This is a genomic window from bacterium (assembly GCA_040755755.1).
Lineage (GTDB): Bacteria > SZUA-182 > SZUA-182 > DTGQ01 > DTGQ01 > DTGQ01.
On record JBFLZW010000055.1, the window covers coordinates 1 to 115,343 of the forward strand.

Annotated in this window: 107 protein-coding genes, 2 tRNA genes, 1 other RNA gene and 2 pseudogenes (1 of these 112 running past the window's edge); 56 read left to right on the forward strand and 56 right to left on the reverse strand. The window is 49.2% G+C overall.

The features are described 5' to 3' along the window. Nucleotides 1-259: 259 nt before the first annotated feature. A tRNA-Arg gene (locus AB1611_16570) sits at nt 260-333 on the forward strand. A gap of 205 nt (nt 334-538) precedes the next feature. Here AB1611_16570 and AB1611_16575 read toward each other — a convergent pair. From AB1611_16575 to AB1611_16600, 6 genes are all read right to left on the reverse strand, one after another. Next, the gene (locus AB1611_16575) at nt 539-904 is read right to left on the reverse strand and encodes a DUF1664 domain-containing protein (GenBank protein MEW6381203.1); all 366 of its coding nucleotides are present in this window, start codon (nt 902-904) and stop codon (nt 539-541) included. Beyond that, nucleotides 901-1,074 carry a helix-turn-helix domain-containing protein gene (locus tag AB1611_16580; protein ID MEW6381204.1) on the reverse strand — a complete coding sequence of 58 codons (174 nt, stop codon included), beginning with the start codon at nt 1,072-1,074 and terminating at the stop codon, nt 901-903. The genes AB1611_16575 and AB1611_16580 overlap by 4 nt, the downstream gene beginning before the upstream one ends. 317 nt (nt 1,075-1,391) lie before the next feature. Beyond that, on the reverse strand, nt 1,392-1,616 hold the full coding sequence (locus AB1611_16585) for a hypothetical protein (GenBank protein MEW6381205.1): 225 nt from the start codon (nt 1,614-1,616) through the stop codon (nt 1,392-1,394). Continuing rightward, nucleotides 1,603-2,154, reverse strand: coding sequence for a nucleotidyl transferase AbiEii/AbiGii toxin family protein (locus tag AB1611_16590; protein ID MEW6381206.1), 552 nt, complete (start codon nt 2,152-2,154; stop codon nt 1,603-1,605). Before AB1611_16590 ends, AB1611_16585 begins: the two co-directional genes overlap by 14 nt. Before the next feature lie 92 nt (nt 2,155-2,246). Next, nucleotides 2,247-3,764 (reverse strand): class I SAM-dependent DNA methyltransferase, encoded by a 1,518-nt coding sequence (locus tag AB1611_16595; GenBank protein ID MEW6381207.1) that lies wholly within the window; start codon nt 3,762-3,764, stop codon nt 2,247-2,249. Continuing rightward, nucleotides 3,761-4,045: a hypothetical protein gene (locus AB1611_16600; GenBank protein MEW6381208.1), complete on the reverse strand. Its 285-nt coding sequence runs from the start codon at nt 4,043-4,045 to the stop codon at nt 3,761-3,763. Before AB1611_16600 ends, AB1611_16595 begins: the two co-directional genes overlap by 4 nt. A 567-nt stretch (nt 4,046-4,612) precedes the next feature. Here AB1611_16600 and AB1611_16605 point away from each other — a divergent pair. From AB1611_16605 to aksA, 15 genes are all read left to right on the forward strand, one after another. Continuing rightward, entirely contained in the window at nt 4,613-6,205 is a 1,593-nt protein-coding gene (locus AB1611_16605) for a sigma 54-interacting transcriptional regulator (protein ID MEW6381209.1), read from the forward strand. A 424-nt stretch (nt 6,206-6,629) separates the two neighbouring features. Continuing rightward, entirely contained in the window at nt 6,630-7,457 is an 828-nt protein-coding gene (gene nifH / locus AB1611_16610) for a nitrogenase iron protein (GenBank protein ID MEW6381210.1), read from the forward strand. 21 nt (nt 7,458-7,478) lie between these two features. Continuing rightward, nucleotides 7,479-7,859 carry a P-II family nitrogen regulator gene (locus AB1611_16615; GenBank protein MEW6381211.1) on the forward strand — a complete coding sequence of 127 codons (381 nt, stop codon included), beginning with the start codon at nt 7,479-7,481 and terminating at the stop codon, nt 7,857-7,859. Beyond that, a complete protein-coding gene (locus AB1611_16620; GenBank protein MEW6381212.1) occupies nt 7,856-8,242 on the forward strand; it encodes a P-II family nitrogen regulator in 387 nt (128 codons plus the stop codon). Before AB1611_16615 ends, AB1611_16620 begins: the two co-directional genes overlap by 4 nt. Nucleotides 8,243-8,274: 32 nt before the next feature. Then, the gene (gene nifD / locus AB1611_16625) at nt 8,275-9,903 is read left to right on the forward strand and encodes a nitrogenase molybdenum-iron protein alpha chain (GenBank protein ID MEW6381213.1); all 1,629 of its coding nucleotides are present in this window, start codon (nt 8,275-8,277) and stop codon (nt 9,901-9,903) included. Nucleotides 9,904-9,919: 16 nt separating this feature from the next. After that, the gene (locus tag AB1611_16630; GenBank protein ID MEW6381214.1) at nt 9,920-11,317 is read left to right on the forward strand and encodes a nitrogenase component 1; all 1,398 of its coding nucleotides are present in this window, start codon (nt 9,920-9,922) and stop codon (nt 11,315-11,317) included. A gap of 158 nt (nt 11,318-11,475) precedes the next feature. Beyond that, nucleotides 11,476-12,753, forward strand: a complete 1,278-nt coding sequence (gene nifE / locus AB1611_16635) for a nitrogenase iron-molybdenum cofactor biosynthesis protein NifE (GenBank protein MEW6381215.1) — start codon at nt 11,476-11,478, stop codon at nt 12,751-12,753. A 20-nt stretch (nt 12,754-12,773) separates the two neighbouring features. Next, nucleotides 12,774-14,228 carry a nitrogenase component 1 gene (locus AB1611_16640; protein ID MEW6381216.1) on the forward strand — a complete coding sequence of 485 codons (1,455 nt, stop codon included), beginning with the start codon at nt 12,774-12,776 and terminating at the stop codon, nt 14,226-14,228. A 53-nt stretch (nt 14,229-14,281) separates the two neighbouring features. Beyond that, a complete protein-coding gene (gene nifB / locus AB1611_16645) occupies nt 14,282-15,553 on the forward strand; it encodes a nitrogenase cofactor biosynthesis protein NifB (GenBank protein ID MEW6381217.1) in 1,272 nt (423 codons plus the stop codon). Nucleotides 15,554-15,598: 45 nt separating this feature from the next. Continuing rightward, nucleotides 15,599-15,919 (forward strand): NifB/NifX family molybdenum-iron cluster-binding protein, encoded by a 321-nt coding sequence (locus tag AB1611_16650; GenBank protein ID MEW6381218.1) that lies wholly within the window; start codon nt 15,599-15,601, stop codon nt 15,917-15,919. A 34-nt stretch (nt 15,920-15,953) separates the two neighbouring features. Further along, complete coding sequence (locus AB1611_16655) at nt 15,954-16,271, forward strand: (2Fe-2S) ferredoxin domain-containing protein (GenBank protein ID MEW6381219.1); 318 nt, start codon at nt 15,954-15,956, stop codon at nt 16,269-16,271. A 393-nt stretch (nt 16,272-16,664) separates the two neighbouring features. Then, entirely contained in the window at nt 16,665-17,426 is a 762-nt protein-coding gene (gene modA / locus AB1611_16660; GenBank protein MEW6381220.1) for a molybdate ABC transporter substrate-binding protein, read from the forward strand. Between the two features lie 8 nt (nt 17,427-17,434). Continuing rightward, the gene (locus AB1611_16665; GenBank protein ID MEW6381221.1) at nt 17,435-18,229 is read left to right on the forward strand and encodes an ABC transporter permease; all 795 of its coding nucleotides are present in this window, start codon (nt 17,435-17,437) and stop codon (nt 18,227-18,229) included. Beyond that, on the forward strand, nt 18,226-19,500 hold the full coding sequence (locus tag AB1611_16670; GenBank protein ID MEW6381222.1) for an ABC transporter ATP-binding protein: 1,275 nt from the start codon (nt 18,226-18,228) through the stop codon (nt 19,498-19,500). Before AB1611_16665 ends, AB1611_16670 begins: the two co-directional genes overlap by 4 nt. Then, nucleotides 19,439-20,569, forward strand: a complete 1,131-nt coding sequence (gene aksA, locus AB1611_16675) for a homoaconitate hydratase (protein ID MEW6381223.1) — start codon at nt 19,439-19,441, stop codon at nt 20,567-20,569. The genes AB1611_16670 and aksA overlap by 62 nt, the downstream gene beginning before the upstream one ends. 322 nt (nt 20,570-20,891) lie before the next feature. On the opposite strand, the gene AB1611_16680 is transcribed toward aksA, so the two are convergent. The 9 genes from AB1611_16680 to AB1611_16720 all read right to left on the reverse strand — a co-directional run bounded on the left by AB1611_16680 (nt 20,892) and on the right by AB1611_16720 (nt 29,465). Continuing rightward, nucleotides 20,892-21,176 (reverse strand): hypothetical protein, encoded by a 285-nt coding sequence (locus AB1611_16680; GenBank protein ID MEW6381224.1) that lies wholly within the window; start codon nt 21,174-21,176, stop codon nt 20,892-20,894. A gap of 407 nt (nt 21,177-21,583) precedes the next feature. Further along, nucleotides 21,584-22,351 (reverse strand): hypothetical protein, encoded by a 768-nt coding sequence (locus AB1611_16685; GenBank protein ID MEW6381225.1) that lies wholly within the window; start codon nt 22,349-22,351, stop codon nt 21,584-21,586. Nucleotides 22,352-22,447: 96 nt separating this feature from the next. Continuing rightward, nucleotides 22,448-23,758, reverse strand: a complete 1,311-nt coding sequence (locus AB1611_16690; GenBank protein MEW6381226.1) for an FAD-dependent oxidoreductase — start codon at nt 23,756-23,758, stop codon at nt 22,448-22,450. Nucleotides 23,759-23,825: 67 nt separating this feature from the next. Continuing rightward, nucleotides 23,826-24,266, reverse strand: a complete 441-nt coding sequence (locus AB1611_16695) for a 4Fe-4S dicluster domain-containing protein (protein MEW6381227.1) — start codon at nt 24,264-24,266, stop codon at nt 23,826-23,828. Nucleotides 24,267-24,285: 19 nt separating this feature from the next. Further along, nucleotides 24,286-25,815, reverse strand: a complete 1,530-nt coding sequence (locus AB1611_16700) for a glutamate synthase-related protein (GenBank protein ID MEW6381228.1) — start codon at nt 25,813-25,815, stop codon at nt 24,286-24,288. Next, nucleotides 25,815-26,993 (reverse strand): glutamine amidotransferase family protein, encoded by a 1,179-nt coding sequence (locus AB1611_16705; protein MEW6381229.1) that lies wholly within the window; start codon nt 26,991-26,993, stop codon nt 25,815-25,817. Before AB1611_16705 ends, AB1611_16700 begins: the two co-directional genes overlap by 1 nt. A gap of 11 nt (nt 26,994-27,004) precedes the next feature. Next, entirely contained in the window at nt 27,005-27,229 is a 225-nt protein-coding gene (locus AB1611_16710) for a helix-turn-helix domain-containing protein (protein ID MEW6381230.1), read from the reverse strand. Nucleotides 27,230-27,539: 310 nt separating this feature from the next. Next, nucleotides 27,540-28,871, reverse strand: a complete 1,332-nt coding sequence (locus tag AB1611_16715; protein ID MEW6381231.1) for a glutamine synthetase family protein — start codon at nt 28,869-28,871, stop codon at nt 27,540-27,542. 318 nt (nt 28,872-29,189) lie between these two features. Further along, entirely contained in the window at nt 29,190-29,465 is a 276-nt protein-coding gene (locus AB1611_16720; GenBank protein MEW6381232.1) for a hypothetical protein, read from the reverse strand. A gap of 142 nt (nt 29,466-29,607) precedes the next feature. Between AB1611_16720 and AB1611_16725 the strand changes: the two genes are divergently transcribed. The 4 genes from AB1611_16725 (at nt 29,608) to AB1611_16740 (ending at nt 34,831) form a co-directional block, all read left to right on the forward strand. After that, the gene (locus tag AB1611_16725; protein MEW6381233.1) at nt 29,608-30,072 is read left to right on the forward strand and encodes an Hsp20/alpha crystallin family protein; all 465 of its coding nucleotides are present in this window, start codon (nt 29,608-29,610) and stop codon (nt 30,070-30,072) included. Nucleotides 30,073-30,158: 86 nt separating this feature from the next. Continuing rightward, nucleotides 30,159-30,560 carry an Hsp20/alpha crystallin family protein gene (locus AB1611_16730; GenBank protein ID MEW6381234.1) on the forward strand — a complete coding sequence of 134 codons (402 nt, stop codon included), beginning with the start codon at nt 30,159-30,161 and terminating at the stop codon, nt 30,558-30,560. A 263-nt stretch (nt 30,561-30,823) separates the two neighbouring features. Beyond that, nucleotides 30,824-33,472: an ATP-dependent chaperone ClpB gene (gene clpB, locus AB1611_16735; GenBank protein ID MEW6381235.1), complete on the forward strand. Its 2,649-nt coding sequence runs from the start codon at nt 30,824-30,826 to the stop codon at nt 33,470-33,472. A gap of 24 nt (nt 33,473-33,496) precedes the next feature. After that, nucleotides 33,497-34,831: a sigma-54 dependent transcriptional regulator gene (locus tag AB1611_16740; GenBank protein ID MEW6381236.1), complete on the forward strand. Its 1,335-nt coding sequence runs from the start codon at nt 33,497-33,499 to the stop codon at nt 34,829-34,831. A gap of 113 nt (nt 34,832-34,944) precedes the next feature. Here the strand turns inward: AB1611_16740 and AB1611_16745 are convergent, their stop codons facing one another. The 9 genes from AB1611_16745 to AB1611_16785 all read right to left on the reverse strand — a co-directional run bounded on the left by AB1611_16745 (nt 34,945) and on the right by AB1611_16785 (nt 46,980). Next, the gene (locus AB1611_16745) at nt 34,945-35,370 is read right to left on the reverse strand and encodes a hypothetical protein (protein ID MEW6381237.1); all 426 of its coding nucleotides are present in this window, start codon (nt 35,368-35,370) and stop codon (nt 34,945-34,947) included. Nucleotides 35,371-35,977: 607 nt separating this feature from the next. Continuing rightward, the gene (locus AB1611_16750) at nt 35,978-39,634 is read right to left on the reverse strand and encodes a carboxypeptidase regulatory-like domain-containing protein (GenBank protein MEW6381238.1); all 3,657 of its coding nucleotides are present in this window, start codon (nt 39,632-39,634) and stop codon (nt 35,978-35,980) included. 287 nt (nt 39,635-39,921) lie between these two features. Then, nucleotides 39,922-40,309: RNase P RNA component class A (rnpB, locus tag AB1611_16755), an RNA gene on the reverse strand. A 30-nt stretch (nt 40,310-40,339) separates the two neighbouring features. Then, nucleotides 40,340-41,068, reverse strand: coding sequence for a C4-type zinc ribbon domain-containing protein (locus tag AB1611_16760; GenBank protein ID MEW6381239.1), 729 nt, complete (start codon nt 41,066-41,068; stop codon nt 40,340-40,342). 225 nt (nt 41,069-41,293) lie between these two features. Beyond that, nucleotides 41,294-41,366: transfer RNA gene (locus AB1611_16765), tRNA-Ile, on the reverse strand. A gap of 25 nt (nt 41,367-41,391) precedes the next feature. Continuing rightward, the gene (rpoD, locus tag AB1611_16770; protein ID MEW6381240.1) at nt 41,392-43,146 is read right to left on the reverse strand and encodes an RNA polymerase sigma factor RpoD; all 1,755 of its coding nucleotides are present in this window, start codon (nt 43,144-43,146) and stop codon (nt 41,392-41,394) included. Nucleotides 43,147-43,242: 96 nt separating this feature from the next. Continuing rightward, nucleotides 43,243-45,102 carry a DNA primase gene (dnaG, locus tag AB1611_16775; GenBank protein MEW6381241.1) on the reverse strand — a complete coding sequence of 620 codons (1,860 nt, stop codon included), beginning with the start codon at nt 45,100-45,102 and terminating at the stop codon, nt 43,243-43,245. A 535-nt stretch (nt 45,103-45,637) separates the two neighbouring features. Then, a complete protein-coding gene (rpsU, locus tag AB1611_16780) occupies nt 45,638-45,823 on the reverse strand; it encodes a 30S ribosomal protein S21 (protein ID MEW6381242.1) in 186 nt (61 codons plus the stop codon). 329 nt (nt 45,824-46,152) lie between these two features. After that, nucleotides 46,153-46,980: a tRNA1(Val) (adenine(37)-N6)-methyltransferase gene (locus tag AB1611_16785; protein ID MEW6381243.1), complete on the reverse strand. Its 828-nt coding sequence runs from the start codon at nt 46,978-46,980 to the stop codon at nt 46,153-46,155. Nucleotides 46,981-47,088: 108 nt separating this feature from the next. On the opposite strand from AB1611_16785, the gene AB1611_16790 reads away from it, so the two are divergent. Further along, complete coding sequence (locus tag AB1611_16790) at nt 47,089-47,538, forward strand: DUF3842 family protein (protein MEW6381244.1); 450 nt, start codon at nt 47,089-47,091, stop codon at nt 47,536-47,538. Then, nucleotides 47,531-47,725, forward strand: coding sequence for a CooT family nickel-binding protein (locus tag AB1611_16795; protein MEW6381245.1), 195 nt, complete (start codon nt 47,531-47,533; stop codon nt 47,723-47,725). Before AB1611_16790 ends, AB1611_16795 begins: the two co-directional genes overlap by 8 nt. Before the next feature lie 63 nt (nt 47,726-47,788). Here the strand turns inward: AB1611_16795 and otsB are convergent, their stop codons facing one another. From otsB to cmk, 5 genes are all read right to left on the reverse strand, one after another. Then, the gene (gene otsB / locus AB1611_16800; protein MEW6381246.1) at nt 47,789-48,577 is read right to left on the reverse strand and encodes a trehalose-phosphatase; all 789 of its coding nucleotides are present in this window, start codon (nt 48,575-48,577) and stop codon (nt 47,789-47,791) included. A gap of 148 nt (nt 48,578-48,725) precedes the next feature. After that, nucleotides 48,726-49,316 (reverse strand): SPOR domain-containing protein, encoded by a 591-nt coding sequence (locus AB1611_16805; GenBank protein ID MEW6381247.1) that lies wholly within the window; start codon nt 49,314-49,316, stop codon nt 48,726-48,728. Nucleotides 49,317-49,318: 2 nt separating this feature from the next. After that, complete coding sequence (argS, locus tag AB1611_16810) at nt 49,319-50,977, reverse strand: arginine--tRNA ligase (GenBank protein MEW6381248.1); 1,659 nt, start codon at nt 50,975-50,977, stop codon at nt 49,319-49,321. A gap of 134 nt (nt 50,978-51,111) precedes the next feature. After that, on the reverse strand, nt 51,112-53,019 hold the full coding sequence (locus tag AB1611_16815) for a 30S ribosomal protein S1 (GenBank protein MEW6381249.1): 1,908 nt from the start codon (nt 53,017-53,019) through the stop codon (nt 51,112-51,114). A 129-nt stretch (nt 53,020-53,148) separates the two neighbouring features. Beyond that, nucleotides 53,149-53,856, reverse strand: a complete 708-nt coding sequence (gene cmk / locus AB1611_16820) for a (d)CMP kinase (protein MEW6381250.1) — start codon at nt 53,854-53,856, stop codon at nt 53,149-53,151. Between the two features lie 405 nt (nt 53,857-54,261). Here cmk and AB1611_16825 point away from each other — a divergent pair, with 405 nt between their 5' ends. Next, nucleotides 54,262-54,462, forward strand: coding sequence for a PIN domain-containing protein (locus tag AB1611_16825; protein ID MEW6381251.1), 201 nt, complete (start codon nt 54,262-54,264; stop codon nt 54,460-54,462). Beyond that, on the forward strand, nt 54,456-54,656 hold the full coding sequence (locus AB1611_16830; protein MEW6381252.1) for a hypothetical protein: 201 nt from the start codon (nt 54,456-54,458) through the stop codon (nt 54,654-54,656). Before AB1611_16825 ends, AB1611_16830 begins: the two co-directional genes overlap by 7 nt. Before the next feature lie 2 nt (nt 54,657-54,658). On the opposite strand, the gene AB1611_16835 is transcribed toward AB1611_16830, so the two are convergent. Genes AB1611_16835 through AB1611_16850 form a run of 4 tightly spaced genes read right to left on the reverse strand, consistent with a single transcriptional unit; the run spans nt 54,659 to nt 56,019 of the window. Next, complete coding sequence (locus AB1611_16835) at nt 54,659-55,090, reverse strand: HEPN domain-containing protein (protein ID MEW6381253.1); 432 nt, start codon at nt 55,088-55,090, stop codon at nt 54,659-54,661. Next, a complete protein-coding gene (locus AB1611_16840; protein MEW6381254.1) occupies nt 55,077-55,427 on the reverse strand; it encodes a nucleotidyltransferase domain-containing protein in 351 nt (116 codons plus the stop codon). Before AB1611_16840 ends, AB1611_16835 begins: the two co-directional genes overlap by 14 nt. Nucleotides 55,428-55,486: 59 nt before the next feature. Further along, a complete protein-coding gene (locus tag AB1611_16845) occupies nt 55,487-55,780 on the reverse strand; it encodes a type II toxin-antitoxin system RelE/ParE family toxin (GenBank protein MEW6381255.1) in 294 nt (97 codons plus the stop codon). Further along, nucleotides 55,780-56,019: an addiction module protein gene (locus tag AB1611_16850; GenBank protein ID MEW6381256.1), complete on the reverse strand. Its 240-nt coding sequence runs from the start codon at nt 56,017-56,019 to the stop codon at nt 55,780-55,782. The genes AB1611_16845 and AB1611_16850 overlap by 1 nt, the downstream gene beginning before the upstream one ends. A gap of 85 nt (nt 56,020-56,104) precedes the next feature. Between AB1611_16850 and AB1611_16855 the strand changes: the two genes are divergently transcribed. Further along, complete coding sequence (locus tag AB1611_16855) at nt 56,105-56,467, forward strand: hypothetical protein (protein MEW6381257.1); 363 nt, start codon at nt 56,105-56,107, stop codon at nt 56,465-56,467. Nucleotides 56,468-56,960: 493 nt separating this feature from the next. Here AB1611_16855 and AB1611_16860 read toward each other — a convergent pair whose 3' ends face one another. Beyond that, a complete protein-coding gene (locus AB1611_16860) occupies nt 56,961-57,251 on the reverse strand; it encodes a nucleotidyltransferase domain-containing protein (GenBank protein MEW6381258.1) in 291 nt (96 codons plus the stop codon). Between the two features lie 252 nt (nt 57,252-57,503). Here AB1611_16860 and AB1611_16865 point away from each other — a divergent pair, with 252 nt between their 5' ends. The 3 genes and pseudogenes from AB1611_16865 (at nt 57,504) to AB1611_16875 (ending at nt 61,418) form a co-directional block, all read left to right on the forward strand. Beyond that, nucleotides 57,504-59,861: an SNF2-related protein gene (locus AB1611_16865; protein MEW6381259.1), complete on the forward strand. Its 2,358-nt coding sequence runs from the start codon at nt 57,504-57,506 to the stop codon at nt 59,859-59,861. 5 nt (nt 59,862-59,866) lie between these two features. After that, entirely contained in the window at nt 59,867-60,751 is an 885-nt protein-coding gene (locus AB1611_16870) for a site-specific DNA-methyltransferase (GenBank protein MEW6381260.1), read from the forward strand. A gap of 34 nt (nt 60,752-60,785) precedes the next feature. Beyond that, nucleotides 60,786-61,418: pseudogene (locus AB1611_16875) on the forward strand (DEAD/DEAH box helicase family protein). Here AB1611_16875 and AB1611_16880 read toward each other — a convergent pair. Further along, nucleotides 61,377-61,661, reverse strand: coding sequence for a hypothetical protein (locus tag AB1611_16880; GenBank protein MEW6381261.1), 285 nt, complete (start codon nt 61,659-61,661; stop codon nt 61,377-61,379). The pseudogene AB1611_16875 and the gene AB1611_16880 sit on opposite strands and share 42 nt — an antisense overlap. 75 nt (nt 61,662-61,736) lie before the next feature. On the opposite strand from AB1611_16880, the gene AB1611_16885 reads away from it, so the two are divergent. The 6 genes from AB1611_16885 to AB1611_16910 all read left to right on the forward strand — a co-directional run bounded on the left by AB1611_16885 (nt 61,737) and on the right by AB1611_16910 (nt 65,324). Continuing rightward, the gene (locus AB1611_16885; GenBank protein MEW6381262.1) at nt 61,737-63,479 is read left to right on the forward strand and encodes a hypothetical protein; all 1,743 of its coding nucleotides are present in this window, start codon (nt 61,737-61,739) and stop codon (nt 63,477-63,479) included. A gap of 265 nt (nt 63,480-63,744) precedes the next feature. Beyond that, nucleotides 63,745-64,053 carry a DUF4258 domain-containing protein gene (locus AB1611_16890; GenBank protein MEW6381263.1) on the forward strand — a complete coding sequence of 103 codons (309 nt, stop codon included), beginning with the start codon at nt 63,745-63,747 and terminating at the stop codon, nt 64,051-64,053. A 4-nt stretch (nt 64,054-64,057) separates the two neighbouring features. Beyond that, nucleotides 64,058-64,288 carry a YgiT-type zinc finger protein gene (locus tag AB1611_16895; GenBank protein ID MEW6381264.1) on the forward strand — a complete coding sequence of 77 codons (231 nt, stop codon included), beginning with the start codon at nt 64,058-64,060 and terminating at the stop codon, nt 64,286-64,288. Nucleotides 64,289-64,393: 105 nt separating this feature from the next. Continuing rightward, the gene (locus AB1611_16900; protein MEW6381265.1) at nt 64,394-64,618 is read left to right on the forward strand and encodes a hypothetical protein; all 225 of its coding nucleotides are present in this window, start codon (nt 64,394-64,396) and stop codon (nt 64,616-64,618) included. A 110-nt stretch (nt 64,619-64,728) separates the two neighbouring features. After that, nucleotides 64,729-65,019 (forward strand): HEPN domain-containing protein, encoded by a 291-nt coding sequence (locus AB1611_16905; protein ID MEW6381266.1) that lies wholly within the window; start codon nt 64,729-64,731, stop codon nt 65,017-65,019. Continuing rightward, nucleotides 64,989-65,324 carry a nucleotidyltransferase domain-containing protein gene (locus tag AB1611_16910; GenBank protein ID MEW6381267.1) on the forward strand — a complete coding sequence of 112 codons (336 nt, stop codon included), beginning with the start codon at nt 64,989-64,991 and terminating at the stop codon, nt 65,322-65,324. The genes AB1611_16905 and AB1611_16910 overlap by 31 nt, the downstream gene beginning before the upstream one ends. Nucleotides 65,325-65,383: 59 nt before the next feature. On the opposite strand, the gene AB1611_16915 is transcribed toward AB1611_16910, so the two are convergent. The 9 genes from AB1611_16915 to AB1611_16955 all read right to left on the reverse strand — a co-directional run bounded on the left by AB1611_16915 (nt 65,384) and on the right by AB1611_16955 (nt 75,359). After that, nucleotides 65,384-65,602, reverse strand: a complete 219-nt coding sequence (locus tag AB1611_16915) for a hypothetical protein (GenBank protein ID MEW6381268.1) — start codon at nt 65,600-65,602, stop codon at nt 65,384-65,386. 102 nt (nt 65,603-65,704) lie between these two features. After that, a complete protein-coding gene (locus tag AB1611_16920) occupies nt 65,705-67,081 on the reverse strand; it encodes an alkaline phosphatase family protein (GenBank protein ID MEW6381269.1) in 1,377 nt (458 codons plus the stop codon). Between the two features lies 1 nt (nt 67,082). Beyond that, nucleotides 67,083-67,751, reverse strand: coding sequence for an adenylyl-sulfate kinase (cysC, locus tag AB1611_16925; GenBank protein MEW6381270.1), 669 nt, complete (start codon nt 67,749-67,751; stop codon nt 67,083-67,085). 82 nt (nt 67,752-67,833) lie between these two features. Further along, nucleotides 67,834-68,991, reverse strand: coding sequence for a sulfate adenylyltransferase (gene sat, locus AB1611_16930; GenBank protein ID MEW6381271.1), 1,158 nt, complete (start codon nt 68,989-68,991; stop codon nt 67,834-67,836). Nucleotides 68,992-69,104: 113 nt separating this feature from the next. Then, entirely contained in the window at nt 69,105-69,335 is a 231-nt protein-coding gene (locus tag AB1611_16935) for a CopG family transcriptional regulator (GenBank protein MEW6381272.1), read from the reverse strand. A 119-nt stretch (nt 69,336-69,454) separates the two neighbouring features. Continuing rightward, on the reverse strand, nt 69,455-71,116 hold the full coding sequence (locus AB1611_16940; protein ID MEW6381273.1) for a pyridoxal-dependent decarboxylase: 1,662 nt from the start codon (nt 71,114-71,116) through the stop codon (nt 69,455-69,457). Between the two features lie 189 nt (nt 71,117-71,305). Then, nucleotides 71,306-71,983, reverse strand: coding sequence for a dienelactone hydrolase family protein (locus tag AB1611_16945; GenBank protein MEW6381274.1), 678 nt, complete (start codon nt 71,981-71,983; stop codon nt 71,306-71,308). Between the two features lie 62 nt (nt 71,984-72,045). Further along, nucleotides 72,046-74,211, reverse strand: coding sequence for an amylo-alpha-1,6-glucosidase (locus AB1611_16950; protein ID MEW6381275.1), 2,166 nt, complete (start codon nt 74,209-74,211; stop codon nt 72,046-72,048). A gap of 44 nt (nt 74,212-74,255) precedes the next feature. Next, a complete protein-coding gene (locus AB1611_16955; protein ID MEW6381276.1) occupies nt 74,256-75,359 on the reverse strand; it encodes a glycosyltransferase family 4 protein in 1,104 nt (367 codons plus the stop codon). A gap of 132 nt (nt 75,360-75,491) precedes the next feature. Between AB1611_16955 and AB1611_16960 the strand changes: the two are divergent. The 5 genes and pseudogenes from AB1611_16960 to AB1611_16980 all read left to right on the forward strand — a co-directional run bounded on the left by AB1611_16960 (nt 75,492) and on the right by AB1611_16980 (nt 81,917). Beyond that, nucleotides 75,492-75,626 (forward strand): annotated as a pseudogene (locus AB1611_16960) (type II toxin-antitoxin system HicB family antitoxin). A gap of 146 nt (nt 75,627-75,772) precedes the next feature. Further along, nucleotides 75,773-77,392: an ABC transporter substrate-binding protein gene (locus AB1611_16965; protein ID MEW6381277.1), complete on the forward strand. Its 1,620-nt coding sequence runs from the start codon at nt 75,773-75,775 to the stop codon at nt 77,390-77,392. Nucleotides 77,393-77,533: 141 nt separating this feature from the next. Then, nucleotides 77,534-79,516 (forward strand): TonB-dependent receptor, encoded by a 1,983-nt coding sequence (locus AB1611_16970; GenBank protein ID MEW6381278.1) that lies wholly within the window; start codon nt 77,534-77,536, stop codon nt 79,514-79,516. Nucleotides 79,517-79,777: 261 nt separating this feature from the next. Beyond that, complete coding sequence (locus AB1611_16975) at nt 79,778-81,478, forward strand: ATP-binding protein (protein MEW6381279.1); 1,701 nt, start codon at nt 79,778-79,780, stop codon at nt 81,476-81,478. A gap of 163 nt (nt 81,479-81,641) precedes the next feature. Further along, nucleotides 81,642-81,917: a hypothetical protein gene (locus AB1611_16980; protein MEW6381280.1), complete on the forward strand. Its 276-nt coding sequence runs from the start codon at nt 81,642-81,644 to the stop codon at nt 81,915-81,917. Nucleotides 81,918-81,936: 19 nt separating this feature from the next. Here AB1611_16980 and AB1611_16985 read toward each other — a convergent pair whose 3' ends face one another. The 6 genes from AB1611_16985 to AB1611_17010 form a co-directional block, all read right to left on the reverse strand. After that, entirely contained in the window at nt 81,937-84,897 is a 2,961-nt protein-coding gene (locus AB1611_16985; protein MEW6381281.1) for an Hsp70 family protein, read from the reverse strand. 12 nt (nt 84,898-84,909) lie between these two features. After that, entirely contained in the window at nt 84,910-85,875 is a 966-nt protein-coding gene (gene trpS, locus AB1611_16990) for a tryptophan--tRNA ligase (GenBank protein ID MEW6381282.1), read from the reverse strand. A gap of 90 nt (nt 85,876-85,965) precedes the next feature. After that, nucleotides 85,966-86,718 (reverse strand): phage Gp37/Gp68 family protein, encoded by a 753-nt coding sequence (locus AB1611_16995; GenBank protein MEW6381283.1) that lies wholly within the window; start codon nt 86,716-86,718, stop codon nt 85,966-85,968. Between the two features lie 8 nt (nt 86,719-86,726). Next, entirely contained in the window at nt 86,727-87,344 is a 618-nt protein-coding gene (gene tcmP / locus AB1611_17000) for a three-Cys-motif partner protein TcmP (protein MEW6381284.1), read from the reverse strand. A 232-nt stretch (nt 87,345-87,576) separates the two neighbouring features. Further along, the gene (locus AB1611_17005; protein MEW6381285.1) at nt 87,577-89,436 is read right to left on the reverse strand and encodes an Hsp70 family protein; all 1,860 of its coding nucleotides are present in this window, start codon (nt 89,434-89,436) and stop codon (nt 87,577-87,579) included. Between the two features lie 48 nt (nt 89,437-89,484). Continuing rightward, nucleotides 89,485-89,994 carry a DUF2760 domain-containing protein gene (locus AB1611_17010; protein MEW6381286.1) on the reverse strand — a complete coding sequence of 170 codons (510 nt, stop codon included), beginning with the start codon at nt 89,992-89,994 and terminating at the stop codon, nt 89,485-89,487. 379 nt (nt 89,995-90,373) lie between these two features. Between AB1611_17010 and AB1611_17015 the strand changes: the two genes are divergently transcribed. Beyond that, entirely contained in the window at nt 90,374-90,517 is a 144-nt protein-coding gene (locus AB1611_17015) for a hypothetical protein (protein MEW6381287.1), read from the forward strand. Between the two features lie 23 nt (nt 90,518-90,540). Here AB1611_17015 and AB1611_17020 read toward each other — a convergent pair whose 3' ends face one another. Next, nucleotides 90,541-91,152: a hypothetical protein gene (locus AB1611_17020; GenBank protein ID MEW6381288.1), complete on the reverse strand. Its 612-nt coding sequence runs from the start codon at nt 91,150-91,152 to the stop codon at nt 90,541-90,543. Between the two features lie 521 nt (nt 91,153-91,673). On the opposite strand from AB1611_17020, the gene nth reads away from it, so the two are divergent. From nth to AB1611_17055, 7 genes are all read left to right on the forward strand, one after another. Then, entirely contained in the window at nt 91,674-92,324 is a 651-nt protein-coding gene (gene nth / locus AB1611_17025; protein ID MEW6381289.1) for an endonuclease III, read from the forward strand. Between the two features lie 247 nt (nt 92,325-92,571). After that, complete coding sequence (locus AB1611_17030) at nt 92,572-93,531, forward strand: hypothetical protein (protein ID MEW6381290.1); 960 nt, start codon at nt 92,572-92,574, stop codon at nt 93,529-93,531. A gap of 12 nt (nt 93,532-93,543) precedes the next feature. Then, nucleotides 93,544-95,499: an SPFH domain-containing protein gene (locus AB1611_17035; GenBank protein ID MEW6381291.1), complete on the forward strand. Its 1,956-nt coding sequence runs from the start codon at nt 93,544-93,546 to the stop codon at nt 95,497-95,499. Then, nucleotides 95,450-96,556 (forward strand): radical SAM protein, encoded by a 1,107-nt coding sequence (locus AB1611_17040; protein ID MEW6381292.1) that lies wholly within the window; start codon nt 95,450-95,452, stop codon nt 96,554-96,556. Before AB1611_17035 ends, AB1611_17040 begins: the two co-directional genes overlap by 50 nt. Nucleotides 96,557-96,561: 5 nt before the next feature. Beyond that, nucleotides 96,562-97,203, forward strand: coding sequence for a hypothetical protein (locus AB1611_17045; protein ID MEW6381293.1), 642 nt, complete (start codon nt 96,562-96,564; stop codon nt 97,201-97,203). A gap of 59 nt (nt 97,204-97,262) precedes the next feature. Further along, nucleotides 97,263-97,436 (forward strand): hypothetical protein, encoded by a 174-nt coding sequence (locus tag AB1611_17050; GenBank protein ID MEW6381294.1) that lies wholly within the window; start codon nt 97,263-97,265, stop codon nt 97,434-97,436. A gap of 493 nt (nt 97,437-97,929) precedes the next feature. Continuing rightward, a complete protein-coding gene (locus tag AB1611_17055; protein MEW6381295.1) occupies nt 97,930-98,547 on the forward strand; it encodes a hypothetical protein in 618 nt (205 codons plus the stop codon). A gap of 294 nt (nt 98,548-98,841) precedes the next feature. Here AB1611_17055 and AB1611_17060 read toward each other — a convergent pair whose 3' ends face one another. Continuing rightward, the gene (locus AB1611_17060) at nt 98,842-99,993 is read right to left on the reverse strand and encodes a M48 family metallopeptidase (GenBank protein ID MEW6381296.1); all 1,152 of its coding nucleotides are present in this window, start codon (nt 99,991-99,993) and stop codon (nt 98,842-98,844) included. 200 nt (nt 99,994-100,193) lie between these two features. Further along, on the reverse strand, nt 100,194-101,030 hold the full coding sequence (locus AB1611_17065) for a hypothetical protein (GenBank protein MEW6381297.1): 837 nt from the start codon (nt 101,028-101,030) through the stop codon (nt 100,194-100,196). A gap of 460 nt (nt 101,031-101,490) precedes the next feature. Here AB1611_17065 and pabB point away from each other — a divergent pair, with 460 nt between their 5' ends. Further along, nucleotides 101,491-103,113 (forward strand): aminodeoxychorismate synthase component I, encoded by a 1,623-nt coding sequence (gene pabB, locus AB1611_17070; protein ID MEW6381298.1) that lies wholly within the window; start codon nt 101,491-101,493, stop codon nt 103,111-103,113. On the opposite strand, the gene AB1611_17075 is transcribed toward pabB, so the two are convergent. Further along, the gene (locus AB1611_17075) at nt 103,081-103,395 is read right to left on the reverse strand and encodes a hypothetical protein (protein MEW6381299.1); all 315 of its coding nucleotides are present in this window, start codon (nt 103,393-103,395) and stop codon (nt 103,081-103,083) included. The genes pabB and AB1611_17075 overlap by 33 nt on opposite strands. Before the next feature lie 337 nt (nt 103,396-103,732). Between AB1611_17075 and cooS the strand changes: the two genes are divergently transcribed. Both cooS and AB1611_17085 read left to right on the forward strand, forming a co-directional pair. Next, a complete protein-coding gene (gene cooS, locus AB1611_17080) occupies nt 103,733-105,967 on the forward strand; it encodes an anaerobic carbon-monoxide dehydrogenase catalytic subunit (protein ID MEW6381300.1) in 2,235 nt (744 codons plus the stop codon). Nucleotides 105,968-106,179: 212 nt separating this feature from the next. After that, nucleotides 106,180-107,163: an Rpn family recombination-promoting nuclease/putative transposase gene (locus tag AB1611_17085; protein MEW6381301.1), complete on the forward strand. Its 984-nt coding sequence runs from the start codon at nt 106,180-106,182 to the stop codon at nt 107,161-107,163. 104 nt (nt 107,164-107,267) lie between these two features. Here the strand turns inward: AB1611_17085 and AB1611_17090 are convergent, their stop codons facing one another. Further along, the gene (locus tag AB1611_17090; protein MEW6381302.1) at nt 107,268-107,492 is read right to left on the reverse strand and encodes a hypothetical protein; all 225 of its coding nucleotides are present in this window, start codon (nt 107,490-107,492) and stop codon (nt 107,268-107,270) included. A 1,195-nt stretch (nt 107,493-108,687) separates the two neighbouring features. Here AB1611_17090 and era point away from each other — a divergent pair. Beyond that, nucleotides 108,688-109,584 (forward strand): GTPase Era, encoded by an 897-nt coding sequence (gene era / locus AB1611_17095; protein ID MEW6381303.1) that lies wholly within the window; start codon nt 108,688-108,690, stop codon nt 109,582-109,584. A 63-nt stretch (nt 109,585-109,647) separates the two neighbouring features. Next, a complete protein-coding gene (recO, locus tag AB1611_17100; protein ID MEW6381304.1) occupies nt 109,648-110,400 on the forward strand; it encodes a DNA repair protein RecO in 753 nt (250 codons plus the stop codon). A 15-nt stretch (nt 110,401-110,415) separates the two neighbouring features. Here recO and AB1611_17105 read toward each other — a convergent pair whose 3' ends face one another. Beyond that, nucleotides 110,416-112,209, reverse strand: coding sequence for an NFACT RNA binding domain-containing protein (locus AB1611_17105; GenBank protein ID MEW6381305.1), 1,794 nt, complete (start codon nt 112,207-112,209; stop codon nt 110,416-110,418). 69 nt (nt 112,210-112,278) lie between these two features. On the opposite strand from AB1611_17105, the gene AB1611_17110 reads away from it, so the two are divergent. The 4 genes from AB1611_17110 to AB1611_17125 all read left to right on the forward strand — a co-directional run. Beyond that, complete coding sequence (locus AB1611_17110; protein ID MEW6381306.1) at nt 112,279-112,674, forward strand: hypothetical protein; 396 nt, start codon at nt 112,279-112,281, stop codon at nt 112,672-112,674. 46 nt (nt 112,675-112,720) lie between these two features. Next, nucleotides 112,721-114,052, forward strand: a complete 1,332-nt coding sequence (locus tag AB1611_17115) for a phospholipid carrier-dependent glycosyltransferase (GenBank protein MEW6381307.1) — start codon at nt 112,721-112,723, stop codon at nt 114,050-114,052. Between the two features lie 20 nt (nt 114,053-114,072). Further along, nucleotides 114,073-114,639 carry a hypothetical protein gene (locus AB1611_17120; GenBank protein ID MEW6381308.1) on the forward strand — a complete coding sequence of 189 codons (567 nt, stop codon included), beginning with the start codon at nt 114,073-114,075 and terminating at the stop codon, nt 114,637-114,639. Between the two features lie 141 nt (nt 114,640-114,780). After that, nucleotides 114,781-115,343, forward strand: partial view of a hypothetical protein gene (locus tag AB1611_17125; GenBank protein MEW6381309.1) — the 5' portion only. The gene runs 154 nt beyond the window's last position; the window shows 563 of its 717 coding nt (coding positions 1-563); it begins with the start codon at nt 114,781-114,783; its stop codon lies beyond the right edge, outside the window.

The following is a 115,343-nucleotide window of genomic DNA, read 5'->3' on the forward strand; positions in this document are numbered from 1 at the left end:
TAACCTTGACAATTACTCTGTAGGTTGCTATATACTAAAATTGGGATGAATTTGTGACGTAGTTTTTCGCCCTGCGATGGGGAATTTTAATTGTCGTCAATGGGGAAAAATAATTGTCGCTGATCACGCGCGCGGGGGGAAAACTTTATTGACAAGTGTATGTAATTATGCTAATTATTAATACTCTGTATGAATCCTGATGCAGTTACGGTCTAAGGTTATCAGGAATATCATCACAGTAAGAGATCAAAAATAATCTGCGCCTGTAGCTCAGTTGGATAGAGCAACGGACTTCTAATCCGTAGGCCGCCCGTTCGAGCCGGGCCAGGCGCGCTAGAAAAATCAAGGGGATTCGGGGAAATCAATCTGAGTCCCCTTCTTTTTTGTGTGTAGGTTCATGTGCAGTTTTTGAATTACTTGGAGTGTATTCATATTGCCCTCGTGATATTTTTGGGCTAGAATGGTGTAGCCTGATCAATGAGCCCTCATTAATCCGGCTTATGGTCCTGGTGAGTGGTGACTCATTCCCAGGACCGCTCTATTTTTCTTTCTTGGATATGTCAACCAACATTTGCATGATGGTATCAAGCCGCTGGTTAATCTGATCTACACGTTGACCTAATTGGCCGAATTCCTGCCTTACCTGTCCAACCTCTTGTCTTACCTGCCCTATTTCCTGCCTTACTTGGCCGACTTGTGTATCAATCTTTTGATCGAGTTTATCGAATCTCTTATCAAACTTCTCATCAACTTTTTCAATTCGTTCGCTTAATGTGTCAACCCTTGTATCTAACCGATTTTCCAAAGATTCAATTTTGGTGTAGATATCAGCCAGTGTTATTCTTTTGAGTGCTTCGGAAGTCGTCTTGAATGCATCTGTGGCTTTTTTAGGTAAAATGTTCATCTTGTAGCCACCCTTGCTTCTTTCTGAGAATCAATCCATCTTTCAATTTCTTCTTTTTTAAAAAGCCTTTTCCCGCCGATTTTATAAGAAGGGATTACGCCTTTTTTAATAAGCTGCTTAATCCATACTTCACTGGATTTTAACAACTTCGCTACTTCTTTAGTAGTCATGAATTCATCAACCATATTCTTTCCTTTTGTTTATGTTATCGGTTATTTATATACTAATGTATACTTATTTTGCCTGATAGTCAAGCAAATAATCACCATTTTGAAAAAGTATCTACAAGATTATTCAATGAACCAAAGATGGAAGGTAATGGCTCTGCCTACCTTTTCACCGATAGTGGACATGAGCGTTGCACAATAGCCCCCACAGAGGGAGTTTTTCCATAAAATCTTTGGGCCAATTTTTTTGAAAATTTTTTGTCTCACTGTCATTCCCCTGATTTAACTGCCGGAGGTTTGCAGTAATGAGAGCCCATCTGCTATAGTTTCATTACCCGCTCAACTATCCATTTTAAAGGCTTTCGAGTATGGCCGACAAACTCGTTATACCCATTTAAAAATGCCAGCCATCTATCGGCATCGATTTGGCCATCAACCATGAAGGGGTCATATGCTTTGGCCGCTAATTGCCTCATATCTTCTTTGAGCCGGGAAGATTGTGACTGGCGCACCAGTTCTTCCTTTTCCTGATCAGTGAGAGCCACGGTATTTTCTCCTCAATTCCCCTGCTGTCTCCTCAAGACCAAATAAAGCAAAATACTCCTCAATATCCGACCAATCAAGGTCTTTATGATGCAGAGCCATTATGCTTTCAATATCAGCAAGATCAGCAGTCCATCTTGCCTTGTCATTGGCCATAGCCTGCACTTTTAAGCCAATCAGGTCTTCGGGTTTCAGGACTCTTATGGTGAAACTTCCACCAAATATTTTCTTCTCCTCAGCTCTTCTCATCATACTCAGGGATATCTTACGAAAGGCATGAATGAAGTCGATTTCCCCAAAAACAGCCAAAGGTGAAACATACTGGGAGACATTTTCCGTCCGATGCACACAATCATAACCAAGTTCAGTCATAACACGGCTAATTTTGCCGAGATCATCCCGGTCAACCAGAAAATCAATATCCACTGTGGCCCGATGCACACCCCAAAAACCCAGGGCAAATCCCCCCATGAGAGCATACCGGATACCCTCACTCTCAAATGCAGCCAAGAGTTTCTTCATTACCAGATTGAAATCCATTTTTATAGCCTTCCTGCCTTCCTGTACTCTGTGCTTAACATTTCAAAAGCAATCCGAAAAATACTCCGGTGTGCGGCGCGGCCCCCTATATCTTACTCCCCATTTATCGTTTCCATGATTTGCTTAAAGCTTTCCACACTGGCTTCCAGGGTTTCAATAATCTCTCCCGCCAGTACATCCAGATCAGGCAGATTATCCAAATCTGCCAGGCTCTTATCCTTAAGCCAGAAAATGTCTAAGCTGGTTTTGTCTCTGGCAACGACTTCGTCATAGGTAAATTTTCTCCATCTGCCATCAGGATTATTTTCTGACCAGGTTTCTTTCCTTGCGCACCTGTTTTCAGGACAGTAGCATTCGATGAAGTCGTTCATGTCTTCAAACTTCATCGGGTCCTTCTTCAGGGTGAAATGGATATTGGTTCTAAAATCATAGATCCAGACCTCTTGTGTCCACGGCTCCTTGCTGGCTGGTTTATTGTCAAAGAAGATCACATTTGCCTTAACGCCCTGCTTGTAAAATATCCCTGTCGGAAGTCTCAGGATAGTGTGCAGATCGGTAGTTTGCAGCAATTTCTTTCTCACCGTTTCACCCGCGCCGCCTTCAAACAGGACATTATCCGGTACAACGACGGCAGCGCATCCTGTCGTTTTCAGCATCGTGTGGATATGCTGTACAAAATTCAACTGCTTATTGGAAGTGGTTGCCCAGAAATCCTGCCGGTTATAGGTAAGGTCCTCTTTCTCCTGCTCTCCTTCTTCGTTGGTGGCTGTCATACTGCTCTTTTTGCCAAAAGGCGGATTGGTAAGCACATAATCATATCGTTCGCCGGTATCCGCAACCAGGGCGTCAGCCGGTGAGATAAACGATTCTCCATCTATTTCGCCAATGTTATGCAGGAACATGTTCATCAGGCATAATCTTCTGGTATTGGCCACAATTTCGTTTCCGAAGAAGGTTTTATGTTTCAGGAATTCCTTTTGCTCCCTGTCGAGGCTGCGGTTATGGTTATGGACGATAAAATCATAAGCCGCCAGGAAAAAACCACCCGTACCGCAGGCGGGATCGGCTATGGTCTTCATAGGTTCAGGACGGATACATGCGACCATCACCTTTATCAAGTCTCTTGGGGTAAAATACTGACCTGCCCCGCTTTTGGTGTCCTCCGCGTTTTTCTCCAGCAATCCTTCGTATATCTGGCCTTTTATGTCAGCACCCATGAGCGCCCAGTTCTCTTTGTCGATCATGTCGATGATCTTATAAAGCTTGGCCGGATCTTGAATCTTATTCTGAGATTTGGTAAAAATCTGTCCCAGCATCCCCTTTTGCTGTCCAAGGGTCCGTAAAAGATTTATGTAGTGCGTCTCAAGATCAGCCCCTCTTTTTGAACGCAGACTCTCCCAGGTATACTCTTGAGGGATAGGCAGGTGACGGTTATAAGGGGGTTTGCTGAATTCATCCGCCATTTTCAGAAACAGGAGGTATGTAAGCTGTTCCAGATAGTCACCATAGCTTACGCCATCATCCCTGAGTACATTGCAAAAACTCCATACCTTGGATATGATGCTGGATGTATTAGTGGTAGTGTTGGTGTTACTATTACCATTACTCATAAGGCTTTCTCTTTTTTCCGGTTGTTTGAATTATTTTTTTCCACTTCGCGCCTGGCTTTTTCCGCTCTTATTCGCTCCAGGAGTACACTGGCCGGTTCATCATTCGGGTCCTGGGGGACAAGTTTTCCCTCAAAGGCTTTCTTCAGAATGACTTGCCGCAGGGCTTCGGCTTTTTGCAGGGCTTCCTCGATGTTGGCTTCGATTTTGTCGCAAACGGATAGGCGGGTTTCGATTTCCTGGACGATTTGGGATTGTTCAGCAATACAACAATAAGGAATCACGATATTTTCAAGTGTCGTGAGATTAATATTTCTTTGCGCACTAGCAGGTGCATAAGTTTCAATTTCTTGCCTTGTGGATTGAATGAAATATCTTACACACCCGGACTGGCGTTAAAGTTTATTTTATCTTTATCCTGTACAGCCCAGCCAGACTGTCTGAGCATCGTGTCTATCTTATCTCTGGCGTTCTGTTCCGGGGTTTGGTTTATGCTATTGAACATCTTTGCTATCCAGGAGATAAGCCCCATGATTTTTCATCCTTGAGTTAAGGAGAAAAATAATTGTTTAGAAAGAAAATACAGATAAATTTGCTACTATTATAGTATGTTTCAAGGGAGAAAATCAAAGGGGGAAATAGGAAAAAAGGTTGCGGTATGTGGTGGGGCAAAAAAGCAGCCCCACCCTACATGTGGTCACTGCCTTTCTCATGGGAGATAGCCCTCGTCAATTCCCTTGCTTCCTTGTAATTCCCGCGCCGTGTACTGAGCTCCTCACTCTCTGAATCGCTGAAAACAGGCAAATTTTTTTGACTTATATCTCAACTTGTAGTATTTTATTATGTTTGATATGGCAAAAGAAAATCAAGCTCTTAACGCTGTTAACCATGAAAACAGACCGGACACGTCCTCCTTTCTGGAAAGGAAGATCCAGGAACTGACTGTGCTTTACGAAACCAGTCGGCTCCTTGTCTCTACTCCTGACCCTAAAGATGCTTTGGGCTCTGTCCTGGGAATTCTCCATTCTCACATGGGCATGAGCCGGGGAACTATAACCCTCTTGAACCCGCAGACTCATGACCTGAGCATTGTGGTGGCTCATGGGCTGACTGATCAGGAAATGGAGCGGGGACGCTACCAGGTGGGAGAGGGAATCACCGGCACAGTGGTAGAAAAGGGATCGCCCGTAATTGTTCCCAATGTGGGAAAAGAGCCGCTCTTCTTAGACCGGACCAAGGCCCGTGGAGATATCCAGAAAAAAAATATCTCCTTCATTTGTGTGCCCATCAAAATGGGATCGGTTATCTATGGCGCGCTCAGTGTGGACCGCCTGTTCAGCGAAGACATCTCTTTTGAGGAGGATTTAAGGCTTCTCACCATTATTGCCTCCAATGTTGCCCAATCCATAAAAATCAGCCAGATGATGGAAGAGGAAAGGAACCGCTTGCGGGACGAAAATGTAACCTTGAAGGAGCAGCTCAAGGAGCGGTACAGCTTCTACAATATCGTGGGCAGAAGCAACAAGATGACAGATGTGTTCGAGATGATCGAGCAGGTCTCAGCCAGTGACGCTACCGTGCTCATCAGGGGAGAGAGCGGGACAGGTAAGGAGCTTGTGGCCAATGCTATCCATTATAACAGTCCGAGGGCCAAGGGGCCGTTTATTAAGATGAACTGCGCCGCCATACCGGAGACATTGATTGAAGCCGAGCTCTTCGGGCACGAAAGAGGCGCCTTCACCGGCGCAGTGGTCAAGCGGATCGGGAAATTCGAGCGGGCCCACACGGGAACTTTTTTTCTGGATGAGATCGGGACCCTCAATCTCACTGCCCAGGCCAAGATTTTAAGGGTATTGCAGGAAAGGGAGTTCGAAAGAGTCGGCGGAGCGGATACAATCAAGGTGGATGTGCGGATCATTGCCGCCACCAATAAACCCCTGGAAGAGGCCTTGCAGGAGGGTACTTTCAGGGAGGATCTCTACTACCGCCTCAATATTTTCCCCATCTATCTTCCCCCGCTGCGGGAGAGAAAAACGGATATCCTTCTCTTGGCCGATTTTTTCCTGAAAAAGTACCGGAAAAAATATGGGAAGGATATCAGGAGAATCTCCACTCCGGCGATTGACATGCTCATGCGCTATCACTGGCCCGGCAATGTGCGGGAGCTGGAAAATTGCATGGAAAGAGCCGTGCTCCTGTGTACCGACCATGTTATCCATAGCTATCACCTGCCGCCTACCCTCCAGACGGGCAAAGAGTCTGGCACTCTGCCTGCCCAGTCCCTGGACTCCGCGATCGAGACGCTGGAAAAAGAATTGATTATCGACGCTTTGAAAGCCAGTCATGGCAGCCTGGTCGGTGCAGCCAGACTCCTGAGCACCTCGAAAAGAGTTCTGGGCCTGAGAGTAAAGAAGTATCGCCTCAACCCAAAGCAATACCGCTAGGCGCTTAACGCCGCACCATCGACTCATTAACCAACCTTCATGGAAGAATGATCTCCCGCAGAGACGCTGAGACGCAGAGGATATCATTTTCGGTTATTCTCTGCGCCTCTGCGTCTCTGCGGGATAAATACAACTCTGCCGTGTCGTCTTTCCCATAAGAGCGACCAAAATAATATCAACCAGTTCAGCATTATTTTCAAATGAAAAACTACAGAATGGTAAGAACCTCCCTGAATCCTACCGTTTGGTAGGATTTTTCGAGCCCTCTTCCTCCTTCTCCAAAATAGCCCTGAAAATTATTACCATCTTAACAACAATAAGTTAACTCTCCAGGCCACAAAGTTTTCTCATCTGGCATCGCTCTTGAGATTATCGGTAATCGTAACCCTTAACAGATTCCAGAATATATCATGGAGGACAGAAGATGAGAAAAATCGCTATTTACGGAAAAGGTGGTATTGGAAAATCAACCACTACCCAAAACACGGTGGCCGGGTTGGCTTCGGACCTCAAGGCCAAGGTTCTGGTTGTGGGCTGTGACCCCAAGGCGGACTCGACGCGCCTTCTTTTAGGCGGGCTGCATCAACGTACCGTTTTGGACACCCTGCGCGAGGAGGGTGAAGATGTCGAGCTTGAAAATGTGCGCAAGATCGGATTCGGCGGATGCCTGTGCGTGGAATCAGGCGGCCCTGAGCCGGGCGTGGGGTGCGCTGGACGCGGCATTATCACGGCCATTAATTTACTGGAAAACCTGGGGGCCTACGAAGAATCGGAGAAACTGGATTACGTCTTCTACGATGTCCTCGGTGACGTTGTCTGCGGCGGTTTTGCCATGCCTATCCGTGAGGGCAAGGCCAACGAAATCTACATCGTTGTTTCCGGGGAAATGATGGCCATGTATGCAGCGAACAATATCTGTAAAGGGATCGTCAAGTTTGCCGAGTCGGGAGGAGTCAGACTGGGAGGGCTGATCTGCAACAGCCGTAAGGTGGACAACGAGAAGGAGTTAATCACCGCTTTTGCGGAAAAGCTTGGCACTCAGATGATTTACTTCGTTCCCAGGGACAATATGGTGCAGCGGGCTGAGATCAACAGAAAGACAGTCATCGATTATGACCCGGATTGTGAGCAGGCCCAGAATTATCGCAATCTGGCCAGGGCCATTGCTGAAAACGAAATGTTTGTCATCCCAAAGCCAATGCAGCAGGATGAACTGGAAAAAATCCTGATCGACTACGGAATGGTAGGTTAAATAGAAAGGAGAGTAAAAACCATGATTATGATCAGAGCTATCGTCAGACCGGAAAAGAGCAATGAAGTTATGAAGGCGCTTATGGATGCCGGATTTCCGGCAGTAACGAAAATGGAGGTTTTCGGCAGGGGCAAGCAGCGGGGGTTGAAGGTGGGAGAAGTTACCTACGATGAGCTGCCCAAGGACCTTTTGTTGATCGTGGTCAGGGATGAGGATAAGGATTTCGTTATCCGCAGTATCATGGAATCGGCCAGATCGGGAGAGCGCGGTGCTTTTGGCGACGGGAAGATATTCGTGAGCCCTGTTGATGAGGTATATACCATAAGCAGCGGCAGCAGGGAAACATCAGCCGAAGCCGCACGAGAGGCAGTCAGCGCGGCACCCCGGGAGGGAGCGGCATGAAAGAGATCATAGCCATTATCCGCATGAACAGAATGAGCCAGACCAAAAAAGCGCTCATCGAAATCGGATTTCCCTCGTTCACCGCTCATAAGGTCATGGGCCGGGGCAGGGGGTTTGTAGACCTGGACCTTTTGCGGGGTGCCGCCGAAGGGTTGGAGGATGCCATTCCTCAGCTTGCTCAGGGACCTCGCCTGATCCCAAAGCGGCTCCTGAAGATGGTGGTGCCGGATGATAAGATCGAGCTTCTCGTCGAGACCTTAATAAAGGTCAATCAAACAGGCAATGCCGGGGATGGAAAGATATTCGTTATGCCCATCACCGATGCTATCAGGATCAGGACCAAGGAAAGCGGACTTGAGGCCATCAGTGAGATGAATGAATAGACTGATGGCCCTCTTTCAGAAGGAGACAGTGCATGTCCCAGGAAATAAAAGACCTTCCCCCGGTAAAAATGGAGGAAGCGGTAGAGGAAATATTGAAGGTATACCCCACAAAAGTGGCGCGCAAGCGGCGCAGCCACATCGTGGTGGTGAACCCGGATGAGGGGCAGCAGCAAATCGAGGCCAATGTGCGGACCATACCGGGCATCATAACCCAGCGCGGCTGCTGCTTTGCCGGGTGCAAAGGGGTGGTGATCGGCCCGATCATCGACATGGTCCACATCGTTCATGGCCCTATAGGCTGTGCATTCTACAGTTGGGGTATCAGGCGGAACATGGGCAGGGTGCAGGAAGGAATGAAGAATTTTCTCCAGTACTGCTTCTCGACCGATATGCAGGAGGAAAACATCATCTTCGGCGGTGAGAAAAAGCTCAGAGAAGCGATCAGGGAGGCGGACAGGCTGTTTAATCCCAGAGCTATCTCGGTTCATGCCACCTGCCCGATCGGGCTGATCGGAGACGATATTCATCAGGTAGCCAGAGAGATGTCGAAGGAGCTCGGTAAACAGGTGCTCTCCTTTAGCTGTGAGGGCTACAAGGGAGTCAGCCAGTCCGCCGGGCACCATATAGCCAACAACGGTCTTTTTAAAAATGTCGTTGGCCGTGATGACGAGGGGGAGGAGGAGGGTTTTACGATCAATGCCCTCGGTGAATACAATATCGGCGGAGATGCCTGGGAGATCGAGAGGATTTTGAAAAACTGCGGCATCCGGGTGCTCAGCACCTTCAGCGGCGACGGCTCTTACGAGGAGATAAGCCGGGCACATAAGGCCAAACTGAACATGGTTCAGTGCCATCGGTCCATTAATTATATGGCTGACATGATGGAGAAAAAATTCGGCATCCCCTGGGTCAAGGTCAACTTTATCGGAGTGAATGCCACCGTCAAGTCCCTGCGCAAGATCGCCCGGTTTTTTGATGACCGGGAATTAACCGATCGGATAGAGAAGGTTATCGAAAAAGAGCTGGCTGAAGTCACACCTCAGATCGAGAAATATAAACCCTTATGTGCGGGGAAAAAAGCCATGCTGGTCGTTGGCGGATCTCGCGCCCATCACTATCAGGAGCTGTTCAGGGACCTTGGAATGGCCTCGATCGCAGCCGGTTATGAATTTGCTCACCGGGATGATTACGAAGGCCGGCAGGTTTTGCCGACCATCAAGATCGATGCGGACAGCCGCAACATTGAAGAGCTTCAGGTGGAAGCAGATCCCGAAAGATTCCATCCCCCTAAGCCGGAAGAGGTAATAGCCCGGTTAAAGGAAGAGGGAACCATCGATTCGTATGAGGGAATGATGCCCTCCATGATCAAAGGCAGCATCGCGGTCGATGATATCAGCCATATCGAGATGGAAAAGCTGATCAGGCGGTTTCGCCCGGACGTCTTTTGCGCTGGCATCAAAGACAAGTATGTGATTCAAAAGATGGGACTACCATCCAAACAGTTGCATAACTACGACTATGGCGGCCCATATGCCGGATTCCGGGGAGCGGTAAACTTTGCAAAAGAAATGGCCATGCTTCTCAATAACCCGGTCTGGAGCTATGTCAAGCCCCTGTGGGAAAAAGAGCCTGAAATCAGGGCCGAATTCGGCAATAAGTAGTAGGGGAGAAAACAATATGCTGAGTTTAACACCGAAAGAAATATCTGACAGAAATGCTTTAACCGTTAATCCGGCCAAAACCTGTCAGCCTATAGGAGCCATGTATGCGGCGCTCGGCATTCACCGGTGCCTGCCGCACAGCCACGGGTCTCAAGGGTGCTGCGCCTACCACAGGAGCCACCTGACCCGGCACTACAAAGAGCCGGTCATGGCCTCAACCAGTTCCTTCACCGAAGGTGCGGCAGTGTTTGGCGGCATGAGTAACCTGCGCCAGGCCATTACCAACATATTCCATATATATGATCCCGATGTTATCGCGGTCCATACCACCTGCCTGTCCGAGACCATTGGCGATGACCTTTCCACGATCATCCTCAAGGCCAGAGACGAGGGCCTCGTTCCTGAGGGGAAATGGGTCATTCACTGCAACACTCCAAGCTACGCAGGCTCTCACGTGACCGGATTTTCCAATATGACCACGGGCATGGTGAAATACTTCGCTCAGGAAAACGAGAGACACCGCGAGCAGATAAACCTCATTCCAGGATATGTGGAGCCTTCGGACATGCGGGAAATAAAGAGGCTGCTGGCCGAAATGGAGCTTCCGTCAGTGGTTTTCCCGGACACTTCGGATGTTTTGGATGCGCCGCAGCAGGGAGCCCCTGTGTCAGTCGGAAAGGCTGCTGATATCTACCCCAAGGGCGGGACCCGGATCAGGGACCTTCAGAGCATGGGGGACAGCAGGGTCACTCTGGCCCTTGGCCCGTTCGCCTCGGAAAATGCAGCCATAGAGCTTGAGAACAGGACCGAAATTCCAGCCAGGATCATGGACCTTCCCATCGGCATCGCTGCTACTGACCGGTTTATCCAGGTGCTTCTGGAAACAGCCGAAGTGCTGGAGCCACCTGCTTCCATTGCTGATGACAGGGGAAGGATGGTGGATATCATGCTCGACATGCAGCAATATTTCTATGATCGCAAGGTAGCCATTTACGGGGACCCTGATCAGGTGATCAGTCTCACTGAATTTGCAGTCAGCCTGGGAATGAAGCCAATCTATGTCCTGACCGGCACGCCGGGGAAACGCTTTGATGCGCGAATCAAGGGTATTTTGAAAGATGTCGTACCTGGAGCCAGAATAAAGAGCAGCGGAGACCTCTTCCTGCTCCATCAGTGGATCAAGAACGAGCCGGTGGACCTTCTGATTGGAAACACCTACGGCAAATACATAGCCAGGGCCGAGGATATCCCCTTTGTCCGCTTTGGTTTCCCTATCCTGGACAGAGTGGGCCACAGCTACTTTCCAACCGTGGGATACCGGGGCGGAATGCGGCTCTTGGAGAAAATGCTCGATGCCCTCCTCGACCGCAAGGACAGGGACGATCCGGAGGAGCGCTTTGAACTGGTATTGTAAGGAATCACCAGTTATCAGTTCTCAGTTGTCTGGTAAGGGAAGAGAAAATGGAACAGATTCTGATTGAACAACAAGCTGAACAACCGATCCCCGATGAAGAGCCGATTCTCGCCGAGCGGCGGGATCAGGTTTATTACAAAGGTGAAGAGCCGTTTCGGATGAGCTGCGACCGGGAGAGTCTGGCCGGTGCGGTCAGTCAAAGGGCCTGTGTTTTTTGCGGCTCCCGGGTTGTCCTCTACCCTATTGCCGATGCTCTTCACCTTGTCCACGGACCCGTAGGGTGTGCGGTCTATACGTGGGACATCCGGGGTGCGCTTTCTTCCGGGACCGAACTGCACCGGCTCAGCTTTTCCACAGACCTTCAGGAGAAGGATGTCATCTTCGGAGGTGAGGAAAAGCTCGCCGGGGCACTCCATGAGCTTATCGATCGTTATCATCCCAGGGCAGCCTTTGTTTACTCTACCTGTATTGTGGGAATCATTGGCGATGACCTCGATGCCATCTGCAAGAGAGTCTCCCGCGAAAAGGGCATTCCCGTTATCCCGGTGAAATCCGAGGGGTTTAAGGGAGGAAAGCGCGACGGTTATATGGCCGCCTGCGCGGCCCTCTCCCGCCTTGTGGGAACGGGCGATACTTCGGGGATCGGCCCTTTCAGCCTGAATATCATGGGAGATTTTAACCTGGCTGGCGAGATCTGGATCATCCGGGAATACTTCGAGAAGATGGGCATCCAGGTCGTAGCCAATATAACCGGAGATGGGCGGGTGGACGATATCCGCCGGGCGCATGGCGCTGCCCTGAACGTGGTCCAGTGCTCAGGCTCCACTCTGTATCTGGCTCAAAGCATGGAGAAGGAATTCGGCATTCCCTACCTTCGGGTTTCGTATCTTGGCATAGAGGACATGACCGAATCCCTCTATGCTGTAGCCGGATTCTTTGGTGATCCGCACATGATGGAGCGGACCAGAAAGCTGGTCCGCGACGAGCTGGCCGTTCTCTATCCGCAGCTTCAGAAGTATCGACAGGCATTGCGGGGGAAAAAGGCCGCCATCTACGTAGGCGGGGCTTTCAAGGCGTTCTCTCTGGTCAAGACCTTTCGCCTGCTCGACATGGAGGTGGTTATGGTCGGCTCCCAGACCGGCAGGAAGGAAGATTATCTGGAATTGAAGGAAATCACCTCTGATGGAACGGTCATAGTTGATGACTCCAATCCTCTGGAGCTGGCCTCCTTTCTCAGGGGAAAAAAGGTGGATGTGTTTGTGGGCGGCGTCAAGGAAAGACCCATTGCCTATAAACTGGGTATCCCTTTTTGTGACCATAATCACGAGAGAAAAGAGGCACTCGAAGGTTTTATCGGCATGTTGAACTTTACCCGTGAAATATACAGCTCGGTAATGAGCCCGGTATGGCAGTTTGTGCCTGGCCGTAAAAGATAAGATAACAGGAGGAGCATACAATGCCTGCACCCGCACCCCAAAAAGTGGAAAGGAAATATGTTTCCACAGTCAATGCCTGCAAGCTCTGCACTCCCCTGGGCGCATGTCTGGCCTTCAGAGGCATAGAGGGAGCAATGCCCCTTCTCCACGGCTCTCAGGGGTGCAGCACCTACATGAGGCGTTATATCATCAGCCATTTTAACGAGCCGATCGATATTGCCTCTTCATCTTTAGGGGAGAAAAACGCCATCTACGGCGGAGCCATAAACCTGAAAAAGGGAATAACCAACGTGATCAGGAAATACCGTCCCCAGCTCCTTGGAATCGCCACCACCTGCCTGACCGAGACCATCGGCGATAATGTCCCGATGATCCTGAAAGAATACCTGAAGGAGGCCGGGGGACCGGGAGACCGGGAGACGGGGGGACCGGGGGACAGAAAAGATTTCCGTGAACAGGGGGGGCTGCCTTTGATCATTTCCGTATCCACCCCCAGTTATGTCGGGACCCATATGGACGGGTTTCACCTCGCGGTTAAGGCTGCGGTGGAGTCGCTGGCTGAAGGGGGAGAGAAAACCGGCAGGGTCAACCTGCTTCCGGGCTTTGTCTCACCGGCAGATCTACGCTATCTCAAGGAAATCATGGAAGGGTTCGGACTCGAATATACGCTCTTGCCCGATATTTCCGAGAGCCTGGACGCGCCGATCCTTGAGGAATATCACAAAATACCTGATGGGGGCACGCCATTGTCTGAAATCCGGGCTATGGGAAGGGCACAGGCTACCATCGAGTTTGGCCGGACACTGAATTATTCATATGCAGCCGGGAACCCGTACACGGCCGCAGATTACCTTCAGGCCCGATTCGATGTGGACAAATACTCTCTTGGGCTTCCGATCGGAATCAATGAAACGGACCGCTTCTTTGCGGTCCTGGAGCACTTATCCGGACATCCTGCCCCGGATTCCCACCGGCTGGAGAGGGGAAGGCTCATCGATGCGTACGTGGACTCGCATAAGTACCTGTTTGGCCTGCGCGGCATTGTCTATGGAGAGGAAGACCTGGTGATCGGTCTGGCCTCATTTTTATCCGAGACAGGCATCGTCCCCGTGCTCTGCGCATCGGGGGGAAAAAGCGGCAGGTTCGAGGAATGCATCCGGGCCGTGTGTGCCGCACACGCTGGGAATCCTGCTGAGAGCCTTCCGGTCCGTGAAGGAATGGACTTTTACCAGATCGCGGAAGAGGCCGAGAGCTTGAAGCCGGACCTGCTCATAGGGAACAGCAAGGGTTATCCTCTGGCCAGAAAGCTCAATATCCCTTTGATCCGGGTGGGGTTTCCCATCCACGACCGGATCGGCGGGCAGCGCATCCTTCACCTTGGCTACCGGGGAGCACAGAGGCTGCTGGACCAGATCGTCAATACGGTTATTGAAAAAAAACAAAACGACTCACCCGTGGGCTATGCCTATATGTGAAATGTTCAAAGGGCATCATAGGGCTTTTTGATGAATATAGAGGAGAATGTGAGATGGATCTTAATCGACACCCCTGCTATCAGGTCGAAGCAAAAGGCCGGTTTGGCCGGGTGCATCTTCCTATAGCACCAAAATGTAATATACAATGCAATTATTGTAACCGCCAATATGACTGTGTCAATGAAAGCAGACCCGGAGTAACCAGCACCGTGCTCTCTCCGGGACAGGCTCTTCGGTATGTGGAACAGGTTCTTGAGAGGGAGCCAAGAATAACCGTGGCCGGAATAGCGGGTCCTGGAGACCCCCTGGCCAATGCAGAGACCACCATGGAAACGCTCAGCCTGATCAGGCAAAAATTCCCCAAATTGATTCTCTGCCTGGCCACCAACGGTCTGGGGCTGCCTCCCTACCTTGACAGGCTGGCCGAATTAAAGGTCAGCCATGTAACCGTAACCATAAATGCCGTAGATCCTGATGTTGGGGAAAAAATGTATGCCTGGGTCCGCGATGGCCGGGCCGTTTACCGGGGAGGGGCCGCAGCCGAGCTTCTCCTCAATCGACAGATTGAGTCTATTTATGGGCTGAAAATGCGCGGCTTTCTGGTCAAGGTCAACTGCATCGTTGTTCCCGGAGAAAACGACCACCATGTGGCTGAAGTGGCCCGGCGCATGAGTGAGCTTGGTGTGGATATCTTTAATTGCATGCCTGTTTATCCCAGTCCGGACACTCCTTTTGCGGATATTACCGAACCATCCGAAGAGATGATGTCCACGCTTCGTCAGCAGGCTGCCCAATATATTCCCCAATTATATCACTGCACCCGATGCCGGGCCGATGCCGTGGGCCTTTTGAACGAAGACCGGACTCAGGAATTGCGGGATTGCCTGACCGCCTGCAGCGCTTTGCCGCTCAATCCGGATGAGGATCGCCCTTATGTGGCTGTAGCCTCCCGGGAAGGAACGCTGGTCAACCTCCATCTTGGTGAGGCAGCCCAATTTATGATCTTTGGCCAGGCCGGGAAGGGCTTTTCTCTCATGGAAACCAGACCCGGCCCACAGCCAGGGTCCGGCCAGGCACGATGGCAGGCGCTCGTTCATACTCTGAGGGATTGCCGGGCGGTTCTGGTGAGCGGCATAGGCGAATCTCCCAAAACCGTCCTTGAGAAAGCCGGAATTCGTCCGGTGGAGATGTATGGTTTTATTGAACAGGGACTTGAAGCCGTATTCCACAATGGTGACCTGCGGGGGCTTAAAGCACGCCGCATCAGTTGCACCAGGGCCGCAGGATGCAGCAAAAGCGGCAGCGGCGCAGGCTGCTGCGGATAAAGAATTGCAAATTGATAAAGAGATGACGGAAGGAAGGGTAAACTCATGGAGAAAACGCGAGTTGCAGTAGTCTCAAAAGACGGGGTGAATGTAAATGATCACTTTGGCCAGGCCAGTCGATTTCTGATCTACGACTGCGGGGATACTACTCTGAGTCTGGTAGAAGAGCGGTCGGTGGAGCCGCTTTCCGTGGGTGATCCCCATCACCCCTTTGATCCGGAAAAGTTTGGCCGGATAGCAGACCTGCTGAAGGACTGCACCAAAGTCTATGTCACGAAAATAGGAGAAGTTCCGGCAAAAAAATTACAGGAATATAATATTCAACCGATAATTTATGCAGGCCCTATTGCCACTATACCGAGATAAATACGATGACTGTATTCAAACGGAGGAAAGAATCATGAAGAAACCGGCTTACCACATTTTTATCTGCACCAGCTCCCGTATGGCCGGAGAGCCGAAAGGGGTATGTCAGAAGAAAGGAGGCTCTGCTCTTGTCCAGTACCTTGACGAGGAGATCCAAAGCAGGGGGATGGAAAATATCATGGTTACCAATACCGGCTGCTTCAAGCTCTGCGATCATGGGCCGGTCATGGTGATATATGGCCCAGCCGCTCCCCAGGGGTACTGGTATGCTGATCTGTCTGAAGAAAAGGTGGACGAAATCCTGGACGCATTGGAAAAGGGCCAACCGGCAGAACACCTGCTCCTGGCATGACTGTCGTGCGGCTTGTGAAGGCTAGGGAGCGTAACGCTTTTCTCCCTTGACCTCTTTGAGGGCACATCTTTTCTCCCTCGCCCCTGAAGGGGAGAGGGCTGGGGTGAGGGGCTTTCTTGGTAAGTAGTGTGAAGTTGATGACATTGGTCCCTGTGAGGAGAGGGCTGGCAGGGAACCTCTGCTCTAGGGGCTTCCAATGTGGCAGGTGAGGGAGAAGAGATGCCCTCACGGGCGAGGGAGAAGATGTGCCCATACTATCAAGATGATTTACTATGACCAAAGCAATTTGACTAATTTAACATTGTGTAGTTAGTACACGTCGCGCCACAATAGCGAGGTTACCACAGAGGTTAATGGAGTCTTTTGAAGATACTGAGAGAGAAAGGAAACACCATGAAAAAGATAGGCATCCTGTTCCTGGCTTCCCTGTTCCTGGCTTCTTTGATGTGCTTGATTACTCCGAATGGTTTCGCCCAAAAGGAAGTTAAAGAGATCCTTGTATTTGCCGGTGCGGGAATGCAGGCACCTTTGGATGAAATCGGGAAAAAGTTTGAGGCGCAGTATGGAGTAAAGGTTATTTATGACTACGAAGGGAGCGGGAGGCTCGGTAATAAAATCCTGGTCGGGCAGGAGCCCGATGTATTTATTCCCGGCAGCGAGAAGTGGGCCAGGCTTCTCAAGGAGAAGGGCTATGTCAAGGAGTATAAACCGATCGCCTATCATACCCCCGTTGTCATTACTCAACCGGAAAACAGCAGGATAAAATCCCTGAAGGACCTGGCTGACCCGAACTGCTCGGTCGTCCTTGGCGATATCGAGGCTGCGGCTATCGGCGAGCCTTCTTCGGCGATATTGAAAAAAGCCGGTATTGAAGAATCGAAAATGAACATAAAAGCCAGAGGGATAACCATTAAGCAACTGGTACTATGGATCGAAGAAAAAAACGCTGACGCCTCGATCGTCTGGAAGGCGGATGCCGTGCTATCGGGCAAGGTTAAAATTATCGAGATTTCTCAAGAATATAATTCTATCAATATTATACCTGTTTGCCGGATGAAAAAGGACAACCAGTGGATATCCCAATACATCCAATCCGTGTTGAGCGCTGAAGGGAAAGGGATCTTCGCCAAACAGGGATTTGAGGTTGTGAAATAGAGAAAGACATGAAAAGACTTGCTTTTGATTTTGCCATATCCTGCGCGGCGGGAATTTTCACCTGTTTTATCGTACTCCCCATAGCCGGTTTATTTACCGTTACACCTTTTCGGGAGCTGATGAGCCAGTTTCAATCTCCGCTGATCTGCTCATCCATTCTGGTCAGCCTTGAGACTTCGCTGACGGTGGTTTTCCTGGCCTTCTGCCTGGGAGTTCCGATGGCCTACTTATTGGCTACTACCCAATTCAGGGGGAAAGAGGTTCTCGATACCCTGATCGATCTTCCCATCACCCTGCCACCCCTGGTGGCAGGGCTGGCCCTTTTGATTATCCTGGGAGGAAACAGCCCGGTGGGGGATTTTTTTTCCAGGCATGGTGTTGATCTGGTATTTTCCAAAAAAGGGATCATCATGGCCCAGCTCTTTGTCTCTGCGCCCTTTTTAATCAAATCGAGCCGTCAGGCGTTTGAATCGATCGGTGAGAATATCATGAAGGCTTCTTCGACTCTGGGAGCATCGAAGTTTTATACTTTTAAAAATGTCGCCCTTCCCCTTGCCAAAAACGGCATCTGTGCCGGAATGGTTATGACCTGGGCCAGGGCTTTGGGAGAATTCGGCGCTACGTCTATGGTTGCCGGCTGCATTCCCTGTAAAACCCAAACCATGACCGTAGCCATATATATGAATGCCATGTCGGGGAAATTATCCTCCTCGATCGCTGTTGCCCTGCTGCTCACGATATTCTCCTTCACCGCGCTCCTGATCTTTAAGTCACGGGCTAAAAAAGGGCAGATCAGGTTATGAGCATCGTTCTCAGGGATATCTCGAAGAGCTATCAGGGCCGGACCGTACTGAACAACCTCAACCTGGAAGTCAGGCAGGGAGAATTTCAGGTCCTGCTCGGCCCAAGCGGCAGCGGCAAGACCACCATTCTTTCGCTCATTGCAGGGTTGATCAGGCAGGATGCGGGAAACGTATTCATTAACGGCCGTGAGGTAAGCGGGGTCCCTGCGGAAAAACGAAAAATTGGTTTTGTTTTTCAGGATTATGCCCTCTTTCCGCATCTTACGGTTTTTAGCAATGCCGCTTATGGTCTCAGGGCCAGAGGAGTTAAAGAAAGCGCTGTAACCCGGACGGTCAACCACTATCTGCATAAAATGGGGATTGCAGGCGAAAGGGACAAATTCCCCCATCAGTTGAGCGGAGGGCAAAGGCAAAGAGTTGCCCTGATCAGAGCGCTGGTTACCGAACCGGATATACTGCTTTTGGATGAGCCTATGAGCAGCCTCGATGCCCCATCCAGGGAAAAAATAGGCGATGAGCTGCGAAGCATTCAGCAAACAATGCAGCTTACGGCGCTCTATGTCACCCACAACCAGAGTGAAGCCACCGTGCTGGCAGATCGCGTCTGTGTGCTCAACCACGGGAGGATAGAGCAGATCGGGACTGCGGATGAAATCTTCCATCACCCCAGGACCGAATTTGTTTCCCGCTTTGTCGGTGCAAAAAATATTTTGAAAACAGAGGTAATCGAAATACGGGAACATGAGGCGATTCTGAGAATCACTAATGAAGAGCTTCGTCAGCCTTTTCAGGTTAAGGCCGCGAGGTACCCTATCCTTGAAAAGGGTAAAAAGATACCACTGTGCCTGCACCCGGAAAAAATCAGTATCAAAAACGAGTGGCAGGCCATTGCCATGACTATGCCGAGGACAAGAGCGGGGGCAGAGGCAGGCCCCCCGATGAACATGGTTGCCGGGAAAATTGTCCATAGCATACCAGGCCTTATAAGCGTCAGGGTAACCATTGACCTTGGAGGCATGGAATTATATGCGATAATTCCTGAAGCCTCTTTTCACTTCAGACCCTCTGAGCAGGTATGGATTTGCTTTCCCCCTGATGCGCTGCACCCCTTGTGCGGCAAGAGCTGTAAGGATCCGGTAAATCAAAGAAAATGCTTTAATCATGAAGAAGCAATAATTGCAAGAGCTACAAACGAAGGAGCAGCAAGCCATGAAAGGTATCATCGACACCACATTGAGAGAAGGAGAACAGTCGGCCTACGTCTATTTTAACCTTGCCGAAAAGCTTCACATCATCGGTCTGCTCGATAAAGTGGGTGTCGATGAAATAGAGGCAGGGGTTGCGGTCATGAATCCGGAAACCAAAGAGCTTTTCAGGCAGGTCAGGGAAAGGACCCTGAGCCCGCGGCTTTCCCTCTGGTGCCGATGCCTGTCCAGTGACATCGATGAAACCTTAAGCCTTTCGCCGGATATCCTGTCCATGTCTATCTCAGTCTCGGATATTCACATCAAAAAGAAACTTGGCAAGGACAGAAAATGGGTATTGACCAGGGTCAGTGAGAGTATACAACAGGCCAAAGATACGGCGCCCTCCTGTTATCTCTCTCTTGGTCTTGAAGACGCTTCCAGGGCCGATCATGCCTTTGTCGAAAAGGTATGCTCCCTGGCACAGGAAGAAGGTATCAAGAGAATTCGCTATGCCGATACCGTTGGGATTATGGACCCCATGACCATGATGAGTACAATAACCAGGCTGCGGTCCCTGCTGAAAGTGGACCTTGGCGTACACACCCATAATGACTTTGGCATGGCTACAGCCAATGCCATCAGTGCCCTGGCCGCAGGCGCGGACTTTATTGATGTCACCGTCAACGGCCTCGGTGAGCGGGCGGGAAATGCCGCCCTGGAAGAAGTAGCGGCCTTTTTGGCCAAGAGGAAAGGGGTCGATAAATATAACCTGAAACCCCTCCGGTTCCTTTCCTGGTATGTAGCCAAGGCTTCCCATATTGCTATTCCGCCCAAAAAACCCATTGTGGGAAAAGACATTTTTACCTGTGAATCCGGCATTCACCTCGACGGGCTGATCAAAAACCCTTCAAACTATGAGCCATATGATCCCGCGGAGGTCAATATGGAGCGAAAATTCCTGGTCGGTAAAAAGGCTGGCAGAACCTCACTCAAGCACAAGCTGGAAACCCTTGGTGTCAGGACGGAAGGCAGCCTTCTGATTGAATTGCTCATGAAGGTCAAGGACGAATCTTCACGGCTGAAAACCGATCTCACCAACGAGGAGCTCCTGCATCTTTATAGTATGCAGGAGGATGCCGAAAGCAGGAAATAGGAGCAGAGCTTCTAATACGCATACAACTTCCCATACGGCCAGTGAGTAGAGGGGATGAGTTTGCGGTAGCACGATACCGCTTTCCTTCTCCTGGATCGAATCAGTTTTAGCAAGTTCGCGGCGTCCCTGAGAGTGATCTTCCCTTCCCTGAATGATTGAGCAATGTAATACTCAAACCCCACAGCCGGGCAATTTCCTTAATGATTGGGGTTTTTCGATTTTTTCTTTTTTAGACACATATTCTATAGCCTGGTCGAGGTCTTCCGGTATTCGCATGGATTTACCTTTCATAGTATTTTCTCCAGCACTCCCCGTCCCGCTCTTATTTCACGACTACTTTGCTTACAAAGGAAATAACGGTCTGAATCCAGGATGTTTGAAGCTGTGCAAAGCCAAAGAATATGGCTATAGCAGCAGCAATGAAACCCACGAAGAAGGTAATTGCACTCCCCAGTATCCAATGCCGAGTAGACTTATTGTCCTCTTTAACCTCTGCAAACTGGTTTTTTAATTCCCCGAATTGAGTTTTTAACTCACTCATAGAAGCATTTATCTGAGTGAATTGAGCCTCAAGATATTTGTCAAAGTAATTAGTTTCCTCCGGCATGAATTTTCTCCATTCCAGTTATCTTATAGCCGCCTTAAGATTCTCATTTTCACCGCGACTGTCTGCGATATTCTTAATATTATCCCTACCTTATCGGCACGTCAAGCAAATAATTCAATATTTCACCTTATCCTGGAAAATTTTCAAGACCTATGCTAAAAATTATTAAGGTATTGATTGATTTTACAGAAGCCAAGCAAAAGTGTTATGGAAGGAGTAAAAATATCAAAATTGATTTGATATAATATAGATTTAAAATTACCCGCTCGTGATTAATCGTCCTTCCCCCACCGTGAGCGGCAGTACAACCGGCTGGGAAATTACCGCAACCTGCACTTAGTGTCTATCCGAAAAGTCGGGATGCCGCCAGAATTGATAATGTTTCCCAGGATTTTTCGGATAGGCCCTTAATACGCATACAACTTCCCATACGGCCGGTGGGTATAGGGGATGAGTTTGCAGAAATGCCCTTTGAGGATTTCCTCTGCATCCAGGGAGAAATCACGGGCATATTCCCTGACATAGAGCTCAAGGTTTTTTCTATCCTTCATATCGAGCTCGAAAGTCTTTACTTCCTTGCCCAGTTGATAATCCTTCACCTTACCCCTGATGTACATGGCTCCGCCATGCATGCCGGTGCCGCAGAAGTCTCCCACGATCGGATGGCTTCCATCACTATCCATACCCAGGACAATGATCAATCCTCCGGCCATGTATTCACCCAGATAATCCTGGGCATAGCCGCCGACGATAATGACCGGATAGAGATCCTGGTAGGCTTTCATGTGAATGCCTACCCGGTAGCCGACATTGCCCCGGATGAAGATTTTCCCGCCGCGCATGGAATGTCCGGCAATATCTCCGGCATTTCCGTGGACGATGATTTTTCCGGCATTCATGGTGTTGCCGATCCCATCCTGGGCATTGCCCAAAATCTCGATAGTTGGCCCATCCATAAAAGCGGCAAGATCATTGCCCGGTGTACCGTGGATCGTAATCCTGATATCTTTTCCGGACAAACCGTCTCCGATGTAGCGCTGCCCGTTGATATTCTCAAGACGAAGATCCCTGTGCCCTTCGCGGACCGCATGGTGTATGCTCTCGTTCAGTTCCCGGTAATATATTCCCTTGGCATTGATATTCATGGTATTGGTATTCAGAGTATTAGTATTCATAGCATTCATATCGTTCAGAGCGTCCATAGCCTGCCTACCCTCTCTCTTCCAGACTCAAGGAGAGTCGAAAATCATGATAATAGTTCGAGCTTTGGTTCATATCTCGATCCCCTGGCCGGTAACCATATGTTTCCGATACTCCCTGGGCAGCGAGAGCAGACCGAAATCATCTTTGAGAAGATATTCCCGGAAAGAGGCGATATCGATCTTATCTTTAATCAACCCGGTATAAATTCCCGCCCGGTCGATTTTGTTCACCAGAATTATGCCTACGATTCTGTTATCTTCCAGGACGATTTTCTTATAAACCGAATCCTTTTCACGATAATCCTGGATGACTTCCATCCCGTTTCGTCTTTCACCATCGGCCAGAGTCGAGGGATCGGTCAGTCCTACCGAAATAGTGGGAACACCGGCCAATTCCACGGAATTCATAGGGATGCCACCCTCATACGCTTTCGGTGCCCCGGCCATATTATACCCGGCTATCTTTCCCTGCCTGGCTGCGGTGGGGAGGATAGCGATAGGCCGTGCAGCCTGGGCTATCAAATCGTAGGCCTCCACGGCATCACCGGCAGCATAGATATCATCAACACTGGTTTTCAGATGCTCATCAACCAGGATCCCCCGATTGACACTGATGCCAGCCTCCCTGGCCAGATCCACTCTGGGCCGCACACCGATAGCCACGATCACCAGTTGGCAATCGACCTGGGTACCATCCTTCAGGACAACGCTTCCCACCCGCCCCGGTTCTCCTTCGCGGATCTCCTTCACCGTGCTGTTGGTCAGGCAGGCACAGCCAATTCCTTTTAAGGCCCGCTCGATGATTCTGGAGGCAGTCCGGTCAAAGGTGGCGCTCAGGATCCGGTCCGCCAGTTCCACGATAGTCACCTGAATATCCAGAGCCAGAAGAGCTTCGGTGACTTTCAGGCCGATCAGCCCTCCGCCGACGACCACGGCTTTTTTAACCTGGTGGCTGGCGATAAATTTTTTTACCTGCTGGGCGTCATCAAGGGTGGTAAAGGTGAAAACGCCGGACAGGTTCTGACCCGGCATCTCAGGGACAAAGGGAGCACCGCCGGTAGCCAGAAGGAGCTTTTCATACTGTATCCCGGTCCGGTCATCCAGAACGACCTGCTTGTTTGCACAGTCCAGGCTGACGACTTTGTCTCCCAGAAATGCCTGGACCTTATTGAGGTAATAAAAGGAGGATGGCCGATAGAAAAGCTGCTCCTCTTCGACCTTGTTTCCCAGATAATACGAGATCAAGGGCCGTGAATAGGTATGGCAGGGCTCATCCGAGACCAGACACAGACTCCCCAGCCTGTCCTTTTCCCGGATAGCCTCGACGGCATTGACCGCAGCCGTGGAATTACCGATAATCAAATACTTTGTCTTGGTCATTTTTTATATCCTGACGTCTTATCTTAACGTTTCTATCCTAGCGTTATTTCCTGGTCTTAAAACCGTTTTATCTTTCCTCAAACGTGATGGCCTCGTTGGGACAATTCTGGACACAGACCGGCATCTTCTCCCCTGCGCACAGGTCACATTTCGAAGCAGCCTTTTTCCCTTCCGTATTCCTGGCAATGACACCAAGAGGACAAACCATGATGCACATCCAGCAGCCTACACACTTATTCTCATCACAAATGACCGCCCCGGTTTCTGCATCCCGGTGCAGACTTCCGGTCATGCAGGCTTCGAGACAGGGGGCGTCCTCACAGTGGCGGCACTGAAGAGCAAAGGATAGATACCCCTGCTCCTCAACCAGAACGCGCGGCAGGGCCTTGGGAAATTCGCCCTTATAGGCCTTGACGATCTCCTTTGATTTTGAATGCTGGACCAGGCAATGGATTTCACAGAGCCGGCAGCCCATGCAATATTCTTCGCGAATAACGATCCTTTTCATTCCATCATTCTCCTTCAATTTACCACGCTTCGCCTGCCGGTTTTATCCCCAGGATCTTCAAATCCGTATCCGAAAGTCCAACACCCCGCAGGGCCTCGCGGTTTCCCCGCAGGGATTCAATGGCGTTGATGCCCATGCCGCCCAGCATCTCCTTAATCTCCAGAGACCAGGCCCGCAGGAGGTTGACCAGCCTTCGGGCTCCGATGGAGGGATTCAGCCTCTTGGTGAGGAAGGGGTCCTGAGTTGCAATTCCCCAGTTGCATTTGCCGGTATAGCACTTCTGGCAAAGATGGCAGCCCAAAGCTACCAGGGCTGAAGTGCCGATGTAAACCGCATCTGCGCCCAGGGCAATGGCCTTGATTATATCACCGCTGGTGCGAAATCCGCCGGCAGCGATGACCGAGGCATGATTCCTGATCCCTTCCTCGCGCAACCGGGTGTCAACAGCGGCAATGGCCAGCTCGATGGGAATCCCCACGTTGTTTCTGATAACGGTCGGAGCGGCACCCGTTCCTCCCCGCAGGCCATCGATACTGACAAAGTCAGCTCCTGCCCGCACAACACCCGTGGCAATGGGGGCCACATTATGGACAGCGGATATTTTTACCCCTACCGGCTTCTCGTAGCGGGTAGCCTCTTTCAGGGCGTATATGAGCTGCCGAAGGTCTTCGATCGAATAAATATCATGATGCGGGGCAGGGGAAAGGGCGTCTGTTCCCGCAGGGATCATCCGGGTCCGGCTGACTTCCTCATCGACCTTTTCCCCGGGCAGGTGTCCGCCGATGCCCGGCTTTGCCCCCTGCCCGATCTTGATCTCTATGGCTGCTCCGGCCTTCAGGTATTCCTCATGAACCCCGAACCTGCCTGAAGCCACCTGCACGATGGTGTTGGCCCCATAGGGATAAAGATCCCGGTGCAGCCCGCCTTCTCCGGTGTTGTAGAAGGTGCCGAATTCGGATGCTGCCCAGGCCAGGGATTTACAGGCATTCAGACTGATGGAGCCATAGGACATGGCTGAAAAAAGAATCGGCGTCTGAAGCAGAAGCTGTTTGCCGGGTTTGCTCTTGAGGCGGGCCACGGTGCCCGGCTCCGGCCTGCGTTCCAGCTCAAGCCGGTCCGGCTTGCGACCGAGATAGGTTCGAAGCTCCATAGGCTCCCGCAAGGGGTCTATCGAGGGATTGGTAACCTGTGAGGCATTCAGCAGCATGTGGTCCCAGTAGACCGGAAAGGGCTGATCGCAGCCCATGCCGGTCAATAAGACGCCTCCGGTATCGGCCTGTTTGGCGACCCAGGTCAGCATCTCCTGATTCCAGTTGGCGTTCTGCCGGATCTGTGAAGGATTTCGCCTGATGGTCAAGGCTCCGGTAGGACAAAAGCTTTCACAAAAGTGGCAGCCCACACACTTCTGAGAGGCGGTATTGACCTCATCGGCTTGCCGGTCATACACATGAGCATCGTTCGAGCACATCCGGCAGCAAACCTGGCAGGTTATACATTTATCCTTGTCCCGCTCGACAATAAAATCCGGCACTATCGGTATCCTGGCCATTACAGCACCTCCCTTCGTGCAGCCTCAACCGCCACCTGCGTGGCCAGGGGACTGGCGATATCAATTTTTGCCGGGATATCCTTTTTCAATCTCCCCAGGATCGGCTCTCCTGCCCTTGGCATCCATACCCGGTCAGGCTGAGGGCAGATCTGCCGGATGGCGGATTCCTCGGAGGCAACGTAAACGAAGTTTCCCCATCGGGCCGCCACCAGAGGCCGTAATTTGAGCCGGTCATTCAATCCGAGCATGGTGTCGCTGTTAGCCACTATTATCCCAAAAGGACCATTGAGCAGGGCTGAGCCATATATCATGCGCAAATTTTGATAAAACTCTTTTTCCTCCTCCGGCATTCGTTCGATATCCGCCCAGAAGGGAGCAGCCAGAATTTTGGCCACCATCTCGAAAGGCAGCTCATGTTTTCGGATCAGCAGGTCAATGAGATAGGTTATTACTTCCGTATCGGTAAAAAAGGAACAGAAGTAATTGAAATTTTGCAGGTAACGCCGGTTGATGCCATAGGAAGATATCTCCCCGTTGTGCACCACTGACCAGTCCAGAAGCCCGAATGGATGAGCGCCCCCCCACCAGGCCACACTGTTGGTGGGAAACCGTCCGTGGGCTGTCCAGATATACCCCTGGTATTCCTCCAGGCGGTAGAACTCCCCGATATCCTCAGGATAGCCGACCCCTTTGAAAATGCCCATATTTTTGCCGCTTGAAGCTACCAGGGCATCTTTAATTTTACTGTTGATGTGCATTGACGTCTGGACAACCAGATCAGCCTCAGTCGAAAGAGGATTCTTCGCCAGAGCCTCCTCACGGGGCTTGAGAAAATACCTCCAGAGGATAGGATTTCGGGTAATCACCTTAACATCCCTGCTGGGTATCGGCTCATCATGCATAATAGTGTAATATGCCCTGAGATATTCCTCGGTCTGCCGTTTGGCCTCATCGGTTTCATACATGAGGTGAAAAGCGTAATAATCAGCCAGGTCCGGATATATCCCGTAGGCAGCAAAGCCCCCACCCAGACCATTGGAGCGGTCGCGCATGAGAGCGATGGAGGTCATGATGGCATCTCCACTGATTCTCTCTCCTGCCTCGTTCATGATGCCGGATACCCCGCAACCGGACGGCACCCGGTAATCTTTATCTGCTTTATAAATTTGTTCTGACATGAATCCTTCCATCATTTTACTTTAATTCCCAGTTTCCTGATCTTGGAACGGAGAGTATTACGATTGATTCCTAAAATCCTGGCGGCCCTGAGCTGATTCCCTTCCACTCTCATCAGGACATGCTCAATCAATGGCTTCTCGGCCGCCTCAATAACAAATCGATATAAGTTCTTGGACCCTCCTGCATAGAAAAAGGCTTCTTCCAGTTCTCCGACCACTTGCTCGACAGATTTCATTCGATGAGATTTTTGCCTTTTCACGGTTTTTGTGTGTTCCTCTTATTTTAATATTCATATGGCATTTTTGCAATGCCCTATTACCAGGCAATTAACAGAGAACCAAGCATGGCTTTTTCAAAGTTGTTTTTATTTGTCATGCCGACAGCACGCTCTTCTTCTCCATTGAAGAAGGATTAGAAATTAGCCTTAACATGCTTAAAAAGCAGGCAATAGAAGCGAAAAAACTGAGGAATCCCCCCTTGTACTTTCTCTCTGTCGCAAAGAAAGCAAGGGGAGATTTTTCCTCATTCCGGTTTGCCTGTCTTATTTACAGAATAGGCAAAAGGTTTTCCATCTCATACTGGGTCAACTGAATGCGATAATCGTCCCATTCCTTTCGCTTCAAGGCAACGAAGCGGCTGAAGACATGATCGCCAAGGGCTTTTTTCACCAGCTCGCTATTTTCGGTCAGAGTGATGGCCTCACCCAGACTGTCCGGCAGGGACTCGATCCCGGCAGCCTTTCTTTCGGCAGCCGTCAGATGATAGAGGTTTTTCTCCATCGGCTCCGGCATAGTATATCCCTTTTCGATGCCCTCAAGACCTGCATGGAGAATAACGGCAAAGGTCAGGTAGGGGTTACAGGCCGGATCTGGGCAGCGCAGCTCTGCCCTCGTAGCAACCTCTTTTCCCGGATGATACATGGGTACCCGGATGAGAGCGGAGCGGTTTCTTCTCGACCAGGCCACGTAAACCGGGGCTTCATATCCGGGTACGAGCCTCTTGTAAGAGTTGACCCACTGAGCGAATACCGATGACATCTCCCGGGCATGCTTCAGTTGTCCGGCAATATACCCTTTAGCTTCTGCACTGAGGTTATACTTGTCATTAGCGTCAAAGAAGGCGTTCCTGCTGCCGCGGAACAGGGACTGATGGGTATGCATACCGCTTCCGTTCTGCCCGAAGAGCGGCTTGGGCATGAAGGTGGCATAGCAGTCATACTGGGCAGCAATCTCCTTGACCGTCACCCGGTACGTGATGACATTATCGGCCATCTTCAGGGCATCGGCAAAGCGCATGTCAATTTCGTGCTGTGAGGGGCCAACCTCGTGGTGGCTGTATTCGATCTGGACGCCCATCTGCTCCAGGGCCAGAATGGTATCCCGGCGCATGTCGCTGGCCACATCCAGGGTAGTCAAATCAAAGTAGCCGCCCTTGTCCAGAATCTCGGTAGCCTGATCGTTCTTGAAGTAGAAATATTCGAGCTCCGGGCCGGTATAAAAATGATCGAATCCCATGTCCTTGGCTCTTTGGAGTGCCCTTTTCAGAACGTAGCGGGGATCGCCCTCGTACGGTTTTTTATCCGGGGTGAGGATGTCGCAGATCATCCTGGCCACGGCCTTTTCCTTGGGACGCCAGGGAAGAATCTGAAAGGTGCCGGGATCCGGCATGGCTATCATGTCACTCTCTTCTATGGACTGAAAACCGGTAATGGAAGAGCCATCGAATCCCATGCCATTTTCCAGAGCCCCTTCAAGCTCACTATCCGTGATGGAAAAGCTCTTTACCTGCCCCAGAATATCGGTAAACCACAGCCGGATAAACTTGACATCTCTCTCCTTGATTAGGGACAGTATTTCCTCTTTACTTTTGGTTGACATCTACTTTTCCTCCTTTTCGACTACGTTACCTCTTGGGGTTAACGACCATAATGAACGCTATTGCCTATATCTCCTCCTCGGAGCACTGGTAAATACTCTTTTCTTTTCATGCTATTTCTCCCCCTTGGTGACTAAAATATGGGCAAGCTTGATGCCACCTGAAAATTACCGGATTTCATAGTCTAAATAGCCTTTATTTCTAGTAAGTTATAAAGACTCAACCTGATTTTGCTGAATGTTGTGGCTCTGACAGAATCCGCGCATCCATTTTCGGCCACTGATTAATCTTTCACCACAAATAGACGTTTTTCCCTCTACTTATCTGATCTGCCTGAATTTTGGCATATGCTCGATTTTTGGCAGCATGATTGCCAGCTCAGGGAGCACCTTCTCCACCGCAGGTGTGATTACACTCGAAGCCCTGCCATTTTTCTTCTCAAAAGTGACGACAAACAGGTATGAACCAAAGCCGGCAAGAAGAAGGCTGACCGTCGCCTGGACTGTCGCAAGCGACGGTGCAAGGGGTCGCAATCGATCCCGGCAATGGCCGGGATCGAAAATGGAGGAGGTTATGTATTGATTTTTCTTCGACAATTTTCTTTTCGCTGCTTGGCATTGCCTATGCAGATGCAAAGATTGCCAAGCAAATAAGCAGGAAAAATGAATAAATTGTGTTCACAATACTTTTATAAGAATTATATTATTGGCTATTTTTATATCAGAAGGAGGTAATACTATGGCTTACTGGGATCCATTACGGGAAATGGAGTCTTTGCGCCGTGATTTTGATCGGATTTTCAGCACCCTCGGAGAATGGACATCCCCATTCTCGCGGGCATCGTTCCTTCCGGGGCTGTCAACATGGCAATATCCAATGGTTAATATCAACGAAGATAAAGACAACTATTATGTTGAGGCTCTGGCGCCGGGAGTTAATCCAAAAGCCATTGACATTTCGATCGCTCATAACAGCCTGACGATTTCAGGAGAAAAGCTTATGGCCGGTGCCGGCGTCGAGGTCAAGCCCGAAGCTTATCACCGCAATGAACGGGCTGCCGGCAAGTTCAGCCGTTCCATAGAGATGCCGACTGAAGTGGATGCGGACAAGGTCAAGGCAGATTACCGAAACGGCCTGCTGTTAGTGACCTTACCAAAGTCTGAAAAGGCCAAACCGAAACAGATTACTGTCAATGTTGGATAACTCAAGAGATCAGGTGAGCGAAAGACCGATCTTCGAGTTTCTGCTCAGGAAAGATCTCGTTCATCGGAAATAGGGAGGAAAGAACAATGGCTGAAAGAACAGTTCCCGTAACTACTGCCAAAGCAAAGGAGCCGATTGCCCGCGAGGAAACCCGGCAGGAGGAGCGCTTTCTGGTTCCCCCGGTCGATATTTACGAAACTCCGGAGCTGCTTATGGTTATCGCTGACATGCCTGGGGTGGATAAGGAGAATGTCGATGTCCGGGTTGACAATAATGTTTTGACCATCCAGGGAAAATCCGGGCAGATAGCTCCGGGCAATCCGGTTTACACCGAGTTTTCTCTCCTGAATTTTTTCCGCCAGTTTCAGCTCAGTGAAATGATGGATCAGGAGAAGATCGGTGCCGATCTCAAAAACGGTACTCTGATCATCCGGCTGCCAAAAGCGGAGAAGGCCAAACCAAAGAAGATCACGGTTAATGTGACCTGAAAAATACACCTGGCCGGGAGGGGAAAATGGCTGAAGAGCATAATTAGCTGTTGACCTCTCTCCGGCAGGATCATGCTGATAAAGCAGAGAGAAGTATAAGCACGCTATTTTAAAAATCCGCCTGCCGAAGAGCGAGCACACCGCCGCAGGATATAATTCCCTTTGCAATACAAAGGATTATGGTATATTATATTCCTTGATTCATCAAGTCAGACTGTTTGACTCCTTACTGTTTCATTGAGGTTACGAGGAGGTAAAAATTCATGGATATGAATCGCTTGACACAAAAATCTCAGGAAGCGCTTCAGCAAGCCCAGACGAAAGCCCTTCGTTATGGTCATTCGGATATCGATACCGAACATTTGCTTTTGGCTCTGCTGGAGCAGCCGGAGGGTCTGATCCCCCGACTGTTCAATAAAATGGACGTTCCGGTCGAGCCGCTGAAAGCCGAGATCGAACAGGTGCTTCAAAAGCGGCCGAGCGTTACCGGTCCAGGTCGGCAGCAGGGGCAGGTCTATATCACGCCGGCCCTGAGCCAGATACTGATCAGGGCTGAGGATGAGGCCAAGCATTTGAAAGACGAATATGTTTCTGTTGAGCACATCGTTTTGGCCATGATCGATGAAGGGATTAACAGTGCGGCTGGACGCCTGCTCAAACAATTCAACGTAACCAGGGAGAGGCTTTTGCAGGCCCTGACTGAGGTGAGGGGGCACCAGAGGGTGGCCAGTGCCAACCCTGAAGCGACCTATGAAGCCCTGGAGCGCTACGGACGCGACCTGGTACGCGAAGTCCAGGTCGGAAAGCTTGACCCGGTGATCGGCCGTGATGCCGAAATCCGCCGGGTTATCCGCATCTTATCGCGAAAAACCAAAAACAATCCTGTCCTGATTGGTGAGCCGGGCGTAGGAAAAACGGCTATTGTCGAGGGTCTGGCCCACCGGATCGTCCGGGGCGATGTACCGGAAGGGTTGAAAAATAAGTCCATCTTTTCTCTCGACATGGGAGCCCTGCTGGCCGGAGCCAAATACCGCGGTGAGTTCGAGGAGCGGCTGAAGGCGGTCCTTCAGGAAATCAGGCAAAGTGAAGGACAGATACTGCTTTTCATCGATGAGCTGCATACCATTGTCGGAGCCGGAAAGGCGGAAGGGGCCATCGATGCGGGCAATATGCTCAAGCCCATGCTGGCCCGCGGTGAGCTGCATTGCATCGGGGCTACTACTATCGATGAATACCGCAAGCATATCGAAAAGGATGCTGCTTTGGAGCGGCGGTTTCAGCCGGTTCTGATCGATCCTCCATCGGTCGAGGATACTATCTCGATCCTCCGGGGTCTTCGGGAGCGGTTCGAGGTGCATCATGGCGTCAAGATTCAGGACAATGCCCTGGTAGCGGCGGCCACCCTTTCCAGTCGCTACATCACCGACCGGTTTTTACCTGACAAGGCCATTGATCTTGTCGATGAGGCATGTGCCATGATCCGTACCGAGATGGACTCCATGCCCGCCGAGCTCGATGAGGTGACCCGGCGGATCATGCAACTTGAGATCGAGGAGGCGGCCCTGAATAAGGAAAAGGATACCGCCAGCCGCGAGCGGCTCAAGACCCTGCAGAAAGAACTGGCTGAGCTGAAAGCCAGGGCTGATTCCATGAGGGCCCAGTGGGAGGCGGAAAAACAGGCTATCCGCAAGGTCCAGACTCTCCGGGAGGAAATAGAGCAGATGCGTCAGGAAATCAGCCGGGCCGAGCGGGCTTATGACCTCAACCGGGCTGCGGAATTAAAACACGGCAAACTCCCTGAGCTCGAACGCAGGCTGAAAGCCGAAGAAAGCAGACTGGCCCAGAAGCAGGGCCAGGGAAAGCTTTTGCGTGAGGAGGTGACCGGGGAGGAAATTGCCGAAATCGTATCCCGGTGGACCGGCATTCCCGTAACCCGCCTGGTCGAGGGCGAACGGGAAAAACTCCTGAAACTCGATCAGATTCTCCATGCCAGGGTTGTTGGTCAGGATGAAGCGGTACAACTGGTATCCGATGCCATCATCCGTGCCAGGTCCGGAATCAAAGACCCCCGCAGACCGATCGGCTCCTTTATCTTTCTTGGTCCTACCGGGGTCGGGAAAACGGAACTGGCCAGGACGCTGGCCGAATCACTTTTTGACACCGAGGAGAACATGATCCGCATCGACATGTCCGAGTACATGGAAAAGCACACTGTCTCTCGGCTCATCGGTGCACCGCCCGGTTATGTCGGGTATGAAGAAGGGGGACAGTTGACCGAAGCGGTACGAAGAAAACCCTATTCGGTGGTCCTTTTCGACGAAATCGAAAAAGCGCACCAGGATGTTTTCAATGTCCTGCTTCAGATCCTGGATGATGGACGGGTCACTGACTCCCAGGGGCATACGGTCGATTTCAAGAATACCGTTATCATCATGACCAGCAATATCGGCTCCGGCTATCTCTTTGAAGGAATCACCGAGCAGGGAGAGATCAAGGAATCAGCCCGCGAAGCCGTAATGGTGGAGCTTCGCCAGCATTTTCGTCCTGAATTCCTGAACCGGGTGGATGAGATTATCCTCTTTAAACCGCTGACGCTGGGAGAAATTGAAAAAATTGTTGATCTTTTACTTGATAATTTGAGAAAGCGGCTTTCGCCCAGGCGACTGACCCTGGAATTGTCCGAGCCTGCCCGCCGGTTCATTGCTGAAAAAGGATATGATCCTGTCTATGGAGCACGGCCGCTGAAAAGATTCATTACCCGTGAGCTTGAAACCCGCCTCAGCCGTGCACTGATCCAGGGAGATATTCTCGATGGAGCTAAAATTACGGTTGGACTTGCCGATAGCCATCTTTCACTCGAACATGAAAACCCGGCAGTCACGGAAACCGGCGAGGCAAAGGTTGCAGGCTAAAGGAGCCAAAAATGTGTGAGAACCATGAGCGATTTTGACCAAAGCCAGGGAAAAGACCAACTCTTTTCTTCGCTCGACCAGGAGATGGAGGTGCCAGGAGGAAATTTCCTTGGCATTGTAGGCCAAAGTGAACTGATGAAACGGGTGTTCCATAAGATCACCGTTTATGGTCCTGCTCAGGCACCGGTCATAATTACCGGAGAAACGGGCACTGGTAAGGAACTGATTGCCAGGGCACTGCATGAGCGAAGTGAAAGGTTCAAGATGCCGTTTGTGGCCGTAAATTGCTCCGCTCTCTCTGAAGAGCTGTTTGAGTCGGAACTTTTCGGTCATGAGCGGGGCTCGTTTACCGGCGCAGTCAAGACCCACAAAGGCCGCTTTGAGCGGGCTGATAAAGGCACGCTTTTTCTCGATGAAATTGGTGATATGCCCCTGAAAACCCAGGCAAAAATCCTTCGGGTGCTGGAGGAGGGGAAATTTGAGCGGGTTGGAGGCGAGCAGGAATACCCGGTAGATGTCCGGATCATTGCGGCCACCAATGTCTCTCTGGAGCAGGCTGTGGCCGTGCGCCGGTTTCGGGCCGATCTCTATCACCGTCTGGCTGTATTCCGGATCCATGTGCCCCCCCTCCGGGACCGGCCCGGAGACATAGCCCTGCTTGTAGATCATTTCCTGAAAATCTTAAACCAACGGTATAACCGCCATGTTCTTCGCCTGACTCCTGAAGCTTTGAAAGTCCTGGCTGACTACCATTGGCCTGGAAATGTGAGAGAGCTGCGCAATGTATTGGAGCGGGTATATGTTGAGAGCCGCGGTATGGTTATTGGCCATAATTCCTTGAACGAATGGGTTCGGGAGCGGGATTACTTTGCCGCCGGAGAATGGAACCTCTACTTTCCGGAAAACCGGAAAGCTGCAAAACCAGCTATTATTGTGCCCCATGCCCCCTCTTCGAATTCCCGCCAGGTGGCCCTGCTTCCTTTCAAGCATGACACTCCTCCCCGCCTGGGAGATGAGCATTGGGGAACCCCACCATCAACTTCACTGCCGGCCCTTCCCTTTCCCGGCAACCCTGAGCTGCAACCTTACGAATTGCATTCTCACGGGGAGAATGCCAGACCTATAGATATCACTCCCACAAATCCATCCGCTGCTTTGACCAGACCACTCAAGGAGCTGAACAGGGAAACCGTGATCAATGCCATCCAAAATACCGCAGGCAATATCACCCGGGCAGCACGCCTTTTGGGAGTTCATAAAGCAACTCTTTACCGACATATGAAAAATTGGGGCTTGAGCAGGGAAGTCATTGGTATTCAGACTCAGGGGAATCGACCAGGGGGACCGGAAAATCCTTGACACATGAAGCTTACTAAGCAGGTTCATTAAAAAAACAAAAGAGCCCGCAAGATGACTCGCGGGCTCTTTTATATTGTATTCTTCCTATCATGCTTTGCAAAAAAAGCTAACGATTAGAGCAAAGCTCCATAGGTAGCACCATTCAGCAGAGACCAGGTTGAGTAAAAACTTGGGCTGCCATAAGAATAGTAGGGATAGCTAAAGCTTACATACGGTGACACAGCGCCGGGTGTAGTCAGATACGGGAAGGGGGTTACATAGGGAGAATAGGGATATCCGTATGAAGGAATCGTAATAGGTGTAGCCAAAGCAGCCAAAGAAGTAATATAAGCAGGATCATAGAATGGGCTAAAGGGTGCATATCCCAACAGGGTTGAAGACCCGGAGATGGGATTGCTGTATCCGTAGCTGGGATAATAAAGAGGATTGGTATAATACCATGATACTGGCAGCCACTGGGCATGAGCACTGACACCGATAAACAGAACTGTAGCCGCTACACACGCCATTATCACTCTCAAAAGCCATCCTTTATTCATAATAAACCTTCCTTTCTTCCATTATAACTCATGAATCTCTTAAAGCTCTCTCTTTAACTCTATCTTTAGATAACTGATAATTACTGAAAATTAATGATTACAACAATTGCTCAAATAACTTTATGAAAACTTCACCTCCTTTTTAATTTTTTTGTAATGTATCATAACATCACCTCCTAAATATTGCTTTTTATGAATTGAGGTTTGAATTTTTTGGATGAATAGAATCCCTTGTAATATATTTCCCATAAAAATACCCTTATCGACGGTAAACGTTTGCAATATCCATGCCATACCCCATTCCAGTGCATCCCCTCCTGATATCTCAGGGAAATATAAATTTTCCCGGTAAACTCATAGGGCTCAGCACTCTCCCTCCCTGGAGTTTGTCTTTCCACACGGCAGACCCCAGGTGATACCTGATATTAGTTGAATTATTAATTCCCTGCCATATGAATTTTGTTTCATATCCTTTCAGTCTGCTTTTAATTAACCGAATACAATCAAGCCGATAAAGAGCTAAGAAAGCAGTTACATAGGTATGCAACCAATTGCATACTCTACGGAAAAACATTGCTTATCATCCTCTATCTATCTCCATTCCTTTTTACGGCAGCCATGATAGATAGGGTTCTTTCATATCGACAATATATGCTTTGGTGGGATAGATTTGAAATCTATTTCCACCACACCTTCCCCAGAACAGCGTTGAGTTTAACCATTTTCCGGTCCTGAAGTCATAGCTCCTGATATCATACACCTTACCTGAAAGGTCCTTCAGCATGTGATAGGAATCATAGTTGGCTGTATCTGAAGCAATATTGCCGACAATGTTCTTGCCTCTTTGCAGATTAATCGCCAGTCTGTCCGATCCGGAAAATGCTGCCGCCCCTTGATAGTTGATTTTCTTCCCCGCCCTGGAATACAGGACATATCCTTCACCATTTGTAATCAGAAAGCTGGAAAGCTGATTCTCCCACTCCCCTTTTTCTGAATTATACCGAAGGATGTTGATAATACTCGGATCACCCGGTGGAGACCATTCAGTCAGAAGAGTATTGACCGTGTAAAGAGCAGGCCAGAGCGGGACCCTGGTCGGGAAGCTGAATAGATTGAGACCTTCTGATATATCCAGAGTGGTTTTCTCCATTTGCATTCCTGGATCCGCTTTCGGTAATGTCAAGTCAACTCCGGTCTTCCCCGCTTGAGTTAAAGTCAGATCGTACTCTTTGGGAAGATAATTGTTGTTGTATTCCCAGGCTAAAACCCGATAATTGCCGGGAGGTAAATCTTTAATTGTATACTTGCCGCTCGAATCGGTAGCAGTAGTATAATATTCAGCGACAAAAGACCATGCATTGTTCCCGGCAGGCTGGTAAAGGTAAATGAATATGTCGGATAAGGGGCTGCCATTCTCGCCGCTTATTTTACCCTCAATTTTAGCCCCCTCCATGTCCAGGGAAATATCTTTCCGCAATGAAGAGGAAGGAGTTGTATAATTGATAGTTATCGACTCGGCATCTGCCCTGTTAAAAGCATACGTCGTGGTATTTGAGGTGTAAAACCTTGGGACGTAAACTCTCTCAGGATCAAATGCCCTGATTTTGTAACTCCCCTCCGCCAGGCCGGTAAAACTGTATCGCCCGTTCGGATCGGTTATCACATTTTGCACGGCCTGGTAATTTTCAGAAGAATAAAGGTAAACCCATCCTCCGCGGACAATTTCTTTTCCTGCCCCCCTGGTTATAATTCCGTTGATAATTCCAAGCTGGCCATTCAGCTTGAAATCATAAGATGCGCTTGAGGTTGATAAAGGAAGAGTAATCCGGGCAGCTTTATCAGGGGTAAAGGCATTATTACTCGGATTATAAAATTCTGGCGGGTAGAGATGAGTCATTTCGTCAGTTGCCTTTAAAATATAGGTTCCCGTGGCTAACCCTTTCAAACAGTACATTCCGTTACTGTTAGTCAGAGCATAAATCCCACTGTCAAGCAACTCCCCGGAACTTCCTTCCACCTGGTAGGCTTGTATCTTAATGTATGGCAGAGGTGTCGATTCTGAGCCCTCTGCTGATACCTTCCCGCAAATGGTTTCACCGGGCTCATCCCACGTGAAATTTATTTGAATGGGATTAGCTGCCTGGTCTATTGTCACTATACTCGCTTCTTTATAAGAAGAGACGCCCTTGGGGGCATTTTCCTTATAATATTTTTTTAACATTTCCGGTGGCATTCTGGTATCGGTGACACTGATCTTATACTCTCCTTGAGGAATACCGGTAATTTTATATTCCAGAGTATTCGGATCGATCAACTCGGTAGTTGTATACATTAATTTGCCTGTCTTGGCGTCCGCCAGATCGACATGGATGTTATTCTTCAGGTTACTCCGCAGCTCCGTGGGAATACCGATGATCCGGCCTTGGATTATTCCTCCCTTTCTTAAGGAAAAATCATACGATGCCAGCACTTGACCAGGAGAGGTAATGACTATGTTGGGGTCAGCGTTATTCAGATCATAACTATCCTTATAAAAAACAGCAATATAATTCACACCGGGGACAGGCCCGGCAAAAAGGACATATTGACCTGCCGGGAGTCCGGTGATCTCATAAGTCCCATCCTCACCGCTTACGCCAATCCCGCTGGGGGCTGTGGCTACCGGGTAATTCACTAATGGACTGCTGGTTCCAACCCGAAGGGCCTGGACAGAAATCCGGGGTATCGGCTCATGGGATGCTGCATCCCGAATACAGCCGGTTATTCTTGCCCCGATTTCCAGCTCAAAATCAACGTGGGTCTCGTTCAGCTTCTGATCCGTTAACTGAATGGCAGTTGCCTGCGCGAAACTGGTCTTGCCTTGATAATATTGCCACAGATATTTACCACCAACCTCATCGACCGCCTGTATCTTGTAATCAATTGGAGGCAGTCCGACCAGCTTATATCTGCCATTAGGGTCAGTTTGGGCAAGAGGCTGGACGACTTTCATTTCATCACGGGCATCAATTGCTTTGATGACAATGCCATTAAGAGGCTTGCCCGCCTTATCCTTGACCGATCCCTCGATTGTTCCCGCCCGGCGGAAACGAAGGTCATAAACTGAGCCCTGGGTAATATTCCGTAAGACTATTTTGTCAGCATCGCTGACAAAATAATGGTTTTGGTAGACCGTGGGAGCATATTCGCCTCTTTGGTCGACTCCCAGCAAGATGCACTCGCCCCCGGAGCCTTTTGGTAATCCTCCCACAGAATAATTGGGGTCCAGACCACCGATGAAGTACTGAGGGGTATTCTTAAAGTAAGCAAAATCAAGTGTCCCACCGCTCTGATAATAACTGAGCCGGGTCATGAGCTCATCATAGGATCCGCTGTTGGGATCATAAAAGCACCAGCCCAGGGGGGTACTTGAAGCAGCATCCAGCAGATAGACTCTCGCTCCATGCTTTATCGGCTTTCCATCCGGGTCAAGCAGCGCCCCCTGAATGGAGTACCCCTCATTGAGAACGAAATTTTTGCCGGTAACATCAGAATTTTTTATTTCAATGAGATCAGCATCTGCCAGCAGATCAGTGCCTGTGCCCTCTTTGTAAAATTTTCGGATATATCCTTTGGGAGCACCATCCGCCAAAAGAAAATACTTGCCAGGAGAAAGGCCATAAATCGTATAGTTGACACCACTCACTCCACCAGTGCCGGTGCTTTTCCCATACCGGGCTACCGGAGTTCCATTCTCATTATAAACCTTTACCGTCACCCCTTCGATATACGTATTGCCTGATCCGGCCTTTTTTATGCTTCCTTCAATTTTATACCCTGTCTCAAGAGAAATAATCTTGGTTCCATAGGTTGCACTGCCGGTTGTATCAACGAAACTCTCGTCGGCAATAGCCTCTTCAGCAGTGCGGTGTCGGTTATAGAATTGGCTTTGGTAGTTTGCTTCTTTTATCTGGTAGGGACTTTGAATGCTGGAGCGTCCCACAAGGGGTTCAACCTTGATCAAATATTTCTTGCCCCTGGGAAGTTTGACACTTACGGGAGCGCCATTCGGAGGATTTAAGCTGCTCTTGGTATTGCATAAAGTCAAGCCGGCAAGAGGCCCAATCGTACGGCTGCTCTCGAGATACTCATAAATCTCAACCCAGACCAGGATGTCCCTGCTTGTTTCAGGTCCACTGAAATCAATAGTTAAAGAATAATCATCAGCCCATGCACAGCTCTCGTTACCAGCCAGCCAGCATCCTAGCAGGAATGCAGCGAACAAGGATAATATTATGACTGGGGCAAGTTTTTTCTGCATGCCGTTTCCTCCCCTCGTGGTGAAAGCCTAACTTTGAAAAAATTATTTCATCAATAGTCGTCTTTACTCAAAAGTATAAAAACCTGGCAGATCAAGATGCAATATTCATACCAAAGGCTTTACAATATTCATTGAAAGTGACCATTCCCCCTGAAATTTTTTAGTACTCTTGACAATGACAGGTGTTCTGACAATATGTTGACGATTTGAGTTATGAAAACATTACGCTTTTATCAAAAATTTCCCCCTTCAATCACAGCAGATCTGTAAGCCGAATTCTGTCCCTCAACCGAGCGTTGAGGGGATGATCATTAATCTCAAGATGCCTGTCACCAGGCACCTTATGCGACCTACCCGAAAGCGCTGAGAGGGCTGCTCAGATATGCTTTCCTATTTGGTCTTGCTCCAGGTGGGGTTTACCGTACCTTCAAAGTCACCTTTGAAGTGGTGAGCTCTTACCTCCCCATTTCACCCTTATCCTGTTCAGCCTCTGGCTCAACAAGACGGTATATTTTCTGTGGCACTTTCCTTGGGGTCACCCCCACTTCGCGTTACGAAGCACCCTGCCCCGGGAGTTCGGACTTTCCTCTGGGTTTCAAAAAATATGCTGAAACAGCCAGCGATCATCCAATCTACTGCAATTGAAGGGAAATATCACTTGTAGATCTCTTAGCTGACAGCCTCCGGTTCTTTCTCTTCTTGATAATAGAGGATACGGTGGCAATGAGGACAAAAATAAATCTGAACGTTCTGTTTGACTTCCTGAAAGAGCTGCGGCATGAGACTCATAAAGCATCCCTGACAGGAGCCATCCCTGACAGAAACTACTGCCAGCCCATTCCTGCTTTTCCTGACCTTATCGTATTGCTTCAACAACTCACCGGAAATTTCCTTCCGTAATGCTTCCTTTCGGGACTCAAAGGCGTGCTTTTGCTCTTGAAGCAGCGCCATCTCCTGCTCTTTCTCTCTTCGCTGCTCGATATACCGCTTCTGACTTTTTTCCATCTCAAGACTTATTTCCCTGATGCACTGCGCTGCGGATTCGCTGTCTTCGATCATCTGCAGGATTTCCTCTTCCAAATGAGAGATATCCTGCTTGCCATTTTCGATTTCGTGTAGCAGCGCCTGATATTCACGGTTTGTCTTGACCGAAAGAAGCTGATCCTTCAATTTTGCCAGGACGCTCTCCTTTGATTCCAGGTCTCTTTCCTTCTTTCTTCTGTTTTTCTCGATGCCATCGGCAGCCTGTACTTTGGCCTCGTAGATACGCTTCTGATCGTCATTTTCCTTTTGCAGATCGTTAATTTGCAAAGGGATCTCGGCCTCTCTCTTTTCCAGTCTTTGAATTTGCAGGTCAACCCCCTGCAAATCAATGAGTAGCCCTAACTGTTTGTCCAATATCTGCTCCTCATTCTCCTTAACAAATTGATATTATACCATAAAAATTTTACCAAATCAAATTTCCAGTCTTTTAATTCTCATCCCCTGGATCAATTGACCGGCAGCTTTACCCAAAAAAAAAGTGCACAGTTCCTTGTGCACTTTTTTTCACCGTTGTTGGATACTTCTCATGATATTCACAATATTCAGAACCTGTCAGATTTCCCAATAAAAAATTTCACGTGGGCCCACCTGGGTTCGAACCAGGGACCTACCGGTTATGAGCCGGTGGCTCTACCAGCTGAGCTATGGGCCCGCCAAAATCCAGGTATTACAAGATATCAGGTATAGAAGCTCTTGAGCACCTTACTTCTGCTCGGATGTCTCAACTTTCTGAGTGCCTTGGCTTCAATCTGCCGAATTCTCTCCCGGGTAACATCAAAATCCTGCCCTACCTCTTCCAGAGTATGCTCGCATGACTCACCAATTCCAAATCGCTTTCTTAAGACTTTTTCTTCCCGGTAATTCAAAGTTTCCAGTATCCGGTTGGTCTGCTCGCTCAAATCAATACTGATAACTGCATCCAGGGGGGATTCGGCCTTTTTATCCTCAATAAAATCACCAAGGTGACTGTCCTCTTCCTCACCGATAGGAGTCTCCAGAGATATCGGCTCCTGCGCTATTTTTAAAACTTTCCGAACCTTATCAACTTCCAGATCCATTCTCTCGGCAATTTCTTCAGGAGTCGGCTCTCTGCCCACTTCCTGAACCAGAGACCGCGAGGTTCTGATCAGCTTGTTAATCGTTTCGATCATATGGACCGGAATCCTGATGGTTCTGGCCTGATCTGCAATTGCCCTGGTGATCGATTGGCGGATCCACCAGGTTGCATAGGTACTGAACTTATACCCCCGCTTGTACTCGAACTTATCCACCGCCTTCATGAGACCAATATTGCCCTCTTGAATCAGGTCTAAAAACTGTAACCCTCGATTGGTATATTTCTTGGCAATACTGACCACCAGTCTCAAGTTTGCCTCAACCAATTCTCGTTTGGCCTTTTCCGCTTCCCCTTCTCCTTCCTTGACCTCTCTGACGATCTGGCGCAGTTCCTCGGCACTCAGCCCGGCCTCCTGCTCCGCACGCTTGACTTTCCGGTAGGTATTACTCAAACCTCTTTCATAGTGAACAAGGTCCTCTTCAGAAAGAGAGGAAGAAATGTCCGCAAGCAGTCTGCTGCGCTGTTTTATTGCCTTGCGCAATTCCAGATAACTGATGCCGATTTCCTTTTCAACCAGATGCATTTCTTTGACTGCATTGTCAATCTGATCGAGGAATACCCTGATCTTTTCAACTATCTTATTGATCTGCCGGGAATCCAGGGGAATCATTCTTATTAATTTGACAATCTGGGCTTGTTTTTTTTGAACGAGCTTACTGATCATTTTTTTCTGGATACTGTCTATATCCCTCTTGCCTGCTTCCAGTTGAAGGGCATGTGTTTCCATCTCCAGTTTCTCAATCGCCTCGACCATCTTGATAAAGTTACCCGCCGCTTCCGCCTCAGCATCCTCAAAGTGCAAGCTTTCTTCACTGTCAATCGACTGGATGTCCCGGGGAATGTTTTTCCCTTCCACCATCCGGTTCTTGAGATCGATGATCTCCCGATAGGCGACAGGAGTCCTGGTAATGGCTTTCAGCATCCTCTGCTTTCCCTGCTCTATCCTTTTGGCAATCCGGACCTCGTCCTCCCGCGTTAAAAGAGGCACGGTTCCCATCTCCCGGAGATACAGCCGGACCGGATCATCCGTTCTGCCTACATACGAACCGGCAACCTCCTCATCCAATTCCGTAAGCCCCAGATCGCCGATCTTCTCTTCAGGTTCAAGCTTTTCCTCGGAATACTTGTTCTTTTCCGTATCATCGATAATATTAATGTCCATCTCATTGAACATGATAAATATATCATCAATTTCTCCCGACGATACAACATCATCGGGCAGAAAATCATTCACCTCTTCATACGTCAGGTAACCCTTTTCCTTGCCAATGGAAATCAGTTGTTTCACCTGATCCACCTTTACTTCGTTAGACATTTTCTCTCCTTTCTTCTAGCCCATTATATAATCATCTACATAAAAATGGCAAGAAAAATAGTTTATATCCCGTTGAAAATATTTTATAATGAGCGATCATCCTATGATAATCTTTTTCTTGATTTCTGAATATTCTTTCAATAACATATTGATTTTCGGATCATTCTGTGGCTTTGCCTGTATCTCATCGTGCAAAGACTGCAATTTTCTTACCAATTCACGGCTTTTTATCTTGGCCACACAATCATGAAATATTTTATTAATGTCTTCATGCTGAGCTTCCTCAAAAAGGAAGCCGGATACTGCTCCTTTTAACTTTTCGTCTTTGAGAGATAATATCAGTTCTTCCGGACTGAGCTTCCCTCGCTCCCGCCAGAGAGAAAAAACCGCCTGAGCGATGTCTTTCATTGATTCCGATTGAAAATCATGATCACTAATAGATTGCGCAACAACATCCTCCATTGATACATTTCCCCGGCAGATGAGGCCCATCAGCATTCGCTCCGCCACCTGAATTGCATCAAGGACAGAGGGGTTTCCCCGACTGCCCGGATCCGTTGCAGGAAAAGGTGCCTCTTTTCTCCCGCTCCTGAACGGCACAGGTGTTTTATCGCCTCTGAAAGACATCTGCTGTGCTTGCCGGATATTTCGCTGCAATCCCTCAAAAAGCGTCTCCTCATGAATGTCGAGACGTTTTGCAATCTGTTTTACATATTCCATTCGAACCAACGGGTCAAAAACTTTGGATAAAATTACTAAAATCTCTTTGGTGGCCTTTATTTTTCCCTCAACAGTTGAAATGCCGCTCCGTTGGATGGATTGATTAATCAGAAATTCGATAGCCGGACTACTCTGGTCAATCCTTGCTCCAAGCTCCTGCGGGCCATATTGCCGGATAAAGCTGTCCGGGTCATGGCCGGAAGGAAGCGTAACCACCCGGACATCGATATTATGCTGCTGAAAAATTTCGAGCCCGCGTAACATGGCTGATATTCCCGCCTGATCGGCATCGTATAAAAAAACGACCTTATCCGTATATCGTTTCAGCAGCTTTACCTGTCCCTGGGTCAGCGCTGTCCCCAGAGTGGCCACAGTATTTTTGAAGCCCCCCTGATACAGGGAGAGGAAATCCAGATACCCCTCAACCACAATAGCCAGGCCACATTTTCTCATGAACTGTTTAGCCTGGAAAAGTCCATATAAACTGTTACTTTTGCTATAAACTGACGTCTCGGACGAATTCAGATATTTTGGCCCGAAGGCTCCCTCATCAATCTTTCGCCCCCCGAAGGCTATAATTTTTCCATCATGGCTGTAGATGGGAAACGTTATCCGGCCCCGAAACCGGTCGTATCCTTCTTTCCCTTCCTGACGAATGGATACCAGTCCCGCTTCAATCGCCTGACCTGCTGAAATATTCTTCTTCTGTAAGTAAGAAATAAGGTCTTTCCCCGAATCTTTACTATAACCCAGGCAGAACTCCTCTATCGTCTGCGAAGTTACCTGCCGGGAAGCCAGATATTTCCGGGCAGTCCTTCCCACCGGTGAGCTTATGAGCAGTTCATGATAATACCGGGCAGCAAGTTCATTAACCTGGAGAATCAGCCCTTTTTCTTTATTTTCCCTGTCATTAACAATAAGACCGCTTATTTCAGGAAGCGTTATGCCCTGTCGTTGTGCGAGATATTCAACCGCCTCGATAAATGAGCAGTTTTCAAATTTCATTAAAAATGATAGAATATTCCCTCCAGCACCGCAACCAAAACAGTAAAAAAGCTGCTTCGCCGGGCTGACAGTAAAAGAAGGGGTTTTTTCCTGGTGGAAGGGGCACAGGCCGGTGAACTCTTTCCCTGCTTTGGAAAGGGGCACAAATTCTGAAATAACTTCTATAATATCAATGCCCTGGATTACCCGATATACCGTTTCCTGGGATAGATGCTTCAAGTAATACCTCATGAAAAGCTCATAGTTGTTACCGGGGAAAATATTCTGATAATTTATTTTTGGTGTAACATTCTGATCCTTAATGAGGATCTTTTATGCGCTCATTATCGGCAATACCAGCTTCTGTTTCCCTAAAATCACGTTCAGGTATATCCCGGGATAGACACAGGGGGAGAGCTTAGCAGGCAGGTAAGAATCTTCTCCTCAATAGAGCAAGTCCCAATCTTGCTCTCTCAAGATGGTCAGTCCACAAAGCTTTATCAGAGTCCGGAGCAGGTTGTCAGGAGTACAGCTTGAAATTCCTTTCCGTTAAGCTTTATTTGCCCTCATCATTCTCGATTCTCTTCTTCCTAGATTCTCTTCTTCATAAATCAAGAAACAAGATAACTACCGGGTAGATCTCAGCACACTACCTGTTTTCCTTCAGACTAACCGAGGTTATATAGTAATACAGGAAATAATAATCGCCGGCGGCATTTGAAAAAAAAAGATTCGGGATGGTATTGCATCCCGAATCACCCGTGTCTAAATTTCCGCCCTGCGAGAATCATATTCTCTTCTTTTGCGCTTTCTTTCGCGCAGCAATAGCTTTTCTTTTCCTTCTGGCGCTCGGCTTCTCGTAATGCTCTCTCCGCCGAAACTCAGTTAAGACTCCAGACTTTTCACATTGCTTCTTGAACCTGCGCAAAGCACTTTCAAAGGATTCGTCTTCCCTTATCTTTACAACTGGCAATCATTTTCCCTCCCTCCGGAACAGTATATTTATATCTCTCGTTCAAGTTATATACACTCGTCTAAAATAGATAGTATAGCTACGGTAACAGGAAATGTCAAGTATAATTTTGAACTTCAGAGCCAGTGTCTGAAGTATAGTATAGCGCCATTGGTGGGAAAAAAGCAAATAATTATTTTGCAGGGAGGTGTGTTAAAGCGTATTACGTGTTGAGATAGCATTGGTACCTTTGAGTATAACGTTACCAAATTAGTAACGTTATCAGATTGTTAACGTTACTAAACAGCAAACGTTACTGATATGCGCCGCAAGGATAACTCAAAAATTAATCAATTTCTTAAACACTCCAGCTTCTCCTGAAAATCACGGTATATATTCTCGATTTCCTCAGAAGGGATGCCCTTCTCCCGGTAGAGAACGAGGGGAGGAAGAATCCGCAACCCGACCTGGCGGTTTTTATATGCCTCGATTAAGAAGTGCCGAGATTCTGCCCAAGAGTAGGGATAGAGTAATTGCAGGGTTTTTGGCTCAAGACGATGCTTCTTGAGAAGAGGTAACAATTCGGCCAGCCTGAAGGAGGGCAGAACAAAATAGGCACGTCCCCCATTCTTCAGTAAAATACCGGCTACGGAAATGAAGGACTCAAGGGAAGCGAAAACTTCATGCCGTGCCCCGGCCCGGCAGGGGTTGGGATTGATCCGCCCCGAATGTGCAGGGCGGTAGGGAGGATTGGAGATGACCGCATTCAGGGAACCTGGCTGTAATAGCCGGGGGAGGTTGTGCAGGTCCTCATGCAAAACTTTCATCCGGCGAGATACTCCGTTGATAATGCTGTTTCGCAGGGCCTGGTCTGCTAAATGATCCTGAATCTCGACAGCACAAAACATCGATTCAGGATAAAGCTTAGTCAGCAGCAGGGTGATAATGCCGTTTCCGGCACCGAGATCTATAGCCTGCTCATGCCTTTTAATTCTGGCAAAATGAGCCAGCAAAACCGAATCCACAGAGAAGCGGTAACCGGAACGGCCTTGAATAATGGATATTTTCTGGCCAAATAATGTGTCTACGGTTTCATCTTTCATCACCAGAGCATTCTGGGGCAGGTCCATCGATGGTTCCTTATGGTAACATATTCCAGGTACAAGATATTGTACCATTCCTGATTCGTGATGAAAACCCTCTCATCAGCTTGACAAGAAAGTAGTTTATTTATATTATCTTGGAGAAGCGAAGCTTGGAACCTTATCAAGGAGAGGGAAGAACTCTTGGTACTTGCAGTTATCGACGGGCATGGCGGTGGTATTGGGAGCTATATTATCAAGCGGCTGCGAGAAGAGGATGAGTTAAATAACCTTGAGGTCATCGCCCTGGGGACCAATTCTCTGGCCACTTCGGCCATGATGAAAGCCCGTGCAAACCGCGGAGCTTCCGGAGAAAATGCCATTGTGTTTGTTGTGCAGCAGGTCAATATCATTACCGGATCATTTACCATTGTCATGGCCAATTCAATGCTGGGAGAACTAACCCCCAAAATGGCCGAAGCCATTGCCAGCAGCAACGCTTTAAAGCTCCTGCTGCCTCTGCCGGTAGAGAAAGTCTCCATGATCGGTTATCAATACGAGCCTCTGCCTCACCTCACTGATAAACTGGTACAGAAAATTAAAGAACTGGTAGCCACCGAAGGCAAGAAGGAGATAAGAGAAAGCCGTGTGTGAAGCAAACGCCTATATCGATCACGAAGGGAAAGAAGAACTTTATATGGAATCGGTGGATGTCATTAAGCCGGAAGCGGAAAACAAGCTTTTGATCATGAACATTTTCGGTGATCAGAAAATTTTACAGGGAAGAATTAAAAGGATATCTCTGCTTAATCATAAGATTCTGCTGGAAAGAATTAAATAGCGAAAAAAACGGATCACCCTCCATGAATCCCCTTTTGGTCTGTGGTGTCCTCCTTTTGTATTTTCAATAAAAACTCTCCAGGAGAAGCAAAAAATCCACCACTTCACTATGCCCGCTGAGACAATACCCGGCAGAGGTCGTATTCTTTCGTCCGACCAGTATCCCGATCCCTTTTCCCCTGATGGCCCGAAAGGCATCCTCATCCGCATTGTCAGCGCCCAAATAAATGGTCAGCGGGTGCGCCTTCCGGGAGGATACCAGGTTTTCAAACATCTTAACAACCCTTCCCTTGTCCCAATTGACAACCGGAAGAATCTCCAGACCATCTTTCCCTTCCACAAGGCGGAGCGTCCCTGAGCTCAAAAAGGGCTGAATAACCGCACCGATTCTCTCTCTCACCACTTCTTTCTGATTGTTGTCCGCCTGTTGATAGCCAAGGGAGAGAGAAAATCCATTGTCTTCGACTGAAATTTCGCCAAGGTCGCAGAACCGCTCCTGCAGGGATGCCTTCATGGATTGAAGCTCAGCAGCACACTGGGCACAGGCCGGATGGATAAATTCCATTTCCGGCCCCCGAATCTCCAATCCGGAATTTCCCGAATAGTACATGCCATTGATCCTGACCAGATTTTGAAGGCTGCTTAATTTAAGGCTGCTGATGATACCGGTAGTCACACTTGACTTGGATCGGAGAGAAATGAGAAGCTCACGAAGATTATAATCCAGATTCGGGGGAGATGGTGGAGCGGGAACCAGAATACCTTCATAATTCATCAAAAGAAGCACCGGCCTGCTTCGTAATTCTTTTTTAATCCTCGGCCATTCCGCAATCGGATCTTTTATACTGTACATCAAGCCCTCGGACTTTCCTGCCGTGCAATTCAATTCCTGACATTTCATTGATATTGTTTATTGGTTGATTGGTTTGTTTGTTCGTTTGTTTGTTTGTTTCAATCCTCACCTGCCCGTCAGAGAGGGCAGGAGCCCCATGGTTGATTACTTATTGCGTTGCAGCGATAACAAAACCATGAAACCCGGCTTTCTCACTCAGGCTTTGAAGCTGCCGTTCAGCTTCCAGACGATCAGAAAATCCGCCGATCCTGATCCGATACCAGGAGGTGTTTCTATCCTCGGAATCCCCGGTGGTCAGATATGCTGAATATCCTCTGGCCCGTAACGACTGCATTATCTTTTCCGCTTCGTTTCGCATCCTGAGAGCTGCAACCTGAATAGTATACCTGCCGCCGCTTTGAGAGGCTTGCGCAATACCAGGGGATAAATGGATTTTGCGAGCTCGTCCCATATCCATCTTGATATCCGGCAGGGTGTGAAAGAAGGTAAACTGATCCTGGCTGTTTGCCGCCTTGACCTGGGATTCCAGTTCCTTGACACTATCCTGAATGGCAAGCTTTTCTCTCAGGTGAATCATCGTCCCCAGGATAGCGAAAAGGATAAGCAGCAGGCCAGCCAGCCAAACCGTTCGACCGGCGGTAAAAGTTGTGCGGGCGGCCAAAGATTGACGGCCACCAGGTCGTCCCCTGGCAGGATTTTCCTGCTTCTGAATGAATTCACCTTGAGTTTGCATGCTCATGACTACATCGCCGTTGGTGTTGAAATACCCAGCAACTTCAGCCCATCGGCAATGACAATCCGGATTGCCGAAACAAGGACGATGCGGGCAGATGAGAGACGGGAATCTTCCGAGATTACCCGATAAAGATTATAGTATTTATGGAACAGGGTAGCAAGCTCAATCAGATAGAAAGTAAGCCGGTGAGGCTCAAGCGCTTCGGCGGCTTCGGTCAGGACCTGTGGATAGAGGGAGAGCTTCTGAATCAGTTGAATCTCTTCCGCATTCTGAAGCAGGGACAGGTCCGGCTCAGGAAGGAGAAGTCCTCTTTTTTCAATTTCCCGGAAAATGCTGCATACCCTCGCATGGGCATACTGGGTGTAGTAGACCGGGTTCTCACTGGATTGCTTTTTGGCCAGATCAAGGTCGAAATCAAGATGGGTATCAAACCTTCGCAGGAGAAAGAAAAACCTGGCCGCATCTACCCCGACCTCCTCAATGACCTCCGAGAGTGTGGTAAAGGTGGCCTTGCGGGTAGACATGTTAACCGGCGTCTCTCCCCGCATCAGCCTGACCAGTTGGACCAAGAGGATCGATACTCTCTCCTCCGGTACCGAGAATGCCCTGGCAACAGCCCGAATACGGTTGACATACCCGTGGTGGTCCGCACCCCAGATATCAATCAGCCGGGCATATTTCCTTTGAAACTTGTTCCGGTGGTAGGCGATGTCAGAAGCATAGTAGGTCGGCTCACCAGAGGAGCGGATCACTACCCGGTCCTTTTCATCCCCCACGCTTGAGGTCTTCATCCAGAGCGCGCCATCCTGCTCGTAAACCCATCCCTTGTTCCGGAGATACTTTATGGCTTTTTCCACTGACCCGGTATCATACAGGCTCCTCTCACTGAACCACTGATCGAACTGGACGCGGGAAAGGACCAGGTCATCCTGAATCTGCCGCAGGATTATATCAGCGGCGATCCTGGTCAGGAGGGGAACAGCCTCCTTCTCGGGCATCGACAATAAGCTGTCTCCCTTCTCCCTGATAAGATCGCGGGCGATATCCCGGATGTACTCACCCTGATAGCCATCAGCGAGAAAAGGAACATCTTTTCCCATCTCCTGATAGTAGCGCAGCAGAACCGATTTCCCAAGAATTTCCATCTGCCTTCCGGCATCATTAATGTAATACTCTCTGGTTACCCGGTAGCCGACCTTTTCAAGTATCCGGGCCAGAGTGTCCCCGACTACTGCGCACCGGCCATGCCCCACGTGCAGAGGGCCGGTTGGGTTGGCACTGACAAATTCAATATTTACCTTCCGTCCCCTTCCGACTGCCGGTGAGCAAAACTCTTTCGGCTTGGCCTGAATCTGCCGCAGGATTTGATGCCAGAACTGCGGTTTCAGGAAAAGATTAATGAACCCGCTTCCGGCAATCTCAACCTTGTCCACAACCTTTGGCCAGGCCGGGATGTTCTGGATAATGATTTCGGCCAGCTTGCGGGGTGGCATTTTAGCTGCCGGAGCAAGCAGAAAGGCAATATTGGTCGTCAGGTCACCGAATTTTTTCTCTTTCGGGATTTCAAAATAGATTTTTGGCCAGGAGATCTCCTGGGGAATCAATCCTTTTTCGACTGAAGATTTAAGGCCATTTACGATGCTTTTGGATAAAATTTTTTTCATTGCTGAACAGTGAACAAAAGGGCACCCTTTTTACCAGGGTGCCCTTAGTATGGAATATCGAATTGAATGATGGGTTATCTTCACCCACTCGTGCAGGAAAGCCTGCTGGCTGATAGAGATAACCTCGGGTTATCTTACGAGGATAAAGACTCTTCCTCTTTCTCCTCCCGGCCAGGAGAGGAAGCCGGAGCATCATTTCCTGATGATCCGCCGGTGGCATGAGCATTCTGGTTTTTCTGCCGCTTCCGATACTCTTCCAGCTCAGCACTGTGGGCTGATTCCTCATATCCCCTGATGCTGAGGCCGATCTTTCTGGCTTCGATATCGGTCCGGATAATTTTAACCACGATCTCATCGCCTACAGACAGAACCTGCTTGGGATTGCTGATCGATTCATCTCCCATCTCACTCACGTGGATGAAGCCATCGACGCCTCCTTCCAGTTCAGCCACTGCACCCGTATCGGTCAGCCGCAAAACCTTGCAGGGAACGATGCTGCCTACCGGATATTTTTCCTCCACTTTGGACCAGGGATCGGGCTGCAACTGTTTGATGCCGAGCGAAAGCCGCTCATTCTGGGTATCGATGCTCAAAATCACGGCATCAATCTTCTCTCCCTTTTTCAGAACCTCGGAAGGATGCTTGACCCGCTGGGTCCAGGAAATATCGGAGATATGGACCAGGCCATCGACCCCTTCCTCAAGCTCAATGAAGGCACCAAAATCAGTTATATTCCGGACCCGTCCGGTAATTTTCGATCCGACCTGGTACTTGCTTTCGATGATCAGCCAGGGATTGGGTTCGGTCTGCTTCATGCCCAGGGAGATTCGCTTATTCTCCTTGTCAACATCCAGAACGATCACCTCGACGATTTCACCGATAGCTACCACGCGGGAAGGATGCCGGATTTTCCGGGTCCAGGACATTTCGGAAACATGGATCAGACCCTCGACTCCTTCTTCCAGCTCGACAAAAGCACCGTAATCGGTCAGGCTGACAACTTTTCCGCGCACGCGGCTGCCGATAACGTACTTTTCATCCACCCTCTCCCACGGATCAGGGGTTTTTTGCTTCAGGCCGAGAGAGATTCGCTCATTGGCCTGATCAAATTTCAAAACCATGACCTCCACTTCATCACCGACCACGAATAATTCCGAAGGATGGCGGACCCTCCCCCAGGACATGTCGGTCACGTGCAGCAGGCCATCGATGCCGCCCAGGTCAATAAAAGCTCCGTATTCAGTGATATTTTTGACAATTCCTTTGACCAGCTTGCCTTCCTCGATGGTTTCCAGGGCAACTTTTCTCTTTTTGTCCCGCTCCTCTTCCAGGAGGGATCTGCGGGATAAGACGATATTGCCGCGCTTTTTATTTAATTTGATGATTTTCATCTTCAGGACTTTACCGATCAGACCATCGAGATCCCTGATCGGCTTGATGTCGATCTGCGAGCCGGGTAAAAATCCGAGAATCCCGATATCGACCGTCAATCCGCCCTTAATCCGTTTGATGACTCTTCCCTCGATTGTCTCTCCATTTTCATAGATCTTCATCAGGTCATCCCAGATCTTGATCTTATCGGCCTTCTCTTTGGACAAGACAATCAAATCATCACTATCTTCCATAGTTTCAAGGAAGACATCCACCACATCACCGACTTTGACGTTCAGCTCTCCGGCAGGAGTCCGGAATTCCCGCAGCGCAATGGTCCCTTCGGACTTATACCCGATATCAACCAGGACTTCCTCGTCCATGATCCGAAGTATCGTCCCTTTGACCACCTCGCCCTCTTCGATATGCCGGAGACTCTCGGTATACAACCGCTCAAGCTCCTCTTCCCCCATGGATTCTTCCTCATCGAGGTCATCCTTATAGGTATCTTCGAGCTCGGACACCATTTTCCCCTGGCCTGCGGCGGAAGAGGAGCGTTTCTCTTCCTTTGAGCTTGTCAGCGTTTGCTGTGGATTGTGGCTGCTTTTCTTTTCCAAAATCGCATCCTCCTCGGACAGGAGAATGTCTTTTGGATCGTTGTTAATGGTCATTAGTCATTAAACCCCCTAAAAAGTATAATGAATCAGAATATCGCTACTCTGATTGTGCGCTTTTATAAGCGTACAGATAAGTATATCACACTTTTGCTTCATTCACAAGCAAATAATCTCATGAGGTAATCAGATACCAATTTTCCGGGCCATGATGTCTCCAACCTCTTCAATGCTCCGGTGAGTGGAATCGATTACAATCGCATCCTCAGTCTTAACCAGTGGAGCGAGCTGCCGACTCCGGTCGTTCCGGTCGCGCTCGGCTAAATCCGCCATGACTTCCGGGAAGCTCACCTCCATGCCCCTTGACCGCAACTCTTCAAACCGCCGCCGGGCACGCTCCTCCAGGCTGGCGTCCAGGAAAAATTTCTTATCCGCATCGGGAAAGACAAAGCTTCCGATGTCCCGGCCATCCATAACCACAGCCCCCTGCCGACCGATTTGCCGCTGAATCTCAACCATGGCCAGTCTTACCCCGGGGAGAGCCGAAATCCTTGAAGCCATCATGCCAACCTGCTGGGTCCGGATCAGGGAAGTGACATCCTCGGCGTTCCAAAATACCCGCAGGTTCAAGCAGCAGTCACTCCCTTTGCACTCCTCGCCAGACACATTGTGCAGGGAAATGCTGTTGTGATGGAGAAGATCGGTTAATGATGCCTCGTCATCATCGGCAATGCCTGCCTGAATTGCCTTCAAGGCCAGCGCCCGGTACATGGCCCCGGTGTCGATGTAGGTGTAATTATACCGCCTGGCCAGTAACTTTCCCACGGTGCTTTTACCGGCAGCCGAAGGGCCGTCAATGGCAATGATTAATCCTTTTTTTCCTGCCTGCTCCAATGCCTGCCCTTACCTGTTGTCTGAATATGACTCTCGATCCGAAGGTGGTGTGTTTTGATAAAGGTTTATTTTAACAGGCCCATTGGTCGATTGTCAACTGGTTTTCCAGGCCACCCGGATATTCCCCATCCTGGATGGGAGCCCCCCTATTCTCCTCCCCCCCTTGAGGGGCAACAGTATTAAGTTAAGAGATCGTAGAGTTCATACCCAGAGCCCAGGGGAGCGTTTTTCTCCCTCTCCCCTCTGGGGAGAGGGTTGGGGTGAGGGGCGTTAGTGGTAGGGGAGTTCTTTCGTACTTTGGTGCAGACTTTTCAATGTGCATTTTGACTACAGGATAAGATATAATAGATATTGTGAACCGTCTTATATGAGGATATGTGATACCGTATTCTCCTCAATGATCAAATAGAAAATCGGGCGAGAGAATTAAGCAGATCGGGCATAAGGCCATTGGATGCATTACATTTAGCCTCAGCAGAAGAGGCAGAAGCAGATTATTTTTGTACTTGTGATGACAAATTTCTCAATAGGACGAAGACTATCCAGGGCATTAAGACAAGGGTAGTTTCACCTGTTGAATTGATAGAGGAGATCGAGAAATGGTAACAGGAACAGTACCATTGTCTGAAATAACGAGAGAGGCGATCAGGGTGTTGTGTAAGGAAATAGGACTAGTGAATACTGTTCGTTTTATAAACCAATTTACAACTGGCTATGGCAACTACACCGAAGAGAGGGAGCAACTGTTTGCAGATATGACCCTGGATGATATTGTATCTGAAATAAAAAGAAGGCGGTAATTTTATGAAAGATGCACCTTATTCAACACGAATTCTTCAATTTTACTTGCGGCTTCAAGAGCCTCTTGAGCATCTTCCTGGCAGATACTCTCAAAGGGCAGATCACCTGGATAGCGAGCTTCGGTAATGTACTCATTGAATAGCCCGCACTCTTCCCTGAGATTTTGGAATTCCGGTTCAAAATCCATACAAAAGGCCAACAGCTCTTCCAGGTCGTGAGTTTTCTTAAGCTCCCATCCGTTCCATATTAAAAATGCTTTCAAGTACTTCTCTGCACTCCCCCGACACAGAAAGCAGACTGTATGGCAGGGTGCAAAATCCTCTTTCATCCCTGAGCGTGCAAGAGCGAGATTTTCCCGGGCAAATTTCAGCCAGGAATCGACCAGTTTTATCTCTTCCTCACTCCTGGCCATAGGCAGCCTACTCTTTCTCATAGACTACCTTACCATCCTTAAAGATGTGATAAAGATAAAATGGGTTTTTCGCCCGGAAATTCCATTCAACTTCTTCAGGCTTTCGCACGATTATATCAATCGGGAACCGCCTTCCCCAGAGCAGAGCATCTACTTTCCGTCTCATGATCCGGCTGGATTCTTGACTTTTTTTGATGATGAATAAATCAAGGTCACTCTCCCGGTTAAAATCACCTCTGGCATATGAGCCAAAGAGGATGATTTTCTCCGGCTGAATCTCCCGGACAATTTTTTGGACAATGTAGTCTATTAATTCGGGAGTTATCTTTTCTATATTTAATTTTTGGTCTATGGACATTTCTCTTTACCGCCCCCTACAATCCCCGTAATTATAAGCACTTGAGAGGTTGCCATAAGTTAGTTAACTCTCCCCCTCCACGATCGAGGTTCCCGATGAAGATGCATGACGGCTATAACGAGAATGGTATTACCTCGTATCTGATAGATAATCCCGTATGGAAACCTTTTAGTCCTGCAACGGCGGGTTCTCTGGGAAATCAATGACCACGCTTCAGGATATTGAATGATTCTTTCGATGGTTTCTTTAACTTCCTCAGCGAATTCAAAGCCAAGCCCTTCTTTTTGTGCATTATAATAACCAACGGCTTCGATAAGTTCTGCTTGGGCAGGTTTAAGAAATTCAACGTCCATTATATCTTCTTCTTAATAATCTTATCAATCTCATCAAAAACTTCCTGAGAAGAGACCGTTTCGATTTCCCCCCGTTCAAATGCGTCGAGACGGTCCTCGGCTTCCTGTGCCCATAACTCATCTATTCTTTGGCGAGAAGGCGAATCGAGACTGGATAAAAGTTTATCAATTAACTCGGCTCTTTCTCCAGGCGGAAGAGATAAAGCTTCTTCGAGAACCTGGGCACCTCTTTTTAACATGATGATTGCTCCTCCTTAAAAGAGAATTACAGCAGCAATAGTTACCTTATATTTTATCCCTTTTAAGCCAATTATACAAATCGGTTTGAATCTATCCAGCCAATTCAGCTCATATCCCGTTCATTGTAAACGGATTGGATCTCCTCTGCGTGGATGCAGAGATAATTCAAGACCTGACGGCGGGTACTATTCACCCGGAACTAACCGCAAGGGAGCAGGTGCCTGCTCTTCCTCGCCCGGTGAGGTCGGTGCAGGAAATAAGTTTGTTATCACGTCATTTCGCCCGTTTTTACCCCGGGAGCTTGGGTTCTGGCTTCTGACCCAATGGCTTACCGGCGGCCATTTTACCTTGCACCGGATTCTGGCGGGAGAGCAAAAGGCGCCTTGCAGGCAAAAGCAGAAGCCGGGCTGCAGGCAGCGGCATGAGCCCGCAGGCGGGCAAGAATAAGTGCCTGGCCTTTAGACTTACCGGATGGTCCGGCAGCCTGATTCCGAGAGGGTATGGAGGATTTTCCTTGACCCGATGGATCAATCACCTATTTGGCATATTAAAAATCCCTCTCTTTCCCTGGTCTGGGACATCAGCAAGGAGAAGATCTTAAAAATGTGAATACAAATGTTCCCAGCTTGCATGGGAGCATCCCAAATTCTCCTCCCCCTTGAGGTTCAAGGGAGGACAGTTTTAGTTTACCGGAATCAGTCCCCTGTTTTACACCATAAGGGGGCAAATGCACCTAATAATATCTTCAACTCCCATTGTTTCCATATCAAAAATGCTTTCAAGTACTTCTCTGAGCTCCCCTGACACAGAAATCAGATTGTATGGCAGGGTGCAAAATCTTCTTTCATCCCTGAGTGTGCAAGGGCGAGATTTTCCCGCGCGAATTTCAACCAGGCATCGACCAGTCTTATCTCTTCCTCACTCCTGGCCATAGGCTGCTTTACTCTTTCTCATAAACTACTTTCCCATCCTTAAAGATATGGTAAAGATAAAATGGGTTTTTCGCCCGGAAATTCCATTCAACTTCTTCAGGCTTTCGCACGATTATATCCACCGGGAACCGCCTTCCCCAGAGCAGAGCATCTACTTTCCGTCTCATGATCCGGCTGGATTCTTTACTTTCCTTAATGATAAATAAATCAAGGTCACTCTCCTGGGTAAAATCACCTCTGGCATATGAGCCAAAGAGGATGATTTTCTTTCGATGGCACATCGTGAAATTAAGGGTCATGATAGCAAGTGTATAAAAACTCCATTAAAGTTATATTTCCCATATTTATTGATATGATCAAAGCGACAAGGTGATCAGAGTGGGGTAATTCAAATAGTAAAGCACTTAATTTTCTGATCGGAGCATAAAATCTAGGCATGAGCAATAAACATATTTCTTGCGCGTAACCCTAATTTGCAGTATCATTTTCAAAATGATAGAAGTTATTTTATCAATTTACCAATCTTGTCCACTAACCAACTTATTGGTCTGATGATTACCGATTATCATGCAAAATATTTCGCCTTTGAACTCTCAAAGCGCAGTTCGTCTGACAGCTTACAGAAGCTGACCTTTTCCCTTTTAGATGCTCAGGTTGATCTAAACCCCCATCAGGTTGAGGCTGCTTTGTTTGTGTTCAGCTCTCCGCTTTCCAGGGGGGCGATATTGGCTGATGAGGTAGGGCTGGGGAAAACCATTGAGGCGGGTCTGGTTATCTCCCAGAAATGGGCTGAGAGGAAGAGAAAAATCTTAATCATAGTACCGTCCAGCCTCCGGAAACAGTGGTATCAGGAATTATCCGACAAGTTTTTTCTTCCCTCCATCATTTTAGAAACTCCCTCATTCAACCAGGCGATAAAAGACGGGAAAATAAACCCCTTCGATCATGAAGAGATAGTCATTTGCTCTTACCACTTTGCAAAGGCCAAAAGTGCTTATATCCGGCACATTAATTGGGATTTGGTGGTTATAGATGAGGCGCATCGGTTAAGGAATGTATACAAGCCATCCAATAAAATTGCCAATGCCATTAAAGACGCCGTTGCTCACGCTCCCAAAATTCTGCTCACCGCAACACCGCTCCAAAACTCACTGCTGGAATTATACGGCCTGGTCAGTGTCATTGATGACTATACCTTTGGGGATCTGAAAAGCTTTAAGGCCCAATTCTCCAGGGTGGCAGGGGATGAAGCCTTTGGTGCTCTTAAGGAACGGTTAAAGCCAATATGTAAAAGAACACTGCGAAGGCAGGTTTTGGAATACATCAAATATACGAACAGAACGGCAATTACCCAGGAGTTTATCCCATCACCTGATGAGCAAAAACTCTATGATCTGGTTTCAGGATATTTGCAGCGGGAAAATTTATATGCCCTTCCGCCAAGCCAAAGGCAACTGATGACCTTAATCCTACGTAGACTACTGGCCTCATCAACTTTCGCTATTTCAGGGACATTGGATGCTTTAGCCACGAAACTTGAGGATATTATCCAGAGGCAAAATAATCAGGACCAGGAAGATTACGAGGATAAAATCTTATATGATTTTGAAGCCTATAATGAAATAAAAGATGAATGGCAGGAGAATGGGCAGGATGACGGGCAAGAGGATGGTAATGGAGAACAGCCTCTTACCGCTGTTGCTGCTACGGCCAATGCTAATCCTGCTATTGCTGCTGCCAATAATAATAACCCAAGGCAGTATTCATTGGAAGAAATTGAAGAAATCAAGAAAGAGATAGCTGATTTGAAAGAATTCCAGCGGCTCGCCCAGTCTATTACTCGGAATTCAAAGGGGGATGTCCTCCTGACCGCTCTCAAAAAAGGTTTTGCAGAAACAGAGCGGCTTGGGGGCCGTAAAAAAGCAATCATCTTTACCGAGTCAACGCGGACCCAGAAGTATTTAAGAAACATCCTGGAGAACACAGAATATAAGGGGAAGATAGTCCTATTCAATGGCTCCAATACCGATCCGCGAGCCCATGAGATTTATCAAAGATGGATTGACCGCAATAAAGGAATGGACAGGCTCACAGGCTCCAGAGCCGCTGATATGCGAGCTGCCATAGTAGACTATTTCAGAGACGAGGCGGTTATCATGATAGCTACCGAAGCAGCCGCCGAAGGCATTAATCTGCAATTTTGCTCTTTAGTGGTCAACTACGACCTGCCCTGGAATCCCCAGCGCATTGAACAAAGGATTGGCAGGTGTCACCGCTACGGGCAGGAGTTTGATGTGGTAGTGGTAAATTTTCTCAATAAGAACAATGAGGCAGATCAGAGAGTTTACCGGCTTTTGGATGAAAAGTTCAAACTCTTCAGCGGCGTTTTTGGGGCAAGTGATGAAGTTCTGGGAAGCATTGAATCGGGAGTTGATTTTGAAAAGCGGATTGCCCAGATTTACCAAAGTTGTAGAACACCCCAGGAGATACAGGACTCATTCGATCAGTTACAGAGAGATCTGGAAGAGCAGATTGAAGACAGGATGAAAACCACAAGACAAAAGCTGCTGGAGAATTTCGATGAGGAAGTAAATGAAAAATTGAGAGTTAACCTACAGGAGAGTAAGGTATATTTGTCTCGGTATGAGGATTGGCTCTGGCAGATTACCAGGTTTTTCCTTGAACCCTACGCCTGTTTTAATAATGTTGACCACTCCTTTACCTTGAATCAGAACCCCTTTCCGAACGAAAATATTTACCCTGGCCTGTATAAGCTCGGAAAGAACGCTATAGATGCTCATACCTATCGAATAGGCCATCCCTTGGCCCGCTGCACTATCGAGCAGTGTAAATCACTCCCTTTGCCGGAAGCTGGTTTGGGAAAAACGGTAATGGAGCTCCAAGGATAAAAAAGTTGCTTTCTGATGCGAATTCTGGCCTGACACCACAAACACTTTGGACCGCAGAAGAAGTAGGAACTAATGATCATGCCAAAAAGGCACTTATACAAATGTTTTCTGATGGGAAGTTATTTGATACTCCCAAACCGGAAACATTACTTCAACGAATCATACATATAGCCGCAAGCAAAGGCGACTGGGTTCTCGACTCCTTCCTCGGTTCCGGCACCACGGCTGCTGTTGCGCACAAGATGGGACGTAAATGGATAGGCATAGAGCTTGGTGATCATTGCCATACCCATTGCCTGCCTCGCTTAAAAAAAGTCGTAGATGGATCGGATCTGGGTGGTATCTCAAAATCCGTTAACTGGCAGGGTGGCGGCGGATTCAAATATTACTATTTAGCTCCAAGTCTCCTGAAAAAGGATAAATACGGCAATTGGATAATTGAAGAGCGTTATAATGCCGATATGCTGGCTGCTGCTATGGCCAAACATGAAAGCTTTAAATATTGCCCTGATGAGCAAATTTATTGGAAGCAGGGGAAATCAACCGAAAAGGACTTTATTTTCACCACCACCCAGTTTATCACGGTTGAGATCCTGGATGATATCCATGAGCAGATGCAGCCAGAGGAGAGTCTCCTTATATGCTGCACTTCTTTTCAGGAAGACTGTAAAAATCGACATACCAATATAAACGTTAAAAAAATTCCCAATATGCTGCTTGGCCGTTGCGAATTTGGAAAAGAGGATTACAGCCTCCATATTATCAATATACCTAGTATGTCTACTGATGCAGAAACTCCGGAAATTGCCTCTTCTGGTCCTGCTTTTGAGAGAGATCCAGCAAAAGAAAAAAAGAAGACCTCTCGGAAGCAGATGAGTATCTGTGACTGAACAATAATGGCCTTAAACAGGGAGATATTGAGAAATGAACAGCATTGCCAATACCATAAGGAACCGTTTAAGCCTGAGAGCTCCACAAGAGAAGAGCTTATATATACTGGCCGATTTAGTTGAAAAATTACTCCTGAAAAAAGATGCAGACCTCGGTGCAGAGCTTGAAAAGGTCAGAACCGACTATCCAACCTGTACCGATTTCGAGAGGAATTTTCCTTCCCTGTGCTTTTCATTGGCTACCGGAGTAGGAAAAACCCGTCTGATGGGTGCGTTTATTACCTATCTCTATTTGGCCAAAAGGATAAAGAACTTTTTTGTACTGGCACCTAATCTCACTATTTATAACAAGTTAATAGGTGATTTCTCCGACCCCAGTAATCCAAAATACGTATTTCGCGGTATTGGGGAGTTTGTAAATAACCAACCACGGGTAATCACTGGCGATAATTACCAATCCGCTTCACAAATGGCTCTATTTAATTCTGAGATCCATATCAATGTTTTCAATATTTCCAAAATCAATGCAGAGACCAGGAGCAACAAAGAACCACGGATCAAGAGGCTCTCAGAATGTTTGGGATGGTCATATTTCAACTACCTTTCCAATCTTAATGATCTTGTTTTATTGATGGATGAATCCCATCACTATCGAGCTGATCGGGGGATGCAGGTCATCAATGAATTGAATCCCGTTCTTGGGCTGGAACTTACCGCTACTCCCCAAGTGGAGCGGAATGGGGGAGCGATCAAGTTTAAAAACGTAGTGTATGAGTATTCCCTGGCCAAGGCTATTCAGGATGGTTTCGTGAAAGAGCCTGCTGTGGCTACTCGCAGAGATTTTGATCCAACCCATTATTCCGCTGAGGATCTGGACAGGATAAAGCTGGAAGATGGTGTCCGTATTCATGAGGATACCAAAGTTGCTTTGGATATTTATGCAAGGGATAACAAAGTGAAACAGGTCAAGCCCTTTGTCCTGGTTGTGGCCAAGGATACAAACCATGCCGGAGCCATCAAAGAATTAATTGCCTCACCCGCTTTTTTTGACGGGTATTATGCTGATAAGGTAATGGAAATTCACTCAAGCCAGACAGGAAGCGAGAAAGAGGAAAATATCGCCCAGTTGATATCATTGGAAAACCCAGGCAATCCCATAGAGATAGTAATCCACGTTAATATGCTGAAAGAAGGATGGGATGTAACCAACCTTTATACAATCATTCCCTTGAGAACTGCTGCTTCAATGACCTTGAGGGAGCAGACCATAGGCAGAGGATTACGGCTGCCCTACAGGCAACGAACAGGGTACAACAAGGTAGATAAACTCACGATTGTAGCCCACGATAAATTTCAGGAAATAATTGATGAAGCCAATAAGCCGGATTCTATCATCAGACGGGAAAACATTATAGAAATTGACGAGCAGGAAATAAACCAGAGGAAAGAGGTTATCACTTCGGTTTCAAACATCGAGGTAAAACTTGAGGAGGAACGGAAGAGGATTGAAAGTATTTCACAGCCTGAGCAAAAACAGAAAGCTCAGATCAACCTGGAAGTGCAGAAAAAGATTCTTGAGACTCTTCCGAAACTCAACGATAAGGTAAGCAATATCAATGAACTGACAAAAGCGGAAATTAAACAGATTGTCGTTGAGAAAATAAGAGAGAGAATATATAGCGAGCCGCAGCAAAAACTGTTCGCTGAAGAAATTGTGAAGGAGGCTGAGGCAGCTTATGAAACTGTAGTAGCTGACTACATTCAGAACATGATCGAAATTCCAAGAATCATGATCCAGCCAAGCGCACGGATACGCGCAGGATTCCATGATTTCGACCTTGATACGAAAAACCTGAATTACCAACCCGTATCAGAAGAAATTCTGAGAAAAACCCTTCGTGAGCAGGAAGATGGCCTTGATATTATCACAGGACGGGGAAGAATTATTTTCGATAGTCCTGAACACGTTATCGTGAATGAGCTTATTGATTATCCAGAAGTGAACTATGATGCCCAGGCAGACTTATTGTTCAAACTGGCAGGGCAGGCAGTTGAAAAATTCAAGACCTATCTCGATGAAGATACCGTAACCAATAATGTTGTCCCAGCTCATAAGAAAGAGATTGGCCGATATATTTACTCGCAGTTGATGCAGCATTTTTACTGTGAAAAGATAGGCTTTGAGAAACCTATCGTAAAACCATTTACCAAAATAGAAGAACATAATTTTTCAAAGGATACCCAAGATAGTATCTATCACTATACACAGACCATTACACCTGCCAGGGATATCCCAAGGAAGATATTCACGGGTTTTACAAAGGCTTGTCATAGGTTCTATAAGTTTGAGTCTAAACCTGAAAAAGACTTCGCTATTATCCTGGAGCAGGATAAATCCGTATTAAAATGGCTGCGGCCTGCCCCTAATCAATTCCGTATATACTGGAAACCCACAAACCAGTACCATCCCGATTTTGTGGCAGAATCAAAAGATACAATTTACTTGATCGAAACAAAGAGAGAAGCAACCATCGACTCGAGAGAGGTTGAGGGAAAAGCCCAGGCAGCCCTTGAGTATTGCAGGTATGCAACAGAATTCACCACCCAGCACGGAGGGAAGCCCTGGAAGTATATTCTGATTCCAGATAATGCCGTGATGACCAATATGAGCTTTGATACTATGGTAAGGTGCTACGAGTACCGCAGAAATGATGAGAAGTTACCATGAATTCACTATTTCCAAGAAAATCTGAAACTTGGTGCACTCACCGATGCTGGATGTGAGCGTAATCATAAATAAGGGAGAGCCAATAAAAATGGGAGGTACATCTATGCTGTATTTATGCATTTGTTTGGGGTCAGCCCTTGACATTTGACGTTCCTGTTAAAAATGTCAAGGGCTGACCCCAAGTGGTACAAGTGGTATGAGATGGAGGAAAAATGTTATGATAAAGGAGCTATAAATGGGCAGACTACAGTATAGGAACTGATGAATGAAATCGCTTGAAAAGATTATGAGACAATTATCCTTGGGTCAGTTTGAATTTAGCCGGCATGCTTTCAAGCGAGCGGTTGAACGCAATATCAGCGAATTGGAGATAAAGTGGGCCGGAGGACATGCGAGAATCATTGAAGATTATCCTGATGATAAATACTTTCCGAGTTGTCTGCTGTTAGGATTTACGGAAAATGGACGTCCACTGCATATACAGGTATCGTATGTTGATTCAGACCTGGTCAAGATCATCACAATTTATGAACCGAATAAAAATGAGTGGATTAATTACTCAAAACGGAGGTAAGATTATGTTTCGATGCCATGTATGCGGCTCAACTGAGGGGAAAGAAGATTTTGTAAACGAAATGTTTCAGATTGATGATAAGCCTGTACTAGTTGAGCACATTCCAGCAATAGTTTGTTTGCGTTGCGGAGAGGAAACTTTTAGCCGTGAGACAACAGAAGAGATTCGGCGGATGGTTCACGGAGAGGCAACGCCTGTAAGGTCTATTTGTATGGATGTCTTTACTTTCGTGTAGACCCGGATTTGATCTTTAGTGGTTTCTACCCTTGTCTTTGCTGGGATCTTTGCACTGTTAACAAATAATATAAACATGAGCATAATCATAAATAAGGGAAAGCCAATGAAAGCAAAAGTCATTCATACTACTATCAGTAAGGAAGGGGTTATTCACGTGGTAGCCCCCGATTTACCACCCGGTGAGGTGGATATTATTGTTTTGCTTCACAATTCTGATGTTCCTCAACCTCCTCACATAACAGACATCCGGCAATTACCGTTCGGTGGTTATAAGGCAGGCTGGCTGGCTCCCGAACAACTCCGGCGTGAAGCCATCTATAAGAAATGAGGAGAAAAGCATGGCTCAAAATCCTGACGAATGGCTAAGGCAGGCTGATTATGACATGGATAATGCTATAGTTTATGTTTAGAAATGGGAGGTACATCTATGCTGTATTTATGTGTCATCTATCTATAGAAAAGGCGTTGAAAGGGCTATATACTCAAAAAACCGGCAACCTCCCACCAAAGACACATAATCTGCTTTATCTTGTTGAAAGAATTATGATCCAACTGCCTGATAATTTATACGATTCTCTCTTTACCTTAAGCAGGTTAAGCGTTCCTACACGCTATCCAGATGACCTTCAGAGAATGCTCAAAGATTACAATGAAGCAAGAACAAGGGACATAATCGAACGAGGGAAGGAAGTATTACAATGGCTCAAGATAGAGTTTATGAAGCGATAGGATTTTTAGAACAGTGCCTGAGAGAGAGAGGACTAACTATCTCAAAGATTATTCTCTTTGGTTCTCAGGCTAAAGGGAGAGCTACTGAAGAAAGTGATGTGGATATTGCGATCATTTCGGAGGATTTTTCAAACAAAGACATCTTTGAAAGAGCGATCTTGACCAAAGATGCTGAAATTATGACTATGAAAAAATTTATGCTGCCTCTCGATATTATCACCATGACGACGAAAGAATTAGAAAGTGGGACCTCGATTATGAGCGAGTATGTCAGAGATGGTGAAGTAGTAATGGAGAGGGTCTGAATGATACACTCAGGGAGATAGACAGGCATTTAGACTGTATGGAGGAGGAGACGCGGTAGCTACTTTGGAGTGCGGATGCCACAGGGGCTCCCTGCGTAAGAGGCCGCTTTCCTGGCACACAGCATATCCTGGCATAACAACGCCAAGGAAAGCGGTGTCGTGCCACCGCAGTCCAAAGCGGCCACCCCATACTGTGGGTACCGCCGCAGTTGATAATAATTAGCCGCGTATTTAAGAAGGCCTTCACTGAGCACAAACTTGGCTTCTGTAAGTGCCATTCCACCTAACCTCCCCTGCCACAGGGGCTCCCTGCCTCAAGGGGAAGGGATTGGATAAGCTTACCATCCTCAATATGGGGAAGCTATTTTGCAAAAGCTCCCTTACTCCACCCCCTCCACCGGCAGCGGCTTCCGGTCCATATCCTGTGGTATGGGCACACCCATCAGCTTGAGGATGGTCGGGGCAAGGGCATGGATGTCGAAGCCGAGTTCGTTTATGCTTTTCCCTTTCAGGTAGAAGAAGGCATCATCATAGGTGTGCATCCCGGTCAGTTCGCTGCGGCCAATCAGACTGGCCTGGTCGATATTCCCTTTCAGGTCATATCCGTCCCTGGGAATGGCCACCAGGTCTGCGGCCTGAGCCAGATACGGGCCGTGGTAGATTTCCTCCCTGGTCACCACTTTGCTTAGAATTGCCTCCCCACTTGCCGGATCTTTCATGTCCATGATCGCCTCGGCAAGCTGACGGCGGACCCGCTCATACTCTTCGCCCGGCTCTATCCGGCCGCAGAATTCCCTGCCCCGCACGTTAAGAAAGATCCTGCCCGGAATCAGGCTGTAGGCAGTGGTATCAGGATGCATCTCTTTCAAAGATGCGGCCTTATCGCTGGTGAATCTGAGCCACCCTTTCTCCTTGAGCCACTGATTGACATAAACCTCCTGCCTGATGGAGCAGAATCCGTGGTCAGACAGCAGGATAAATTCCACGTCAGGATTCGGTTCTACAAACCGGTCGTGGATTTCACCGACATAGCGGTCTATCTTCTGGTAATAGCGGGTAAACTCAGGGCCAAACTGAGGGTCTTCTTTTTCCCAGTCATCCCAGAAAAAGTGGTTGATCCGGTCGGTTTCCATGATATGCACCTGAAAAAAGTCCCACTCCTCCTGCTCAAGGAAGTACCTGGCCGTAGCCACTCTCCGCTCCAGGGCCACGTGCAGCTCCTCAAGGAACTTTTTCCTGTCCTTCCTGGCCAGCCAGGCATCAACGTCGATCCGGTAGTCCAGCTCCTTGAGCTTGGGGACGATCGAGGCCGGATAGGCGGCCTTGTCCAGCCTGGTGGCCAAAAAGCAGCCGATGAGAATCCCGTTCACCGGCTTTGGCGGGTAGGTAACCGGCACATTGATCACCGTAACCCGCTTTTTAGCCTGGCTCAGAATCTGCCAGAGCGTCGGAGCCTGCATGTTGATTGCCGTAGGGATGAAGGGCTCGAAGGGGTTGGGCTTGCGGTCGATGAATCCATAGATATTGTGCTTGGCCGGATTTTTGCCGGTCATAAAGGATGACCAGGCCACCGACGAGATGGTCGGGATAACCGACCGCATCCGGTGAAAGGCCCCCTGCTGAAAGAGGGCCTGCATTCTGGGAAACTTGCCTGCATTTCTCGGACTTGTCAGGAAGGTATAGGGAACGCCGTCAAGTCCGATAACCAGGACCTTTTTTTTCTGTGCGCCTCCATGTGCTTTCTTTATCCAGGCCATATCAAATGTATCCTAAATCCCGCAGCCGCTGCTTGACTTTCTCCTCCTCCTCCTCAGTATAGATTTCCCCGGCAGCATCCTCTTCGATATCGCTGTCGCCTGCAGCCAGAGCCGGGATGTATCCAAGCTCCATCAATTTGGCAAGTACCTTGGCCGTACTTTCTTCAACCGATTCCCGGTGCGTCTCCACGGTTACTTCCGGATTCAGCGGATCTTCATACGGGTCGGAAACTCCGGTATAGTTTTTGATCTCACCGGCCAGGGCCTTTTTGTATAAGCCCTTGACATCCCGCTCAATGCACGTCTCGAGCGGGCATTTGACGAAAACCTCGACAAAGTCTCCGATCTCCCGGCGGTTGTAGTCGCGGACCTCCCGGTAGGGGGAAATGGCCGAAGCAATGGCAATGACACCATTCCGGGTCAGGAGCTTGCAGACAAAGCCGATCCGTTTTATGTTGATGTCCCGGTCCTCCTTGCTGAAACCCAGTCCCTTGCTCAAATTCGTGCGGACCACGTCGCCGTCCAGCATTTCCACCTTGAGGCCCCGATCCCGCAAAGCCTGCTCAACTTTCTGCGCTATGGTCGTTTTTCCCGCTCCGGATAAACCGGTAAACCAGAGGGTGAATCCTTTTTGCTCCATATTATTGCTGTATACCCCTTGGCATCCCATGGATATCATGCCTCCTCAGTTGATTAAAATCAGTTTTTCGCTCATTGCCGTTTGAATTCTTATTGCTGTGCTTCTGCTAACTTTACTGCTGCTGTTTTTGCCGCAGTCCTGCAATTAAAACCTCGGCTACTTCCTGCCGGGTAAATTCTTTGGGCGGAATCTCACCCCGGCTCAGCATTTCCCGGACCTTGGTTCCGCTCAGAAATACGTGATTGCTGCTGTCGTGGGGGCAGGTCTTGCTGGAAGCCATACCTCCACACTGTTTGCAGTAGAAGGCATGCTCAAAGAAAAAGGGCGTGATCTCCAGCTCCTGCGGCTCGAATTCCCGGAAGATATAGTGGGCATCATAGGTTCCATAGTAATTGCCGACCCCGGCATGGTCCCGGCCTACGATGAAGTGCGTGCAGCCATAGTTTTTGCGCAGCAGGGCATGGAAGATCGCCTCCCGCGGACCGGCGTAGCGCATATTGACCGGCATGACCGAAAATATGGTGCGCTGCGGATGATAATACTTACTGACAATGACTTCATAGCATTGTATCCGGATATCGGTCGGAATGTCATCGCTTTTGGTTCCCCCGACCAGGGGGTGAAGAAGAAGCCCGTCAACCACTTCCAGGGCACATTTTTGCAGATACTCATGAGCCCGGTGGACGGGATTGCGGGTCTGGAAGGCGACTACCGTATCCCATCCCTTTTCCTTGAACAGGAGGCGGGTCTCACGGGGAGACAGGTTATAGCGGGCATAGGGATCGGGCTGTTTTTTCACCAGATCGATCCTGCCGCCCAGCAGAACCTCACCCATGGAATAGACCTTCCTGACCCCAGGATGCTTATCTTCTGTAGTTTTAAATACCTGCCGGGCCAACTGCTCCCGGTCATAGGAATATTTATCCTCAAGGTACATGATCGCGGCAACATCACCGGCGGGATCGATCAGGGCAATCTCGGAATCAACCTGCAGCCGGTCCCCCATTTCCTTTTCCACATCCAGCATGATGGGAATTGTCCAGGGCAGGCCATTCGAAAGCCGCATGGTATCGACCACACTCTGAAAATCCTTTTGGTTCATGAACCCTTCCAGGGGACTGAAGACCCCCTGGGCGATATTTTCAAGGTCAGTCAGGGTATCCTGACCGACAGTAACCCTTGGCAAACTCTGTGCTTTCTCTCTGGCCGCCTCCCGGGCTGCACCATCCAGGACACGGTTAATTAACTTTCCTCCATGAGGTTTAATCATTTCTTTCTCCTAAATAGCCTGAGTAAATGAAGGTGTTGGGTATCTCTTTTCTACCTTATGTATCGCTGATGGAGCGCTGAAGTATCGAGCAAATTCGCCCTGGCCGGGAAATTCTATTTGATATACCCAAGGGCCCGCAGCCTCTTTCGAATAAGTTCCATCTCCTCTGAATCTATCGACTCTTCCTTTTGCAGCTTTCCCCCGGCTACAATGTCCCGCATCACATAGACGATAAATTCTGTGGCACTGCTGAAGCCCGTGCCTGAAATCAAGGTCTTGACTTCATCGTATAATCGCCGGGGAATTTTTATCGTAACTTTATCCCTGCTATCTGCTGAGTTCATCGGTTTTTTCCCTCACCTGTTATGACACTCACATTAGGGTTCTGATAAGAGTGCTTATAGTGGGAAATGATACCATGCTCACGGCCTGCTGTCAAATAAAAGGGGAAATATTTGCCCCGTCAAACCTGCTCCCTGATACTGGCGACCTGCCGGGCTACGGTTTCCACGGCATCCAGGCCGGTCCAGGGGCTCATGATAAACGACTTGATGGCTGCTATCGGGGGCCGGTCATCGTAGCTTGCATACCGGTAGGCATCCGTCCAGGATAACAGGACGCCTTTCCCGGCCATCGCGCGGTCATGGATGCGTTCAAAGATGCCGCGATTATAGGTATTGTGCTCTTCAAGCTGCCTGCGGTATTTGGGGTCGGTCTGCTCACGCAGGAAAGCCTCGTGCGGATCAACTCCATCAGGATAAACCCGAAAGAGAGTAACCGGACCGTAGTTGTAATCATTGAGCACTTCGACAAAGGGATAATTCTCCAGCCGCTCCCGCAGCATCTCAGACATTTCCACCACGTGCCCGATTATGGTCCGATACCCCTGCTTGCCAAGAAGCCTGATATTAGCCAGGGCAGCCAGGGCACTTGCTCCTGAGCGTGAGCATTCCAGGGTAAAAATCCCCGGATTATAATGGCCGAAACGGTAGAGGTAAGGCATCTGTTCAGGATCACGGCTCAGGAGGTTCAGGTCATTCCTGTTTTTGACCACCAGCGCACTGGAAAGATAGGGTGCATAGCCGGTTTTATGAAAGTCGATACCAAGACTGTCAGCCATTGACAAGGCACTGATCCGCTGGACTGAGTCACGGAGCGAACGGAGTGTCCGTGCACGAAAGCCGAGAGAGTTGGTTTGAAAGTCATAATCGCGAAAGGCCAGCCATGCCCAGCCGATAACCGAATCGGCATGGACATGCGGCGGATGCTCCAGGTTATACTCAGCGGCCAGTTGATCTCTCAGATGGACGATGGCGGCCAGATCATCGATCCCGAACGCATCGGTCGTGCCCAGTGTGGCGATAATGGCAGCGATCTTCTCTCCATGCTCGAATGCGCGGCGAAGATAATTTTCAAGATCGATCAATGACATCTCATTATTTCCGGTTGATGGTATCGGCACTACATTTCTGGTGCCGATTCCCAGCCAGCCGGCAACATTGAGCCGCGTGTAGTGCGAAGCTTCGGAGGTCACGATCTTGACATCCTCACGCACTCCGTCATGCATGGCCCGGCCGCCAAAGAGCTTTTCAAGACCCATCTTGCAGCCATAGAGGATCGTGCCGGTGCCGCCGAAGGTGAAGACGCCGCCAGCCTGCTTTGAATCATAGCCGATAAGGTCGCAGAGCATGGCAATGGCCTGGACTTCGGCCTCCGCGAACCGGCCCGAGTATTCATCGGAGAGGATGTTTGGATTATAGATGGCGCTGGCCATAAAGGCCATGATGCTCGGCATGGTCGGCGGAGCAATGACCTGGGCCTGACAGTTCGGATGTGCCCAGATGATCATACTCTGGCAGTAATCGGCCAGAAGCCCGGTCATCTCTTCCACTGAACTGATCTTTTCCGGAAAACCCTTTTCGAAACTGTTCTCATACCGCCTCTCCTGCTCCAGGCCCAGAATCGGGGCCGCGGACTTGAGACTGTCAATCCGGTCGAGAAAATTGGAGATCGTATGAACGAAGTAGCCATCCATGATGGGATTGGATGTTGGCACGGGGAAAAAGGTTTTCAGTTGTTCAAGAATATCAGCATAGTGCTGCCATGCTTTTGGTCCATTGGGCATAATGCCTCATTCTCCTTAAAAAACAGTGATCAGTGGTCAGTGGTCAGTAAGAAACTGAAAACTGATAACTCAAGCGTTTTTCACTCTCTCACTCTCCAACACTCCCACTCCTCTGCTTTTCTCTGTGTTTCTCTGTGCCTTCTGTGTCTCTGTGGTATCCTTTGCCTTTTGTCTTTTATCTCTTGCCTTTTATTCGGCCACAGTTCCATCCAGGTAGTGTTTAAACCAGCGGGTTGCCAGCCGTGCAACTTCCTCCAGTTTGCCGGGCTCCTCGAAGAGATGGGAGGCACCGGGAACAATCACCAGTTCTTTTTCTCCTTTCAATTCAGTATAAGCCTGCCGATTCAGGAGGATAACGGGCTGGTCCTTTCCTCCGACGATGAGCAGAGTAGGCACGCTTACCTGCGACAGCACAGGAGAGGCCATGTCAGGCCGGCCACCTCGTGATACCACTGCACTGACGGCAGAGGAACCAAGGATGGCCGCCGCCCGGAGTGCAGCCGCTGCTCCGGTACTGGCACCGAAATAGCCGATCCGCATTCCCTGAATTTCCGGCCTCGCTTGCAGCCACCGGGTCGAGGCAACCAGTCTCTGAGTCAACAGTTCGATATCAAAGCGCCTTTCATAGGCTTCATCTTCCGATTCGGTCAAAAGGTCAAATAACAGGGTGCCGATCCCCTCCTGGCGCAGCACCGAAGCCACGTAGTTATTGCGGGGGCTCAGCCTGCTGCTCCCGCTGCCGTGCGCAAATACGACCACGCCACCCGCCCTCTCCGGTACCGCCAGAGTCCCCTTGAGACTCACGGTATCAACAGGGATTGTGACCTCCTTCCCTCCCTGACTTTCTGCCTGGTTATCCCGTCTCATAGCTTCCTCCTCTTCTTCTGCTATCCCTTGATTTCATGGATGGATCAGTGAACGGCTACAGCTCATTTAATAACGATAACTTCAACAGTACCCTCCCGGCGCAGCACAACGACGCCCACGTCCTCGACATACCGCCTGATCGAAAGATCGATCGATGCCCCTGCGACCTTGAGGTTTTTAATCTCAACCTCCTCAAGAAATTCCGGCAGAACGGGGTAATAAAAGCAGACCTGGCCTGCCGGAGCATTGATGGACAGCCCAAGACAGGATTGCAGAAGCAAAAACACCGCGCCGATAGCCCAGGATTGCGGCGCACAGGCGACAGGGTAGAGAGTCGGGCCTTCGCCCGGTCTGCGGACAAATCCGCAGAACAGTTCCGGCATGCGGTGAAGATCCATGAAGAGGGTAGCGTCAAGAAGGCCGGCGATGATCTTGGGAATGGATCCATTCAGTTTGTAGCGGGACAGTCCATAAGCAATAAGGGAATTATCGTGAGGCCAGACAGAGCCATTATGATAGGACATGGGATTATATCGCGATTCCGATTCAGCCACGGTCCGGATACCCCAGCCGGAAAAAAAAGCGTCGCCAAGAAGGGCCTCGGCAATACGCCAGGCACGCTCATCGCTGGCAATGCCGGAAAAGAGGCAATGACCGGCGTTGGAGGTACGGACCCGGCACGGGTTCTTTTTTCCATCCAGAGCAAGGGCATACGTGGAGAGGTCCTCACACCAGAATGCCTCCTCGAAGCGGTCTCTGAGCGTCTGCGCCTGGTGCAGGAGCATCTCGGCCTTTTCGGTATACCCCAGAACGGAGGCTAGATAAGCAGCTCTTCGCCTGGCATCGTAAACATACCCCTGCACTTCGCAAAGGGCAATCGGACCTTCGGCCAGGGTTCCGTCGGCATGAAAGACAGCATCATGGGAGTCTTTCCAGCCCTGGTTGATGAGTCCTTCGTGGGTGCGGCGCATATACTCCACGAACCCGTCCTTATCCTGGTCGCCATATATATCGATCCATTCAAGAGCCAGCTCGATATTGGGCCAGATGGATTGAATAAATGCCTGATCCCCGGTCCGCTCATAATAGGCTCCGGCCAGGATAATAAAGAGCGGGGTTGAATCCACACTGCCGTAGTAGCGGCCAAAGGGAATTTCTCCCAGAGCGGCCATCTCCCCCTTGCGGGTCTCGTGGAGAATCTTGCCGGGCTCGGAATCCCGGTGAGCGTCGGTTTCCCTGGCCTGTATGGAGGCAAGACAGGCCAGGACTCCCCGGGCAATATCAGGGTTAACCACAAGCATCTGGAAGGCTGTGATGATTCCATCCCGGCCAAAAGCCGTGCTGTACCAGGGAACGCCTGCATACGGGTAGAGTCCCTGCGGTGTGGCAGTGACCATCATATAAAGATCAGCCTGGGAGCGATTCAGCCATTCATTGAATTGCTCATGAGAGGTTTGCACCTTGCAGAACTGGGACCGTATGCCTTTCAGGGACTCTGCTGCCTCAATCCAGGCACTTTGGTAGGAATGAGGCACAAGTCTGCCTGCACTGCAGGTGCAGCACACCGTCATGAAAACTATGGCCGACTGCTTCGGCTGGAGGCATACCTGAAAGCGCGCCTCGGATGAGGAGAGCCAATCCGGCCGCGGGAAGAATTCGATGTGCGTCTGCCGGATTATTCCATCGAGGCCCTCATACGAAAGGACAACCCTCGATCCCTCAACCTGGTCATCCAGCCTCCTGCCCCTTCGCTCCCTGACCATGCCCCGGACTTCGAAAATATCGACAAAATCCGCATCGAAGCACAAAGAAAAACTGATCCTTACCTCGGTAAGACCATAATTCGATAACCTCAGACGCTCGTAGCTTGCACCCTGCCAGAGAAATTTGGAGCGGAAGATATGTAAACAGCCCCGCGGGACCACTATCTCATCATTAACCAGAATGTCGAGATTGGTCAGATCTACAGCCAAAACCTCGTTGGTTTCCCTGATAGTCGAGCTGAGAAGCAGAGGACGGTTTTTGCCCAGACGAAGCTCCAGGCGGGAGAGAAACCGTGTCCCCTCATGATAGATACCCTGCTCGCAGCTTCCCAGACACAGAATATCCCCATAATGGTCAAACACGGCAAACGTCTCACCCTGCTTCAGAACCCGCCTGTTTTTTTCAGCCAGGGAAAATGTGGCCAGGATATAAAACTCATCTTCAACATGAATATTCTCTTCCAACGGTCCTCCTTCCTGTTTTCCAGCAGCCTCCCTGCATCTTGTGCTCACCCTGCCCCATCGGTGTTTTCCTGAATAAAGACAGCCCTGTTTTGCCTGAGATTGCCTTTCTGCTCAACAGCTTCCCGGGCATCTGTCATCCGCTGATAAAGCTTCAGATAGTCTTTGGCCAGGCGCCTTGCCGAAAAGCGCTCCTCAAAAACCTGGCGGCATTGCCGGCGGCTCAAGGCTGTGACTTGCCTGGTTGCCGCCACCGCCTCCTCCATTCCGTTCACCAAAAATCCCGTGACACCATCGTCGATAATCTCCGGAACAGAACCTGAACGATAGGCGATAACCGGAGTTCCACAAGCCATAGCCTCGATCATTACCAGGCCGAAGGGCTCCGGCCAGTCAATGGGAAACAGGAGTGCATAGGCGTTTCCCAGAAACTCGTTCTTTTCATGCTCTCCGATCTCGCCGATATAATCGGTCAGAGGATTCCTGAACAGAGGCTTAACCACATCGTTGAAATAGTCCATATTTGCCAGATCAACCTTGGCCGCAATTTTAATTTCCATCCCGACCCGCATAGCAATCTGAATTGCCCGGTCCAGCCGCTTTTCAGGTGAGATACGGCCAAGGAAGGCAAGATACTTGCCGTGCTCCTCACGAAAAGTATAGAGGTCTTCCGGCAGACCGTGGTAAATAGTACCCTGCCAGTTGATCCAGGGGAGCGGCTTGCGCTGGTTATCAGAGATGGAGACCACAGGCATTTCGCGGAATTCCCGATAGAGATCAAAGAGATCCGGAATATCCAGCCTTCCGTGCAGGGTACTGACATGAGGGATCTTAAACCGTCTCAAGGTGGGAAAATGGATATAGTCGATATGAAAATGTGCGATGTCAAAGTGATCAGCCTCCTTGAAGACCTGCTCCAGCATCAGTACATGATGAGCCATATAGTCCTGGCATTCCCTGTTCAGCCTCAGGGACCGTTTACAGGGAGCGATCAGGCGGGCTCTGGTGATTGAATCTCCACTGGCAAAAAGGGTCACTTCATGACCCTGCCGAATCAATTCCTCAGTAAGATAGGATACCACCCGTTCAGTCCCCCCGTAGTATTTCGGCGGAACGCTCTCAAATAACGGTGCAATTTGTGCAATATGCATAGCAAAACCTTATCTGATGATTTCCCGATCGCATCCTGAGTATTGCTCCATGAATCGGTATTGTCTGGCATTTTCAATTACTCCGGAGGGGAATTACCGGAAGACGGGCCAGGGAAAAGGGCTTTGTGAAAAAGCATTGAAGAAGCACGGGATAATCTTCGGGAGGCTTTGGAGCTGTTTTTCGAGTGCGCATCCCCGGAAGAAGTACAGCAACGCCTCCATGGGGAGGTTTTCGTCACCCAAATCGAGGCAGCCGTTGGGAGCTAGACTCAAGATTCCTGAGGGCTCCCTGCCAGCCCTTTCCTCCTGAATCTGTCCCGCCTTATTGACAGCCTCTCGGTTTAACTATATAATATATTAAACCTACTGGCTGCATTATTATCATAAACCAACATTTTTGCAGGTATACATGGATGCACAATAAAAAGCTGCTCATCCTGCTTGCCTTCCTCATTTTCTTTCTTGGCCAGATACCACACCATCAGTTGCCATGCTGTAATGATAGTAATCCTGCCAAACCTTTTGGAGGCACCCTTACCATTGGCCAGATTACCAGACCTGCCACCTTGAATCCTCTCCTGGAATACAGCGGCGTTTCGGCTCAGTTCATTGATATTGTATTTGATGGCTTGATCGATATAACGGAAAAAGGCGAGATACAACCATGTCTGGCAGCCTCCTGGAAGATAGGTGATGGAGGCAGGAAGTGGACCTTTCATCTCAGAAAAGGAGTAAGGTTCCATGATGGCCAGCCGTTCACTGCCGCTGATGTGGCATTCACTATCAATCTGTTGAGAGATCCTCACCTCAGGAAGGGATATAGTCAATTTTACCAGCAGATTACCAAGGTAGAGGCCAGGGATCCATATACGATCGACATTCACCTGATCAGCCCTTCAGCATCTTTTATTTATGGTCTGGTCTTAGGTATTGTTCCCAGGCACCTTCTGCAGGGGAGAGATATCCACAATACCCCATTTAACTATCAGCCAATAGGCACTGGTCCCTTTCGCCTCACTCAATGGTCTCCTGACAGGCTCGAATTCGAAGCGAATCAGGATTATTTTCTTGGAAGACCATATCTTGACCGGGTAGTAGTCAAAATATTTCAGAGCCAGGACAGTGCTTTGGCAAATTTGATGAATGGGGAGACCGATGCCTTTCAACTCTCTGATTCTGCTTCATATGATATGATAAAAAGGATTTCCTGTTTCAGGATTTACTCTGCCTTGATGCCTTATTACTATATTGTGGGATTTAATCTGGCTAATCCTCTCTTTCAGGACAGGAGAGTTCGCCAGGCCCTGAATTATGCAATAAACAGGGAAAGCATCATAAGAAAAGTTCTGAAAGAAAAGGGAATTGCCTCAGCAGGGACTATCCCTCCCTATTCATGGGCCTTTGATGCCAGGGTCAAACCATTCCCTCATGATACTCACAAGGCACTGGAATTACTGGCAGAGGCAGGCTGGAGGGATACCGATGGCGACTATATTCTGGATAAAGACGACAAGCTGTTTGAGTTTCAGCTTTGCCTGCCTGAAGGCCATGATGAACTTGAAGCAGTATCTTTACAAATTATGGACCAGTTATCGAATATCGGTATTTTGGTTAAGGCAAAAAAGCTGCCTCTGGAAATAATGAATAACGAGTATCTTTTCAGCAGGAAGTTTGATGCAGCCTTTATGTATATTTATTCTGGCAATGATCCGGATAATAACTATCAATTCTGGCACTCATCACAGATCGGGAACGGGTTCAACTTCTTCTCTTACCGTAATCCCAGGATCGATCAATTGCTCGACCAGGGCAGAATCGCCATAGACCAGGAGCAGAGAAAAGATATCTATTGGCAATATCAGGCCAAGATGAAGGAAGATCCTCCCGGTATATTTCTTTTCTGGCAGGAGTATTTCCTTGGCGTGCATAAACGGTTCCAGGGGATACAGCTTTCTCCTTATATGGGAGTCAGTGATGGTCTTCGTCTGTGGTATATATCCATGGATGAGCGGCACCCGGATGAAAAATTCTGAAGCTTTTTCAATGTCTTGATTTCCTGAATACTGCCCTGTATACTGGGAATTATATAATTCAGTTTGAAACGTTTTACTTTGGATGATAATTGGTTCAATTTTGATTATAAAACTTCCTGGGGGAGGAGAAAAAAAATACCTATGAAAATAAAAACTTCAATCTGCCTGCTCCCTGGCTTCTTATACCTTTGCCTTTGCCTGCTCCCGCTGCCAGCGAGAGCTGAAAAAGTATGCCAGCTTGAACCCGTTATCGTCTCTGCTGACCGGATTCCCCAGTCCGGCAGCAAATCCGCCACATCTATCACCCTCATCACCCAGGAAGAACTGGATGAGAAGCGCCCTGGCCGAGTCGATGAAATTCTGCGTGGATCGCCAGGCATTGCCATCAACAGCTCCGGCACTACGGGTGAAACCATCACCATCCGTTTGCGGGGGAGCAATAGCAATCAGACCCTGGTCTTGTTCGATGGCATGAAAGTCAATTCTCCCTGGGATGGCGCCTACGGAGAATGGGGAAATACGGACCTGGCAGACATTGGCCGGATCGAAATCCTGCGAGGTCCCCAGAGCGAACTTTACGGCTCGGAAGCCATGGGCGGAGTGGTGCACCTTTTTACCAAGGCAGGAAAGGAAAACCGGGGCGCTGCTTTCTCTGTCGGTGGTGGAAGTTTTGGGAACCTGAAGGAATCACTGGAGTATGGCGGAGGAGGGGAAAAGGTAAATTATCTTCTTTCAGCAACCGTGCAAACAAATTCACAGGGGCAGTTTGATCATGATGCCTATTGGAATAAGGGCCTGACCGCCAGAGTTGACTGGCAGGCCGCGAATTCTTTGTCCCTCAAGGCAATCTGCCGCTATTGGGAGGCAAAAAAAGAGCTGGCGGTTAATCCGGAAGGCAAAATCTCCTCAACCCAGTATACTTACTTCCGGGATGAGAAGGGAGTCCGGCGTGACCGCTTCTCTCAGCAGGTTCTGTCTGCTGAAGGGGATGCTGGTGACTTTTGGCACTATAAGGTAACCCTGGGAGCTTTACACGACCACTACCGAACAGAAAAGGGAAAATATGCTAAACCTGCGGAACTATCGATCAATGATGTCTCAAGTGATCGGCTGATGGCCGCAACACAGCTTGATTTTTTCTGGCCTGCCTTACCCGATATTTTAGATAATACCCTCAGTACGGGGCTCGATTATGAGCAGGAGTCCGTGGATAGCCTTGCCCTGACGGAAACCAACGGTAAGCCAGACAGTAAAAAGGTCATCGATAAAAACCGCCATCAGGTATCCCTCTTTTTCCAGGACCGGCTCGAAATTCATCCCTTCCGTGACATCCTGACTATTATCCCGACTGCCGGACTTCGCTGGGACAATAATTCGGTCTATGGAGATGTTGTAAGCCCGCGCATCAGTGCATCCCTCTCTCTTGATCCAACAGGGACTCGTTTTAAGGGCAGTTGGGCACAGGGATTTCGTGCTCCTACCTTCAAAGAATTATACTATCCCCAATACGGGAATCCGAAGCTTGAACCCGAACGGAATGACAGCTATGAGGCGGGTGTGGAGCAATCCATTTTTAACGTCCTTACTATCGGATGTACCGGGTTCTTTACGAAATATAAGGATCTTATTACCAGAACCCCTTCAGGTTTTTATAATATCAGTAAGGCCACAGCCAGAGGAATCGAAGGGGAATTTATGTATAACCCTTTCGCGGTACTTGGTTTTCAAGTCTCCTATACCTATCTCGACACAGAGGATGAGGTTCATCACCACGAAATCCCCGAGATGCCGCGGAATACCTGGAAAATAGCAGCGGACTACCAGCAGGGCGGATTCTCGCTTCAGCCTGTTGTTCAGATAGTCAGCAGTGAATACTCTCTGGCTTATCTCGATCCACCCAGTTCTTACTACGACCTTAAGGGGAATCTGATGCAAAAACATAACGCTGGTTATACACGGGTCGATGTAACGTTCCAGTATAGAATTCCTCCCCGGCTCACATTGGCAAGTCAATGGCGGTTGTTTACCCGGATTAATAACCTGTTGAATGAGAAGTACTATGAGGTTCAGGGACTTCCTGCACCCGGGATTAATTTCCTGACCGGAATTACGGGGACATTCTAATATTACAACGAGACATGGAAGAATGATCTCCCGCAGAGACGCAGAGGCGCGGAGAATGACCAAAAATGACATCCTCTGCGCCTTTGCGTCTCTGCGGGAGAAATACCAAGTAGCACAGAGATTCCCTCTTTCGCGGGAATGACGTTTTGGAAGTCTCGTTGTACTAACTCGACTCGGTCAAATTAGAGGTATTCAGCGATTAACCATAATCCTCACAAGATATCCACGAAGCTGATTTCTGTCCTGGTTCTCTCCGCCCTGGTGCCTCTCCTTATCTACGGGATTCTCTCGATCAGGACATCACGAAAAGCCTGTTTTGAATCCGTTTCAGATGGAAACAAATGGGTGGCCATCGGAACGGCTGATCAGATCGAGAACTATATAAAATATAACCTCTGTATTCTCCAGGGATTGGCAAATAATATTAATAGAATTTACCTGGATACCTGGCAAAAAGAGGTCATTATCAGAAATTTCGTTATCAATTTTGCCGAATTCCGGGAGATATCCATTCTTGACCGTAGCGGACTCGAGGTCGCCAGCAGCAGGCTGGAAGAAAAACCACGGGACAGATCAGGTGAGGAATCCTTTCAAATAGCCATACAGGGGAGAACCTATTTCTCCGAGGTTTTTATCTCTGACAACCTCGTGCCCTCGATGGTTATTGCCATTCCAATCAACACTACCGGTAACATTGAGGGGGTTATTATTGGAGAGATCGATCTTCCCGAGATGTGGGACTTGATCGACAGGGTCAGAATCGGAAATAAGGGAGTTGCTTTCGTGGTTTCCCGTTCGGGCTTACTCATCGCTCATGGAGATGATGAGCGAAAGCCGGATGTCTTCAGGCAGAAAAATCTGCGGCATCTTCAAATAATCAAAACCGTCCTGCAGGGGAAAACCGTCACTCTGACCTATACCAATGATGCCGGTAACGAGGTATTGGGGACCGGCCATCCCATGAAGCTCCTGGGCTGGGGAGTGATTGTCGAGCAGCCTGCCGGTGAGGCATTCATGATCGCCACCAGAATGAGCCGGGCCTTATCTGCATTGATAATTCTTTTCCTCGTGGTTATGATTACCCTGGGGATTATCGGCGGGAAACGGGTAACGGGTCCTATCCATGAGCTGATCGAGGCCACCAGGGTTATCGCTTCCGGGGATCTGAGCAGAAAGGTGATGGTCTCTTCCCAGGACGAATTCGAGGAACTGGGAAATTCATTTAATCTGATGACCGAGAAACTGGCCGGGCTTCAGGAGGAGATCCGCCTCAATGAACGATTGTCAATTTTCGCCAGACTGGCGGCCGGCCTGGTCCATGACCTGAAGCATCCGATCAAGAATATCGAAAACAGCAGCAATCTCATCCTGCGGCTCTATGACGATCAGGAATACCGGGAGGTTTTCCATAAAACAGTGCAAAAAGAATTCAGCAACATCAACCGGTTTCTGGAAGACCTGCATAACCTTACCCGCCCGGCCCCTGTTGTTCCTGTAGAGTTACATGTCGAGGCACTCCTCAAGGAAATGGTCAACCTCTACCGGGATGAGACCAGTCAGAAGGGGATTGAATTACGGCTCATCTGCCAGGCTCAGGATGTGCGGATATCGGCTGACAGGTTCCTGCTTGAGAGAATTATCAGAAACCTGATGACAAACGCCATCGAAGCCATGCCCAGGGGCGGCCTCCTGCGGATTACCTTAAGCAGGGATGACAGATTTGAGCTCAGACAGGCGATGGCCAAAATATCAATAGAAGATACCGGGGTGGGGATTCCCAGAGAGCGAATCGATACCATTTTTACCGACTATGTCACCACCAAGAGAAGAGGACTGGGGCTGGGGCTGGCCATAACCAGAAAAAATGTCCTGGAGCTTGGAGGGAGTGTGACAGTGAGAAGCGAGCCCGGCAAGGGGAGTACCTTTACCCTGGCTTTTCCTCTGGCTGGTGATCATTTATGAAAGTCATGGATATTGTCCGAATTCAGTTACACCGAGGGGGAATTATTTGTTTGACGATGTAATCATGAACGTATATATTTATATGAGGGAAAAGACTTTTCAAGAAAGAAGAAATTGAGAGATGGATTGAATCTCAAAAAGACGAAGCAAGGGTGGCATCGAAATGAAAAGCACAGAGGCAATAGAATTATTCAATATCTTTTCGGAGACTTGGGGGAAGGAAAAGGCTCAGGTAGTAGTAAAAGACATTGAGGCAATGATAGACTCCGAAAAGCAAAAGCTGGCCACTAAAGGTGATCTTCGGGAAGTAGAGTTGAGACTTACCAAGGAGATAGAGCAAGCAAAATCACGTGTTAGCAAGTGGGTTGTCGGCTGGATGGCCGGCCTTCTGATAGCTCAGACAGGGGCAATTGTCACCATATTTATGCTTCTCAAATAAAGTTGCTCCCAACCACTGATCACTCGCCACTGACCACCAATTGCAGCCCTCGGGGCAGGGATTCGCCAAAAACGAGGCTCTGCTCCCTGGTCTGGTAATGGCTCACTTCCCGGATACTCTGGATAGCCTGATCCAGAGCGGCCGGGTCGGATTTTCGGCCATGCCCGGAAGATGCCTCCTCCCTGGCCAGGGAAAGAAATCCGATCACCCGGTTTTGCACCGCATCACTGATGTTCCGGGCCCGATCCGGGGTCTTTCGGGCAAGTTGAGTCAGGGTGAAGATTTTCTCATCCTGGGGCAAGTCCCTGGTTTCCAGAAGACGGATAATCCACTCCTCTGCAAGCTCAGCCGGAACCACGGCATGAACGCTTCCGTAGAGTGGCTGGCGGGCTCCGATCCTTGCCAGTGCCCACAGGTCGGCCCCAAGGGGCTTCCCCTTTGTCAAGCGGTCCAGCACGGTATTTCCCAGCGACTCCTTGCTGTTTTCATCCAGCCGCTCAAGGCTTGCGGCCAGCCGCCACATCTCGGTCAATTCGTGAGGAGACGGCTTTGGCCCGGAAGGAGCTTTCTTCTGGGGGACCAGGTAGGGGGATATCTTGCGAAAGACCTCGGTCTGCTGATTCTGATTGAGCCCACCGGCTATCCGGCGATAGAGTATCCATAACTGGGTGCGGATTTCCCGGTCTTTTACTTCCTTCATCCCCTGAGAAATTACTTTCAGGAGATTTTTTATCCGCCACTCATCCAGAGGATACCCCAATCCCGGCCGGAGACAAAAGCCCACCAGGTTCAGCCACCGTGCCTCCTGGAGTGGGGAGCGCCCCCTTTGCCCTGAAAGCCCTGAAAGATCGAGGAGCATTTCACCCATGGTGCGCAGGGTGAATATCGGCCATGCCTGGCGGGGAGTTTCGAGCACTTCTTCCATTTTTTTCAAGAGATTATCCGGAGTCACTTTGCCAAGACCCGGAAGCGGCTCTCCGGAACCGGAATCGGTGCCGAAGGCCGATGAAAACAGCGGCCTGACTTTTTCCACATCCAGGGCTTCTCCTTCTTCCGCTGCCGCCTCCCGATCTTCCATCACCGATGAGACCGGCTTTGATTTTCCCTCTTCCCGGATTCCGAACTGGAGCTTCCACTGCCGGTCTCCATCCCGTGAGACGCACCATACCTCCAGAGTTCCGATCTCGGTCAGTCTGGCCCGAAGGTGCACCGGCACCTTGGTGAGCTTGGCCCTGCCCCGCCGCAAAATGGTCTGGATCGGTGGCAGGGGGGTGAACGACTCGTCCCCTGCTTCCAGATTGACCGGCAGGATATCTCCCACCTGGTCAAGCAGACGGGTGCTTGAAGTATAGAGAGGAAAGCTTACCGGCTCGCCGATCAATAGGATAAACTCCCTCTCTCTGACTTCGACTTCCTGTCCTTCTTCCATCTTTCGGGGAACCAGGCACAGGGCTTGAGGGGATGCCTCCCCCTCCTTGCCGATCCCGATATAGTAGGAGCGTCCGATGCCTCCGCTGATGCGGATGCCTTTTCCCCGCCGGACCTGGCCATAATAGGCGGCCCCATAGGCTACGGAAAGATCGCCCATCTCATGGGCGAGCACCACGGGGCTCCATGCCTTTATGTCTTCCTCCGCTCCGCGATCCGCCGGGAACCAGCTCTCCATGATCCGAACGATTCTGTCCTGCAAAAACTTTGGCTTGAGCGCCCCGCCGTTGAAGAGAATGGCATCGGGCCGGGCAAGGTCGGCGGCGGGCTGGCCGGTTTTCTCCCGCAGGTCACGGATACTGGCCTGGTGCTTTCTCAGAAATGAGGCCAGATGGCGGGACACGGCCGTATCCTGCACATAGGGAAGCCCCCACTCCTGCAATCCCATGCGGGAGGACTTGACCGGATCATCCTCCAGCCGGGTGATGGGGAAAAAGCCATTCTGGACAATCTCCCGCACTTCCGCTTCGGTCAATTCGTATTTCAGGGTGCTCCCGATCAGGCGGCTGCTTCTTTCCTGAACTACAATCGGAAAGGAATTCTGCTTATGGCCTTCGGTCAAAAGCGCTTCCTTTGCCCGGCGGCAGCCGTGGCAGAGCATGGACCACTGGCCGGAATCGAGCTTTCCGGCCTGCCCCGTCAGTTTGACCTCGATATGACGGGCCAGGGCCATGTCGATGTTATCGCCGCCCAGAATCAAATGATCTCCCACTGCCACGCGGGTAAATACGGGCTTTCCCCCCTCCTCCTGCACGGTAATGAGGCTGAAGTCGGTAGTGCCGCCGCCCATGTCGCAAATGACCACAATCTGGCCATTATGCAGGTACCGGTGCCATGAATCGCGGTTCATGGCGATCCAGGCATAAAAGGCTGCCTGGGGTTCCTCGAGAAGAGTAACTTTGGTGAATCCGGCTTTCTGTGCAGCCTCCAGGGTCAACTCACGGGCAACTTCATCGAAAGAGGCCGGAACGGTCAGGATGATCTCCTGATCCTGCAACCGGTATTCCGGCCTGCCCTGAGCCATCTGATGGTTCCATGCATCCCGGATATGCTGCAAATAGCGGGAAGATGCCTCCACCGGAGAGAGTTTTTCAAGGTCCCGTGCTCCACTCCAGGGTAAAATGGCGGCTTTCCGGTCCACTCCAGTATGGCAGAGCCAGGATTTGGCCGAGGAAACCAGCCGCGACGGCACACTGGCCCCCAGTTTTTTGGCCAATTCCCCTACCACGATGGTAATTTTATCGTCCCAGGGCAGGCGGATGTTTTCCTGCATCAGCTCATGCTGCCCGGCCAGATACAGATAGGAGGGGAGCATGGGCAGGGGTGACAGGTTTCCTTCCGAAACCAGTTGAAGGGTTTGAAAGATTTCGATGCTTCCTTCTCCCCCGGCAGCGTTATCGATATAGGCAACCGCACAGTTTGTGGTCCCCAGGTCAATACCCACGGTAAAGGGGGACCGGGCGGTGGTTGAGTGATGAATAGCAGTGTTCATGATTTTTTGTCCCTAATAGACAATGCCGACTTTCTTACTTACTTCTTTCAGGGTTTCCAGGGCAATGGAGCGGGCTTTTTCGGCACCGGTTTTGAGGATCTTTTTCACGGACTCCCGATCCTCTTCCAAAGCCTTCTTTTTTTCACGATGAGGCGCAAAATACTGCCAGATCAGATCGACCAGGGCTTTTTTTACCTCTCCGTAGCCGATCCCGCCAGCCAGATACCGCTGGCGAAGCTCTTCGGTCTCCTCTTTGGAAAGAAAGAGTCTGGAGAGCTTGAAAACATTACATGCCTCGGGGTCCTTGGGCTCTTCCACGCTCTTTGAATCAGTTACGATACTCATGACCCTTTTCTTCAATTGATTCTTTTCAGCGAAGATTTCAATCGTATTACCATAAGATTTCGACATCTTCTGGCCATCGATGCCCGGAACAACAGCCACATCTTCGCTGATCTCTGCCTCCGGGATTCTGAACACCTCGCCATACTGGCCGTTAAACTTGAGGGCAATATCGCGGGTCACCTCCAGGTGCTGCTTCTGGTCCTGGCCTACCGGCACCCTGTCCGACTGATAGAGGAGAATGTCTGCGGCCATCAGGACAGGATAGGTAAACAGGCCGGTATGCGGGCTGAATCCCCTGGCGATTTTATCCTTATAGGAATGACAGCGCTCCAGCAGTCCCAGCGGAGTCAGGTTCGATAAAATCCAGGTAAGCAGCGTTACCTCATGCACATCGGACTGGACCCAGAAGATCGATTTTTCGGGATCCAACCCCAGGGCCAGAAAAGTCGTAGCCGCATCGAGTGTCTGCCTGGCCAGAAGCTCACCATCCACCACCGTGGTCATGGCATGCAGATTGGCAATAAAGCAAAAAAGCTCGTGCTGCTCCTGATACTCGATCATTTTTTTCATCATGCCAAAATAGTTACCGATATGAAAGCTGCCCGATGGCTGAATACCCGACAATATCCTCATTGATTTATCCTGCTCCTTCTCATCATTTACGGTATATGGAGGGATTTAGAGCCCTGCCCTACTGATAAACAGCATACTTCCATAGTTGTTTCAGGCCACTTTAAATAATACTGGTGCATGTGGATGCCTATACGCTGCTCCAGGCAGTTCATCGTATGTCCTATCGTGAAGGATTCGTCCGGTGAGATGCTTATGAACCCCTCCCCATTGTTTAAAGAAAAACGGCACATTCTGCTTTTTACATTGGCGTAATATGCTCTCTACCCATTCAATATGCATTAGACGGGCACCTGGACCCGACTCTCCACCCACTATGACCCACTGAATCCCTTGAAGAGGTAAATTATCAAGCGGGCCTATGAGCGGCTCGCAAGACAGAAACCGAACGCTGGAAGGAACTTGTATAATATCATCGATGCGATAGACAGTACTCTCGTTTTCAATACTAACGCCCATCCAGACATTCTCAGGCCAAGTTAGGAGGTGAGAGATATCCCGAAGGCGTTCACTCCGCTTTGTCAAGATCTGGAAAATATGGTGAGGGCAAAGCGCCATGATATTGAATATTTGCTGGATAAATTCAAAGGGTACCTCTTCATGAAACAGGTCGCTCATGGAATTTACAAAAACCATCTGAGGCTTGAACCATCTCAGCGGCTGCTCAATCAAATCATAATGTAACGTTAGGTTGAAAGCATTTTTATATCGTGCTTGCCCCATAGCTTGCAGCCTATGTGCCATACGCTCAGCATAGCAGTGCATACACCCAGGACTGACTTTTGTGCAGCCAGTCACTGGGTTCCATGTAATGTCAGTCCATTCAATTTTCGATCTTGTAGCCACGATTATGATTACTTCCCTAATATATATTGAGCAATTTTCACAGCAGTAGGAGCACCTTTCGGATTAGCAGAGGCAAAACAGAGAAGGAAGATCGGCACATTCCTTGAGTTACGAAGGGGTAAAGGATTCTGGGCCACCTTTACGAAAACTGTTTCAAGTCGGTTTATAAAGAACTTGCCAATCGAATCAAAATCAGCATTTTTCTGAAGGCTGTCTTCAGGACCGAATAAAGTCGTTTGTTTTGGCGTTCGATAAAATGCCTTTTTCCACTCCTCTGTGCCGAAAAATTTTGTAAGCCGTGCAGCCCAACTATCTGACGGCGGTTGATTTTTTGTCAAAAGCCGGTTCACCGCTTGTCCAAGTGGGCACAGGATCCATAAGTCAATTGCTTTAGTGTGTGCGATAGCATCAATCGTTTTCCATTCGACCTGCATTCCATAAGGGTCAAGGAAAACCACAGCACGGGTAGTTCGCCAATTTTGCTTCTCGCACCAGGACTGAAGAAAGCTATTTGCTTCCTCCCGAACTATGTCTATTCTGTTTGCCTTTTGGGGAAACTGCTGACGCAAGGATTCCAATCCCATGACAAAATCTGAGCTGAGTTCGACAAAAATATATTGATCCATCCTCCTCCTCTTTATCACTGAAGAGGGAAATAGTCATATCCGTATCTTTTAATTGAGTGCTGCGGTATCCCGTGCCAGCAAAAGCATCAACATAAATAGTCTTATAATACGAAGCATTTTTATTTCCCTTAAAAATCGTCATGTAGGCGACCAGATATTTCTTTACTCGACTGAGCTTTTCTTCAGTCCAACTCCCGCCAAATTGATGCGACAAACTCATGCAGGTTTCCCCTTATTCCCCGTAGGGTTTCCTGACGGTAAATTCCAGTTTCCAGCGGTTGTGCTCATCCCGGCTGACAAACCACAGCTCCAGGGTGCCGATTTCCGTAAGATGAGCATGGAGACGAACCGGAATGGCGACTCCTTCCTTTCCTTCCATCGTGAGGTGCGCTTCAAGCGAGGCCAATTCCTCGATTTCATCCGACCAGTTTTCGATCAGCTCTCCAATCTGGTCGCTCCGTCGGGTCGAGGAGGCGAAAAAGCGAAATTCCGCAGGCTCACCCACGACCAGGCCGAATTCCTGGCCGGGGATCTCCTCTTCGGTCCCCTCTTCCAGGCCGAAGGGCACAACACACAAGGCCTTGATCGGCGGAGGAAATCCGGGCACGGAAGGCATGGAGGTTTCAATGCCGATGTAGTATGAGCGGGCGGCACCTCCGCGAATGCGGATACCCTGACCACGGCGGGCCAGACCGTATGAGGCAGCCCCATGAGCCACAGCCAGATCAAGGTTTGTTTCCGGTAACACCTTCAGCGGATTTCCTCCTTCGGCCTCGATCCAGGAGTTGAGAATCTCGACCAGCCGTTCCTGGAGAAGACCGGCCTTAAAGACTCCGCCGTTAAAAAGGATCGCTGTGGGATGGATAAATTTTTTCCCCGGATTTTTCTCGCGCAATTGCGGGAAATTCTCCAAAGCACCAATCTGTGCCCCCAGGAAACGGGCCAGATGGCGGGTGACCGCGGCATCGGCGGCATAGGGTAATCCCCATTCCTGAAGACCCACGGCCCGCTGTGTTCTGGGGCGGTCTTCGGCACTGCATTCCGGGAAAAATCCCTCAACCAGCACCGATTCCACCATCCGGCGGCTCAACCGGCTGCTCAGCGTGCCTCCGATCAGACTGCTCCCCCGTCCGGGGATGGTGACCGAATATTCCTGGCAGTCGGGATCATTCAGGATGGTCTCCTTGGCCAGACGGCAGTTTTGCCACAGGATGCGGTTCTGCCAGGTATCGAGGCGCGCCGGTGCGCCTTCCTCCCGCATTTTGTTCTGGATAGCCACAGCCAGAGCCAGGTCCATGTTATCGCCGCCCAGAAGGATGTGCTCACCGACAGCCACGCGGTTGAGGACCAGCGCTCCGTCTTCCTCAGCGACCGCGATCAGGCTCAGGTCAGTGGTTCCTCCTCCGATGTCGCAGACCAGAACAAGATCGCCGACTTTCACCCTGCCCCGCCATTCCTCATTGGCGTGGATCCAGGAATAAAAGGCCGCCTGCGGCTCTTCCAGCAAAATGGCGTTTTCCAGACCTGCATCCCGGGCCGCTTCCATGGTCAGCTCCCTGGCCACGGCATCGAAGGAGGCCGGAACAGTCAGAAAAATCTGCTGATGTTCGAGGAAATTCCCTGGATCGTCCTCGCCTTTTACATAATTCCAGGTTTCCCGGATATGCTCCAGATAGCGCCGTGAAGCCTCAAGAGGCGATACTTTTTCAACCTCGGCCGGACTCCCCCAGGGCAGAATCGGGGCCTTCCGATCCACTTCACCGTAGCAGAGCCAGGATTTGGCCGAGGAAACCAGCCGCTGGGGCACCTCGGCCCCCCGTGTCCTGGCCAGCTCACCGATGGCAAAGGTGCGCTCCGCATCCCAGGGCAGAGCCAGGCTTCCTTTTGCCAGCTCATACGATCCGGGCAGATACAGGAATGAGGGCAAAAGGTTTCGGTACTCCACTGCTCCCTCATGAACCAACTGGGGAATCTGAAGATAGTGAACCTCGTAATTACCTTCCCTGACCGAAGGGTCTGCGGTATCGACAAATCCTACCGCACAGTTGGTCGTACCCAGGTCAATGCCCACAATATACCGTGAATCTATCATGAAAATCCTCCTGAAAAAGCTTTGCCGGCTATTGCCTTATGGTAAACTTCAAGTTTTTGCCCTTCTCGGCTCATTCTCTTCCGGTGGCTTGATAACCTCTACTTCAGCCGGGGCGATCACCGATGGGTCCTGGCCCTTCGGCAGATCAGGCAATTTTACCTTACAGGCCCTCCAGCCGTGATGTTTCAAGATTCCGGTAAAGGGCGGATCCCCGATCACATATCCACTCAGCCGAACCACGGAAGGGTCGATTCCCTTCTCGACGGTCACCGTGCTCCCCTCCGGCTCTTTCCTGATCGGCTCAACCGCGAGGATATCATCCAGCGCTTTTTTACACCCTTCATGAACTGTCCTTACCGCCGCCCCTATCTGGTAGTCAGAATAAGCGGAAATATCTTCCTGAAGAAAGTCGATCAGACGACCTTCCCGCTGCAGAAGGGAGAGTATCTGAATTCCCTCTGGGGGGGCTCCGGAAAGAATGCTGGAGATCCTCTTTGCCATTTCATTATTCTTGAGCACGGTAAAAAAGCTTTTGAAAGCCAAACCCAAGCTCCCCATCGATCGCCTCCTTGATTTCTTTATAAACTTGAACTTTCACCAAAGTCTTATAATTGTCGGCCGACAAAATTAAAAATCCCTTGATGTTTATTCTTTGATGGTAATTTCTCACCCATTACCGGGGCAAACACAAAATTATACCATAAAAAGAGAAAGAAAGGGAGAGGGGGAAAAAGGAGGTATTGCAATACAGATAAGTCCAGGTTATTATACACAATATATACATAATTTATGTATATTAATGTTACTATCTTTACATATGAAGAAAGTTGCTGTATACTATGCGAAATAAATTCCCATCAAGGAAACGCCTGAATAAATTTAACACACATAAGCTATCACTAACCATAGATGAACTATTATTTGGAGGGCATTAAATATGAATAAAAACTTTCTCTTCTTCTTTCAATCCGCATCTCTTTTTACCCTCTGTATGATCAGAAAGTGTGAGTGGAGCGCTTACTCTCTTACTTTGACTATCATCACCATTACTCTGATGATCCTGAGCTTTTTGGTTGCCTGATTGAATAGGCCATCGCCCTTTTTTTAAGGAGCGAGGACCTCAATCAGGCCATGAAGAATTTCCGGGATAGTGAATCCCATCTTGAGAGGAATGACAAAGGTCAGGAGCATTGACAGGAAAATGATGAGCAGGGCAATAATGTCCGGCTTTTTCACCCGGAAAGGTCGCTCATCAGTTTCAATACGAGCATTTTCAGCCAGTTCATTGCTGAGGTGGACCACACAACTGCTGGCTTTTACCGTTCCAAAAACACGGGGCATCATCTCGGCTGTTTTAATCAAGCCCTCGAATTTGAAAATCCTCAATACTCTGGCCAGATACAATTGCGGATTCGCTACGGCAAAAGCGACCGAATGATGGGAGACGACATCAATGCACAGGCCGATGAAGAGAAACGTCAGGTCCAATTTGCAATGGGACAGGGCGATGAGAATGTCCATTCCCGAAAATCCGGCGGAAATTTTTGTTCTCTTGTAAATCTCCAGAACAAAATGAGCCATCACCCAGACGGCAAAGTAAAACAGACCGCAGGTTAAAGCGATAACAGCCGCTCCCCCAACATAGACAATAAGAAAGAGTTTTCGCGTGTCATGAGTAATGGCAAAAAGTTCCACATTTTGTCGTATCCATTCCATGCTTTTCCTGGCCCTCGCTGATTCTTAAGCTGTTATCATGAGCAGGCATTTTCCGCTGCCGGGAATAGTTTTATTTTCAGCAAGAACAATACCACCGCGACCATTTCTCATGGATAATTTGATGAGTGGCTGAAAGATCAGGAAAAATCTGGCAGGATTACACTCAAGTATGGGGTGATAGTACCGGGGACCAGGAGAAAATATATGGCCTGTTGCATAAAAATTTGTCTAAGATAAGGTCATAAAATTTTGTTGCCTGACATTTTTCTGATAACCCACGTGTATACCGGGGAATCTGATTTACTGCTTTCAGATTCCCCAAAGAAAATAGAATAAAAGCTTACCCAGTATATTTTTCGACCTCCAATTGAAAATCCATCGGATATAATTTACTGATACCCACTCCACAGGAGATGTGCTCCTGTATGGCCGCAAGCTGCCCGGCTACTTGAATGAAACAGGAAAAAGCCGATTGACAAGGGCGGGCTGATTGTTTACTATATCCTTCATGGGGTAAGCTTATGAACACAAACTCTGCCGAATCAGAACGGATCAGCGAGATCATTTCCATTTTAAAATCGACCTATCCGGAGGCCAAAACCGCTCTGCGGTTTTCTTCACCGCTTGAGCTGCTCATTTCCACAATCCTTTCAGCCCAGTGTACGGATGAGAGGGTAAACAAGGTCACCAGGACCCTGTTTGCCAAATATCCTTCAGCCAAAGCCTATGCCAGGGCAGACCTGGCGGAGCTGGAAGAGGATATCAGGCCGACCGGCTTTTTCCACAATAAAGCCAGAAACATCAAAGCCTGCTGTGAGCACCTGGAGGAAAAGTTTCAGGGGGAGGTTCCCAACCGGCTTGAGGACCTGACTCAATTGCCCGGTGTAGGACGTAAAACTGCCAATGTGGTTCTTGGTAATGCCTTCAACATTCCCGGCCTGGTGGTAGATACCCATGTCAAGCGGGTGGCGGGGAGGCTTGGTCTTACCAGCCAGAAAGATCCGGATAAGATCGAGCAGGAATTGATGAGCATCATCCCCCGTGAGGAGTGGATTCAGTTCTCCCACCTTCTGATATTTCATGGCCGCGCAATCTGCAAAGCCCCCAAACCCTCATGCCCCATCTGCCCGGTTGCAAGACTTTGCCCCTCTTACTGTAAGTGGAGCCATTGATGCGCTCTATTGTCAGGGCACCAGGATCACCCTGCCGATAAGGAAGAGGGGTGAGATGACAGAAAGAGAGCACCTTGTGCTGAGGGAGGTTATTTTCCCATAAGATTCTTCCTCATCAATCGTCATTTATTATAAATTTAACCATCCAGAAATTCGTCCCCCCATTATTCAATATATCGTTCACTGATGCAGTATCATTGCAGTGATGATTGAAACATTCAAACTTACCTGTCAGGAGAACAAGAAGATGAAACATTCTTCGCTTCAAGGCCCGCCCCCTGCATTCCGGCCAGAGCAGGAAAATTATCGCCTCCGCCTCCGGTTCGAGTATGGTCCCCTGGATGACGGAACCTTATGGGTACGGACCCCCAACCGGGGGCTTTTCCATGTAGACTGGCTGACTCTGCGGCTCCTTCTGGAACTGAACGGGGGAAGAACGATATCAGGGCTTGCTCAAAAATACAAAGTTGAGCAGCAGGAATTATACTCCCTCCTGACGAGTCTTGAGAAAGAAGGCTCGATCGTCCCGGCCAGACAGGGGAAAATCACCATGGGCCGTCAATGGGACGACATTCACCTGTTACCCTTTATCCTCCTCTTTCTGATGCTTGCCGCTGTCCAGGTGGAATATTTTCGCACTCTGGCCAGCACGGCCACGCTCAATCACCGATATGAAGGGCTGCTGATCGGGCTGATCTCCATTGTGCCCATTATTCTCCATGAGATGGGACATTACCTGGCGGCCAGGCCCTATTTCGCCCCCCGGCTGGGTTTTACCCGCCTCCTCTTTTTTCCGGCGGTGTATATGGATACTCACCCGGCCTGGTGTCTGCCGCCCAACATCCGGCTGCTCATCAATTCGGCGGGGATGCTGGCAGACCTTGTCTTCAACACCCTGCTGGTCGTGCTTGTCCTCTGGCATCCTCCACTGGAGTATTATGTTACTCCCCTGCTGCTCCTCCAATACACCCGCTGGACCATTATCCTGAACCCCATGGTTAACGGGGATGGTTACTGGCTCTTATCGGATCTTACCAGAAACGTCAACCTGCGGCAGCGGGGGCGCGAGTACCTGAGAAAGGGGAGATTTCACTGGCTTTCCCTGTATGGCTTGTTTTCCCTGATATTTTCCCTCCTTTCCATAGTGGGTTTGGTCTGGTTCGCTGCCAATATTTTCGGGAGGATTATCCTTCCTTTCTTTCATTGACAGGAGGTGGCTATGCAGCTTGAATTTTTAAAGGTATTTATCTCCCTCATGGCTGTTGTTGCTCTTGCGGCCTCGGCCTGCAAGATTCTGAAAGAATACGAGCGGGCAGTAATCTTTCGCCTGGGAAAATTGCGGGGCACCAGCGGGCCGGGACTGGTTTTTCTGATCCCGCTGATTGACCGGATGCACAGGATTGACCTTCGGCTGGTATCGATCGATGTTCCCCGGCAGGATATTATGACCAGAGATAATGTGCCGGTAACTGTGGATGCAGTCGTTTACTTCAATATCACCGATCCGGCCAGGGCCATAATCAGCATTCAAAATATCTATCAGTCCACCTTTCTGATCGCTCAGGCTACCCTGCGCAGTGTTCTTGGCCAGGTGGAGCTGGATGATCTTCTCAGCCAGCAGGCCAAGCTCAATCAGCAATTGCAGCAGATTATCGCCGTAACCACCGGCCCCTGGGGAATTGCGATCCCCATCGTCGAAATCAAGGAAGTTACCCTGCCCGAAGAGATGAAGCGGGCCATGGCCAAACAGGCAGAGACCGAGCGGGAGCGGCGCGCTCTTTTGATCGACGCTCAGGGGGAATATCAGGCCGCCGTGACTCTGGCCAAAGCGGGCGAGATTCTGTCCGGCAATCCCCAGAGCCTGCAATTGCGCTACCTCCAGACCCTGCGGCATGTTTCCACCCAGAAAGGCTCGACTATCCTTTTTCCCTTCCCTCTGGACCTGGTCAGTCCCTTTATCGATGGAATACGAGGGCTTCGGCCAAGGGATGCCAGGGAGGAAGCGGAGGCTGGCATTCAGGAGGAAGAGACTGCTCCCTCCAGTGAATCCACGCTCCCGCAGCGGCAGCCTTCAGTCCCCCCGTCATCTCCCCAGCAGGTCCGGCTGGCTCAGTACCAGCAAAAGTGGCGAAATGGCCGCCTTCAGCCGCAATACGTACAGTGGCTGAGCACGAACCGCTGTCAGTTTCAATGCTCACACTGCGAAACCACCGCCGGGGAGGTGAATCCGCGCGAGCTGACCACCGGCGAAGTCATGAAAGTTATCGATGAGCTGGCAGATGCGGGATGTGAATTCTTTTCCATAACCGGTGGTGAACCCCTGCTTCGCCCCGATATCTTTTCGATTGCCCGATATGCCCACGAGCGGGGGATGAAAGTAGGGCTCACCACCAATGGCCAGGCTGCGGAGGATAACCTCATGGCCCTTGAGCAGGCCCGCTTCGACTCGCTGATCATCACCCTGGACGGCTGCCGGAATACCCAGGACCGCCTGCGTGACAGCCGGGGATCGTATGAGCGGGGAATCCGGACCATAGAATTCTTCCACGATCTCGGGGCCCCCTTCATCGGTGTCAGCACCATTCTGCTGGATGAAAATATCATGGAGCTTCCCCAGTTGACCGAGGAGGTTTTTCAGGCCGGAGCACACCAGCTCCAGTTGCAGCCGCTCCTTTTTCAGCATGGACATCCCGTCCGAAACAACCCGCAAGTCGTACAACAAGCCTTCCGGTTTGTCCTTGAAGCCAGAAGGCGGGGATTTTCGGTTGAGCCCGGCGAGCCGTTCGGATATCTTGGCCCCCTGGATCCTCTGATCCGTGCGAATCCCTTTTTCTGCGGCTGCGGCTGGAACACGCTCTGCATCGACCATGAGGGGGGAATACTCGGATGCGCGGTTCCGGCGTTCTCCGGCCAGATGGAAGGAAACATCCGGACTGATTCTCTCACCAAAATCTGGGAGCAGGAGTTTGGCAGTTTCCGCAAAAACCTGCCCTCCGGGCTTTCCGATACCTGCCGGCAATGTCCCCACCTTTCACTGTGCCGGGGAGGATGCTGGCTTTTTCGTGCTCAAGGATTGAACCCCTGCTTCCTTCCGGAAGCGGAACACGTTTATCAGGAGATCTCGTATGCGCTATATCCTCAAACTGCTGAAGGAAAATCCCCGGTATTACCTTGACAAGATAAAATATTATCCCCGCAGCGTAGTCTGGGAGCTGACCCTGCGGTGTAATATGAATTGCGCCCATTGCGGCTCCGAGGCAGGCCCTGAGCGTGGCCGGGAGCTTGACCACGAGGAGGCCCTGGACCTTTGCCGTCAACTGGGCAGGCTGGGGTGCGAGATCCTGACCCTGCTGGGGGGGGAACCCTTTCTGCGGGAAGACTGGGATGAGCTGGCCCGCTGTCTTGCGGAGTATGGGGTCAAGGTAAATGCCATTACCAATGGCTATCTTATGAATCAGGCCCTGGTTGACCGGATCAGGAAGGCCGGACTTACCAATGTGGCCGTAAGCCTCGATGGGCTCAGGGAAACCCATGAGAAGATCCGGCGAAAGCCGGGCTCCTTCCAGCGGGTGCTGGATGCCTTTACCCTGCTTCGCCAGAATGATGTCTCTTCGGCCATGGTCACCACCGTTTGCAAGGATAACCTGTCCGAGCTGGAACGGATCTACCAGATCGTCAGGGAAAAAGAGGTGGAAATCTGGCAGTTGCAGCTTGGTGTCCCCCGCGGACGGCTGTGCGAGCACTCCGAGTTTATCATTCAGCCTGAAGATATGCGCATTGTTGAGCAATTCGTGCTTCAGGTTCGCCGGGAAGGCCGCATCCGCCTGGATGTGGCCGACAATATCGGCTACTTTGGCCAGCATGAGGAAATCCTGCGGGCAAACCTGCCCGGACGTCTGCCTTTGTGGACCGGCTGCTTTGCCGGTATGCAGGCCCTTGGCATCGAAGCCAACGGGGATATCAAAGGATGCCTTTCCATGCCATCCCTCCCGGAATTCATCGAGGGCAATGTCCGGCAGGAATCCCTGGCCGATATCTGGAACAAGCCGGGAAATTTCGCCTACAACCGCAGCTTTCACACCGGCCTGCTGGAAGGAGACTGCGCGGACTGTGAGTTTAACTATGTCTGCCGGGGAGGATGTAAATCCACGGCCTACTGTTTCAGCGGGTCGATTTTCAATAACCCCTATTGCCTCTATCGCCTCGAAAAGAAGGAGAAAGAGAGGAGGTAGTCATCATGGCTCATATCTTTTTCGAAAAACTGGAAAAGCGGCGCAGCACCCAGTCGCTGTATTATGGAGGATTCGAATCCTCCTCCGGCAGCATGGTGCCCAAGGTTTCGTACAAAACGCCGCAATCAACAATCCGTGCTTATTACGGAACCTCTGTTCCTGACCAGCGGTGTCAGCCGGACTATGAAATACCCGCTCGCGAAATGAACTATTTATACGGAATATCCCCTCCCCGCTTTCTCTACGGAGTGGCCCCTCCGGAAATGCGGACGTATTATGGAGTGTCCATTCCCCCGGCAAGCGAATCATCCTGGACTTTCCCAGCCAATGGCTGGTCTTCCTGGACGTATCCCGCTGGGAGCTCATCGTCCTGGCCCTATCAAGGCGGGAGCGGATCATCCTGGAACTACCCGGCAAGCAGCGAATCCATCTGGGGAATCAGCAGCTTTCTTTCTCCCCTGTGGAATACTTTTCAGACAGTTATCAACTGGCAATTCTCTCCCAAGCAATCAGCACCGTGGGCCGTAAGTCTCTATGCAGTTCAACTCCCCGGCCAGAGCATGCTCTCTCAGTCATTTTCTCTTCCGACTGCATCCTATTCAATGCCGAGCTCTACTAATTATTTTCCATCTTGGAATGTTCAATAAGCGATATTTCAGTATACCGAATGAGCCGCATTATCTTGCCGTATGACCGATAAGAGAGATTGCAGGATCGACCATGCCTGCAATGGTTCAAGGAGGGAACCGGACTGGGCGGAAGGATATGCAGGCATGGCCATACCTGCACAGAAAAGGAGATAATCATCATGGCTCATATCTTTTTTGAAAGGCTGGAGAACCGGCAAAGCACACAGGCACTGTATGGAGGAGAGGATTAAGACTCCCTGCCAACAAGCCCGTCGCTTCTGAGTGGGGAGAATCAAGTTTGTTTTACAGAGCTTACCCTCTGTACGGCGTCCAGCCGTCAAAACCCTGGCCGATTCCTGGTGGCGGTGGTTCTTCCGGCAGGATGGGTGGGTTCCTTAGTCTCTGGTGGAACACCCTGGAAGAATTTTGGGAGCAACGGTACCCCGATCATAGATTAATGTATATGATACACTTCCCTGCCAAAAAGTAATGTATGCAATAACAGCCGAAAGATAAAATCCGACAAACACTCATGCCCGGGACAGTGGAGAAAAACCGGCTGCCCCGCCGGGCATGAGTGCTGGAAAAATCTTTCCAGCTATCCATTATCCGCTGGCTCTGAAAGCCTCAAAAAGCACTGTGTCTGACCTTCTATCTTTGTGCTATCTCTGCCTCGAATAAGCTCGAATGGAATACCTCTTGCATTTTCTGAGGAGGACTTTCCAGCATAAGGAGGCGACCATTATGGCTCACATCTTTTTTGAAAGGCTTGAAAACCGGCAAAGCACCCAATCGCTGTATGCAGGGTATGGAATACCTGCCACTACACCGAGGCTCTATTATGGGATTCAGACCACTGACACGGCAACCTATTACGGGGTGGGAGTGCAGACAACTTCACAATATAACCCTCTTCTTTACCCATCCTTCGGCAGCTACCCCTGGGGCGGGTGGAGCAGTTGGGGTTACGGATATGGATACAATCCGTATGGATTTGGCAGCTATTCCCTGTTCAATCCCATCGCCCTTTGGAATAATCCCTTCACTCCATACGCCTCCCCCTGGGCAAATCCCTTCTCGAACCTGTGGGGCGGCATCAGTAACCTATTCTCTCCCTTGTGGAATATCTTCGGGGGGCTTTTCGGCTGGCAGTCCTCTCCCTGGTCTGGGTATCCTGTTTCTCCAGGGTCATATACACCCGATCCCGGAGGGGCTGTAGCAATCTATGCCGCTCCGATCAGCGGTCCGATTGCTCTCTATGCAATCGATCTGCCTTCAACAAGCACGTCTTATTCACCGCCTGGCTCTACCGTGTGGGCACTCTATGGGATCAGCCAGCCGGTCTCGAGCTGGCCTTATTAAATAAGGACGCTCATAGCAGTACGATCACACCTTTTAAAAGTGATCAGCCCCCTGGAGGGTGGTGTGTTCACAATCTATGACCTGTTCATAATTTTTATGATATTTTCCCGTAATGAATGGAGAGAGTCATCGTCTATAGAGGCAAAATGGTTTAGATAATGAAATAAAGAAAAAAATCGAAAATTCAGGTAATTTCCTTTGCCCTCCCTTGATAAGAGGAGTTAAACACTCCCATTTATCATCCCCTAGAACGGGGCCATCAACCCAAAAATTTTGGCCGTTGATGGCCCCTTTTTATTTTTGGGCAGGTTGTTGGGCCTGTTCTACCGCCTCAATCACATACCGGACCGAAGGAAGTGTCTGGGAGAGGGGTATTTCCCCTTTCAAGTATTTTAGCGTGTTGGTAACGATTTCAATCCGCTCCGGATCCGAAGGGTGGGATTGAAAGATGGGGAAAAGCTGAGTAATAGACTGGGCGTAGTTTTTATACACCTGATGATACTGCTGAGATTGCCTGTCATGCTGATTCTGGCTTTTTTTGAGCTGCTCTTCAGCCTGCTGAAGCTGCCGGCGGGCATCGGGAGAATCGGGTCTGGCCTGAAGCTGCCGATAAGAAGCATCATAGGCGAGCTTTCTCTGCTCCAGTTCACGGGCTGACTGCTGCAAGCTCGAATAGCTTCCCCGAAGCTCTTTTTCCTTCTCCTGCTTCACCTGGCTGGCCTGCTGACTCATCCTGGCAAAAAAATCCTCAAAGCCAAGAGGGTTATAGCCGGCCCGGTAAGTATACATTACCGCCAGAATATCCGCCTCCCGCTCGTGTCTTCGGGAGTAGCCGGAGGAGAGCGCCTGATTGGTCAGACCGATCAGTTGATCCGCGGTCTGATTTTGAAAGGCAACATTAGCCAGAACTGCACCAATGGTAGGAAGGAACATTGACCGTTGCTCTCTCTGCAGGTGGGCCCCGATTCCATGAGCCATTTCATGGGCCAGAATTCCAGCCAGCTCATCGTCGCTCTTGACATAATCAATCAAACCCGTGTAGACGTACAGCAATTCTCCGCCGGTATTGAAAGCATTGACCTGCTTGCTTTCGATAATCTTGACCCGGAATGGAATCTGCGGAGCATGAGACACAGCCCTGAGGCGGTCAACCATGGTTTGCAGCCTCTTGTTGAGAGCGGGATCGTTATTCAGCCGCTGACCTTCGGTTACCTTGGGATCTACAGCCGCAGCCTGACCCATGGCATCATCCCACTGGGCCGGAGCGCGGGTCAATGCTGCCGTCAGATCCTGCGCCGGTTCAAGTCCCAATGAGCTTTTGACCTGCCGGCTCACTTCAGCACAACCAGACAGGGAAAGAAAAACCCACAATACAAAAATCCAGGTTGCCACCTGGAACCCTTGATAGGCAGTCCTTATTTTCCTCTGAGGCCTTATCATAGCCATCTCGCTTCCCTCCCTTATGTTTGTTAGGATTCAGCAGCCAGGAGCTAATATTCTGACTCCTCTAGTATATCGTTACTCTACCATAAAAAAAACGGATCGGTCTACAGGAAAAAATGCTCTCACCTGGCAAAGCAAAAGGGGTGAGCCCGGAAATGAAGCTCACCCCTTTTGCCTTCTCGCAAAAACCGATAGTTAACTTCTTATATTGTCGGAACAACACTCAAGCTTACATTAAATTCTCCCGTGTCAGATTTGAGGAAGAGAGCATCATGGATAAGATAAGTTCCGGTCATGAAAGAGGCGCTGACCAGCGTGCAGGTCAAGTCTTCATAATATGTTACCAGGGATACCGGATCGAGGTAGGAGCCGCTCAGGGTAAAGGGACTTCCAAGATATGCGCCAGATACATTGATTGGGATCGGGATCAGTTTATTCAGGAGCAGCCCGGCAGTTCCTGAAACGGTCCTGGTGAGAGTATTATAGACCAGGTTCATATTGCAGATTCCCCCCTTAAGGCTGATATAGCTGAGCCAGGTACCACTCCAGGTTCCGGTTGGATTGATAAGCCCTCCACCTCCGCCAAGGAGAGTAGTCGTCAGGGTAGTCAGGGCAGCCGGTGAGCGAACCGGCTCGACCAATGGCAAAGTGTCAGATGCAAGAGGATATCTTCCCAGTCCATACAGGCCTAATCCCAAGCCTCCGTATAATCCGTAGAGTCCACCATATAACCCGCTGCCATAAAGGCCGTAGAGTCCACCTCCATACAAACCATAGCCATACAGCCCGCCGTAGATCGGAGAGCCATACAGACCATAGAGTCCATAGAGTCCGTAGCCATACAGCCCGCCGTAGATCGGGGAGCCATACAGGCCATAGAGCCCACCGTAACCATACAGCCCGCCATACAGGGCATAGTCATAAATAGTTCCTAAGGGGACACCATAGTTATAGTAGGCCTGTCCGTTCAGAGGCACACAAACCAGGGCTGTCAGGCAAAAGAGAATAACAGCTCCTAACTTCACTTTGGATAACTGCATAATTTACCTCCTTTAAACATAAAATCTTTAAGTATCCAATTGCCTGGATAAATCAAAAGAACTTAAAAGTAGTCTGCCTTGCCTTACCACCTCCTCTGATTAAGAACGTAATAGTATTATCTTTTCACTCAAACTAGTGCTCAATTGCATTTGGAAATCAAAGGAACATTCACTATAACAGCGGAAAAAACTCGACTTTGACGTTTATTGCCGAACCCCGGCACGGCCGGAATATTACAAGTTGCGAAAGAGATAAAAGCGAAGGGTTATCAGAATCCTGGAGAATGAGTCAACGAGAAGATATCAGTGAGTCTCAACAAGTCAGCAATTCCTGCTAGATCATCAATCTACCCTCCCTCAACATATCGTACGGCTAATGTATGGACTATAAATACAGACGGAAATCACCTTTCTCATATTATATACCGCCAAAATATTTCTTGACAAATTTATTTTAGCAGTGGAATCACTCTTTCAATTATGCTATGGTATCGAAATGATAATCCGGTCTCTTGATTATTACCTTGAACCTTTCCAGGTGGCCGCACATGTGGCTGAGCGGCCTGACTTTGCCTTTCTGGACAGCAGCGACCATCAGCATGGGCATGGTCGATGTTCGATAATCGCCCTTGAACCATTTCTTAAATTTTCCTATAACCAGGGGCAAAGCCAGCTTTCTTTCCTGAGACACACTGATCATGACCGGGACGATTCATCCTCTCAGATCACGGATGAGTTGTTCCCTTTCGACCTGATCAACCAGTTCACGGGCAGGGCGGGTGACCCATTCGGCACCCTGCGGAAATTACTGGCCATATTCCAAATTCCCGAACATCCAGCTTTTCCAATCCCGTTGGGAGCTTCGATTGGGTATATCTCATATGACCTTGGGGCGTCTCTGGAAGCAGAGGTACCGCTTCTTGATGGATTCCAGGAATGGCCGCAGATGGAGTGGAGATTCTACGATACTCTCCTGATCTTTGATCACCGTCAAAGGATTATCACTCTGGTTTCGACCGGCTTTCCCTTCCAGGGAGCACAGCAGGATCAGTGGGCGCAATTGCGGTTTTCCCGTTTTCTCGCTCTGCTGGAAAAAATTTCGGCTGAGGAAAGGGATTTTGAGGAGAATGGCAGGGATACGGGTAATTCCTTTTCCTTATGGCAAGATCCTGCTGACCTGCTGGTCAGCCCTCAGAGGCGTGACGTGCTGAGGTCCAATTTCACCGCTGTCTCCTACCAGGAATCGGTCAAAGTTATCAAGGAATATATCGCCCGTGGGGATGTCTATCAGGTAAACCTCTCCCAGCAATTCTCCTGCGAATCCGAAGAAGCGGGATTCGATATCTACCGGAAAATCCGCCGGGTCAACCGTGTTCCCTACGGGGGCTATCTTCGGTTCGGTCACCGGGAAATTCTCTGCTTCTCTATGGAGTGCTTTCTGCGGATGGAGGGCAGAAAGGTTCAAACCAGACCGATCAAAGGGACATTGCCCAGGGGCAAAACCAGGCGGGAAGACCTTGCCCAGGCCAGGAAATTATGGCAGAGTGAGAAAGACCGGGCAGAGCTTTTGATGGTGGTGGACATGGAAAGGAATGATCTTGGAAAGGTCTGCGATTATCACACCGTCCGGGTGGATCGGCTGTTTGAGGTGGAAAAATACGCCACTGTTTTTCATCTGGTATCGACCGTGAGCGGCCGATTACGACCTGAATTTGATCACCTGGACTGCCTTTTGGCCTGCTTTCCGGGAGGATCAATTACCGGCACGCCAAAGATCCGGGCCATGCAGGTTATCGCTGAGCTTGAGAAAATCAGGCGAGGGGTCTACTGCGGAGCACTTGGCTATTTTGGCTTTAATCGGATTTCCGATTTCAATATTCCCATCCGGACCATCCTCAAGCAGGGGCCACGGCTTTGGTTCAATGCCGGAGGCGGAGTAGTGGCAGACTCAGATCCTTATCTTGAATACCTGGAAACCCTGCACAAGGTCCGGGCATTTCTGGCCTGCCTGCTGCAGGCCACCAGCCCGGTGCCGGGTGAGATATTCTCCTCAACTCTCAGAGGCGAAAAAGGAAGCTACTGACAGCGCCACCATAATAAAGCCTCCTGCGATGTACAAAATAAATGGCAGAGAGAAGCGGTCGATACTTCCCCCTCCCCCCAGAAACAGCTCTCGATTGGCAATGAATCCCCAATAAAAGCAGAAAACAAAGGAAACCGATAAGCCAAGGCGATATCTTTTCAAAAGCAGACAAAAGGAAATAATGGACGTATAAAGCCCCATCTGCCATAAGGGAACCATCAATCTGTTGTTCCAGAGAAAAGCGCAGGGAACATTTCGCAGCAATTCTCCTATCTGACCCATGCCAATCTCCTCGTATTGTTATTAGAGTTAATTTTAGACCTTACTATCCTTATCGGAATCCCTGTCTCTGGTATCGGGGAGAGAGGAAAGGAAGTGAAGTAATCAAACCTTCTTCATAAATATGGCGTAGTTTATGCATCAAATAGCGACTAAAAGGAGGGCTATGAATCAAGGACCTCAACCTGATCTGAATTAACCAATACCATTGGGGGGAAAGATAGGAGATGAACCGCAATAACAACATATTATCAAAGGATAGTTCCTAATACCTCACACATTGCCATTTTTTTCTGTAACAATCGAGTGGAGACAGGTTATGAAAGAAGATAAAAGTTTTATGAGCTTGTTACTGGACATGCTGAAAAATGGAAGTGTAAGCCGACGGAATTTCATTAAACTGGCGACAGCATCAGGTATAACCCTTGCCGCAGCCGAAACTGTCATGGCTGCCCAGCCTACCGGATGGAGCTGCTTTGGCTGTCATAATCAGGCACCGTCATCACCATCTTTTATACCTGACCAGATCACCGAGGATTTAAGGAAGCATGCAGACAGTCTTGGCATCGAGCTTGTCTGGGATAGAGGTGCTCCCTGCGAATGGTCTCATAAAGGAACTGCCGGAGCCGCCGGGCTGTGTTGTTTCCGTTGTCAGATGGGGCCCTGTACTCTGGGAAAAGCTACGGGTGAGGAAAGAGGCACCTGCGGCGCTACCGCAGACATTATCGCTGCCCGTGATTTAATACGGCGTATTGCCGGGGGTACGGCTGCTCATGTCGAACATGCCAGGGCAGTAGCCAAGACACTGAAGGCAGTGGCCTTGGGAACGATTTCCGGCTACCATGTTGTAGATGTGGCAAAATTAGAGGCCATTTATACCGGATTAGGTTGCACGGGAGCAAATAAAGCACTTGCCGTAGCTGAAAAGAGTCTGGAAGACCTGGGAAAAAGCGAGGGAATTCCTGCATGGCTTGAATACCGGGCCAGCAGTGAACGGAAAAAGGTATGGGCGTCCCTGGGCATTCTCCCGACCGGTGCAGGTGCTGAAATCAGTGAAGCCCAGCACAGGACCCATATGGGTGTTGACGCTGACATGGCCCATCTGGCAACGTGTGGCCTCAAACTCGGATTGGTTGACGGATATTGCGGAATGCATATGGCTACCAATCTGCAGGATGTCATTTTTGGTACTCCAGCCCTGACAACTGCCAAAGCAAACCTTACGGTAATCGAGAGAGATAAGATCAATCTGGTGGTCCACGGTCATGAGCCGATCTTATCGGAAAAGATCGTCGAGGCAGCCAATACCTATAACAGCACCAGGCCATCTGTGCCAATTAATGTCGTAGGCATGTGTTGTACCGGAAATGAAGTCCTCATGAGAAAAGGTATTAATGCTGCCGGTACTATGGTACAACAGGAATTAGCCATAGTTACCGGCGCGGTAGAGGCAATGGTGGTAGATGTCCAGTGCATTATTCCCAATGTACAAAGGGTCGCCTCACGGTTTCACACCAAAATAATCACTACCAATCCACACGCCAGGATTACCGGTGCTCTGCATATCGAATTCGAACCGCAAAATGCTGATTCGGTGGCCCGGGAAATTGTACAAACCGCTGTTCAAAACTATCGGAATCGAGATCAATCCAAGGTGTATATTCCCGATATTCCTCCCAAGGATATTGTGGCTGGTTTCTCGGTTGAACAAATCATTCAGGCCCTTGCAGCCATAAACCCGACCAGTCCCTTGAAACCATTGGTAGATAATATCGCTGCCAATAATATCCGGGGTATCGTTGCGGTCGTAGGCTGTGTCACTCCCCGTGATACCTACGGTTATCGCCATGTTACCATAACCAAAAGGCTTTTGGCGGAGAACATCCTGGTTGTCGGAACCGGGTGCTGGGGACATGTGGCTGGACAATATGGACTTCTCACCGCAGATCCTGCCTACCCCGGTGTGGGCGACGGGCTCAAAGCGGTTTTACAGGCGGTAGCAAAAGCAAATGGGCTCGAAGCTCTGCCAGCCTGCTGGCATATGGGATCGTGCGTGGATAACAGCAGAATCGAAGATGTGGTGAATGCGGTCGCCGGTTATTTAAACATCAAGAACAGCCAGTTACCCATAGCTGCCTCCGCCCCTGAATTTATCACCGAAAAAGCTGTGTCTATCGGCACCTGGGCGGTCGATCTTGGCATCTTCACCCATATCGGCGCTCAGCCCTATATCAGTGGAAGCCAAAATTTGGTTAATCTTCTGACTGATGGCGTGGAAACCCTTACCGGAGGAAAATTCTACGTAGAGCAGGATCCTGAAAAAGCTGCCGATACCCTGATAGGTGTGGTGAACGAAAAACGCCGGAATCTCGGCTTGCCGGTGACTGCCTGCAATGGCGATCTCAATGGAGACAAGCAGATCACCCCGGTGGATGCTCTGATTGCCTTCAAGTGCTATACGGAAGCTAAGCCTTGCCCGGATTGTGCTGATGTAAACAAGGATGGCGAGGTTACTCCAGCGGATGCTCTTTGCTTATTCCACAAGTACCTCCAAAAACCGAATTGCCTTGATTGATCATTCGGAAAATCGGGGGCAGCTACCCCGCTTTTTAAAAAGCGGGGGGTAGCTGCCCCTTTTCTTTTTCGTGCTCTCCTGCTGAGAGTCTATCACAAAATGATCGGATATGCCGGTGGAAAATATCCGAAGGATGAAGTACAATATATTGTGTGGCAATGAATTATTATCCTATAATAGCAGGATAACCAGACAAAGGAGCAAAGGAGAGTATGCGCTTTCTCAATCCCAAGACGGATTTTGCCTTCAAGAAGATATTCGGCAGCAGGCAGAGTAAGGATATTCTGCTTTCCTTCATCAATGCCATGCTGCGCTTCAATCCAGAGCATGAGATTGTCGATCTGACGATTATCGATCCTTACCAGGCCCCCCAGATCAAGGGGATGAAGGATACCTACCTGGATGTCAAGGCCAGAAGCAAAGACGGCAGAGAGATTATCATCGAGATGCAGGTATTGAATGTGGCTGGCTTTGAAAAGAGGATTCTCTACAATGCAGCCAAATCCTATTCCAATCAACTGAAGGAGGGAGAAGACTACCTGAAGCTCAATCCGGTCATAGCCCTTACCATTACTGATTTTATCATGTTCGAGGAGCCAAAGATTATCAGCAAATTCTGCCTCACAGAAAAGGATGATTTCTTCCAGTACCCCAATTCTGATCTTGAGCTGGTGTTTGTCGAACTGCCGAAGTTTAAGAAAACCGAAAAGCAGTTAGCCGATATCACGGATAAATGGATATACTTTCTGAAGAAGGCAGGCTCATTGGAGTTAGTCCCGAAAACCCTGGCGGTCGAGCAGCCCATATCCCATGCCTTCCAGATAGCCAATAAAGCCAACCTGACCCGTAAGGAACTGGATGATCAGGAACGTCGGGAGATGTTTATCCGGGACCAGCGAGGGATAGTAATCAAGGCGATTGAGCAGGGCCTTGAGCAGGGAATTAAACAGGGAATTAAACAGGGAATTAAACAGGGAATTAAACAGGGGCGACAACAAGGGCTCCTTGAAGCTATCTCTCTGGGGCTGGAGCTCAAGTTTGGCGAAGAAGGGTCGCAGCTTGTTGGCCAGATCAATAAAATAGACTCGATCGAACAGTTAGAAAAAATTAAGGAAGCAATCAGAACGGCATCAAGCTGCAAGGAGATAGAAAATTTAATTCTCAACGTCCGGGGCAATAAATCCGTGGGCAGTTAAATCAGCAAATAGGTAGTGTGTGGTATTTTGTAGGGGCAAAACCCCTTACCCCCCGCCGGACCAAACCTGGCGAGGGGTATCCGGGAAAAAGGGCATTTGCTCTATTAATCCATCAAATCCTGATCAACATCAAATTGCTGCGGGCTCAATTTCTCAGTAGGACTGATACTATCGGGTGAACCGGGTGCCGTTCCAGGAATCACGACCGTAATATCATCTCCATCGGTCTCCGGATACATAATGGAAGCACCAGTAATATCCTTAAGGTCTGTAATAATAGCACCGTCATAATTTTCAGCCAAGCTCTTGGTGAAGCGCAGAACGATCAAATTAAGATACCTTTTAACATTACTCGAGTCTGCCTTATTCCTACCTTCATATATCATAAAGTTGCCGGTCAATTCAATTTCCCATGAACCTATATATAATCTATCGACTGCACCGATTGTGCGGTTAATGATGAGGATCCCAAAGTGCTGGTATCAATTTTTATAACCTCACCAATACTATTACCATTGTGAATATAGATGTCTCCTTTATCATCAGATTTAACCTGGAATGCGTAGATATCGATGACCCAATCGTTATAATATTGTCAATTTCCTTGATTCCATGCGGCTTGACTGTGCCCCGTGGTAATTCCGCTCCATCTTTATCGAGCACACCCACACGAAACCAGCCGTCCATCTGTGGTCACCTTATAAAGACTATTGGGTTCCGTGGTAACCGCATCCGCTCCAGCCAGATCTCTGTAACCCGGTGTCTTGTAGCGTATCCTTGAAGAGGTGTTTTCGCTGCCAGCAGCTCAAGTTACCATAAAGGCATGAGCATTTGACAGATCAAGCCGGTGAATAAGTGCAGCAATTTCATCAGGGGTGTCTGATTCATCCGGGGGGTTTGGTTTATTCGGATCAACCGGTCCAGTCGGGGTGACTGTTGGTGTCAGAGGTTTTTTCTCATCTCCCCCCCATCGCCACCACCGCACCCAATTAGAATAGCAAGCAACGTTACCCTTGCGATAAATTTGCCGAAATCGCTCCTTACGATAGTCATATTTCAACCTCCTCTAACTAAAAACTAATGATCTCAACCTGTTAATTGCGGCCTATCAAAAATGCCGCATACATCACCTTGAGAAAACCTGAATATTAATTCCTATGTTCATATATCAATACGGTTTGGGAATCATTACTCTCACAAAAAATGACGGCAGGATCGTTGTAGTCCACTATCATCATAGTAATGATACTTTGAAAAGAAAAATTCTGAAAAGTATTATTGACGGGACTCGCTGGACTCAAGAAGACCTTGAAAGATTAAAGTTAATCTGATAATGGAAATGCCTTATAAAGGTTCGCTGTTTATTTCCATCCTTTATCCCGCCCTATTGGGAATAACATAGACAGTCCCTGTCAGCTTACTCCTTGAGGAAAAAAGACTTATTGAGTTTTTAGTGAATCTGTGCTATCCTTGGGCAATATAACACGTTAACTTTTCAGGTATTTCTTTTTTAGGTATATAAAAATGAGCACAGATTCATCCAAGGCTGGTTACATTTCCATTGTCGGTGCTCCGAACGTGGGTAAATCCACGCTTCTCAACTCACTGGTAGGGGAAAGACTGGCGATCGTTACTCACAAGCCCCAGACAACGCGGAACAAGATTCTGGGGATCCGGACCGAAAACGAGGCACAAATGATTTTTCTTGACACGCCGGGAATTCACCGGACTGCCAGGGCCAAACTTAACCAGCGAATGGTCCGGCGGGCTCTTGAGGCCATAAACGAGGCTGACCTGATCCTGTTTGTAGCCGATGCTTCCAGGCCCCTCCAGCCTGATGAAGAGTACACGATCTCGGTCCTTGCGCAGGCCAAGCGGCCGATCATTTTGATTGTCAATAAGATCGACCTTGTTCCCAAAGAAAATCTCCTGCCGATCATAGATCAGTACAACACGCGGCTGAAGCCCGCAGAAATCTTTCCCATCTCCGCCCTTCAGGGCGAGAATATGGAAGAGCTCATTCCCAAAATTATCAGCTATCTTCCTTCGAGTCCTCATTACTATCCTGATGATGCCCTGACTGATCGGTCGACCCGATTTATCGTGGCTGAAATGATCCGCGAGAAGGTTATCCGGTTGACCATGCAAGAGCTTCCCTATTCCACGGCGGTAGAGATCGAAGCCTTTAAGGAGAACAATCCCAACGGGGTTATCAGGATTTCGGCCACCATTTTCGTGGAACGGGATTCCCAGAAGGGAATTCTGATCGGCAGGGGAGGAAGCATGCTCAAACGAATCGGCCAGACAGCCAGAGAAGATATTGAACAATATCTTGGCTCTAAAGTGTTTCTTGAGCTCTGGGTTAAAGTGAGCAAGGACTGGGCCGATAATGAAAAATCTTTGAATGAGCTCGGTTATTAACCTCTTAATCTCTTACACTGGCCACTGATCATATGGCCACTGGCCACGCATAAATTTAGGATTATGTCTCTTGAGCGAATCAACGGAATTATTCTTAAAAGTATCAAATACAGCGACACTGACCGGATCATCACCGCCTATACGCAGGAGTATGGCAAAATTCAGTGCATCGCCAAAAGAGCACGGAAGCAGAAAAGTAATTTTACCTCCAGTATTGACCTGTTAACCCATGCCGAGCTGGTGATTGTGAAAAAAGGCGTTCAAAATATCTATTCCCTCCGGGAGGCGGTTATTATCCAATCGTACCATCGTTTGTATGATGATCCTCCCCGGCTTTATACAGCCTTTTACATGGCTGAGCTCATAGAGGAGCTGACTCCTGCGGAGGACAGGAAACCGGAAATCCTGGCCCTCATCCTGCGGCAGTTGGATATGCTGCAAAAAGGAGAGGATAGAGAAAAGCTCACCCTTATCTTTGAGGTCCGCTTGTTAGCCCTTTTAGGGTACCAGCCGCAGCTTGAAAAATGCCTGTTCTGTTCAACCCCTCCCGTATCGTCGAAGATCGGGTTTATTCCCTCGATGGGGGGGATTGTCTGTCAAAGCTGCTGCCGGAAAAAACGGATATCCTGCCCTGACATCTCGCTGGGGAGCCTGAATTTCCTGCGTCAGGCTGTTAAATTCCAATTAGCCAAAACTGACCGGCTTTACCTGACTGCTGCAAACCGGAAAGAGCTGATGAGCCTGCTGCACTCGTTCATCATGTATCACCTGGCCAAGGAAATCCGCTCCTACCGGTTTCTTCAGATTGGCTGTTGATACGGAGATGGAAAGTTACTGCAAGTCCCTGATGTCGGGCGAAACCAGGATACTGGTTTTTTGGGTCATGACAACGAGGCCGGGTTTGGCTCCTTTCGGTTTGGAAACATATTTTTTGAAGGCGTAGGCTACGGCTGCTTTGGTATCGTTTCTGGCTTTACTGAAAAAGGCTGCCAGAGAGGCTGCCTGCACGATGGTCGGGTAGGGAATCTGGGGCAGCCGGTCCGGGTTCCGGACAAGAACATGAGACCCCGCCGCATCCTGGGCATGGAACCACAGATCATCCTTGCGGGCGATCTTGCAGGTCAGGGCATCGTTACCCCGGTCATTTTTACCAACCAGAATCTCCAGCCCATCGACCGACACATAGCGGCGGATATCTTTGAAGGACAGCTTTTCAGAAGGCTTTTGGGGACTGGGATTCCTCTGCTCTTCTGATTGAATGATTCCCTCTTCCTGCAGGGCATCTCTCAACTCCTGAAGAACTGCAAGGCTGCTCTCAGCCGCAACCCTGCTTTGCCAGGAAGAGAGCAAGAGCACCTCTTTTTGAACATCCACAAGGCGCTGCCGGATGATTTCCAGGGATTTTCTGGCTTTGGTATATTTTTTATAATAGCCCTGGGCATTCTGAGCGGGAGTCAGCAGCGGATCAAGGGGGATAGTGATGGACGCTTTTTGCTGTGGATCAAAAAGATCCCTGGCTTCAAGGTGATCCATGCCTTTTTTGATCTGATGCACATAAGCCATGATGATATCACCCTGTTTCCGGTACTGATCTGCCTGCTCAGCTCTGGAAAGGTCCTCCTCCAGGGCTGATTGCCGTGCCTTTGCCTTATCAAGGGCCAGATGTATCCTTTGAGTGAGATGATCCCTCAGTTCCTGGACGGCGTTCTTCTCATGCTGGATTTTTCCAAACTGCCTGGCCGCCTGGCTGGCATTTTCAAAAATTCGGTCCGGGAGCTGCCGCCGAAGCTGCTGCTCAAGGGGAAAAGAGAACAGCCGCATCGTCCCATCCTCTAGGTACAGAATTCCGGGTGAAAAGGTTCCCTTGCGGTAGATGTCCAAAATCTCCGAAAAGGCCATCCACAAGGCCCTTTTGTGGTCAGAGAGTTTATCTTTACTTTCAGCCCTTTGGCATATTTCTCCAGCCATCAGCAGGTCAAGGCCGGCTATCTTCTGCTGCAAAAAATTCGGCCAGGAGGCAGTTCCATCATAAGCTTCCAGGAGTTGGGAAAAGCTCTCTTCAGTCAGTGACAAAGGATCCACCTTGGCAGGCTTTGGGGGAAACCGGTAGGCATGCCCCGGGAGAATCTGGCGATAGCGGTTTTTATAAGCAGGCACATACCGCAGGGCCGCCAGGATCAGCCCCTGATCACTGGTCAGAATGACATTGGCATTCCTGCCCATGATTTCAAAGATGAGATTTATTTCGGCGTGTTCACCGGAAAAATCCCGCTGGCTGTTATCCAGGTGAAGCCGGAAAATGAGAATACGTTCCATATTGATGACCTGAATTTCGGCAATCACTGAGCCGGTCAGGTATTTTTGGATAAGCACCTGCACCTGATCGTTTTGCTGCCCCCTCGCTTTATTGCGTTCCTTCTCCTTACCGAAAGGACGCTCTTCCATCAGGTAAAGAACAGGAAAAGCAGGATGGCAGGAGTAATAGAGATAGACTCTGCTTCCGCCCCTTGTCATCAGGGGAAAGATGATGTGATAGGGGGCCTCCAGCCAGGGTTTACCAATTCTGGCCCCCGTAATTGCAGATTGAAGCTCCAGCCCCAGGGCTTTTACGAAGAATGAATCCATGTACGCCTCACCTCAAGGTTACCAGCACAACAACCTTGCCTTTCTCTGAAAAATTTATATAATAATCCCATGCAAAATATCGAGCTTATCTCTTTGCCGACCCGAACTGATGACCGCGGATGGGTTATCAACCTGCCGCCGATTCAGGACCTTGGCAAAGCCAATCTGCACATACCGAGCCTGAAACCGAGGGCTGTCCGGGGGAATCATTACCATGCGCATCACTCGGAAGCAGTGATCATCCTGGGTGGAAAATGCCTGGTAGCCACCCGGAACAGATATACCAATGTCTGCGAGGAGTTCGTTTATGAGGGGATCATCAAGCAACTGCTTCTGATTCCACCCAATATCACCCATGCTTTCAAAAATATCGGCTATCGCTCGATCTACCTTGTCTGCTACTGTTCCGGCGAAGGGGCTAGCGATATCCCGGTTCCCAGTATTGCCGATCGAATTCTGACATGAGATACCATCATATTCGTTTTCCATTCCAAAGTCCAGGCTCATTGGTATGAATCACCAAAGAACTTTTATTCTGATTGGGCTGCTCTGCTTTCTGGCCGCTGCCGGTATCAGGATAAATAATAATTTCCGGTTCGCTCCCGCCTGCGGCTATGATGCTGGCGGGCATCTATCGTACATCTATCAACTCAAGGCAGGCTGGGGCATCCCGCTGGCCAGTGAGGGGTGGTCCACCTTTCACCCTCCTCTTTACTACTTTATCATGGCCGGCCTCTGGAAGCACGTTGGTCCCCTGTTTCCCTGGCCAATGCATATTCTCTTCCGGCTCATTTCAACCCTGCTGAACCTTGGCATGGCCGTGCTCGCTGTCATCACCATGAAGCTGATCTGGCCGGATGACTCCTTCCCGGCGCTTCTTGGCGCCTGCTTTATCCTTTTTGTTCCTCTGCATATCTACACCAGCTCGATGATCGGGAACGAGCAGATGGCGGCTTTCCTGACTTCCCTTGGCCTTGTGCTCCTGGTACTCTATTATCGTAAGCCCGATCTTTGGATCCATCTGGCCGCTGGCATGGGAGTGATCTGCGGCCTTGCCCTTTTGGCAAAGTATACCGGCGCTCTTCTCCTGCTGACCATAATCATCTGTCTGATTTCAAAAGTAATCTTTGATGCAGGAAAAAGAAGGAAACATATTTTTGCCCTGGCGGCAGTTCTGATCGGATGCCTTCTGGTTTGCGGCGGCTTTTATGCCCGGAATATCTACTTATTCGGCCACCCTTTTGCTTTGAGCCAGGATTACCCCTGTGTAGCCGAAGTAATGATCAAGCAGCCGCCCGGCAGGCGCCGGTGGGTGGATTTTTTCGGATTTGATTTCACTATCTTTCAGGATCCCATTATCCGGAAAGTCAGGGAGGGTGTGGAGTATTCAAGGTCCCGGTATGTCTGGTCCCTGGTTTACTCGAATTTCTGGTTCGAATCATTCAGCCATTTTTTTCTGGTTCACTGTGACCCCTGGCGGCAGCAACTGGGAAAGCTGTTACTGGTACTTGGGATTTTTCCAACCGTGCTTCTTGGAGTCGAAGCTGGCAGGGAGAGCGTTGCTACTCTTTGTCATAAGCTCGATACCCCGATGTTTCCTCTTGTGGTGCTCCTTTTTCTGAATATCGCGGCCTTTATCTCTTTTAACCTGAAAACCCCTCATTTTTCAGCAGGAAAGGCTTCATACTTTCTGGCTTCAGGCCTTCCTTTGGCCATTTTCATGAGCCGGGGAATGCAGCAGTGGTTGCTCAGACGAGGCAAAATAGGAAAAGCTGCCGGAATCCTGCTGCTGGCAGCAATCTTTGGAATTTCCTTTACAACCTTCTTTCTTACACATATCTAACCATGAAGAAAAATCATGATGTGAAAGCTGATCATATCGATTATCCCTTTTTCTCAGGGCTTTTCATTCTCCTCTGCCTGATGCACACTTGGGCTTTTGCCCAGGCTATTGCCACCTCCCTTCCTCAGCCTCAGCGCATGGTCCATGAATTTATAACCCTGATCCTTCAGGGAGATATTTGCACTCTCCTGGACCGGTGTGAAGTTCCACCTCTTCCGGAAACGCAAAGGCGTTCCTTGTTCAGCATTCCATCCAGAGAGCAGACTTGCAAGCAAGTCGGATTAAGGCTTGAGCGCGATCAACTGCTTCGTGATTATATTGACCGGCTCAGAGAACTGATCCTGGTCTTTCATCGCCTTAATATCTCCAAAAAATCAACGCTAAATCTTTCCTCCTTCTCTGCCGATTCTCCACATCATTTTATTGCCCAGATCGAAATCAAAGCCCCTCCCACTCCACTTGCAATTACAATATCGCCTGAATTAGCTGAAAAAGACCTTCTTCTCTCCTTCACCCTATCAGCCGGATATTCTGAAAAAGGGTGGACAATTACCCATCTCTCCAAATTGAGAATATTTCCGCTTTAGCAGATTGCCAGAAAATTCATCAGATTCCTGGGAAATCGATTTATCATTGCATAGACTCTCCATGCTTTGATATAATGAGGCGCTGTATTGCAGTTTCTTCTTATTGAAGCTTTGCGAGAAAAGGTTAAAGGTTTAAAGATTATGGATAAGGAAACGAAAGACTATATTGATGAGAGATTTATCCACTTTCAGAAAGACATCGTACATCAATTTCATATCATAGCTGAAGATGTCATCAGTAAAGTTCAGATTGTAGCTGAAGGAGTAGCCTCTTTAAACGAAAAGTTAGACAGGCGAACAGAGGAATTGGATAACAGGATCGATGAAACTCAGGCTATGATGAGCAAGATGTTCAAGCGGATGGATAAAAAAATCAACGATAACACCAGGGAAATAAAGGCTCTTAAAACCGATATGCTCAAGCTCGAAGAGCGATTGGATAAAAAAATCGACGATAACACCAGAGAAGTAAAGGCTCTTAAAACCGATATGCTCAAGCTCGAAGAGCGATTGGATAAAAAAATCGACGATAACACCAGGGAAATAAAGGCTCTTAAAACCGATATGCTCAGGCTCGAAGAGCGATTGGATAAAAAAATCGACGATAACACCAGAGAAGTAAAGGCTCTTAAAACCGATATGCTCAGGCTCGAAGAACGATTGGATAAAAAAATCGACGATAACACCAGGGAAATAAAAACCGA

Excerpts from the sequence above, each read along its gene's own strand:
- AB1611_16670 (MEW6381222.1), top strand. The coding sequence starts at position 18,226 with ATGAGCATCGTTCTCAGGGATATCTCGAAGAGCTATCAGGGCCGGACC.
- AB1611_16865 (MEW6381259.1), top strand. The coding sequence starts at position 57,504 with ATGATTACCGATTATCATGCAAAATATTTCGCCTTTGAACTCTCAAAG.
- AB1611_17085 (MEW6381301.1), top strand. The coding sequence starts at position 106,180 with ATGCGCTTTCTCAATCCCAAGACGGATTTTGCCTTCAAGAAGATATTC.
- AB1611_16945 (MEW6381274.1), bottom strand. The coding sequence starts at position 71,983 with ATGAGACGGGATAACCAGGCAGAAAGTCAGGGAGGGAAGGAGGTCACA.
- AB1611_16690 (MEW6381226.1), bottom strand. The coding sequence starts at position 23,758 with ATGACCAAGACAAAGTATTTGATTATCGGTAATTCCACGGCTGCGGTC.
- AB1611_16590 (MEW6381206.1), bottom strand. The coding sequence starts at position 2,154 with ATGGATTTCAATCTGGTAATGAAGAAACTCTTGGCTGCATTTGAGAGT.
- AB1611_16595 (MEW6381207.1), bottom strand. The coding sequence starts at position 3,764 with ATGAGTAATGGTAATAGTAACACCAACACTACCACTAATACATCCAGC.
- AB1611_17075 (MEW6381299.1), bottom strand. The coding sequence starts at position 103,395 with ATGGGTCAGATAGGAGAATTGCTGCGAAATGTTCCCTGCGCTTTTCTC.
- AB1611_16900 (MEW6381265.1), top strand. The coding sequence starts at position 64,394 with ATGAAAGCAAAAGTCATTCATACTACTATCAGTAAGGAAGGGGTTATT.
- AB1611_16655 (MEW6381219.1), top strand. The coding sequence starts at position 15,954 with ATGAAGAAACCGGCTTACCACATTTTTATCTGCACCAGCTCCCGTATG.
- AB1611_16965 (MEW6381277.1), top strand. The coding sequence starts at position 75,773 with ATGCACAATAAAAAGCTGCTCATCCTGCTTGCCTTCCTCATTTTCTTT.
- AB1611_16745 (MEW6381237.1), bottom strand. The coding sequence starts at position 35,370 with ATGAATAAAGGATGGCTTTTGAGAGTGATAATGGCGTGTGTAGCGGCT.
- AB1611_16715 (MEW6381231.1), bottom strand. The coding sequence starts at position 28,871 with ATGTCAACCAAAAGTAAAGAGGAAATACTGTCCCTAATCAAGGAGAGA.
- tcmP (MEW6381284.1), bottom strand. The coding sequence starts at position 87,344 with ATGGATCAATATATTTTTGTCGAACTCAGCTCAGATTTTGTCATGGGA.
- AB1611_16985 (MEW6381281.1), bottom strand. The coding sequence starts at position 84,897 with ATGAACACTGCTATTCATCACTCAACCACCGCCCGGTCCCCCTTTACC.
- AB1611_16940 (MEW6381273.1), bottom strand. The coding sequence starts at position 71,116 with ATGCCCAATGGACCAAAAGCATGGCAGCACTATGCTGATATTCTTGAA.
- AB1611_17010 (MEW6381286.1), bottom strand. The coding sequence starts at position 89,994 with ATGGGGAGCTTGGGTTTGGCTTTCAAAAGCTTTTTTACCGTGCTCAAG.
- AB1611_17035 (MEW6381291.1), top strand. The coding sequence starts at position 93,544 with ATGCAGCTTGAATTTTTAAAGGTATTTATCTCCCTCATGGCTGTTGTT.
- rpoD (MEW6381240.1), bottom strand. The coding sequence starts at position 43,146 with ATGTCTAACGAAGTAAAGGTGGATCAGGTGAAACAACTGATTTCCATT.
- AB1611_16705 (MEW6381229.1), bottom strand. The coding sequence starts at position 26,993 with ATGTCAGAACAAATTTATAAAGCAGATAAAGATTACCGGGTGCCGTCC.
- AB1611_17005 (MEW6381285.1), bottom strand. The coding sequence starts at position 89,436 with ATGATAGATTCACGGTATATTGTGGGCATTGACCTGGGTACGACCAAC.
- AB1611_16575 (MEW6381203.1), bottom strand. The coding sequence starts at position 904 with ATGAACATTTTACCTAAAAAAGCCACAGATGCATTCAAGACGACTTCC.
- AB1611_16685 (MEW6381225.1), bottom strand. The coding sequence starts at position 22,351 with ATGAATACTAATACTCTGAATACCAATACCATGAATATCAATGCCAAG.
- trpS (MEW6381282.1), bottom strand. The coding sequence starts at position 85,875 with ATGAGGATATTGTCGGGTATTCAGCCATCGGGCAGCTTTCATATCGGT.
- aksA (MEW6381223.1), top strand. The coding sequence starts at position 19,439 with ATGAAAGGTATCATCGACACCACATTGAGAGAAGGAGAACAGTCGGCC.
- AB1611_16680 (MEW6381224.1), bottom strand. The coding sequence starts at position 21,176 with ATGCCGGAGGAAACTAATTACTTTGACAAATATCTTGAGGCTCAATTC.
- cysC (MEW6381270.1), bottom strand. The coding sequence starts at position 67,751 with ATGGGATGCCAAGGGGTATACAGCAATAATATGGAGCAAAAAGGATTC.
- AB1611_16700 (MEW6381228.1), bottom strand. The coding sequence starts at position 25,815 with ATGGCCAGGATACCGATAGTGCCGGATTTTATTGTCGAGCGGGACAAG.
- AB1611_16980 (MEW6381280.1), top strand. The coding sequence starts at position 81,642 with ATGAAAAGCACAGAGGCAATAGAATTATTCAATATCTTTTCGGAGACT.
- AB1611_16805 (MEW6381247.1), bottom strand. The coding sequence starts at position 49,316 with ATGAGCATGCAAACTCAAGGTGAATTCATTCAGAAGCAGGAAAATCCT.
- AB1611_17110 (MEW6381306.1), top strand. The coding sequence starts at position 112,279 with ATGCAAAATATCGAGCTTATCTCTTTGCCGACCCGAACTGATGACCGC.
- otsB (MEW6381246.1), bottom strand. The coding sequence starts at position 48,577 with ATGTACAGTATAAAAGATCCGATTGCGGAATGGCCGAGGATTAAAAAA.
- AB1611_16915 (MEW6381268.1), bottom strand. The coding sequence starts at position 65,602 with ATGGCACTTACAGAAGCCAAGTTTGTGCTCAGTGAAGGCCTTCTTAAA.
- argS (MEW6381248.1), bottom strand. The coding sequence starts at position 50,977 with ATGAAAAAAATTTTATCCAAAAGCATCGTAAATGGCCTTAAATCTTCA.
- AB1611_16630 (MEW6381214.1), top strand. The coding sequence starts at position 9,920 with ATGCTGAGTTTAACACCGAAAGAAATATCTGACAGAAATGCTTTAACC.
- AB1611_16935 (MEW6381272.1), bottom strand. The coding sequence starts at position 69,335 with ATGAACTCAGCAGATAGCAGGGATAAAGTTACGATAAAAATTCCCCGG.
- AB1611_16695 (MEW6381227.1), bottom strand. The coding sequence starts at position 24,266 with ATGAAAAGGATCGTTATTCGCGAAGAATATTGCATGGGCTGCCGGCTC.
- nifD (MEW6381213.1), top strand. The coding sequence starts at position 8,275 with ATGTCCCAGGAAATAAAAGACCTTCCCCCGGTAAAAATGGAGGAAGCG.
- dnaG (MEW6381241.1), bottom strand. The coding sequence starts at position 45,102 with ATGAGGTATTACTTGAAGCATCTATCCCAGGAAACGGTATATCGGGTA.
- AB1611_16845 (MEW6381255.1), bottom strand. The coding sequence starts at position 55,780 with ATGGACGTTGAATTTCTTAAACCTGCCCAAGCAGAACTTATCGAAGCC.
- AB1611_16830 (MEW6381252.1), top strand. The coding sequence starts at position 54,456 with ATGGTAACAGGAACAGTACCATTGTCTGAAATAACGAGAGAGGCGATC.
- AB1611_16910 (MEW6381267.1), top strand. The coding sequence starts at position 64,989 with ATGGCTCAAGATAGAGTTTATGAAGCGATAGGATTTTTAGAACAGTGC.
- AB1611_16620 (MEW6381212.1), top strand. The coding sequence starts at position 7,856 with ATGAAAGAGATCATAGCCATTATCCGCATGAACAGAATGAGCCAGACC.
- cooS (MEW6381300.1), top strand. The coding sequence starts at position 103,733 with ATGAGCTTGTTACTGGACATGCTGAAAAATGGAAGTGTAAGCCGACGG.
- era (MEW6381303.1), top strand. The coding sequence starts at position 108,688 with ATGAGCACAGATTCATCCAAGGCTGGTTACATTTCCATTGTCGGTGCT.
- AB1611_16835 (MEW6381253.1), bottom strand. The coding sequence starts at position 55,090 with ATGAGAAAGAGTAGGCTGCCTATGGCCAGGAGTGAGGAAGAGATAAAA.
- AB1611_16650 (MEW6381218.1), top strand. The coding sequence starts at position 15,599 with ATGGAGAAAACGCGAGTTGCAGTAGTCTCAAAAGACGGGGTGAATGTA.
- AB1611_17030 (MEW6381290.1), top strand. The coding sequence starts at position 92,572 with ATGAAACATTCTTCGCTTCAAGGCCCGCCCCCTGCATTCCGGCCAGAG.
- AB1611_16880 (MEW6381261.1), bottom strand. The coding sequence starts at position 61,661 with ATGAATACGGACACCATCTTCCAGCTTTATCCTGTCCAGATCCTCAGC.
- nifH (MEW6381210.1), top strand. The coding sequence starts at position 6,630 with ATGAGAAAAATCGCTATTTACGGAAAAGGTGGTATTGGAAAATCAACC.
- AB1611_16860 (MEW6381258.1), bottom strand. The coding sequence starts at position 57,251 with ATGACCCTTAATTTCACGATGTGCCATCGAAAGAAAATCATCCTCTTT.
- AB1611_16890 (MEW6381263.1), top strand. The coding sequence starts at position 63,745 with ATGAAATCGCTTGAAAAGATTATGAGACAATTATCCTTGGGTCAGTTT.
- AB1611_16730 (MEW6381234.1), top strand. The coding sequence starts at position 30,159 with ATGGCTGAAAGAACAGTTCCCGTAACTACTGCCAAAGCAAAGGAGCCG.
- AB1611_17040 (MEW6381292.1), top strand. The coding sequence starts at position 95,450 with ATGCGCTATATCCTCAAACTGCTGAAGGAAAATCCCCGGTATTACCTT.
- AB1611_16785 (MEW6381243.1), bottom strand. The coding sequence starts at position 46,980 with ATGGTACAATATCTTGTACCTGGAATATGTTACCATAAGGAACCATCG.
- AB1611_17115 (MEW6381307.1), top strand. The coding sequence starts at position 112,721 with ATGAATCACCAAAGAACTTTTATTCTGATTGGGCTGCTCTGCTTTCTG.
- AB1611_16605 (MEW6381209.1), top strand. The coding sequence starts at position 4,613 with ATGGCAAAAGAAAATCAAGCTCTTAACGCTGTTAACCATGAAAACAGA.
- AB1611_17015 (MEW6381287.1), top strand. The coding sequence starts at position 90,374 with ATGAATAAAAACTTTCTCTTCTTCTTTCAATCCGCATCTCTTTTTACC.
- modA (MEW6381220.1), top strand. The coding sequence starts at position 16,665 with ATGAAAAAGATAGGCATCCTGTTCCTGGCTTCCCTGTTCCTGGCTTCT.
- recO (MEW6381304.1), top strand. The coding sequence starts at position 109,648 with ATGTCTCTTGAGCGAATCAACGGAATTATTCTTAAAAGTATCAAATAC.
- AB1611_16815 (MEW6381249.1), bottom strand. The coding sequence starts at position 53,019 with ATGACCATTAACAACGATCCAAAAGACATTCTCCTGTCCGAGGAGGAT.
- AB1611_16740 (MEW6381236.1), top strand. The coding sequence starts at position 33,497 with ATGAGCGATTTTGACCAAAGCCAGGGAAAAGACCAACTCTTTTCTTCG.
- AB1611_16955 (MEW6381276.1), bottom strand. The coding sequence starts at position 75,359 with ATGCATATTGCACAAATTGCACCGTTATTTGAGAGCGTTCCGCCGAAA.
- AB1611_16850 (MEW6381256.1), bottom strand. The coding sequence starts at position 56,019 with ATGTTAAAAAGAGGTGCCCAGGTTCTCGAAGAAGCTTTATCTCTTCCG.
- nifE (MEW6381215.1), top strand. The coding sequence starts at position 11,476 with ATGAGCTGCGACCGGGAGAGTCTGGCCGGTGCGGTCAGTCAAAGGGCC.
- AB1611_17060 (MEW6381296.1), bottom strand. The coding sequence starts at position 99,993 with ATGGCTATGATAAGGCCTCAGAGGAAAATAAGGACTGCCTATCAAGGG.
- nifB (MEW6381217.1), top strand. The coding sequence starts at position 14,282 with ATGGATCTTAATCGACACCCCTGCTATCAGGTCGAAGCAAAAGGCCGG.
- sat (MEW6381271.1), bottom strand. The coding sequence starts at position 68,991 with ATGATTAAACCTCATGGAGGAAAGTTAATTAACCGTGTCCTGGATGGT.
- AB1611_16840 (MEW6381254.1), bottom strand. The coding sequence starts at position 55,427 with ATGTCCATAGACCAAAAATTAAATATAGAAAAGATAACTCCCGAATTA.
- AB1611_17055 (MEW6381295.1), top strand. The coding sequence starts at position 97,930 with ATGGCTCACATCTTTTTTGAAAGGCTTGAAAACCGGCAAAGCACCCAA.
- AB1611_16580 (MEW6381204.1), bottom strand. The coding sequence starts at position 1,074 with ATGACTACTAAAGAAGTAGCGAAGTTGTTAAAATCCAGTGAAGTATGG.
- AB1611_16905 (MEW6381266.1), top strand. The coding sequence starts at position 64,729 with ATGTGTCATCTATCTATAGAAAAGGCGTTGAAAGGGCTATATACTCAA.
- AB1611_17045 (MEW6381293.1), top strand. The coding sequence starts at position 96,562 with ATGGCTCATATCTTTTTCGAAAAACTGGAAAAGCGGCGCAGCACCCAG.
- AB1611_16920 (MEW6381269.1), bottom strand. The coding sequence starts at position 67,081 with ATGGCCTGGATAAAGAAAGCACATGGAGGCGCACAGAAAAAAAAGGTC.
- AB1611_16615 (MEW6381211.1), top strand. The coding sequence starts at position 7,479 with ATGATTATGATCAGAGCTATCGTCAGACCGGAAAAGAGCAATGAAGTT.
- AB1611_16725 (MEW6381233.1), top strand. The coding sequence starts at position 29,608 with ATGGCTTACTGGGATCCATTACGGGAAATGGAGTCTTTGCGCCGTGAT.
- AB1611_17020 (MEW6381288.1), bottom strand. The coding sequence starts at position 91,152 with ATGGAATGGATACGACAAAATGTGGAACTTTTTGCCATTACTCATGAC.
- AB1611_16895 (MEW6381264.1), top strand. The coding sequence starts at position 64,058 with ATGTTTCGATGCCATGTATGCGGCTCAACTGAGGGGAAAGAAGATTTT.
- AB1611_16970 (MEW6381278.1), top strand. The coding sequence starts at position 77,534 with ATGAAAATAAAAACTTCAATCTGCCTGCTCCCTGGCTTCTTATACCTT.
- clpB (MEW6381235.1), top strand. The coding sequence starts at position 30,824 with ATGGATATGAATCGCTTGACACAAAAATCTCAGGAAGCGCTTCAGCAA.
- AB1611_17105 (MEW6381305.1), bottom strand. The coding sequence starts at position 112,209 with ATGGATTCATTCTTCGTAAAAGCCCTGGGGCTGGAGCTTCAATCTGCA.
- nth (MEW6381289.1), top strand. The coding sequence starts at position 91,674 with ATGAACACAAACTCTGCCGAATCAGAACGGATCAGCGAGATCATTTCC.
- AB1611_17065 (MEW6381297.1), bottom strand. The coding sequence starts at position 101,030 with ATGCAGTTATCCAAAGTGAAGTTAGGAGCTGTTATTCTCTTTTGCCTG.
- AB1611_16640 (MEW6381216.1), top strand. The coding sequence starts at position 12,774 with ATGCCTGCACCCGCACCCCAAAAAGTGGAAAGGAAATATGTTTCCACA.
- AB1611_16665 (MEW6381221.1), top strand. The coding sequence starts at position 17,435 with ATGAAAAGACTTGCTTTTGATTTTGCCATATCCTGCGCGGCGGGAATT.
- AB1611_16710 (MEW6381230.1), bottom strand. The coding sequence starts at position 27,229 with ATGAAATCTGTCGAGCAAGTGGTCGGAGAACTGGAAGAAGCCTTTTTC.